At 59.1% G+C, this 115,343-nt stretch carries 99 protein-coding genes, 2 other RNA genes and 1 pseudogene (2 of these 102 only partly in view); 79 read left to right on the top strand and 23 right to left on the bottom strand.

The window, feature by feature from the left end; translation table 11 throughout:
• Both NIM86_RS09870 and NIM86_RS09865 read right to left on the bottom strand, forming a co-directional pair.
• Positions 1–1,011, bottom strand: partial view of a pyrophosphate--fructose-6-phosphate 1-phosphotransferase gene (locus NIM86_RS09870; protein ID WP_253381563.1) — the 5' portion only. It extends 195 nt beyond the left edge of the window; 1,011 of the gene's 1,206 nt are visible here — the first part of the coding sequence; its start codon is at positions 1,009–1,011; the stop codon falls past the left edge of the window.
• A gap of 91 nt (positions 1,012–1,102) precedes the next feature.
• The gene (locus NIM86_RS09865; protein ID WP_253381561.1) at positions 1,103–4,759 is read right to left on the bottom strand and encodes a hydantoinase B/oxoprolinase family protein; all 3,657 of its coding nucleotides are present in this window, start codon (positions 4,757–4,759) and stop codon (positions 1,103–1,105) included.
• A gap of 159 nt (positions 4,760–4,918) precedes the next feature.
• Here NIM86_RS09865 and NIM86_RS09860 point away from each other — a divergent pair, with 159 nt between their 5' ends.
• The 29 genes from NIM86_RS09860 (at position 4,919) to NIM86_RS09720 (ending at position 35,721) form a co-directional block, all read left to right on the top strand.
• Entirely contained in the window at positions 4,919–5,308 is a 390-nt protein-coding gene (locus NIM86_RS09860) for a hypothetical protein (RefSeq protein ID WP_253381559.1), read from the top strand.
• Between the two features lie 148 nt (positions 5,309–5,456).
• Positions 5,457–5,747, top strand: a complete 291-nt coding sequence (locus NIM86_RS09855; RefSeq protein ID WP_253381557.1) for a hypothetical protein — start codon at positions 5,457–5,459, stop codon at positions 5,745–5,747.
• A gap of 108 nt (positions 5,748–5,855) precedes the next feature.
• A complete protein-coding gene (locus tag NIM86_RS09850) occupies positions 5,856–6,599 on the top strand; it encodes a DnaJ family molecular chaperone (RefSeq protein ID WP_253381555.1) in 744 nt (247 codons plus the stop codon).
• A complete protein-coding gene (locus NIM86_RS09845; protein ID WP_253381553.1) occupies positions 6,596–7,354 on the top strand; it encodes an N-acetylmuramoyl-L-alanine amidase in 759 nt (252 codons plus the stop codon). Before NIM86_RS09850 ends, NIM86_RS09845 begins: the two co-directional genes overlap by 4 nt.
• A gap of 212 nt (positions 7,355–7,566) precedes the next feature.
• A complete protein-coding gene (locus tag NIM86_RS09840; protein WP_253381551.1) occupies positions 7,567–8,187 on the top strand; it encodes a lytic transglycosylase domain-containing protein in 621 nt (206 codons plus the stop codon).
• Between the two features lie 98 nt (positions 8,188–8,285).
• Positions 8,286–8,700: RNase P RNA component class A (rnpB, locus tag NIM86_RS09835), an RNA gene on the top strand.
• Between the two features lie 428 nt (positions 8,701–9,128).
• Positions 9,129–9,590, top strand: coding sequence for a division/cell wall cluster transcriptional repressor MraZ (mraZ, locus tag NIM86_RS09830; RefSeq protein WP_253381549.1), 462 nt, complete (start codon positions 9,129–9,131; stop codon positions 9,588–9,590).
• Positions 9,587–10,612, top strand: coding sequence for a 16S rRNA (cytosine(1402)-N(4))-methyltransferase RsmH (gene rsmH, locus NIM86_RS09825; RefSeq protein ID WP_253381547.1), 1,026 nt, complete (start codon positions 9,587–9,589; stop codon positions 10,610–10,612). Before mraZ ends, rsmH begins: the two co-directional genes overlap by 4 nt.
• Positions 10,609–11,013 carry a hypothetical protein gene (locus NIM86_RS09820; protein ID WP_253381545.1) on the top strand — a complete coding sequence of 135 codons (405 nt, stop codon included), beginning with the start codon at positions 10,609–10,611 and terminating at the stop codon, positions 11,011–11,013. Before rsmH ends, NIM86_RS09820 begins: the two co-directional genes overlap by 4 nt.
• Positions 11,010–12,680, top strand: a complete 1,671-nt coding sequence (locus tag NIM86_RS09815; protein WP_253381543.1) for a penicillin-binding protein 2 — start codon at positions 11,010–11,012, stop codon at positions 12,678–12,680. Before NIM86_RS09820 ends, NIM86_RS09815 begins: the two co-directional genes overlap by 4 nt.
• 57 nt (positions 12,681–12,737) lie before the next feature.
• Positions 12,738–14,210: a UDP-N-acetylmuramoyl-L-alanyl-D-glutamate--2,6-diaminopimelate ligase gene (locus tag NIM86_RS09810; protein WP_253381540.1), complete on the top strand. Its 1,473-nt coding sequence runs from the start codon at positions 12,738–12,740 to the stop codon at positions 14,208–14,210.
• Positions 14,207–15,622, top strand: a complete 1,416-nt coding sequence (locus NIM86_RS09805; RefSeq protein ID WP_371872872.1) for a UDP-N-acetylmuramoylalanyl-D-glutamyl-2,6-diaminopimelate--D-alanyl-D-alanine ligase — start codon at positions 14,207–14,209, stop codon at positions 15,620–15,622. Before NIM86_RS09810 ends, NIM86_RS09805 begins: the two co-directional genes overlap by 4 nt.
• Positions 15,623–15,681: 59 nt before the next feature.
• Positions 15,682–16,764 (top strand): phospho-N-acetylmuramoyl-pentapeptide-transferase, encoded by a 1,083-nt coding sequence (gene mraY / locus NIM86_RS09800; protein ID WP_371872871.1) that lies wholly within the window; start codon positions 15,682–15,684, stop codon positions 16,762–16,764.
• A gap of 3 nt (positions 16,765–16,767) precedes the next feature.
• Positions 16,768–18,165, top strand: a complete 1,398-nt coding sequence (gene murD, locus NIM86_RS09795; RefSeq protein ID WP_253381538.1) for a UDP-N-acetylmuramoyl-L-alanine--D-glutamate ligase — start codon at positions 16,768–16,770, stop codon at positions 18,163–18,165.
• On the top strand, positions 18,162–19,328 hold the full coding sequence (gene ftsW / locus NIM86_RS09790; RefSeq protein WP_253381536.1) for a putative lipid II flippase FtsW: 1,167 nt from the start codon (positions 18,162–18,164) through the stop codon (positions 19,326–19,328). The genes murD and ftsW overlap by 4 nt, the downstream gene beginning before the upstream one ends.
• Positions 19,329–19,331: 3 nt before the next feature.
• Complete coding sequence (gene murG / locus NIM86_RS09785) at positions 19,332–20,426, top strand: undecaprenyldiphospho-muramoylpentapeptide beta-N-acetylglucosaminyltransferase (RefSeq protein WP_253381534.1); 1,095 nt, start codon at positions 19,332–19,334, stop codon at positions 20,424–20,426.
• Between the two features lie 46 nt (positions 20,427–20,472).
• Positions 20,473–21,882, top strand: coding sequence for a UDP-N-acetylmuramate--L-alanine ligase (gene murC, locus NIM86_RS09780; RefSeq protein ID WP_253381532.1), 1,410 nt, complete (start codon positions 20,473–20,475; stop codon positions 21,880–21,882).
• Between the two features lie 11 nt (positions 21,883–21,893).
• Positions 21,894–22,853 carry a UDP-N-acetylmuramate dehydrogenase gene (gene murB, locus NIM86_RS09775; protein WP_253382010.1) on the top strand — a complete coding sequence of 320 codons (960 nt, stop codon included), beginning with the start codon at positions 21,894–21,896 and terminating at the stop codon, positions 22,851–22,853.
• Positions 22,854–23,019: 166 nt separating this feature from the next.
• Positions 23,020–23,943 (top strand): D-alanine--D-alanine ligase, encoded by a 924-nt coding sequence (locus NIM86_RS09770; RefSeq protein ID WP_253381530.1) that lies wholly within the window; start codon positions 23,020–23,022, stop codon positions 23,941–23,943.
• Positions 23,931–24,833, top strand: coding sequence for a cell division protein FtsQ/DivIB (locus tag NIM86_RS09765; protein ID WP_253381528.1), 903 nt, complete (start codon positions 23,931–23,933; stop codon positions 24,831–24,833). Before NIM86_RS09770 ends, NIM86_RS09765 begins: the two co-directional genes overlap by 13 nt.
• Positions 24,830–26,128: a cell division protein FtsA gene (ftsA, locus tag NIM86_RS09760; RefSeq protein WP_253381526.1), complete on the top strand. Its 1,299-nt coding sequence runs from the start codon at positions 24,830–24,832 to the stop codon at positions 26,126–26,128. The genes NIM86_RS09765 and ftsA overlap by 4 nt, the downstream gene beginning before the upstream one ends.
• An 81-nt stretch (positions 26,129–26,209) precedes the next feature.
• On the top strand, positions 26,210–27,970 hold the full coding sequence (ftsZ, locus tag NIM86_RS09755; RefSeq protein WP_253381524.1) for a cell division protein FtsZ: 1,761 nt from the start codon (positions 26,210–26,212) through the stop codon (positions 27,968–27,970).
• A 260-nt stretch (positions 27,971–28,230) separates the two neighbouring features.
• Positions 28,231–29,175: a UDP-3-O-acyl-N-acetylglucosamine deacetylase gene (gene lpxC / locus NIM86_RS09750; protein WP_253381522.1), complete on the top strand. Its 945-nt coding sequence runs from the start codon at positions 28,231–28,233 to the stop codon at positions 29,173–29,175.
• A gap of 161 nt (positions 29,176–29,336) precedes the next feature.
• Complete coding sequence (locus tag NIM86_RS09745; RefSeq protein WP_253381520.1) at positions 29,337–30,203, top strand: outer membrane protein assembly factor BamD; 867 nt, start codon at positions 29,337–29,339, stop codon at positions 30,201–30,203.
• Positions 30,204–30,242: 39 nt separating this feature from the next.
• On the top strand, positions 30,243–31,910 hold the full coding sequence (gene recN, locus NIM86_RS09740; RefSeq protein ID WP_253381518.1) for a DNA repair protein RecN: 1,668 nt from the start codon (positions 30,243–30,245) through the stop codon (positions 31,908–31,910).
• Between the two features lie 97 nt (positions 31,911–32,007).
• Complete coding sequence (gene ligA / locus NIM86_RS09735) at positions 32,008–34,140, top strand: NAD-dependent DNA ligase LigA (RefSeq protein ID WP_371872881.1); 2,133 nt, start codon at positions 32,008–32,010, stop codon at positions 34,138–34,140.
• Positions 34,110–34,697 (top strand): GNAT family N-acetyltransferase, encoded by a 588-nt coding sequence (locus NIM86_RS09730; RefSeq protein ID WP_253381514.1) that lies wholly within the window; start codon positions 34,110–34,112, stop codon positions 34,695–34,697. Before ligA ends, NIM86_RS09730 begins: the two co-directional genes overlap by 31 nt.
• On the top strand, positions 34,697–35,425 hold the full coding sequence (locus tag NIM86_RS09725) for an AzlC family ABC transporter permease (protein ID WP_253381512.1): 729 nt from the start codon (positions 34,697–34,699) through the stop codon (positions 35,423–35,425). The genes NIM86_RS09730 and NIM86_RS09725 overlap by 1 nt, the downstream gene beginning before the upstream one ends.
• Before the next feature lie 5 nt (positions 35,426–35,430).
• Positions 35,431–35,721, top strand: coding sequence for an AzlD family protein (locus NIM86_RS09720; RefSeq protein WP_256478453.1), 291 nt, complete (start codon positions 35,431–35,433; stop codon positions 35,719–35,721).
• Positions 35,722–35,742: 21 nt separating this feature from the next.
• On the opposite strand, the gene NIM86_RS09715 is transcribed toward NIM86_RS09720, so the two are convergent.
• A complete protein-coding gene (locus NIM86_RS09715) occupies positions 35,743–37,572 on the bottom strand; it encodes an aminopeptidase P family protein (RefSeq protein WP_253381508.1) in 1,830 nt (609 codons plus the stop codon).
• A gap of 228 nt (positions 37,573–37,800) precedes the next feature.
• Here NIM86_RS09715 and NIM86_RS09710 point away from each other — a divergent pair, with 228 nt between their 5' ends.
• The gene (locus tag NIM86_RS09710; protein ID WP_253381506.1) at positions 37,801–37,950 is read left to right on the top strand and encodes a hypothetical protein; all 150 of its coding nucleotides are present in this window, start codon (positions 37,801–37,803) and stop codon (positions 37,948–37,950) included.
• Positions 37,951–37,955: 5 nt separating this feature from the next.
• Here the strand turns inward: NIM86_RS09710 and NIM86_RS09705 are convergent, their stop codons facing one another.
• The gene (locus NIM86_RS09705; protein WP_253381504.1) at positions 37,956–38,834 is read right to left on the bottom strand and encodes a 50S ribosomal protein L11 methyltransferase; all 879 of its coding nucleotides are present in this window, start codon (positions 38,832–38,834) and stop codon (positions 37,956–37,958) included.
• Positions 38,831–40,756: a sodium:proton antiporter gene (locus tag NIM86_RS09700; RefSeq protein ID WP_253381502.1), complete on the bottom strand. Its 1,926-nt coding sequence runs from the start codon at positions 40,754–40,756 to the stop codon at positions 38,831–38,833. Before NIM86_RS09700 ends, NIM86_RS09705 begins: the two co-directional genes overlap by 4 nt.
• 328 nt (positions 40,757–41,084) lie before the next feature.
• On the opposite strand from NIM86_RS09700, the gene NIM86_RS09695 reads away from it, so the two are divergent.
• A complete protein-coding gene (locus NIM86_RS09695) occupies positions 41,085–41,585 on the top strand; it encodes a CreA family protein (RefSeq protein ID WP_253381501.1) in 501 nt (166 codons plus the stop codon).
• A 41-nt stretch (positions 41,586–41,626) separates the two neighbouring features.
• Complete coding sequence (locus NIM86_RS09690; protein WP_253381499.1) at positions 41,627–42,262, top strand: DapH/DapD/GlmU-related protein; 636 nt, start codon at positions 41,627–41,629, stop codon at positions 42,260–42,262.
• A 374-nt stretch (positions 42,263–42,636) separates the two neighbouring features.
• On the opposite strand, the gene NIM86_RS09685 is transcribed toward NIM86_RS09690, so the two are convergent.
• Positions 42,637–44,235, bottom strand: coding sequence for an isocitrate lyase (locus NIM86_RS09685; protein ID WP_253381497.1), 1,599 nt, complete (start codon positions 44,233–44,235; stop codon positions 42,637–42,639).
• A 215-nt stretch (positions 44,236–44,450) separates the two neighbouring features.
• Positions 44,451–45,533 (bottom strand): SagB/ThcOx family dehydrogenase, encoded by a 1,083-nt coding sequence (locus tag NIM86_RS09680; RefSeq protein ID WP_253381495.1) that lies wholly within the window; start codon positions 45,531–45,533, stop codon positions 44,451–44,453.
• 319 nt (positions 45,534–45,852) lie between these two features.
• On the opposite strand from NIM86_RS09680, the gene NIM86_RS09675 reads away from it, so the two are divergent.
• The gene (locus tag NIM86_RS09675) at positions 45,853–46,047 is read left to right on the top strand and encodes a hypothetical protein (protein ID WP_253381493.1); all 195 of its coding nucleotides are present in this window, start codon (positions 45,853–45,855) and stop codon (positions 46,045–46,047) included.
• Between the two features lie 10 nt (positions 46,048–46,057).
• Here the strand turns inward: NIM86_RS09675 and NIM86_RS09670 are convergent, their stop codons facing one another.
• Positions 46,058–46,435, bottom strand: coding sequence for a hypothetical protein (locus NIM86_RS09670; protein WP_253381492.1), 378 nt, complete (start codon positions 46,433–46,435; stop codon positions 46,058–46,060).
• Between the two features lie 189 nt (positions 46,436–46,624).
• A pseudogene (locus tag NIM86_RS17250) lies at positions 46,625–46,825 on the bottom strand (helix-turn-helix domain-containing protein); the annotation flags it as partial.
• A 270-nt stretch (positions 46,826–47,095) separates the two neighbouring features.
• Between NIM86_RS17250 and NIM86_RS09665 the strand changes: the two are divergent.
• The 13 genes from NIM86_RS09665 to NIM86_RS09605 all read left to right on the top strand — a co-directional run bounded on the left by NIM86_RS09665 (position 47,096) and on the right by NIM86_RS09605 (position 63,372).
• On the top strand, positions 47,096–47,695 hold the full coding sequence (locus NIM86_RS09665; RefSeq protein ID WP_253381490.1) for an ANTAR domain-containing response regulator: 600 nt from the start codon (positions 47,096–47,098) through the stop codon (positions 47,693–47,695).
• Positions 47,692–48,918 carry a CmpA/NrtA family ABC transporter substrate-binding protein gene (locus NIM86_RS09660; RefSeq protein ID WP_253381488.1) on the top strand — a complete coding sequence of 409 codons (1,227 nt, stop codon included), beginning with the start codon at positions 47,692–47,694 and terminating at the stop codon, positions 48,916–48,918. Before NIM86_RS09665 ends, NIM86_RS09660 begins: the two co-directional genes overlap by 4 nt.
• A 331-nt stretch (positions 48,919–49,249) precedes the next feature.
• Positions 49,250–50,659, top strand: coding sequence for a CmpA/NrtA family ABC transporter substrate-binding protein (locus NIM86_RS09655; protein WP_253381486.1), 1,410 nt, complete (start codon positions 49,250–49,252; stop codon positions 50,657–50,659).
• 92 nt (positions 50,660–50,751) lie between these two features.
• Complete coding sequence (locus tag NIM86_RS09650; RefSeq protein ID WP_253381484.1) at positions 50,752–51,840, top strand: ABC transporter permease; 1,089 nt, start codon at positions 50,752–50,754, stop codon at positions 51,838–51,840.
• An 18-nt stretch (positions 51,841–51,858) separates the two neighbouring features.
• Positions 51,859–53,631 (top strand): ABC transporter ATP-binding protein, encoded by a 1,773-nt coding sequence (locus NIM86_RS09645; RefSeq protein WP_253381482.1) that lies wholly within the window; start codon positions 51,859–51,861, stop codon positions 53,629–53,631.
• A gap of 9 nt (positions 53,632–53,640) precedes the next feature.
• Complete coding sequence (locus NIM86_RS09640; protein ID WP_253381480.1) at positions 53,641–54,060, top strand: globin family protein; 420 nt, start codon at positions 53,641–53,643, stop codon at positions 54,058–54,060.
• Between the two features lie 17 nt (positions 54,061–54,077).
• Entirely contained in the window at positions 54,078–56,528 is a 2,451-nt protein-coding gene (gene nirB, locus NIM86_RS09635; RefSeq protein WP_253381478.1) for a nitrite reductase large subunit NirB, read from the top strand.
• Positions 56,529–56,539: 11 nt separating this feature from the next.
• Positions 56,540–56,899 carry a nitrite reductase small subunit NirD gene (nirD, locus tag NIM86_RS09630; RefSeq protein ID WP_253381476.1) on the top strand — a complete coding sequence of 120 codons (360 nt, stop codon included), beginning with the start codon at positions 56,540–56,542 and terminating at the stop codon, positions 56,897–56,899.
• A gap of 119 nt (positions 56,900–57,018) precedes the next feature.
• The gene (locus tag NIM86_RS09625) at positions 57,019–57,876 is read left to right on the top strand and encodes a formate/nitrite transporter family protein (protein ID WP_253381474.1); all 858 of its coding nucleotides are present in this window, start codon (positions 57,019–57,021) and stop codon (positions 57,874–57,876) included.
• A 72-nt stretch (positions 57,877–57,948) separates the two neighbouring features.
• Entirely contained in the window at positions 57,949–59,679 is a 1,731-nt protein-coding gene (locus tag NIM86_RS09620; protein ID WP_253381472.1) for a protein kinase, read from the top strand.
• 36 nt (positions 59,680–59,715) lie between these two features.
• Positions 59,716–60,159 (top strand): cyanase, encoded by a 444-nt coding sequence (gene cynS, locus NIM86_RS09615; protein WP_253381470.1) that lies wholly within the window; start codon positions 59,716–59,718, stop codon positions 60,157–60,159.
• Positions 60,160–60,246: 87 nt separating this feature from the next.
• Positions 60,247–62,901 carry a nitrate reductase gene (locus tag NIM86_RS09610; RefSeq protein WP_253381468.1) on the top strand — a complete coding sequence of 885 codons (2,655 nt, stop codon included), beginning with the start codon at positions 60,247–60,249 and terminating at the stop codon, positions 62,899–62,901.
• 261 nt (positions 62,902–63,162) lie between these two features.
• Positions 63,163–63,372: a cold-shock protein gene (locus tag NIM86_RS09605; RefSeq protein ID WP_253381466.1), complete on the top strand. Its 210-nt coding sequence runs from the start codon at positions 63,163–63,165 to the stop codon at positions 63,370–63,372.
• 182 nt (positions 63,373–63,554) lie between these two features.
• Here NIM86_RS09605 and NIM86_RS09600 read toward each other — a convergent pair whose 3' ends face one another.
• The 4 genes from NIM86_RS09600 to NIM86_RS09585 form a co-directional block, all read right to left on the bottom strand.
• A complete protein-coding gene (locus NIM86_RS09600) occupies positions 63,555–63,743 on the bottom strand; it encodes a hypothetical protein (RefSeq protein ID WP_253381464.1) in 189 nt (62 codons plus the stop codon).
• Between the two features lie 13 nt (positions 63,744–63,756).
• Positions 63,757–66,237 carry an ATP-dependent helicase gene (locus tag NIM86_RS09595; RefSeq protein WP_253381462.1) on the bottom strand — a complete coding sequence of 827 codons (2,481 nt, stop codon included), beginning with the start codon at positions 66,235–66,237 and terminating at the stop codon, positions 63,757–63,759.
• A gap of 101 nt (positions 66,238–66,338) precedes the next feature.
• Positions 66,339–67,982 carry a chloride channel protein gene (locus NIM86_RS09590; RefSeq protein ID WP_253381460.1) on the bottom strand — a complete coding sequence of 548 codons (1,644 nt, stop codon included), beginning with the start codon at positions 67,980–67,982 and terminating at the stop codon, positions 66,339–66,341.
• Positions 67,979–68,521: a thioesterase family protein gene (locus tag NIM86_RS09585; protein ID WP_253381459.1), complete on the bottom strand. Its 543-nt coding sequence runs from the start codon at positions 68,519–68,521 to the stop codon at positions 67,979–67,981. Before NIM86_RS09585 ends, NIM86_RS09590 begins: the two co-directional genes overlap by 4 nt.
• Positions 68,522–68,720: 199 nt before the next feature.
• Between NIM86_RS09585 and NIM86_RS09580 the strand changes: the two genes are divergently transcribed.
• A complete protein-coding gene (locus NIM86_RS09580; RefSeq protein WP_253381457.1) occupies positions 68,721–72,596 on the top strand; it encodes an AsmA family protein in 3,876 nt (1,291 codons plus the stop codon).
• On the opposite strand, the gene NIM86_RS09575 is transcribed toward NIM86_RS09580, so the two are convergent.
• From NIM86_RS09575 to ssrA, 4 genes are all read right to left on the bottom strand, one after another.
• The gene (locus NIM86_RS09575; protein ID WP_253381455.1) at positions 72,554–72,844 is read right to left on the bottom strand and encodes a ribbon-helix-helix domain-containing protein; all 291 of its coding nucleotides are present in this window, start codon (positions 72,842–72,844) and stop codon (positions 72,554–72,556) included. The genes NIM86_RS09580 and NIM86_RS09575 overlap by 43 nt on opposite strands.
• A 25-nt stretch (positions 72,845–72,869) precedes the next feature.
• Positions 72,870–73,046, bottom strand: coding sequence for a DUF4169 family protein (locus NIM86_RS09570; RefSeq protein WP_253381453.1), 177 nt, complete (start codon positions 73,044–73,046; stop codon positions 72,870–72,872).
• 2 nt (positions 73,047–73,048) lie between these two features.
• Positions 73,049–73,633 (bottom strand): SspB family protein, encoded by a 585-nt coding sequence (locus NIM86_RS09565; protein ID WP_253382008.1) that lies wholly within the window; start codon positions 73,631–73,633, stop codon positions 73,049–73,051.
• Between the two features lie 136 nt (positions 73,634–73,769).
• Positions 73,770–74,141: a transfer-messenger RNA gene (gene ssrA / locus NIM86_RS09560) on the bottom strand.
• Position 74,142: 1 nt separating this feature from the next.
• Between ssrA and NIM86_RS09555 the strand changes: the two genes are divergently transcribed.
• The 6 genes from NIM86_RS09555 to NIM86_RS09530 all read left to right on the top strand — a co-directional run bounded on the left by NIM86_RS09555 (position 74,143) and on the right by NIM86_RS09530 (position 80,271).
• On the top strand, positions 74,143–74,544 hold the full coding sequence (locus NIM86_RS09555; protein ID WP_253381451.1) for a DUF2853 family protein: 402 nt from the start codon (positions 74,143–74,145) through the stop codon (positions 74,542–74,544).
• An 88-nt stretch (positions 74,545–74,632) separates the two neighbouring features.
• Positions 74,633–75,427 carry a thymidylate synthase gene (locus tag NIM86_RS09550; RefSeq protein WP_253381449.1) on the top strand — a complete coding sequence of 265 codons (795 nt, stop codon included), beginning with the start codon at positions 74,633–74,635 and terminating at the stop codon, positions 75,425–75,427.
• A gap of 6 nt (positions 75,428–75,433) precedes the next feature.
• Positions 75,434–76,003 carry a dihydrofolate reductase gene (locus NIM86_RS09545; protein ID WP_253381447.1) on the top strand — a complete coding sequence of 190 codons (570 nt, stop codon included), beginning with the start codon at positions 75,434–75,436 and terminating at the stop codon, positions 76,001–76,003.
• Between the two features lie 138 nt (positions 76,004–76,141).
• Positions 76,142–77,353, top strand: coding sequence for an FtsH protease activity modulator HflK (gene hflK / locus NIM86_RS09540; protein ID WP_253381445.1), 1,212 nt, complete (start codon positions 76,142–76,144; stop codon positions 77,351–77,353).
• Positions 77,353–78,450, top strand: a complete 1,098-nt coding sequence (gene hflC / locus NIM86_RS09535; protein ID WP_256478422.1) for a protease modulator HflC — start codon at positions 77,353–77,355, stop codon at positions 78,448–78,450. Before hflK ends, hflC begins: the two co-directional genes overlap by 1 nt.
• Positions 78,451–78,600: 150 nt before the next feature.
• On the top strand, positions 78,601–80,271 hold the full coding sequence (locus tag NIM86_RS09530) for a Do family serine endopeptidase (protein ID WP_253381442.1): 1,671 nt from the start codon (positions 78,601–78,603) through the stop codon (positions 80,269–80,271).
• 12 nt (positions 80,272–80,283) lie between these two features.
• On the opposite strand, the gene serB is transcribed toward NIM86_RS09530, so the two are convergent.
• The gene (gene serB, locus NIM86_RS09525; RefSeq protein WP_253381439.1) at positions 80,284–81,168 is read right to left on the bottom strand and encodes a phosphoserine phosphatase SerB; all 885 of its coding nucleotides are present in this window, start codon (positions 81,166–81,168) and stop codon (positions 80,284–80,286) included.
• A gap of 20 nt (positions 81,169–81,188) precedes the next feature.
• Between serB and miaA the strand changes: the two genes are divergently transcribed.
• Positions 81,189–82,082 carry a tRNA (adenosine(37)-N6)-dimethylallyltransferase MiaA gene (gene miaA, locus NIM86_RS09520; protein ID WP_253381437.1) on the top strand — a complete coding sequence of 298 codons (894 nt, stop codon included), beginning with the start codon at positions 81,189–81,191 and terminating at the stop codon, positions 82,080–82,082.
• 120 nt (positions 82,083–82,202) lie between these two features.
• Positions 82,203–82,964, top strand: a complete 762-nt coding sequence (locus NIM86_RS09515; protein ID WP_253381435.1) for a GGDEF domain-containing protein — start codon at positions 82,203–82,205, stop codon at positions 82,962–82,964.
• Positions 82,965–82,978: 14 nt separating this feature from the next.
• Here NIM86_RS09515 and NIM86_RS09510 read toward each other — a convergent pair whose 3' ends face one another.
• Complete coding sequence (locus tag NIM86_RS09510) at positions 82,979–85,036, bottom strand: ATP-binding protein (RefSeq protein ID WP_253381433.1); 2,058 nt, start codon at positions 85,034–85,036, stop codon at positions 82,979–82,981.
• Positions 85,037–85,406: 370 nt separating this feature from the next.
• On the opposite strand from NIM86_RS09510, the gene NIM86_RS09505 reads away from it, so the two are divergent.
• From NIM86_RS09505 to NIM86_RS09495, 3 genes are all read left to right on the top strand, one after another.
• Positions 85,407–87,158 carry an acetolactate synthase 3 large subunit gene (locus NIM86_RS09505; protein ID WP_253382006.1) on the top strand — a complete coding sequence of 584 codons (1,752 nt, stop codon included), beginning with the start codon at positions 85,407–85,409 and terminating at the stop codon, positions 87,156–87,158.
• 14 nt (positions 87,159–87,172) lie between these two features.
• Positions 87,173–87,751 (top strand): acetolactate synthase small subunit, encoded by a 579-nt coding sequence (gene ilvN, locus NIM86_RS09500; RefSeq protein ID WP_253381431.1) that lies wholly within the window; start codon positions 87,173–87,175, stop codon positions 87,749–87,751.
• Between the two features lie 124 nt (positions 87,752–87,875).
• Positions 87,876–89,624 (top strand): hypothetical protein, encoded by a 1,749-nt coding sequence (locus tag NIM86_RS09495; RefSeq protein WP_253381429.1) that lies wholly within the window; start codon positions 87,876–87,878, stop codon positions 89,622–89,624.
• Between the two features lie 10 nt (positions 89,625–89,634).
• Here NIM86_RS09495 and NIM86_RS09490 read toward each other — a convergent pair whose 3' ends face one another.
• Both NIM86_RS09490 and NIM86_RS09485 read right to left on the bottom strand, forming a co-directional pair.
• Positions 89,635–90,114 (bottom strand): group III truncated hemoglobin, encoded by a 480-nt coding sequence (locus NIM86_RS09490; protein ID WP_253381427.1) that lies wholly within the window; start codon positions 90,112–90,114, stop codon positions 89,635–89,637.
• Positions 90,115–90,123: 9 nt separating this feature from the next.
• On the bottom strand, positions 90,124–90,288 hold the full coding sequence (locus NIM86_RS09485; protein ID WP_253381425.1) for a hypothetical protein: 165 nt from the start codon (positions 90,286–90,288) through the stop codon (positions 90,124–90,126).
• A gap of 104 nt (positions 90,289–90,392) precedes the next feature.
• Between NIM86_RS09485 and NIM86_RS09480 the strand changes: the two genes are divergently transcribed.
• Both NIM86_RS09480 and NIM86_RS09475 read left to right on the top strand, forming a co-directional pair.
• Entirely contained in the window at positions 90,393–90,830 is a 438-nt protein-coding gene (locus NIM86_RS09480) for an Rrf2 family transcriptional regulator (RefSeq protein ID WP_253381423.1), read from the top strand.
• Between the two features lie 41 nt (positions 90,831–90,871).
• On the top strand, positions 90,872–91,999 hold the full coding sequence (locus tag NIM86_RS09475; RefSeq protein ID WP_253381421.1) for an ATP-dependent RecD-like DNA helicase: 1,128 nt from the start codon (positions 90,872–90,874) through the stop codon (positions 91,997–91,999).
• Positions 92,000–92,017: 18 nt separating this feature from the next.
• Here NIM86_RS09475 and NIM86_RS09470 read toward each other — a convergent pair whose 3' ends face one another.
• Positions 92,018–92,482: a hypothetical protein gene (locus NIM86_RS09470; protein WP_253381419.1), complete on the bottom strand. Its 465-nt coding sequence runs from the start codon at positions 92,480–92,482 to the stop codon at positions 92,018–92,020.
• 61 nt (positions 92,483–92,543) lie between these two features.
• On the bottom strand, positions 92,544–93,365 hold the full coding sequence (locus tag NIM86_RS09465; RefSeq protein WP_253381417.1) for an STAS/SEC14 domain-containing protein: 822 nt from the start codon (positions 93,363–93,365) through the stop codon (positions 92,544–92,546).
• A gap of 243 nt (positions 93,366–93,608) precedes the next feature.
• Between NIM86_RS09465 and NIM86_RS09460 the strand changes: the two genes are divergently transcribed.
• The 19 genes from NIM86_RS09460 to NIM86_RS09370 form a co-directional block, all read left to right on the top strand.
• Positions 93,609–94,466, top strand: a complete 858-nt coding sequence (locus NIM86_RS09460) for a DMT family transporter (RefSeq protein WP_253381415.1) — start codon at positions 93,609–93,611, stop codon at positions 94,464–94,466.
• 102 nt (positions 94,467–94,568) lie between these two features.
• Positions 94,569–95,333 carry a pyridoxine 5'-phosphate synthase gene (locus tag NIM86_RS09455; RefSeq protein WP_253381413.1) on the top strand — a complete coding sequence of 255 codons (765 nt, stop codon included), beginning with the start codon at positions 94,569–94,571 and terminating at the stop codon, positions 95,331–95,333.
• A gap of 354 nt (positions 95,334–95,687) precedes the next feature.
• A complete protein-coding gene (locus NIM86_RS09450) occupies positions 95,688–96,266 on the top strand; it encodes a hypothetical protein (protein WP_253381411.1) in 579 nt (192 codons plus the stop codon).
• A 90-nt stretch (positions 96,267–96,356) separates the two neighbouring features.
• Positions 96,357–97,046 (top strand): TetR/AcrR family transcriptional regulator C-terminal domain-containing protein, encoded by a 690-nt coding sequence (locus NIM86_RS09445; protein ID WP_371872870.1) that lies wholly within the window; start codon positions 96,357–96,359, stop codon positions 97,044–97,046.
• Between the two features lie 30 nt (positions 97,047–97,076).
• Positions 97,077–98,096 carry a ketol-acid reductoisomerase gene (ilvC, locus tag NIM86_RS09440; protein ID WP_253381409.1) on the top strand — a complete coding sequence of 340 codons (1,020 nt, stop codon included), beginning with the start codon at positions 97,077–97,079 and terminating at the stop codon, positions 98,094–98,096.
• 147 nt (positions 98,097–98,243) lie between these two features.
• Complete coding sequence (locus NIM86_RS09435) at positions 98,244–99,455, top strand: PLP-dependent aminotransferase family protein (RefSeq protein ID WP_253381407.1); 1,212 nt, start codon at positions 98,244–98,246, stop codon at positions 99,453–99,455.
• Between the two features lie 68 nt (positions 99,456–99,523).
• Positions 99,524–100,633 carry an endonuclease/exonuclease/phosphatase family protein gene (locus NIM86_RS09430; protein ID WP_253381406.1) on the top strand — a complete coding sequence of 370 codons (1,110 nt, stop codon included), beginning with the start codon at positions 99,524–99,526 and terminating at the stop codon, positions 100,631–100,633.
• Positions 100,630–101,406 carry a hypothetical protein gene (locus tag NIM86_RS09425; protein WP_253381404.1) on the top strand — a complete coding sequence of 259 codons (777 nt, stop codon included), beginning with the start codon at positions 100,630–100,632 and terminating at the stop codon, positions 101,404–101,406. The genes NIM86_RS09430 and NIM86_RS09425 overlap by 4 nt, the downstream gene beginning before the upstream one ends.
• 2 nt (positions 101,407–101,408) lie before the next feature.
• The gene (locus NIM86_RS09420) at positions 101,409–102,311 is read left to right on the top strand and encodes a PhzF family phenazine biosynthesis isomerase (RefSeq protein ID WP_253381402.1); all 903 of its coding nucleotides are present in this window, start codon (positions 101,409–101,411) and stop codon (positions 102,309–102,311) included.
• Between the two features lie 81 nt (positions 102,312–102,392).
• Positions 102,393–103,007: an Isoquinoline 1-oxidoreductase subunit gene (locus NIM86_RS09415; RefSeq protein WP_253381401.1), complete on the top strand. Its 615-nt coding sequence runs from the start codon at positions 102,393–102,395 to the stop codon at positions 103,005–103,007.
• A 223-nt stretch (positions 103,008–103,230) separates the two neighbouring features.
• Positions 103,231–103,737, top strand: a complete 507-nt coding sequence (locus NIM86_RS09410) for a (2Fe-2S)-binding protein (RefSeq protein WP_253381399.1) — start codon at positions 103,231–103,233, stop codon at positions 103,735–103,737.
• Positions 103,738–103,850: 113 nt separating this feature from the next.
• Positions 103,851–106,220, top strand: a complete 2,370-nt coding sequence (locus NIM86_RS09405) for a xanthine dehydrogenase family protein molybdopterin-binding subunit (protein ID WP_253381397.1) — start codon at positions 103,851–103,853, stop codon at positions 106,218–106,220.
• A 72-nt stretch (positions 106,221–106,292) separates the two neighbouring features.
• Positions 106,293–107,141: a xanthine dehydrogenase family protein subunit M gene (locus tag NIM86_RS09400; protein ID WP_253381395.1), complete on the top strand. Its 849-nt coding sequence runs from the start codon at positions 106,293–106,295 to the stop codon at positions 107,139–107,141.
• Between the two features lie 205 nt (positions 107,142–107,346).
• On the top strand, positions 107,347–109,185 hold the full coding sequence (locus NIM86_RS09395) for an ATP-binding protein (RefSeq protein ID WP_253381393.1): 1,839 nt from the start codon (positions 107,347–107,349) through the stop codon (positions 109,183–109,185).
• Positions 109,186–109,203: 18 nt separating this feature from the next.
• Positions 109,204–110,562 (top strand): sigma-54 dependent transcriptional regulator, encoded by a 1,359-nt coding sequence (locus tag NIM86_RS09390; RefSeq protein WP_253381391.1) that lies wholly within the window; start codon positions 109,204–109,206, stop codon positions 110,560–110,562.
• 279 nt (positions 110,563–110,841) lie between these two features.
• Entirely contained in the window at positions 110,842–111,849 is a 1,008-nt protein-coding gene (locus NIM86_RS09385; RefSeq protein ID WP_305884457.1) for a DctP family TRAP transporter solute-binding subunit, read from the top strand.
• Between the two features lie 103 nt (positions 111,850–111,952).
• A complete protein-coding gene (locus tag NIM86_RS09380) occupies positions 111,953–112,648 on the top strand; it encodes a TRAP transporter small permease (protein ID WP_253381389.1) in 696 nt (231 codons plus the stop codon).
• Between the two features lie 4 nt (positions 112,649–112,652).
• Positions 112,653–114,272 (top strand): TRAP transporter large permease, encoded by a 1,620-nt coding sequence (locus NIM86_RS09375; RefSeq protein ID WP_253381387.1) that lies wholly within the window; start codon positions 112,653–112,655, stop codon positions 114,270–114,272.
• Positions 114,273–114,395: 123 nt separating this feature from the next.
• Positions 114,396–115,343: the 5' portion of a diguanylate cyclase domain-containing protein gene (locus tag NIM86_RS09370; protein WP_253381385.1), read on the top strand. Its footprint extends 303 nt past the window's final position; 948 of the gene's 1,251 nt are visible here — the first part of the coding sequence; the start codon lies at positions 114,396–114,398; its stop codon lies beyond the right edge, outside the window.

Here is a 115,343-nt window from a genome sequence, read left to right as displayed (position 1 = left end):
CAAACGCAGATCGTCTGCATTGGCCGGGGCGGAGCGGGCAAAATAGCCGCTTTTCTGGACAAGCACTTTGTCGGCGCCGATGGCCGGCCCAAGCTGCTCGGCGAACCAGCCACCGACATTGACCTTATCCAACCGGACATGGCCAAAAGCATCGCGTGGTAATTCCCCGCCAGCAGCTTCCCGCTCTGCGACAATGGTGTCGACAAGAGCGCCTTCGGAAACAAAAACCGTGGCGAAGCGATGGTCGGTCATTACCTTCTTCAGGCGCTCGGTTTCCGCGTCGAGATCGATCGCCATCTCCGGAACGTACACCGCTTCAAGATCCTTCATCGCTTCGCCCATAAGGAAATTGTCCGGATAGGCGCGGCCCGAAATTCTAGCGCGGTAAGCGCGTGCAGTAGCAGCGCAGAGCCAGCCGGAATGGCGGCCCATGACCTCATGAACGACAAGGCAGCCGGGCTGAGCGCTCTGCTCGTTGCCGACATGGTCGAAGAATGCGGCCCCCGCTTCGGCCGCGGTCCACGCGCCAAGCGATTGGCGGATCGGAACGATGTCGTTGTCGATGGTCTTCGGCAAGCCGACCACCGTCAGCTCATAGCCATTGTCTTTCAGATAGGCAGCGAGGTCGGCGGCGGCGGTATTGGTGTCGTCGCCTCCGATCGTATGGAGAATCGAGACGCCGTCGGCCTGAAGCTGCTTCGCTGCAACGGCGAGGGGGTTTTCACCTTCTTTGACGAGGCCACGCTTGGCGCAATCTTCCGCATTGGTCAGCTTGACTCGGGAATTGCCGATGGGCGAGCCGCCCATACCATGCAGTAGTGGTGCGTCACGCCGCATATCTTCGGTTATCGTGACGCTTTGACCGGTCAGAAGGCCCTGATAGCCCGATGTGTAAGCCAGCAATTCGCGATCCGGCGCAATCTCAGACCAGCGCTCGATCAGACCGCCCACCGCAGAGGATAGACACGGCGCCAGTCCACCAGCCGTCAACATCGCTACCTTACCGCTCATTTCGTATCCTCATCTGTTGCTGGTTCGCGCCGAACATACCGTCATGGCTGGCGAATGAAAGTCTATGCGAAGCTGTTTGTGACCTTGGCTTCTAAAGCTGTCGCCCGTCGCTCCGACGGCCGAAGCCGCCGGGCGTTGGAGTTGTGACTAAAACCGCTTCACCAGCGGCGACCTTTGTCTGATCCGACGCGGCCAATTCATCCCGCGATCCGTCATTTCGGAGAATCTCGGTCTTGCCTGGCAAGCCGTCTTCGCCACCTGCCAGGCCCTTCGGAGCAATCGTGCGGTGCGAAGAGAGAATCGCGAGATCCATCGGCTCACAAAAACGGATCTTGCGGCTGACACCGTCGCCGCCGGGAAATGCGCCATCGCCACCCGATCCGCGCCGTATGGAGAATTCTTCCTGCATGACGGGGAAGCGTAATTCCAGTATTTCCGGGTCCGTGAGGCGGCTGTTCGTCATATGCACCTGCACCGCATCGGTGCCGGCAAAGCCTGATCCGGCATTGTTTTGGCCGGCAGGCGCGCCTGAGCAGATGGTCTCGTAATACTGCTTCTCATCATTGCCGAAGGTCAGATTGTTCATGGTTCCCTGGCTGTTGGCCATCGCCCCGAGCGCCATGAACAGGGCGTTGGTCACGTGCTGGCTCGTCTCCACATTGCCGGCGACAACCGCCGCCGGGAAGCGCGGCGCGAGCATCGAACCTTCAGGCACGATGATATCGATAGGATCGAGGCAGCCAGCATTCATTGGAATGGGCTTTTCTACCATCACCCGAAATGCATAAAGCACTGCCGCGCGGGTGACCGGTTCGGGCGCATTGAAGTTGTCGGGCTGCTGTGCGCTGGTGCCGGTGAAATCCACCGTCGCGCGACGTTTCGATCGATCGACGGTAATTTTGACGGCAATCTCAGCCCCGGTATCGGTTTCGTACCGCGCTTCTGCTTCGTCGGGCAGGGTATCGAGGAGGTCGCGCACCGCGTCCGCCGCGTTTTTGTGAAGGAAGCGCATATAACCGTGCATGGTCGGCAGGCCGAATTGCGCCACCATGGCCCGCAATTCGCTGACGCCCTTTTCGTTCGCTGCGACCTGAGCGCGAAGATCGGCAATATTCTGGGCAAGGTTGCGGACCGGATAAGGGTGATCAGTCAGCACCTTCTCGACGGCTTGTGTCTGGAAGCGGCCCCCATCCACGATCCGCAGATTATCGATCAGAACGCCCTCTTCCTCGATGGACGTTGCGCGCGGCGTCATAGAACCCGGCGCCAAGCCGCCGACATCGGCGTGGTGTCCGCGCGCTGCGACCCAGAAGATGACGTCTTTACCGGCGTCGTCGAACACCGGCGTGACCACGGTGATGTCCGGCAGGTGGGTGCCGCCATTATAAGGATCGTTGAGCGCGAACACATCGCCGGGACGGATTGCGTCGGCATTGCGGGCGATTACGGTCTCGACCGACCGGTCCATGGAGCCGAGATGGACGGGCATATGCGGCGCGTTCGCGACCAATTGTCCATCGGGATCGAAGACAGCGCAGGAAAAATCCAGCCGCTCCTTGATGTTGACAGAAGAAGCGGTGTTGCGGAGCGCTTCGCCCATCTGGGTGGCAATGGCCATGAACAGGCCGGCGAAGATTTCCAGGCGCGCAGGATCTGATTCAAGCGGGGCATCGTTTTCATTGGCGGATGAATCGCTTACCCGCCCTTCCTTACGTTTGATAAGAACATCGTCGCTGGCCGTTATTTCGGCCTGCCAAGCCGGCTCGATCACGATCGTCTGGTTCGGCTCTATGATGAGAGCCGGCCCTTCGATGGCCGCGCCCGGTTGCAATTCCGAGCGATGAAAGATGCCGGTTTCGACCATTTCGCCATCGAAACGGACCTGCCGCCATTCAGATGGCTCGGCCTCGTGGGGATCGGCGACGGCATTTATCACGGACTGCTCATCTTCGCCCATATCGATCGCTTCGACAGAAACCTGCTCCACGATGATGGAACGACCCTCATCGAAAAAGCCGAAGCGGCTTTTGTGTTCAGTCTCGAACGCTTCACGTATTGTCGCGGGATCGAAGCTTTCATCGGCGACGGGGAGTGTCGTGTCAGTGCCATCATATCGGCATTGCAGAACCGCCCGCCAGGCGACGTTCTGTCGCTCGACGCCCTGACCGGCCAGTTCCGCGGTCACTGCATCCACCAAGCGGTTGACGGTGAGCTGAAGCGTCGCCGGGAGATGTTCGTCGACCGGTTTGATCAGGGCCTGTTGGCGGCTGGCGAAAAGTGCGGCGAGGCCCATGCCGTAGGCGGACAGTAAACCCGACAGTCGATGGATGAGGATGGTTTTCATGCCAAGCGCGTCAGCCACGGCGCAGGCGTGCTGCCCCGCCGCGCCGCCGAACGCATTCAGGAGGCAGCGTGTCAGGTCGTGACCGCGCTGAACCGAGATCGTCTTGACGGCATTGGCCATGTTCTGGACCGCGATGGCGAGGCATCCTTCCGCCGCGCTGAAAGGATCGGTGCCGCCGTCGCTCGCCAGCCGTTGGAATTTTTCTTCGACTTCTACCTTGTCCAATCGCTCCCTGCCGCTCTCGCCGAAAATTGCCGGAAAGAGGTCGGGTTGAAGGCGACCGAGCAGAACGTTGATGTCGGTGACGGTCAACGGGCCGCCGCGCCCATAGGATGCCGGTCCCGGATCGGCGCCGGCGCTTTGTGGCCCAACCTGATAGCGTCCCTGTTCGAAACGGACGATGGAGCCGCCGCCAGCGGCGACCGTGTGGATCAGCATCATTGGCGCACGAATGCGCACGCCCGCCACCTCGGTATCAAAAACGCGTTCCGGCCGGCCGGAAGAATGCGCCACATCGGTGGAGGTGCCGCCCATATCGAAGCCGATGACGTTGTCGAACTCCAGCGAACGGGCGGTTTCGACCATGGCGACCACGCCGCCGGCCGGCCCTGACAGAATAGCGTCCTTTCCCTGGAAGAGGGCCGCGTCCGTCAGTCCCCCGGAACTCATCATGAAACGGAGATCGGGCCGGTCTGCCTCGGCAAGATTTTGGAGGCCCAGCGCGCTTTGGAAGCGTTCGATATATCGCTCCAGCACAGGGGTGAGGTAGGCATCGACGACAGTTGTATCTCCCCGCCCGACGAAGCGAACCAGCGGCGAGACTTCATGGCTGACGGAGATTTGCTCGAAGCCTGCGGCTTTCGCAGCGCTCATTGCCATGTGCTCGTGGCTGCCATTCAGCCAGGAATGCATGAAGACGATGGCGCAAGACCGGAAGCCGTCGGCATGCGCGGCGATAAGCTGCTCCTCCAGATCCGCCATTTCGATGACCTGCTCGGTCTCCCCATCGGCGCGGATGCGCTCCGTTACCTCGATCACACGATCGTAAAGAATGTCGGGTTTGATGATTTTCTTGGCGAAAATATCGGGTCGTGCCTGTGTGCCGATTTCAAGAACGTCGCCATACCCCTTGGTGGTGATGAGGAGGGTAGGCTCGCCCTTACGTTCCAAAAGGGCGTTCGTGGCTACCGTCGTGCCCATACGGATGGAACCCACCCGCCCGGCGGGGAGGGTCTCTCCTTCGCCGAGTTCAAGAAATTCGCGAATGGCGGAGACCGCCGCATCGTCATAGGCTTCGCTCTCCGACAGTTTTTTGCGGGCGAGTAGCTGACCGTCCGGCGTGCGGGCGATGATATCGGTGAAGGTGCCGCCACGGTCGATCCAGAACTGCCAGAGCTTTTTCATGCGGTTGGGTTCCTGCTTGCGTATGTGCGCTCTCTTTGGCCATGGGCTCCGGCCTCATGTCCAGACGGTGGGAAGAGATTCTTGTCCAAGCTTGAAACGAAATGGAGGAAGGGGCGTTTGGTGGCTGTGATTTCTATATTTCGAGAAGGAAAAATCATCATGAAAAAGCTTTTGCTTGCTTCGATTTCCGCCATCGCCCTCTTTGGTCTGGCCGCATGTGGCGATGACAATGACGAGATTGTCGAGACTGAAAATGTCGATGTCGAGCGATCCGTGGACGAGACGGCGTCAGACACCGAGCAGGTCATCGAGGATGCTGCAAATGATGCTGAAGCCGCCGCATCCGACGCAGCGGCAGATGCCGAAGCCGCCGCCGAGGATGCCGCCCAGAATGCGTCCGAGGCCGCGGAAGACGCTGCCGACGCTGCCGAAAACGCCGCCGATGCAGCGGAAGCGGCAGCCGAGAGTGCAGGCGAATCCATCGAGAACGCCACGGATGGTAACGATGAAGAGCCGCCGCTGGAGGAAAATTCTTCGACCGCCAACTGAGCGATGTGGCGAGAGTAAGGCTCTCATCTCAATCCCGGTTTCTGTATATTAGCATTTCGTGATTGAACGGAATGGCGGCCTCGGCGTTTCAGCGCCGGGGCCGACTTTTTGTGTCGGTCTCGAATGGAATAGAAAAGGACTTTTTCCTATGAAGAATCTTCTCATTTCAGGCGTTTCTGCTCTCGCCGTGCTTGGTCTGGCTGCATGCTCGGACTCCGGTACCGATGAGGTCACCACTCAGAGCACGGTGGAAGAAACGCAGCCGGTTGCCCCGACCGACGATACGATGCAGGCTTCGCCACAGCAGCCCGATAACATGGCTCAGCCAGATGGGTCTCAATCCGGCGAGGCGACAGTGCCGAGCGATCTGACCCTTCAGCCGGAGGAAGGCGAGTCGGCCGATGGCATGGACGGAACGACCACCGAACCGGCCAATTGACAATCCCCATCGTTCGATAAGCAGAAAAGCCGGTCTGAAGGCCGGCTTTTTTGTCACCATCGCATGTGATCCTTTGCGCTTTGGCTCGCCAAGGCTACAAGGCGCGCTATGAATGTATGGTCTTCTCTCGGTGAACTGATACGGCGCATGCCCTCTCATGCGGAGAGCATTCTGCTGTTCATGGCGGAGATGTTCCGCTCGTTTTTTGCAGGCGATCCGGAAAATCGACGCAAGGTGGCTTTCTCAGTGGCCATGATCGCGCTTTCGGCAAAGATGGCCAAGGCGGACGGGGTCGTGACCCAGTCGGAAGTGACCGCCTTCCAGCAAATTTTCGAAATTCCCGAATCCGAAACACGGAACGTTTTTCGTCTTTATGAACTGGCGCAACAGGATGTCGCGGGATTCGAAGCGTATGCCAGCCAGATGGCAGAGCTTTGCGGTGATGGCGATGGGCGCGAAAGCGCAACGCCCCTGACCGAAGACGTATTGGACGGGCTATTCCATATCGCCAAGGCCGATGGGGTGCTGCACGAGCGCGAACTGGATTTCCTGCGTGTCGTCGGATCGATCTTCGGCTTTTCGGACGCGGCCTTCGATACGATCGCCGCGCGTCACGTGTCGCTTGGCGAGGCCGATCCATATGCGGTCCTCGGTCTGTCAGCCGATGCTTCCTGGCAGGAGGTGCAGCGAAGGTATCGCGAACTGGCGCGCCAGTGGCACCCCGATTTCATGGTGGCGCGCGGTGTCCCCGAGGAATTTCTCGAAATTGCCAATCAGCGTATGGCCGCTCTTAACTCCGCGATGTCGGCTATCGAGGAAGTCCGCTCCGTGTCTGAGAATCGCCGGGCATGAGCTTTGCCGCAGATTATCGCGGAGCAAGGGTTCGACCCTCACCCAATTGCGGACCTCGCGCGAATGGCGTTCGCCCAGATATCCTGCTGCTGCATTATACCGGAATGAGTAGTGGCGAGGAGGCAGAAGGCCGCCTCTGTCACCCCGAAAGCAACGTCTCCTCTCATTACATCGTCCACGAGGATGGGCGGGTCGTTCAGATGGTGCCAGAGGCCATGCGGGCGTGGCACGCGGGCGCCTCTTGCTGGGAAGGCGAGCGCGACGTCAATTCGCGGTCCATCGGTATCGAGATCGTCAATGGCGGCCACCCGGCGGGGTTGCCGCCTTATCCGTCAGCGCAAATAGACGTGGTCATCGGTTTGTGTCTCGACGTTATCGAGCGCCACCAAATTCTCGCGCACCACGTGCTCGGCCACTCCGATGTCGCGCCGGGACGCAAGATCGATCCGGGCGAGCATTTCCCCTGGAGGATATTGGCCGAACGAGGAGTCGGACTTTACGACGATGGCGGAGAGGCGGGCGGGCCGACCCTGCTCGGTCCCGGTGAACGCGGTCAGCCCATCAAAGCGGTCCAGGGGCTCCTGTCACTCTATGGCTACGATGTGGCAGTGACCGGCGAATATGACGAGCGTACCCGGACTTTGATTGCATCTTTTCAGATGCACTACCGCCAAAGTTGTATCAATGGTCTGGCCGACAAACAGACCATTGATCGGCTCTACCGCTTGGCACGCAAGGCAAAGAGCGCATCGTGAGCTTTTCGCCAGCGGGCCGGGTTCCGTTGATGTGATCGCTGTTACATTTCGTGAATGACTTTGCCCAATTTCGGTGCAGGTGCGTTGCGAAACATCACCTCGTTATCGGCGGCACGATGTTGTCGCTGGATGTGGGGCAAGCAGCAGACCGAAACGACGCTCATTGAGCGGTTCTCCCAAGCGGTACGCTGCGCAACAGTGAATGAGAGATCATGCTTAAAGTTACCGGTGCGACGGTGGCGATTCTTGCCGCTGCCTTGATCAGTGTGCCTGCGAGCGCCGAAACCTCTTCCGAGAAACTGCCAGGCGTCAGCCATTTCGCGGAAAAATTCGATAAAAAATCTTCACCTGCCGCAGACTCATTGGCCGCTGCGCTGAAGAAAGGTGTCCAGGGCGGCCCCGGTGCGGAAACCGAGACAGCCAAAGCTTCCGCTAAGCCAAGCCATGCCAAAAAGTCTGCCGATTCGAAATTCGGATCGATCATCGATCAGGAAGCCCAGAAGCACGGCGTTCCTGCTTCGCTCGTCAAAGCTGTCATCCAGGTCGAGAGCAGCTTCCGTCCCGATGCGACAGGCGCTGCCGGCGAGGTCGGCCTCATGCAGATCAAGCCGGCTACTGCTGCGATGATGGGCTTCAAGGGGAAGACCAAGGATCTCTACGATCCAGCCACCAATATTCGCTTTGGCGTCGCCTATCTGGCGAAGGCGCATAAGCTCGGCGGCGGTTCCACCTGCGGAACCATTCTGAAGTATAATGCCGGCCATGGCGCCAAGAAGATGAATCCGGTCTCCAAGCGTTACTGCCAAAAGGTGAAGCGTCTTCTCGGCGCCTGATCGAGACAATTCGAATATTGCATGGCCCGTTTCGCCGATGGCGAAGCGGGCCTTCTGCTGCGTGGACATCGACACCGTTACAGCCTACATCAGCGACGTCAGTCGGCCGGGTGACCGCACCGTCCAATGCCGAAAGGCGGCCGGTGAGGAAAGTCCGGGCTCCACGGAAACACGGTGCCGGGTAACACCCGGCGGGGGCGACCCCAGGGACAGTGCCACAGAAAGCAGACCGCCCGGCTTGTGTTCGCTTTTGCGGGCGACAGGTTCGGGTAAGGGTGAAAGGGTGTGGCAAGAGCGCACCGCGCGACCGGCAACGGAAGCGGCATGGTAAACCCCACCGGGAGCAAAACCGAATAGGGATGGCACGGCGCTACGGCGCCAGAGCGTTTCCGCTTTCGCTATCCGGGTTGGTTGCTTGAGGCCTTTCGTAAGGACGGCCCAAGATGAATGGTCACTGCTTCGTCATCACACGGTGGCGACGTACAGAACCCGGCTTACAGGCCGGCTGACATTTCCTGTCATGGGTCGCTCTCCCACACCTTGCGTTTTTCAACGCTTTATCTCACTTCAGTGCGAATTCGGTCGGGGATATGGGCGATTGCGCTCACTTGTCTGTGCCAGAACCGACCCACTAAGAAATCCTTAATCCACTTGGTTTATGAACAGTGAAGAACGTCCCGGCGATCTATCACACTAGTCTAATTTACGTCGACTAAACGAAGGCTTCCCATTGACGCCCATAAATGCCCATGTTAGCTCTTTTGCAGTGTCAGAGTGATGGTATCCCGGTGCAGAATGGGGCAGCTGCGCAGGGTTTTAAACTACTGATTCGATTGGGAATCGCGTTTTTCAGTCATTCGTGGAGCGGCGTGCTGCAAACGGGCGCACGGCGGTCGGGGAAGCACGGTTTTCGAGCGGGGATACGAGGGTGAGGTCGTTCGGTGGCAGAGCGTTTTCTTTCCAATGCCATCAACCGGATCGACGCCAAGGGGCGGGTTTCGGTTCCGGCCCATTTCCGCGCCGTTCTTACATCTCTCAACACTCAGGAACTCTACGCGCTGCGGGCGCTCGACTGTCCGGCCATGGACGTGGGTGGACCCGATCTTCTGGATCGTTACGAACAGCGGATCGAGATGGAAGACCCTTTTCTCGGCAGTGCGGACGATATGAGTTTCTTCATTCATGGCGACGGCGCCTTCCTGAAACTGGACAAGGAAGGGCGTGTCGTCGTGACGGATTTCGTGAGGGAGCATACCGGTATCACCGACGAGGTGGCGTTTATCGGGCGGGGGCGTTTTTTCCAGATGTGGGATCCGAAGCAGGCCGAAGCGCATACGAGGGCGGTTCGGCAGCGTCTCCTGGCCATGCGGCAGAATGCGCGCGGTCAGGAGCGGATGGAATGATGGCGGGCCACGAAGACGCACTGTCTTTTCCCGGCGGACCGGCCCGCCACATTCCGGTTCTCCTCTTAGAGGTCATTGAAAAGCTGGCGCCGCAAACCGGCGAGACCATGCTTGATGGAACATTCGGGGCGGGTGGTTACAGTCGGGCGATACTCGAATGCGGCGCGCATCTTATCGCGATGGATCGCGACCCGGATGTTGCCGACACGGCTGAGGCTATTTCCAGGGAATTTGGCAAGCGCTTTCGTTTTGTCGCCGGCAATTTCGGCGATCTGGACGATTATGTTTCCGAGCCGCTCGACGGGATTGTTCTGGATATCGGCGTTTCTTCCATGCAGTTGGATCAGGCCGAGCGGGGCTTTTCCTTCCAGTCCGATGGGCCGCTCGATATGCGTATGGCGCAAAGTGGCCTCTCTGCTGCCGATGTCGTTAACAGCGCGGACGTAAAGGATCTGACGCGCATCTTCGGACTTTTAGGCGAAGAGAAACAGGCGTCGCGCGTGGCCCGGATGATCGGCCAGCGACGCGAAGAGCAGCCATTCACGCGAACCGGCGATCTCGCAAAAGCCATCGCCGATCTCATGCCGCGCCGCGCGCATGAACGAATTCATCCGGCGACACGCTCTTTTCAGGGGCTGCGCATTTTCGTGAACGATGAGTTGGGCGAGCTTGTCTCGGCGCTGGAGGCTGCGGAACGTATCCTCAAGCCGGGCGGACGATTGGTGGTGGTCACCTTTCACTCGCTCGAGGATCGCATCGTCAAACGCTTCATGCAGACCCGTTCGGAAGCGCCAGCGGTGTCACGGCACATGCCGGTAACGGATGGACCGATGCCGACTTTCGAGAAAATCGGTGGAGCGATATCGGCTTCGGATACCGAATCCGCCGCAAATCCTCGCGCTCGCTCGGCGCGGTTGCGCGCCGCACGGCGTACCCATGCCCCCGCCCGGCCCATCGAGAATCGCAAGATGCTCGGGCTGCCGGATGTTCATGCCCTACGGATTGCAGGAGATCGGCGATGAAAATGTTTCGCCTGCGCGACATGCTGATGATCGCCATCATCGTTTACGCTGTTGGATATACCTATACCGCCAAGCATCGTACGGATACGACGCTGGAGGAGATCGCCAGTGTCGAGCGGGAGATTCAACGGCGCAAGAACGCCATTGAAATTCTCGAAACCGACTGGAGCCTGATGACGCAACCGCATCGTCTGCAGGCGCATCTCGAAACCTTCAAATCGCAATTGCCGCTGGAGCCTTTGCGGCCTGACCAGTATGCGCGTGTGGAACAATTGCCGCCGCGCCCGCTGGATAACACAAGCGAGGAAGGGTTGGACGAGGCGCTTGCCATTTTGGGTCGCGACAATCTTAGCCATGACGCTCTGATGACCGGCTCGATCCCGCAGGAGGCGGGGCAATGAGCGAAGCGGCGATCCAGATCGACGGACTCGGCAAAAAAGGTGGCGGTCGGACCCGTGGTAGGGTGGCCATGATGATGGGTGTCTTCGTCGTCGTGTATGGTGTGATGGGCGGCCGTATTGTCCAAATTGCCATGCAGGAAGGGGAGATTACCGGTTCCATTCCGCGCGCCGCACAGATGGCGCGGCCCGATATTCTTGACCGGAACGGCCAGGTGCTGGCGACCGATATCCGAACGGCTTCGCTTTTCGCCGAGCCTCACAGGATCGGCGATCCTGATGAGGTGGTAGAAAGGCTGCGCACCGTTCTGCCGGACCTTAGCTATGAATCGACCCGACGCCGGCTGACCAGTTCGGCCAAGTATATTCGCCTTCGCCGCGATCTGACGCCTCGGCAACAGTCAGCCATTCACGACCTCGGTCTGGCAGGAATCAAATTCGAGCCGGAGAAGAAGCGGTTCTATCCGGGCGGGGCGACGGCTGCCCATGTGCTCGGCCTGACGAGCGCGGATGGACGCGGCATTGCGGGGTTGGAAAAATGGCTCGATGCAAGCGGCCTCGAGCAATTGCGCGCTGCCGGTCTTGCGAAAGCGGAGAGCCTCGAGCCGGTTCGCACGTCTATCGATCTGCGTGTTCAGCACGTCCTGCGCGACGCGCTCGACCACGCGATGGAGCGTTATAGCTGCATAGGCGCTGCGGGCGTCGTTCTGGACGCACTGACGGGTGAAATCGTCGCTCTTTCCTCGCTGCCCGACTACGATCTCAACGATCCGCACGACCAGCAGGCGCCGGATCGTCTCAACCGTATGACGTCTGGCGTCTATGAGATGGGATCGTCTTTCAAGGCGCTGACGTTAGCCATGGCGCTGGATTCAGGCATCGTACATATGGGCTCGATTGTCGACGCCAGCCAGAAATTGCGGGTGGGGCGATTCGCCATCGGCGATTTTCACGGCAAATACCGTCCACTGACGTTGCCGGAAGTTTTCATATTCTCTTCCAACATCGGCACCGCCAAGCTCGCCGATCAGCTTGGCATCGATCACCATCGCGCTTTTCTCGAAAAGATGGGCGTGATGGACAAGATGGATCTGGAGATCCCGGAGGTCGGAAAGCCGCAATATCCAAATGAGTGGAAACGTATCAATTCGCTCACGATTGCCTTCGGACACGGGCTTTCGACGACGCCGCTTCAAACGGCGACCGCTGCAGCGGCCTTGATGAATGGCGGCCGTCTTCTTCAACCGACCTTCAAGCGCCGCAGTATCGACGAAGCTTTGGGTGAAGCCAAACAGGTCATCAAGCCGGAGACGAGCGCCAACATGCGCTACCTCTTCCGGCTGAATGTCGAGAAAGGTTCCGGCAGGCGGGCTGAAGTGCCGGGCTATAATGTCGGCGGCAAAACCGGCACGGCAGAGAAAGTCGTCAACGGCCGCTATTCAAAGACCAAACGCTATAACGATTTCCTCGCGGCCTTTCCCATGGACAATCCGCGATACATCGTATTCGTCACGCTGGACGAGCCCAAGGCTCCGCCTGAGGGCGGCGGAGTAACAGCCGGGTCGAACGCTGCACCGACGGTTGCCGATATTATTTTGCGATCCGCGCCGCTTCTTGGCGTACAGCCGGAATTCGGCCCCGAAAACGAGGCAGTCTTGGCGGCGGATTGAGAATCACCGTGGGCTTGCCTACTGAAGATAGGTAGTCCGGCAGGCTAAGGGGACCTTATGCGACTCGCGGATATCGCTGATCTGGTGCAATTGGGCGAGGTCGGTTCGGATCACGCCATTGCAGGCCTTGCTAGCGATTCGCGGCAGGTTGGCGCCGGAACGCTCTTCTTCGCAATTCCCGGTACAAAAACCGATGGGGCTGCCTTCGCTGCCGATGCCGAAAAGGCCGGCGCCATGGCAGTGGTCGCCGATCGGGCCGCGGTGCTCAAAGACCTCTCCATTCCGGTTTTTCGAACCGACAATATTCGCAGGGCACTAGCGCTCTCTGCTGCGCGGTTCTCATGCGGCCAGCCGGAAACAATGGTCGCCGTTACCGGCACGGCAGGTAAAACATCGGTGGCGTCTTTCGTGCGCCAGATATGGAGCCATATCGGTCTGCAGGCCGCTTCCATCGGTACCACGGGCGTGACGGCGCCAGGCCGGGAAGAATTTGGTTCGCTCACAACGCCCGATCCGATTTCATTGCACGCCCTGCTTGCCGAGCTGGCGGCCTCGGGCGTCACCCATGGTGCCATGGAAGCATCGAGCCACGGTTTGGAAATGTATCGCCTCGACGGTGTGCGACTTGCGGCTGGCGGATTCACGAACCTCGGCCGCGACCATCTCGATTTCCATACCGATGCTGAGGACTACCACCGCGCCAAAATGCGGCTCTTTAGAGAGTTGCTGCCGAATGGCGCGCCGGCGATTGTCTTTTCCGACGACCCCTGGAGCGAAAAGACGATTTCTGCGGCTGAAGAAGGCGGATGCGAGGCTCTCACTGTCGGGCGCCTTGGCAGCTTGCTGCGCTTGGAGCGGTGCGAACAATTGCAGGATGGTCAGCGTGCGCAGATCCTTTACGCCGGCGATCATCATGAGGTCGATTTGCCGTTGGCCGGTGAATTCCAGATGGCAAATGCTCTGGTTGCCGCAGGTCTTGCGATTTCGACGGGCAGCGACGCCGCCTCGGTTTTTGCAGCGCTGCACGGACTGAAAGGTGCAAGCGGTCGGTTAGAAAAGGTCGGCGCGACGAGAGATGGCGCGGCGGTTTACGTCGATTACGCCCACAAGCCGGAAGCGCTGGAGAACGTGCTGAAGGCGGTCCGCCCCTTCACCACCGGCAAAGTCGTGGTCGTCTTCGGCTGTGGTGGTGACCGTGACCCTGGCAAACGGCCGATCATGGGGGAAATCGCCGGACGGTTGGCCGATACGATCATCGTCACGGACGATAATCCACGCTCCGAGGAGCCCGGTCTGATCCGCGCCGCGATCCTCGAAGCTGTGCCCGATGCACAGGAGATCGGAGATCGCCGCAGGGCAATCGAGGTTGGGGTGGATATGCTCGGACCGGGCGATACGCTGGTGATCGCCGGCAAGGGGCACGAAACGGGTCAAACGATCAAGGGTGAGACGCTGCCATTTTCCGACCATGATGAAGCGCGGCAGGCGCTGGCGGCTCAGGCCGAGCATTCGGCGGGAGCTGCCTCGTGAGTTTTCTCTGGACAAGCGACGATATGATTGCGGCCATGGACGGTCGGCCCGTTGGCGAGATGCCCGAGGGTATCAGCGGTATTTCGATCGATAGCCGCACCGTTCGGACCGGGGAGGTGTTTTTCGCCATAAAGGGCGACCGGTTCGACGGTCATGATTTCTGCACAAAAGCAGTCGCCAACGGCGCAGCATTGCTTGTCGTTTCGGAAGGCAAGCTTCCGGCGATGGGCCGGCTTCGGACGCCGATGATCGTCGTCAACGATGTGCTGGAGGCATTGGGTCGGTTGGGTCAGGCGGCGCGGGCGCGCAGCCGCGCTCGGATTATCGCCGTCACCGGATCGTCCGGCAAAACGACCACCAAGGAAATGCTGCGCACAGCGTTGGAAACGTCAGGTGCTGTTCATGCATCCGACAAGAGCTTCAACAACCATTGGGGCGTACCCCTGACATTGGCGCGGATGCCGGAATCGACCCAGTACGGCATTTTCGAAATCGGCATGAACCACCCCGGAGAAATCCGGCCGCTGGTGAAAATGGTACGCCCTCACATCGCGATCATCACGATCATTGCGCCGGCCCATATCGGGCATTTTTCGTCGATTGAAGAAATCGCTCGGGCAAAGGCTGAGATTTTCGAAGGCGTTGTGACGGGCGGGACAGCGTTATTGAACCGGGACGATGAACGGTTCGCGTTGCTTGAGGACCTCGCGCGACAGGCTGGCGTCGATCATGTTCTTGGTTTTGGCGAGCATCCACGGTCTGCATTTCAGCTCCGCGAATACACGCCGACCCGCGATGGCGGGCAACTCGCGATCAGCCTTTCCGACGATGCGATGGAGTTGAAGCTGGGCGTCGGCGGCCGACATATGGCGCAAAATGCGCTGGCTGTTCTGGGGGCGGCCAAGCTGACTGGCGCCGATGTTGGAAAAGCGGCTATCGCGCTCGCGACGCTGCGCGCAGGGACAGGCCGGGGCGAGACCCACACCGTCGCATCCAACGATGGCGGAACAATCACGCTGATCGACGAAAGTTATAACGCCAACCCAGCCTCCGTTGCCGCTACGCTGGCCAGCCTTGGACAGGCCAGTTTGCCGGAGGGCGGCCGACGGATCGCGATTTTGGGTGATATGCGCGAGCTTGGCGAAAGAAGCGCTGCCTATCATGCGGAACTGGTCGAACCGATAAAGGCTGCGAAAGTGGACGAAGTGTTCACGGTTGGTGACGAGATAGTAGCGCTGCAGGACGCGCTTCCTGACGATATAAAAGGCCATCATTGCGCCGATGTCGACGCGCTCATCGCGCTGGCCCGGCAGAAATTGCGCGATGGCGATGTGGTTCTGGTAAAGGGATCGAACGGTGTCGGGCTGTCACGGTTGGTGACGACTATGCGCGGTTCGGCTGCAAAAGAGTAAATAGCGGCGCGGCAGCTTTGCCACGCTAGCGGGGACTATTGAAGAAGGGGCGATACGCTGTGCTGTATCTACTGGTTGATCTGAAAGAGACCGTCTCTTTCTTCAACGTGTTCCGCTATATCACATTTCGTAGCGGTGCGGCGATGGTGACGGCGGCGATGATCGTGTTTCTCTTCGGTCCGGCCATCATCAATACGATGCGCGTTCGACAGGGCAAGGGCCAGCCGATCCGCGCAGACGGGCCGCAAACCCATTTCAAGAAAGCCGGTACGCCCACCATGGGTGGGCTGATGATCCTCGTGGGTATTCTGGGTTCTTCTTTTCTCTGGGCAAATCCCTATTCGACCTATGTCTGGTGCGTTTTGCTCGTCACCATCGCATTCGGCATCATCGGCTTCTATGATGATTATCTTAAGGTGACGAAGCAGAGCCATCTCGGCTTCTCGGGAGCCTCTCGCCTGGCCGCAGAGTTCATTATCGCGGGCATCGCATCCTGGACGATCATCCAGGCTGGGCAGAAGCCCTTTTCCTCGTCGCTGACCTTTCCCTTCTTCAAGGATCTGATGATCCATATGGGGTGGTTTTTTGCGGTCTTTGCTTCCGTGGTGATCGTCGGCGCAGCGAATGCGGTCAACCTCACCGACGGTCTGGACGGTCTGGCGACGGTTCCGGTCATGATCGCGGCGGCAAGTTTCGCTCTCATCGCCTATCTTTCGGGTAACGCAATCTTCGCCAATTATCTCCAGATCCATTTCGTGCCCGGCACCGGCGAACTGGCGGTCATATTGGGCGCTGTGGTTGGGGCCGGACTAGGCTTTCTATGGTTCAACGCGCCCCCAGCGGCCATCTTCATGGGCGACACGGGCAGCCTTGCGCTCGGCGGCCTGATCGGGACGGTCGCGGTCGCCACCAAACACGAACTGGTGCTTGCCATCATCGGCGGCCTTTTCGTAATCGAGGCGTTGTCGGTCATCATTCAGGTCGCTGTCTACAAGAGGACCGGCAAGCGCGTCTTCCTGATGGCGCCGATTCATCACCATTTCGAAAAGAAAGGATGGACCGAGAGCCAAGTGGTCATCCGTTTCTGGATCATCGCGCTGATCCTCGCAGCAATCGGCCTTTCGACGCTCAAGGTTCGCTGATCGATGATCCCGGTCCGCTCCTTCTCCGGCAAACGAGTGGCGCTTTTCGGGCTTGGCGGCTCGGGTGTCGCTACGGCGAAGGCGCTCCTGGCCGGCGGAGCGGAACTGACGGCGTTCGACGACAGCCCCGATAGTATTGAAAAGGCCCGGCAGGAAGGCGTGCCGACCGGCGACCTTCGCGAACTGGATTGGACTGGGCTGGCAGCGCTTGTTCTTGCGCCTGGCGTGCCATTGACCCACCCGAAGCCTCATTGGTCGGCTATGTTGGCGAAAGACGCAGGTGTACCAATTGTCGGCGATGTCGAGCTATTTGCGAGGGAACGCCGAGCTTTCGGGCCGACCGCTCCGTTTATTGCGATCACCGGCACCAACGGCAAATCCACGACAACAGCCCTGATCGCTCATATGCTGCACACGGCCGGAAAAGATGTGCAAATGGGCGGCAATATCGGACGTGCCGTTCTGACGCTCGATCCGCCCGCGGAAGGCCGCCACTACGTCGTCGAATGTTCGTCCTATCAGATCGATCTGGCGCCCGGTCTCGATCCGACCGTTGGTATTCTGCTGAATATCACCCCGGACCATTTGGACCGTCACGGCAATATCGAGAACTATGCCGCGATCAAGGCGCAGCTTGTCCATGGTAGCGACCATGCCATTGTCGGCATTGACGATGTCTACGGGAAGCGTCTCTCCGACTCCTTGCTCGCCGAAGGACGGGAGCCGCTACGGATATCGACGACGCAGCATCTCGGAACCGGTCTTTTTGCCGATGGGAATGATATTGTGCTCGCCTTGGAGCCCGACCGGAGGGTCATCGCATCCCTTGACGGTATCGGCTCGCTGCGCGGCAGACACAATGCCCAAAACGCCATGGCGGCCATTGGCGTATGCCTGAAGCTCGGTCTGGAAGAAGATATTATCCGCGAAGGTCTGCGAACCTTTCCCGGCTTGGCGCATCGGATGGAACAGGTAGCGCGGATCGGGAAGACGCTCTTCATCAACGACTCAAAAGCGACCAATGCCGAGGCTGCGGCGCCGGCGCTGTCGTCCTTCGACCATGTTCGCTGGATCGCCGGCGGATTGCCGAAAGAAGGCGGGATCGAAGCTCTTTCCCCGCTCTTCGAACGTGTCGAAAAAGCCTATCTCATCGGAGAAGCCGCTCCGGGTTTTGCCGCCTCTCTCGGTGAAAAGGTTTGTTATGAGATCAGCGATACGCTGAACGTCGCCGTCGCTCATGCAGCGCGTGATGCAGATGAAGCGGGTGGTGGCGTGGTTCTGCTTTCGCCGGCCTGCGCCAGTTTCGACCAGTTCCGCAATTTCGAAGTGCGCGGCGATGCGTTCCGCGCCGCCGTCCTCGCGCTTCCCGGCGCCGAACCTATCGGAGGTGATGCCCAATGAACCTCAAGAGAACCGAGCGTGGACTCATTTCGGATTGGTGGTGGACCATCGATCGCTGGCTGCTGGTCTCATCGCTCTTGCTGATGCTGTTCGGCATCACATTATCCTTTGCAGCAAGCCCGGCAGTGGCGGAGCGGATCGGGCTCGATCCCTATCACTTCGTCATTCGGCAGATCGTCTTCATGGTGCCGGCTGTCATCGCCCTCGTGGCGGTGTCTTTCCTGTCGCCGAGGCAGGTGAGGCGTTTCTCGGCCATTCTATTTTTCGTCACCCTTATCATGATGGTATTGGTGCTGTTCGTCGGCATGGAGATTAAAGGCTCGCGCCGGTGGCTTCACATCTTCGGTTTTTCGATCCAACCCTCCGAATATATGAAGCCGGCTTTCGTGGTGATGGCCGCCTGGCTGTTTTCCGAACATATGAAGAAGCCCGAAATTCCCGGAAACATCTTTGCCATTGTTCTTTTCCTGCTGGTCTCGGCACTTCTGGTCGGCCAGCCGGATCTCGGCCAGACCATGCTCGTCGCGGCGACATTCGGCGTTCTGTTCTTCCTTTCGGGGCTCGGCTGGGCGCTTATCACCGGGCTTGGCGTTCTGAGCGTCGGCGCGGCAGTAGCCGCCTACCTTTCGTTCGACCATGTCCAAAGCCGCATAAATCGCTTCCTCACCGGAGAAGGCGACAATTACCAGGTGATGCAAGCGATGCAGGCCATCCAGCATGGCGGCTGGTTTGGCGTGGGTCCGGGTGAAGGCATTGTCAAACGGTCTTTGCCCGATAGCCATGCCGACTTCGTTTTCTCCGTGGCTGCGGAAGAGTTCGGCGCGGTCTTCTGCCTCCTGCTGCTCGCTGTCTTCACGGTCGTCGTCGTTCGTGGTCTCTGGCTTGCCTTTCGTGAACGCGATGAATTCACACGCCTCGCGACCTGCGGCCTCGTCACCATTTTCGGCCTGCAATCGGTCATCAATATCGGTGTCAATCTGCAGCTGCTTCCCGCTAAAGGCATGACGCTGCCATTCGTGTCGAGCGGCGGCTCTTCGCTGATCGCGACTGCTATCGCCATGGGCATGGTTCTGGCGCTGACGCGTCACCGGCCGGAGAAACGGGCGGGGCTGGAATTCAATCTGTCGTCGGCGCCCACCGGCGCATTCACACCGGCGGTGTAGGGAATGGCTGATGCGAAAGGCATGATGCTGCTGAGTGCGGGCGGCACAGGCGGACATTTGTTTCCGGCCGAGGCGCTCGCGCACGAACTGATCGCGCGCGGCTGGGACGTGCATCTTGCCACGGACGAGCGCGCCGAGCGATTCGCCGAAGGCTTTCCGGGACCGGTGCATGTCGTTCGGTCGGCCACAATTGGAGGCCGCAACCCCCTTTCAGTCCTCAAGGCGATCTCTGCATTGTTTGCCGGCTATCGGCAATCGGTTGCTCTGCTTCAAAAATTGAAACCTGCCGCAGTCGTCGGCTTCGGCGGCTATCCGACATTGCCGCCTCTTTTTGCGGGGATACGACGAGGTATCCCGACGATGATCCACGAGCAAAATGCGGTCATGGGTCGCGCCAACCGAGCGCTTGCAGCGCGTGTGACGCGAATAGCGGGTGGGTTCCTGACGCCGGAGGGTAGCGGTTTTCCAGACCGCACCGTACAGACCGGAAATCCGGTTCGGCCTGCCGTGCTCCATGCGTTGGCATTTAGATATTCTACGCCAGAACAGGCTAATCCGTTCAATCTTCTGGTCTTCGGTGGCAGTCAGGGTGCGCAATATTTTGGCGAGGCGTTGCCGGCTGCAGTCGCGCAACTGCCGGACGATCTGCGCAGCAGGCTGTCAGTCACGCAGCAGGCGCGTAGCGACGATGAAGATCGTGTTCGAGAAGCTTATGCCGATCTTGGTGTAAAGGCGGAAGTCTCGCCGTTTTTCTCGGACATGGCAGAGCGGATCGCCCGGTCGCATCTTGTCATCAGCCGGGCAGGGGCCTCAACCGTATCGGAACTGGCTGCCATCGGCAGACCGTCGATCCTCGTGCCTTATCCGCATGCGCTCGATCACGATCAGAGCGCGAATGCAGCGGCGCTTCAGGCGGCGGAAGGCTGCATTGTGCGAGAGCAGAGCGATCTCACTTCCCAATCGCTTGCCGGCCTTATCGGTGAGATGGCGAACGATCCTGCGCGACTATCTCGGATGGCGAGTGCGGCCCGGGCGACCGGTCGCCCGCATGCTGCCGCCTTGCTTGCCGACGAGGCAGAGGCTATTGCCTCGCGCTAATTTCGCGTCGCGAACGTATCAAACGAGAAGAAAGGGCTATCTGCCCATGGCTATGCCTCACACTATCGGTACCGTACATTTCATCGGTATCGGCGGAATCGGTATGAGCGGCATTGCCGAAGTGCTGCACAATCTCGGCTATTCGGTGCAAGGGTCCGACCAAGCCGACAACGCCAACGTCAAGCGCCTGCGGGATAAGGGCATCAGCGTCTTTGTCGGTCAAAGCGGCGATAATCTTGGCGATGCGGAGGTTGTTGTCGTTTCCACCGCGATCAAGCGTGACAATCCCGAACTCATGGCCGCGCGGGAGCGAACCCTCCCAATCGTCCGCCGGGCGGAGATGCTTGCCGAACTCATGCGTTTTCGTCAGGCCATTGCCGTTGGCGGCACACATGGCAAAACGACGACGACATCGATGATTGCGACGCTGCTGGAGGCGGGCCGACTCGATCCGACCGTCATCAATGGCGGGATCATCAATGCCTACGGCACGAATGCGCGAATGGGCGAAGGCGAATGGATGGTTGTCGAAGCCGATGAAAGTGATGGCACATTTCTGAAACTGCCCGCCGAGATCGCTGTCGTCACCAATATCGACCCGGAGCATCTCGACCATTACGGCGATTTCGATGCGGTTCGCGCCGCCTTTCGCCGTTTCGTGGAGAATGTGCCTTTCTATGGGTTTGGGGTGATGTGCATCGATCACCCGGAGGTGCAATCGCTTGTTTCCAAGATCGAAGACCGGCGGATCATCACCTATGGCGAGAACCCGCAGGCGGATGTCCGCTTCATCAATCCACGTTTTGAAGCCGGCCATAGCTGTTTCGATGTCATGATCCGCCCGAAAAAGGGCAGCGACGGCGTTCTGATCGACAATCTCAAACTGCCCATGCCTGGCCGTCACAATATTTCGAATGCAACGGCCGCCATCGCCGTGGCGCATGCGCTGGATATGAGCGCGGACGATATTCGCGACGGAATCTCTTCATTCGGTGGGGTGAAACGCCGCTTCACCCATACGGGGAACTGGAATGGCGTGGATATCTTCGACGATTACGGCCATCATCCGGTCGAGATAAGAGCTGTCCTGGCCGCGGCACGGGACGCGGCATCGGGCAAGGTGATCGCCATCGCCCAGCCGCACCGCTATTCTCGCCTGCACGATCTTTTCGACGATTTTGCCGGCTGCTTCAACGATGCGGACTGCGTGGCGATCCTGCCAGTTTACGCGGCTGGCGAAGATCCGATGGACGGGATCAATTCCGAGACGCTCGTTTCCTCCATTCGCGCAGGGGGTCATCGCGATGCTCGTGTTCTGGAAGGCAAAGATGCGGTTGCATCTTTCGTCCGAGAGGTCGCAGAGCCGGGCGACTTCGTTCTGATGCTTGGAGCAGGGTCGATCAGCCTCTGGGCGAATAGCCTTCCAGACGAGTTGGCGGCGGGCGAGGCAGCGTGACCGGTATTTCGATGATCGACGGTGAAAACCTGTTCGACACGCTGGCCGACAAAATGCGGCATGTGCGCGGACGGCTGACGCCAAACTATTCCATGGCGAAACTGACCTGGTTTCAAGTGGGCGGGCCGGCCGAATTGCTCTTCCAACCAGAGGACGAAGAGGATCTGGCAGCCTTTCTCGCGGCACTGCCGGCCGAAGTTCCGGTTATGGTCGTGGGCGTCGGTTCCAATCTCCTCGTCCGGGATGGCGGAGTCGAAGGCGTCGTCATTCGGCTGTCGACACGCGGGTTCGGCGCGATCGAAGCCGTCGGTGACAACCGGTTGAAGGTGGGCGCTGCTTCTCCCGACAAGCGGCTGGCTGCGGCGGCGCTCGACGCCGGTCTCGCGGGCTTTCATTTCTATCATGGCATACCGGGCGCCATCGGCGGAGCCCTGCGTATGAACGCGGGTGCGAATGGCGTCGAGACGACCGACCGGGTGGTCGAAGTGATCGCCTATGATCGAAAAGGCGAACGCCATGTCCTCAGCCATGACGATATGGGCTATGCCTACCGCCATTCAGAGGCCCCGGCAGACTATATCTTTACCCATGCGGTCTTCGAGGGGCCGACGGGTGAGGCCGATGCTATCAAGTCAGCGATGGACGAGGTTCAGAACCACCGTGAGACGGTACAGCCGATTCGCGAGAAGACAGGCGGTTCGACCTTCAAAAACCCGGAAGGCACCAGCGCCTGGAAATGCGTCGATGCTGCTGGTTGCCGTGGTCTGATCGTCGGTGATGCGCAGATGAGTGAGATGCATTGCAACTTCATGATCAATCGCGGTGAAGCGACGGCTCATGATCTCGAAACGCTGGGCGAGACGGTTCGCCGGCGCGTGCGCGACAGTCAGGACATCGAACTGCATTGGGAAATCAAACGAATCGGAAAATTTGCGCCGGGCGCTGAGGTCGAGCCATTTATGGGTGGTTGACGGTCTCCAGGCGCCCGGCCGCGTCCTGACCGGATGGTCTGCCGAAAGGTTTCCGAAACCCTGACAAAATCTTTCCAGTTCCTAAAATGCTAACCACTGATTAACCATCCACCTCATAGGGTGGCGGCTGAATCATACCGCAATCTTGCCGCTTGCAAGGGGTGCCATGAGCCGCCACGTCGCCGTATTAATGGGAGGTTTTTCGTCGGAGAGGCCGGTCAGCCTCAATTCCGGCGAAGCGTGCGCTGCCGCTCTGGAAAAGGCGGGATACCGTGTGAGCCGTGTCGATGTAGATCGCACACTGCCCCTTACGCTCTCAGAGATTAAGCCAGACGTGGCTTTCAATGCGCTGCATGGACCGTTCGGCGAAGACGGCACTGTTCAGGGCATTCTGGAGTTCATGGGCATTCCGTATACCCATTCCGGCGTTCTGTCCTCAGCGCTGGCGATGGATAAGGAAATCAGCAAGATCCTGGCCAAAAAGGCAGGCATTCCGGTGGCCGAATCGAAGGTCATGAACCGCTTCGATGTCGGTTCGTCCCATCCCATTCCGACGCCTTATGTGATCAAGCCTGTCGCGGAGGGATCGTCCTTCGGCGTATTGATCGTGGACAGCGACCAGCCTCATCCGCCGCAATCGCTCACTTCCGATGAATGGAAGTACGGCGATGTCGTCATGGTGGAGCGCTACATTTACGGTCGGGAATTGACCTGTGCTGTCATGGGCGATGTCGCCATCGGCGTGACCGAAATCGTGCCGCATAGCGACAAGTTCTACGATTACGACGAAAAGTATTCCGAGCACGGCGCCTCGCATATCTGTCCGGCTGATTTGCCCGTCCATGTGACACGCAAAATTCAGGACTACTCGTTGCGCGCCCATAAGGCGATGAGTTGCCGGGGCGTTTCGCGTTCCGATTTTCGCTACGACGATCGGCGATCCGAAGATGGCGAGATCATCTGGCTCGAGGTCAATACCCAACCCGGCATGACGGAACAATCGCTGGTGCCGGAACTCGCGGCGCATGCCGGTCATTCGATGGCGGAACTGGTGAGCTGGATGGTGGAGGATGCGTCATGCGGACGTTGACCGATCGCCTCTCGCTACCGCGTGATTTTGGTGTTCTGCCAAAACCCTTGCGTCGTCCTGTGCGCTTTTGCCGTCGCTTTATGCTCGGCCAGATTGCGGTTCCCGATGCCGCCACCCCCTTAATAGTAGGTGGGTTTTTCGCCTCATGGATCGTCGCGGGCGCCGTCATGGGCGGTCATATGCCGGTCGTCACCGGCGCTGTGGCAAAGGCCACCGGCTTCGGAGTGGCTGAACTGGCCGTGGCGGGCAACCGGTTTACCGACGAGACCACGATTGCGAAGGCTGTTGGTCTCGACGATGGCCGAGCGTTGCTCGGCCTCAACGCGGAAGATGCCCGCCATGCCATCGTGGCTCTGCCTTGGATCAAATCTGCTGAAGTGAAGAAAGCTTATCCGTCACGGCTCAGCGTCGATCTGGTCGAACACAAACCGGCTGCTCTGTGGCAGGTGGGATCGCTGGTTCAGGTTATCGACCGGAGCGGAATGGTTATTGCTCCCTATGAGGGCGTTGTCCTTTCCGGCCTGCCGCTTGTCGTGGGTGATGGCGCAGCCGAGCATGCGCGCCAGATCAGCGATCTCGTTGCCGCTTATCCCACGGTCAAGGATCGGGTTCGCGCGTTCATTCGTGTCGGCCACCGTCGCTGGGATCTGCAACTGGACAACGGCATGACTGTCAAGCTGCCCGAGCGACGTGCCGCCGAAGCTCTTGCGCGCTTGGAGGAGGGGAACCTCTTCGCCGAGCTGGTCGCGCGCGATGTCAGTTCCATCGACATGCGGATCGAGGGTCAACTTGTGGTAGCGACGTCGGACGCCGTGATGGACGCGCGCAGAAAATCGTTCGAAACCATCGAGAAAAAACTCAGGCACTCCCTCGTGGAGGGACGCACATGACGATCCTTCCTTTTCCGCGCCAGCGAAGCACCAGGGGCGGTGTCCTTACCGTTCTGGACATAGGTTCGACGAAGCTGACCTGCATTATCGCCAGGCTGAAGCCGCGCGACGGCGATGGCGAAGTCCTTAAGGGCCGTACGCACCAGATGCGTGTCATCGGTATCGGTCATTGCCGTAGCAACGGCGTCAAGGGCGGCATTATCGTCGATCTGGATGCGGCGGAACGATCGATCCGCAAGGTTGTCGAGTCGGCTGAGCATATGGCCGGGCTGACAGTCGATTCCATTATCGTAAATCTCGCTGCGGGTCGGCTGAAATCCGAGAGTTTCGTCGCTCATGTCGATCTGGCTGGCCATGAGGTGGAGACGGGCGATGTTTCCCGCGTGCTGTCGGCGGGCGCAAAGCTGGCCGAAGAGGCCGAGCGGACGGTTCTTCATTCTCTGCCGACCGGCTTTTCGCTGGATGAGGAAAGCGGCATCACCGATCCACGCGGCATGGTCGCCGATCGCCTGGGCGTGACGATGCACGTTCTGACTGGCGACGCCGGGCCGCTGCGCAATCTCGAACTGGCGATTAATCGCTGCCATCTCTCCGTCGAGCGGATCGTGGCGACGCCATACGCCTCGGGTCTGTCCACGTTGGTCGACGATGAAGTTTCGATGGGCGCGGCCTGCATCGACCTTGGGGGCGGAACGACCACCCTGTCGGTTTTCCAGAACGGGCGGTTCATCCATGCAGACGCTGTTGCGGTGGGCGGCCATCATGTGACCCTCGATCTTGCGCGGGGCATGTCCACTTCGATCGAGGAAGCCGAGCGCCTGAAAGTCATGCATGGCTCGGCTCTTCCAAGCGCCGCTGACGATCGCGAACTTGTTACTGTGCCCGGCCTTTCATCTGATGACAGCACGACCATTCCGCGGTCGGTGGTCACAAAGATTATCCGTGCGAGAACCGAAGAGACGCTGGAACTGATCCGTGATCGGCTCAACGCATCGGGTCATGCGGGCATTGTCGGCAAGCGCCTGGTGCTGACCGGCGGCGGTTCGCAGTTGAACGGTATGCCTGAAGTCGCGCGGCGCATTCTTGGTCGAAATGTTCGAATTGGCCGTCCGCTTGGGGTTTCCGGTCTTCCGGAAATGGGCAAGGGGCCGGCGTTCGCCACTGCGGTAGGTCTGCTGATTTATCCGCAGGTGGCCCGTTTCGAAACCCGCCAGCGCGGCGGGACAGCAGGTTTCGCAACGCAGGCGGGGGGCCGCTTCGCGCGGGTCGGCGCCTGGCTGCGGGAAAGTTTTTAGAGGAAACGGCGATGGCTGCCCCCGCAGCCGCCGCCACAATCAGTCGCAGGAGCCTCCCAGAGGGTAAAGGACGGGAAGATCATGAGTATCAATCTACAGAAGCCAGACATCACCGAACTGAAGCCCCGGATCACCGTTTTCGGTGTCGGCGGCGGTGGCGGTAACGCCGTCAACAACATGATCTCCGCTGGCCTCGAAGGTGTCGACTTCGTGGTCGCCAACACCGATGCGCAGGCGTTGGCAATGAGCAAATCGGACCGGATCATCCAGCTTGGCGCGCATGTGACCGAAGGTCTCGGCGCCGGCAGCCAGCCGGAAGTCGGACGCGCGGCCGCCGAAGAATGCATAGACGAGATCGTCGACCATCTGTCGTCGACGCATATGTGCTTCGTCACCGCCGGCATGGGCGGCGGCACCGGAACCGGCGCAGCGCCAGTTGTGGCCAATGCGGCCCGCGAAAAGGGTATCCTGACCGTCGGTGTCGTGACCAAGCCCTTCGACTTCGAAGGCAAGCGCCGGATGCGAATCGCCGATCAGGGGATCGAGGATCTGCACAAGGCGGTCGATACGCTGATCGTGATTCCGAACCAGAACCTGTTCCGCATCGCCAATGACAAGACCACCTTTGCCGATGCTTTCGGCATGGCCGATCAGGTGCTGTTCTCCGGCGTTGCCTGCATCACCGATCTGATGGTCAAGGAAGGGCTGATCAATCTGGATTTCGCCGATGTCCGCTCGGTCATGCGCGAAATGGGCAAGGCGATGATGGGCACGGGCGAAGCGTCCGGCGAAGGCCGCGCAATGGCAGCCGCCGAGGCCGCCATCGCCAACCCGCTGCTGGACGAGAGCTCGATGAAGGGAGCAGAAGGCCTGCTGATCTCCATCACCGGTGGCCGCGATCTGACACTTTACGAAGTCGACGAAGCGGCGACGCGTATTCGCGAGGAAGTCGATCCGGACGCCAACATCATTCTCGGCGCGACCTTCGACGAGAGCCTCGAAGGTATTATCCGGGTCAGCGTTGTCGCGACCGGCATCGATCGCAACGCCTCGAGCCTAGAGCAGCCTGTTCTGGAATCGCGTCCGGTCTCAGCTCGTCCGGCCGCTCCTGCTCAGCCAGCGCGGCCCGCGCCAGCCGAGCGCCCGGTCGAGATGACCGCTCCGGCGGTCGCGGCTTCGCCGGCTCCGCAACCGCGCCCTGCAGCTGTCGAACCGGCCGCGCGTCCGACGAGCCAGATTTTCGGGGCAATGCCGCAGACCGCTCCGGCTCCTGCGGCTCCGAAGCCAGCACCGGCGGCGCCTCGCCGAGACCCTGAAGCTCAGGCTGTTATGCCGACCCAGTCAGCACCTGTTCGTCAGCAGGCACTGCCGCTCGAAGAGCCGGCAATGGCTCAGCCACACACTGATCCTCGCGCCGCTTCCAAGCCGGCACCTACACCGCGCTCGGAGCCGGTCGATGAAATGCCTCGTATGCCGAGTGTGGAGGATTTTCCGCCACAGCTTCGCGCCGAGATCGCTCACCGGCATGAGACTCGTAGCGACGAAGCGGAGCGCGGTCCGCTCGGGTTGATCAAGAAGCTGACCACCGGCCTTGGTCGCAGGGAAGATGAGGCCGGCCGGCCGAGCGAATCATCCTCCGCAAGCGCAGCGCCCCGCGCACCGAAGCTGCGGCCGGCAGCACCTGCTGCACCGGCGGCGGATCGGCGGCCTGTTGCGCAGGACTCGTCGGTCTACGCTCCTCGCAGAGGCCAGACGGATCAGGTCGGTCGCCTTAATCCGGCAGTCCGTAGCGAAGAGGAAGCGCTGGAGATTCCAGCATTCTTGCGCCGGCAGGCCAACTAACGACCACAAAGTCTTCACATTTTGAGGGCTGGCTCCGAAAGTAGCCGGCCCTTTGTGTTGCAAGGGTTTGACTATCTTTTGAGCAGCGGCCGCGCGCGAACGTTACGATTCGTGTCGTTCAGGTAAACAAGCGTGATTTCCTTCTTTCCAATCCGATGTTTAGGAAACCAAGGTGCCCGATTGCCAGTAGGGGAGGCGCGGGCGCTTCTTAAATTCGAACCGGCATCTCATGGCCGGAAGAGATTGGGGACGAAGTACGCGTGTCAGACCGCCAGACCACTTTGTGCGAAAGTGTCGAATTTGAGAGCACCGGCGTTCATTCCGGTCGTCTCGTTCGTATGGAATGTCATCCGGCGGACGCCGATACCGGCATCGTTTTTTACCGTACGCTCGATGATGGGCGTGTCGTAAGCCTGCCGGCGAAGGCCGCGTCTGTCGTTGCGACGTCCTTCGCAACGGTGCTCGGCGCACCCTGCGGCACGTCCGTCGCTACGATCGAACATCTGATGGCGGCGGCCATGGGCTGCGGCATCGACAATATGATTGTGGAGATCGATGAAGGCGAAGTGCCGATCATGGACGGCTCCTCACGTGCTTTCGTCGAAGGCTTTCTTGAGGCCGGTATCCGCACTTTGTCGGCCCCGCGCCGGTACATGAAAATCCTGAATCCGGTTCGTGTGCAGAGCGGACTGTCCTACGCGGAATTTCTGCCGTCCGATGGCATGCGTTTCGACGTTGCCATCGATTTCGCCAATCCGGTTATCGGCGCGCAACATGCCGTGCTTGATATGAAGGCGGAGACCTTTCAGTGCGAATTCGCGTTCGCCCGTACTTTCGGTTTCATGAAAGATGTCGAGGGCCTCTGGGCCGCTGGTTTCGCGCTCGGCGCGTCGTTGGAAAACACCGTTGTCGTTGGTGACGACGAACGCGTGGTCAATCCCGGCGGTCTGCGGGGCGCGGACGAATTTGTCCGTCACAAGCTTCTCGATGCTGTCGGCGATGTCGCGCTGGCGGGTATGCCTTTTATCGGCACCTTCCGCTCTTATCGTAGCGGCCATCGCATCAACGCCATGGCCCTGAAGGCGCTGATGGCAGACAAGAGCGCGTGGCGTATCGAATCCGAAAAGACCGGTTCGGCCGTTCGCGCGAGCGCCATGGCCGTTCCGATGGCTGCCGCACCCAGCCTCGGTGCAGAATTCGACTGAGGTCTGTGCGCCACATCTTCAAAACGATTGCATTTTGGCCGTAGCGAAATTGCAGGTTGCCCCAGCGCTGCCACAATGACGGCACACGACAGATGCGAGATTGCCGCCGGGCTTCGCTTCCTTTATGGCGATGTGCGGCTTTTGGGGTTTGAGGGTTGAATATGAGTGAGCGGATCCAGCGCGTTCCCACCGGGGCGTTGAAGATGATTGCGGGCGCAGCTGTTTTGGCTGTTCTGCCTGCCCTCGGCGCATGTACCTCGACCGACGATGCCGATCTGGCTCTCTATGTCGAAAATATCGAACCGGCGGATCGCCTTTACAATCAGGGGCTGGCCAATCTCGAAGCTGGCCGCATGACGGAAGCCGGCCGCAAGTTCAAGGCGGTCGAAAACCAGCATCCCTATACGGACTTCGGTCGTAAAGCCTTGGTGATGCAGGCCTTTACTCAATATCGGCAGGGCCAGTTCGACGACGCCATCCAGACGGCCAAGCGTTATACCACGCTTTATCCTGCGACCGACGATGCCGCTTACGCAACCTATATCGCCGGACTGTCCTACTGGCGGCAGATCGAAGACGTGACGCGCGACCAGGAAGTCACCAAGCGGATGATCCAGGTGATGAACCAGGTCGTCACGCGTTGGCCGGACAGTGAATATGTGGAAGATGCGGAGGCGAAAATCCGCTTTGGCCGCGACCAGCTCGCCGGCAAGGAAATGCAGGTCGGGCGGTATTATCTGGAGCGCCGGGAGTATCTGGCTGCCATTCGCCGCTTCCGCTATGTGGTGGAAAATTACTCCAACACCCGCCATGTCGAAGAGGCGCTTGCCCGGCTGACGGAGTCCTATCTCGCGATGGGGCTCGTGGAAGAAGCGCAGAACTCCGCTGCCGTTCTTGGCTATAATTTCCCGGATAGTCAGTGGTATAAGGATGCCTACGCGCTATTGACGAAGGGCGGTTACACCCCGCAGCAAAGCGCTGGCGGATGGCTGAGCCGCGTTGGCTTCGGCAAGAAGTCGGAAGGCTGATCCGGCCGGTTCGGCAGAACACGAAATTATCGGCGGGCAATGCTGGCTTCCCTCTCGATCCGTGACATTGTGCTGATCGAGCGGCTCGATCTGGACCTGTCCGGCGGGCTGTCCGTTCTGACCGGAGAGACGGGAGCCGGCAAATCCATATTGTTGGACGCACTGGCGCTCGCGCTCGGCGCCCGTGGCGATGCCGGGCTGGTGCGCGCGGGGCAGGACCAGGGCCAGGTGACGGCGGTTTTCGATGTTCCCGTCGGTCATCCAGCGCGACAGATCCTTCGCGACAACGATCTGGAAGACGATGGCGATATCATCTTGCGGCGGGTGCAGAACGCCGATGGTCGCACTCGTGTCTATGTGAACGATCGCGCCTCCTCTGTCGGCCTTATGCGGCAGCTCGGTATCGAACTCGTTGAAATTCATGGCCAGCACGATGACCGCGCTCTGGTCGATCTGTCCGCGCATCTCAATCTGCTCGATGCGTTTGGCGGTCTTTTGGGCGAGGTGCAGAGCCTGTCCCGTATTCACTCGGCATGGCGCAAGGCCGAAGACGATCTGACTGCCCACCGTGCAAGGATCGAGGCCGCTGCGCGAGAGGCCGACTATCTTCGCTCATCCGTCGATGAGTTGACCGAACTCGACCCGCAGCCGAACGAAGAGAGCGATCTCGCCGAGCGCCGTACCGCCATGCAGCGCGCAGAGAAAATCGCTGTCGAAATCAACGATGCACAGGACGTGCTGTCGGGATCAGATGCCCCAATGGGCCAGCTTGCCGCGCTGATGCGCCGGCTGGAGCGCAAAAGCGCGGATCATCCGGAACTTCTATCGTCGATTATTGCATCTCTGGACGAAGCCATGATCGCACTCGATGCCGTTCAGGCCGGTGTCGATGATGCGCAACGTGCGGCTGAGTTCGATCCGCACGATCTCGAAGCGACCGAAGAACGGTTGTTCGCCCTCCGCGCAGCGAGCCGCAAGTTCAACGTGCCGGTCGAAACGCTGCCTGAACTGCGTGACCGAATGGCTGACGATCTGGCTGACATCGATGCCGGGGAGGAGCGCCTTGCCGTTATGGAGCAGGCGGCACAGCAGGCTCTCGTCGCTTATGACGAAGCGGCGGCGCTTCTCTCCGAAAAACGTAATGCCGCAGCGGAGGCCTTGGCCGATGCTGTCATGGCGGAACTGCCTGCCCTGAAGCTGGACCGCGCGCGCTTCTTCGTCCACTTCGAAAGCGATGCCGAGGCCCGTGGCGCTGAGGGTATCGATAGCGCGGAGTTTTGGGTGCAGACCAATCCCGGCACGCGTGGCGGGCCGATGATGAAGGTCGCATCAGGCGGAGAACTCTCGCGCTTCCTGCTTGCGCTGAAGGTCGCGCTGGCCGACCGGGGATCGGCACCGACCCTCGTATTCGACGAGATCGATACCGGTGTCGGCGGTGCTGTGGCCGATGCGATCGGTGGACGGCTTGCCCGCCTTGCACAAAAGGTGCAGGTGCTCTCCGTGACGCATGCACCGCAGGTGGCGGCGCAGGCAGGCCACCATTTTCTGATTGCGAAAAGCGGGCAGGACCGGATCGCGACGTCCGTTTCGCTAATGGCGCGTCGCGAGCGAAGCGAAGAGATCGCGCGCATGCTTTCAGGCGCGTCCGTCACCGATGAAGCACGCGCGGCTGCCGAGAAACTGCTTCACGCAGCGGAAACAGGCTGACGGGGCAGATTGTGTGTCCGAAGCAAATTCGCGCTTGATCGCTGACAGGGCTGGCCGGTATCGCTACCGTCGGGTCTGAGCGCGGAGTGAGTACGTCATCGTGGCTAAGTCGAAGCCGGTCGAAAAGCTGACGGAAGATGAGGCGCGGTCCGAACTGGATCGCCTCGCCGAAGAGATCGCCGAGCATGACCGGCGCTATCACGGCGAAGACGCTCCTGCCATTTCCGACGCCGCATACGATGCCCTGCGCAAGCGTAATGGCGCGATTGAGGAGCGCTTCCCGAAGCTGGTCCTGGCCGATTCGCCTTCTAGGCGCGTTGGTGCCCCGGTCTCGGAAAAGTTCGAGAAAGTCAGGCACGCGCTGCCGATGCTGTCGCTCGATAACGCTTTTTCAGACGCCGATGTTCGAGACTTCGCTGCGCGTGTGAGGCGGTTCCTGAAAATGGAGGTCGATGCCGAACTAGCCCTGACGGCAGAGCCGAAAATCGATGGCCTGTCGCTTTCGCTCCGTTACGAAAAGGGCAGGCTCGTTACAGCGGCGACCCGCGGGGACGGGCGTGTCGGGGAAAATGTCACCGTCAACTCGCGGACCATCGACACCATTCCGGTCGAATTGACGGGCGAGGTTCCGGATATCGTCGAAGTGCGCGGCGAAGTTTACATGCGTCACGAGGATTTTGCAGCGTTGAACGAGCGACAGGCGGAGGCTGGTAAGACGGTTTTCGCCAATCCGAGAAACGCGGCCGCAGGTTCGCTACGCCAACTGGATTCGTCGATCACAGCTTCTCGCCCTCTGGCCTTTTTTGCCTATGCGTGGGGCGAATTGTCGGAGCGGCCGCACGACACGCAGAGCGGCATGGTGACTTGGCTGCAGTCCATTGGTTTTTCGACCAACCCGCTGATGGAACGCTTCCTCGATCTCGACGATTTAATCGCTCACTATCATTGGATCGAAGAGAACAGAGCAACGCTTGGCTACGACATCGATGGCGTGGTCTATAAGGTTGACGATCTACACCTTCAGGAACGCCTCGGCTTCGTTTCGCGCTCACCGCGCTGGGCCATCGCGCACAAATTTCCAGCCGAGAAAGCGGTAACGGAACTTTTGGCGATCGACATTCAGGTCGGTCGTACGGGCGCTCACACGCCGGTAGCAAGGCTAAAGCCTGTAACGGTGGGCGGGGTGGTCGTGACGAATGCGACGCTTCACAATCCGGACGAGATCGAGCGACTTGGCGTGCAGATCGGCGACACGGTGCAGGTGCAGAGGGCGGGGGACGTCATTCCGCAAATCCTGGGGGTCGTGGATGAAAAACGACCGAGCACCGCCGAGCCTTATGCCTTTCCGTCGCATTGCGTTTGCGACCTGCAAACGCCCCTGGTGCGTGAAACGACGGCTGGCGGGGTGGAAGGCGTGGTACGGCGATGCACGGGTGAATTTGCATGCCCCTACCAACGGCGCGAGCATCTGAAACATCTGGTCGGGCGCAAGGGCTTCGACATCGATGGGCTCGGCGACAAGCAGATCGACTGGTTCTATGAGCATGAGGACGAAAATCTGCGCATCCGGGAGCCGGCGGATATTTTTACGCTGCAGAAACGTCAGGCAGATTCGGCTGCTCTCACGAAGTTGAAGAATTTCGATGGCTGGGGCGAGACTTCCGTTCGAAACCTCTTCGATGCAATTGAAGCGCGAAGGACCGTGCCGCTCGACAGAGTCATTTTTTCCCTCGGCATCCGCCATGTCGGCGAGACGACATCGCGAACGCTTGCGCGCGCCTATAGTTCTTGGAAATCGTTCGAGCAGGCGGCCGAGAGACTGGCGACAGGCGATGAAGCCGCAAAAGCGGAAATGGAGGCTCTCGACGATATAGGCGGGGCGGTAACAGAGGCCGTGGCCCGGTATTTCTCGGAAGACAAGAATTGCGCGATGGTCGATCGGTTGATCGAGGAGCTGACCGTGGAAGAAGCCGAAGCGCCGGCCGCGTCCGATTCTCCCGTCGCGGGACAGACCATCGTCTTCACCGGATCGCTGGAGCGAATGTCGCGCGACGAGGCCAAAGCCATGGCCGAACGGCTGGGGGCAAAGGCCGCTGGTTCGGTGTCGAAGAAGACCGATCTGGTGGTTGCAGGCCCCGGGGCGGGGAGCAAGCTGAAAAAAGCCGAGGAATTCGGCATCGAAGTCATTTCGGAAGATGAATGGTTCGAGCGCGTGGGGCAGGGCGCGTGATAGAGGCCATCGACATCGGACCTGCCGACTGGAATGGCTTCACGGAGATCATGGGGCCAAAAGGCGGCTGCGGGGGCTGCTGGTGCATGCTCTGGCGGCGCACCGCTAAGGAAATGAATGCCGCGACGAGCGCCGAAAACAGGGCGCTGATGAAGGCGCGCTTCAATGAAGGCGTGCCGCCGGGCCTGATTGCACGGATCAATGGCAAACCGGTCGGCTGGATTTCGGTCGACCGGCGAGAGGCTTTCCCGCGCATGAATTCTTCGAAGATCCTGAAGCCGTTCGATGACGAACCGGTTTGGTCGATCACCTGCTTTCTTGTCGCCAAAGAGCATCGCCGGACCGGTTTGCCGACCCGTATGCTGGAGGCGGCCGCCGGTTTCGTCCGCGAATACGGTGGCGCTATGCTGGAAGGCTATCCTATCGATACGCCGAAGACGAAATATCCGCCGGTCTACGCCTGGACTGGCTTTGTCGAGAGCTTCCGGCGCGCGGGGTTCGACGAAATCGAGCGGCGCTCGCCGACGCGTCCGATCATGCGACGAAGGTTGGACTGATGGCTGAAATATCTTTGCCAGCGAAGCCTCCGGGCTTTCTTGCGGGCATTGTACGCGCGCTGCCTGTCTGCGCCGCCGTTGCTCCTTTCGGGCTCCTGTATGGCGCGCTTGCCGTTGACAACGGCCTCTCTATTTTCGAAGCGACCTTCATGAGCGCGGCGATCTTCGGCGGAGCCAGCCAGATGGTCGGCCTGCAACTATTCAATGGGCAGGTGCCGGGCTGGCTGATCGTTCTATCGATTTTCGCGGTGAACTTTCGTCACATTCTCTATTCAGCGGCCATTGGGCCGAAATTGATGCATTGGCCGGTCTGGCAGCGTCTTGCCGCCTGGTTTCTGCTGACCGATCCACAATTCGCCGAATCCGCCAAGATGGCAGAGCAGCGACCTGTTCCGTTCACATGGTATCTCGGTTTCGGGCTTGCTCTGTATCTTCTCTGGATTCTGGAAAGCTATCTCGGAGCGCGGTTTGGCGCATTGATCGACGACCCGGAGGCGCTCGGTCTCGATTTCATGCTGCCGCTCTACTTCTTCGCCATGCTCTATGATTTTCGGGCGCGCCATCCCTTTTTCCCAATCGTCATCGCCAGCGCCATCGGTTCGATTGTCGCGAAGCTTGTAGTCGGTTCGCCCTGGCATGTCTCCATAGGAGCGCTGTGCGGGATTGCGGTTGCCGTCATTATCGGCGCGCCGTCCGAACCGCCGAAGCCAAAGGAGCGGACCACGTGAACGGGATGATCTGGATCATCATCTTTGGCGCTGCGGCGACTTATCTAACCCGGATTGGTGGACATCTGGTTCTGAGCCGCTTCGATCACGTACATCCGCGCGTTCAGGCTGGTCTCAATGCGGTGCCCGCAGCCGTCCTCACGACGCTGGTCGCGCCTGCACTGATCGATGCTGGTCCCGCTGAATGGTCGGCCATTATCTTTGCTGCGTTCGTCGGTCTTCGTGCCAAGCTGACAGGGATGTTTTTCGCCTCGGCGGTTCTTTTGATCGTTCTGCGGCAGATCGGCTTTAACTAGGCGGACGCCCGCTATCCCGCATCACAGTGGCGCGCAGGCGGTTTCTAGCCACTCTCCTACCGCCGATGACACGCGCGGACCGATCTCGCTTGCTATCCGCTTGTGATAAGCGTTGAGCCACTCGATTTCTTCGGAAGACATCAATTCCGGTTCGATCAGCCGCCGGTCGAAGGGACATAGTGTCAGCGTCTCGAAGCTGTGCATGGAAACGTTGCCGAAACCGACCTCTGCGGCAGGCTCGACCACGATGAGATTTTCCATTCGAATGCCGTATTTCCCTTCACGGTAATAGCCAGGCTCGTTCGAGAGGATCATTCCTGCTTTCAGCGGCGCCTTGCCTGTCCGTGCGATCCGCTGCGGTCCCTCATGAACGGCAAGGAACGAGCCGACGCCGTGCCCTGTGCCATGGGCATAATCCATACCGGCCTGCCAAAGCGGCTGACGGGCTATTGGATCGAGTTCCGACCCCCAGCACCCTTCCGGAAAGCGGACACGGGACAGGGCGATCATGCCACGCAAAACAGTGGTCGCATGCCGGCGCATCTCGTCTGTCGGTTCGCCAATGGCAATCGTCCGTGTGATGTCGGTCGTTCCATCGACATACTGACCACCCGAGTCAATCAGATAAAGCTCGCAATCACCCAATGGCCGGTCACTCTCCTCGGTCACCCGGTAGTGAATGATCGCGCCATTCGGGCCCGACCCTGAGATCGTATCGAAGGAGATGTCCTGGAGTTCGGAATCGTCGGCCAAGGCTGCGTCGATCCGGCATTTCTCCAGCTTGTCGACGGCCATGCTTTCTGTGACGCTGCCGGGCGTTTGCTCTGACAGCCAGTGCAGGAATGTCGCCATGGCGACACCGTCGCGGCGGTGAGCGGTACGCGCTCCCTCGATCTCAACATCGTTTTTCATCGCGCGCGGAAGCCGCGCCGGGTCATCGAACGGATCGACTGCTCCACCGGCCTTCGTGATCGCGTCGCCAATGCCGCGCGACGCCAGCGCCGGGTCCAGGCCGACGCGCCTTTCGGACTTGCCCAGTTCCGCCAAGGTCTCCGCAAAGGCTTCCGGGTCTGCAATGGCGACCATTTGCCGAAGGTAGGCGTGAGCTTCACGGTCGAGCTTGCGGCGATCGACAAACAGGATCGGCTCGTCCGCCGCGGGCAGTATCATGAATGCCAGAGTCAGAGGATTATGCGGCACGTCCGAACCGCGAATATTCAACATCCATGCAATCGAGGATGGATCGGTCAGAACCGTCGCATCGAAACCGGCTTTTCTAACGGCAGCCTGCATGGCTTCAATCTTGTCACTGGCCAGACGGCCAGCATGATCTTTGGAATGAATGCGTGTCTGCCCCAGCGGCGGGGGCGGCTGATTGGACCAGATGGCATCGACGGGATTTTCTTCCAGTAAGACCAGTTCGCCGCCTTTGGCTGAAAGGGCCTGGTCAAGCGCCTTGGTCTCACCGATTGTGTGTAACCAAGGATCGATACCGAGTCTGATCGGGCCGTCCTGCTTTGCCAGCCAAGAGGTTGGCGGCTCCGAAACCAGACTTTCTATAGCGAATATCTCTGGGTCGGCTTCGCTCTTCGCCTGCAGCGTATAGCGACCATCGACAAAAAGGATCGCCTTGTCGGCCATGATAATGGCGGCGCCAGCCGAGCCGGTGAACCCGGTCACATAAGCGAGGCGCTCCGCGCGCTCGGGCAGGTATTCACTCTGATGCTCATCGGCATGGGGCACCAGGACGGCGTCAATCCCATTCGCCTTCATCAATTTTCTCAACGCGAAGACCCGTTCCGCCCCGGGCACTTTAACGGCATGAGAGGCAAAGGTTTGAAAACGCGCCATATTTCATCGATCCTGTTGAATGAGATTCAGACGCCAAGCTAGGGGGCTGTTCATCGAGAGGCAAGCGAACGCGGACGAGGGAAATGGTAAAGGCCAAGTTAAGGGAACCGCCTCTTCGCATATGCAAAAAGTGGAGGCTAGTCATGCACATATGGGGCTGGTCGATTGGTCCGACACACCGCATCTTGGGTGCAAGAAATTCAAGCAGATCGATGGAAGGAATAAACGATGAGCAATAGAAACGTACTTCGCGGTGTATTCGATGCACTTGTCGAGGCTCGAAGCCGCCAGGCTGCTGCCTATGTGCGCAACCATCTCGAACTGATCGACGACAGCCGTCGCCGCAGCGAATTCCCGCCCGCCGATCGTCGCTCCTGAGCGATCTAGCGCTTCAGATGAAGCGTTGACCATCCCTCCCGGTGGACGGTTCGGATATGGCGGAACGACTGGCCGCTATAGGCGGCGATCACACTTTGCCTCTGCTCATCCAGAATACCGGACAGAAGGATTGAGCCGCCGGGCCGTATATAACGCGTCATTTGCAGCGCGAGCTGCTTAAGCGGCCCGGCTAGGATGTTGGCCACGATCAGATCGAACGGCGCGTTTTCTCTAATATCGACGTGATCGAAGCCAGTAGCGGTTTGGCAGCGAACCCGGTTTTGGACGCCGTTGAGACGGACATTGTGTCGCGCAACCTCGATGGCGACCGCATCGATGTCAGTGGCCAGAACCGCGACAGGCGACAGTTTTGCAGCGGCAATCGCCAGAACGGCGCTGCCTGTGCCAAGGTCCAGAACGGATCGCGGCTGCTCCGCCCGCAAAATCTCCTGAAGCATGATCAGGCAGCCGGTCGTCGTTCCGTGATGGCCGGTTCCGAACGCTTGTCCCGCTTCGATCTCAACGCCGATTTGACCCGGTTTCACTGCTGCCCGGTCATGCCGGCCATGTACGGTGATCCGTTTTGAATGAACCGGCTTCAATCCTTCAAGGGATCTGCTTACCCAGTCGACGTCGCGAAAAATCTCTGTTCGAAGGTCAGCACCCGCGGCATTGCGGTCGATCCATTCCTGAAAAGAGCTGGCCGTTGCTTCGGCGTCTTCGAGCGGATAAACCGATGTCTCGAATATCTGCTCATCTTCGTCTATCTCCTGAATGACGACTGCGTAGCCCTCGTCCTCAAAGGCGCTACAAGCCCATTCATAGGCTGCTTCCGCCACGTGCCGGGGGGCGGTCAGGTAAAGACGACAAGTTTCGCAGGTCATGGCAGGCTTGGTTTTGGCGGATCAGAGGGCTGCTTTTCCAATGGCACCGGATCGCGCGACTGGCGCTCAACATCCGGCTCCGCCGGCTTTCCGCTTCTCCATTCCTCATGTTCCCGCCGGCGCGTTTCAGCATCGCGAGGCGGAGGCCCGAAGCTGATGAGCTTGTGGCCGGACGACGGATTGGTGTCACGGGTGGTCGAACGAAAGACGAGGTCGCCTGCCGGCGTAATCCAAAGCAGCAGGATCGTCTTGTCAGGACGGCTGTCCTGATACTGCTCGAAGGTGAATTCATCCGTCAGGGTGGTCGAGGTAAAAACATAACCTCGGTCGATGAGCGAGCGCAGATCGAAATATGCAAGCTCGGGATCGCGGGTGAGGGGACGGCCGCCCAGCGTGAAGTTCATCGTCTGGCTGTCGGGGCGTGGCCGCCCGTCGCCGATCTGAAAGACCCGGTCGCGCCCGACCTCTGGTCCAAAATCCGTACAGACCAGCGTATTATAAGCGTCATCGGCCGTTGCTGCGATGACGGTCGAGAACTGGCTGACATCGAGCCGATGATGGGCTTCCTCGCTCAACACTTCGCCGAACCAGGTCGGGATTTCCCGAAGCCGGGCCTCACGAAGCCTGTCGTACTCACGGTCGGCGATCAGGACAGGCACTTCTTCATTCTGAAGCCTGACAGCAAGATTTGTCGTGAAGCGCGAGCCACCGACGATGAGCACGCCAGGTCGCGCGGTCGAGCGCAGGTCGAGCAGTCTGGCAAGCGGCGTGAGTGTGAAAGCGTGGGCAAGGATGGTCGCTGTGACGACGGCGAAGGCATACGCCACCATGACAGGGCCGTCGGCCACGCCGTTGGCCGTCAACGCCGCCCCGAACAGGCCCGACACGGCTACCGCCACAATACCGCGCGGCGCAATCCATCCAACGAGTAGCCGTTCTTTCCAGGTGAGGCCCGCGCCGATGGTGACGAGCCCGATGATGGCCGGCCTGATCACGAACATCACCATGGCGACGAATGCGACAGCCTGCCATCCGAGTTGCTTCACGACCTCAAGGTCCAGCGCTGCCGTCAGCAGGATAAAGAGCGATGAGACCAGAAGAACGGTCATGGCCTCTTTGAAGCGGCGCAGATCGCCAAGGCTCGCCATGCGGCTATTGGCAAGAGTGATACCCATGACGGTGACCGTAAGAAGCCCCGCTTCTTCGAGAATGAGATTGGTCAGCGCGAAACCGGTGATAACCGTCGCGAAAAGGACCGGAACCTTCAGATATTCCGGTACGTGGCCGCGCGTGAAGGTATAGGCGACGAAACGGCCCAGTAGATAACCGCCGCCGACCGCCGCGATGGCGGCCATTGCGATACTGAAGACCAGATTGCCCGCCTCGTGATGGCCGGAGGTAACCATGTATGTTTCGAAGGCAATAACCGCGAAAAGCGCGCCGAGCGCATCGTTGACGATAGCCTCCCAGCGCAGCAACGAGGCAGGTCTGCTTGCCAGTTGCGCGTGGCGCAGCATGGGCATGATGACGGTAGGGCCGGTGACGACGAGAATGGCGCCCAGTACAGTGGCTGTCGGCCAGGACAGGTCACCGATATAATGTGCGGCAAGCGCTGTCGCCGCCCAGACCAGCGGGCCTGCGAAATAGATCAGTCGGCGTACACCGATCGACGTGTCACGAATTTCCCGAAAATTGAGGGTCAAGCCGCCCTCGAAGAGAATGATGGCGACAGCCAACGAGACAACGGGGCGGTAGATGTCGCCGAAATCACGGACCGGATCGATGAAATCGGTGAGAGGGCCGGCAACGAAACCCGCAACGAGAAGCAGGACGATCGCGGGAAGGTGGGTCCGCCAGGCAATCCACTGGGCAACGATCCCCGCTGCGCCGATAAAGGCGAGTTTCAAAGCTATGTCGTGCAAAAGTTCCGCTCCAGCGGGAGGGCGCTCGGCCGTTATTTGTGGCAAAGATAGCCAAAAGGCCGTGCGAGGCAATATTGAGCGTCACAGCTTTTTGGCCTCAGCGATGAAGAAGTCCAGCTTCGGCGTTCAGAGGCAGTTGATGCCGCTGGTGACAAGTGTCTGATAGATCGCCGCTCCATGTGCACTCCAGCCCGCCAATGAAGCGAGACCGGCGACAAGGGCTCCTGCCGCAAGAAGGTATCGACCGGTTATGCTTAAGGCGTGGGAATGCCGTATCATTCTACCTATATGCCATTCCATGCCCAAAGTGTCCAAAAGGTTTCTACCCATGGAATTGAGAAAACGATACAGGCTTGTCGCGTTGGCAGGATGTCTGGCTTTCAGCTTTCCTGTCGCAGCCGAAGAAGTCGGCGAAGTCGATGTCGACTGGCTCGGCAACGATATCATCGTGGAATCCATCGCTGATCCGAAGGTGAAAGGCGTCACATGCCATGTCGCCTATTTCGAACGCGGTGTGATCGACCGGTTGCAGAAAGGAAACTGGTTCGAGGACCCTTCCAACAATTCCATCGCCTGCCGTCAGGTCGCTGAAAAGGTAGAAATCGGCGATATCGAACTCGACGAGGAAGGTGAGCATGTCTTCTCGCAACGGCAATCGCTGATCTGGAAGAGTGTTCGCGTTACGCGCATTTACGATGCGAAGAACAAGACATTGATCTATCTGGCTCATGCGCAACAGGTGCAGGACGGATCGGCGAAGATGAGTATTTCCACCGTGCCGCTCTGGAGCGCTGACGTGACGTGGGAAAATGGCGAACCCGGGCAGTGACGGATTGCGATGACACCGCGCCGGACAAAGATGGAGGTGCGGTGTCGCGGTTTCTGGATCCAAGTCCGCGGATCCACAGCACTGCTCGGCTGAAGGGATGTCGGGTCGGTCGCTACGCGGAGATTGGTGAACGGGTGCTTCTCCGTGATGTCACCGTCGGCGACTTCACCTATTTCGAGCGGCAGGGCGAAGCGATCTATGCCGATTTAGGCAAGTTCTGTTCCATCGCCGCCAATGTCCGGATCAACGCGCTGGACCATCCCATAAAGCGCCCGCTCAGCCACAAAATCACTTATCGTCCGAACGAATATTTCCGCTGGCAGCCACTCGACGCAGCATGGCGTGAGAATCGCGCTGGTCAGCGAGTGAGCATCGGTAACGATGTCTGGATCGGGCACGGCTCAGTTGTCATGCCAGGCGTCGCCATTGGCAATGGCGCCGTGATCGGCGCCAACGCTGTCGTTACAGCCGATGTGCCGGCCTACACGATAGTTGCCGGCGTCCCGGCGCGGCCGATCCGCTTGCGTTTCGATGAAGAGGTGGCAGCACGGATGGAGAGGCTGGACCTATGGAACTGGTCTCTCGAACGAATTTACGACGCCATTGCCGACATGCAGACGCTTAACATCGAGGCTTTTTTGACAAAATATGAGGCGGGTCGTGAAGGCGACCAATGACGCCTGGCGTCAGTGCCGATGAGAGCGCTGGTTTAACGTATCACGGCCCAAAATCCAGTCGAGAATTGTCGGTCGCCGCTTCAAAAGAAAGAGATCGCCAATATCGGTGATGCGCTGGCCTTTCCGGTTCGGAGAAGCAAAGAGCCAGCGGTCGAAAATCCGAATATTGCGACGTCGACCGAATATCATTTGTCCATCATCCGATTAAAAGTTTAACGATCTGTTTACGCTTGACCAGCGGATAGCGGCACTAGGCGGTGGCAGGTGAGTCTGCAACAGAAAAGGGCCGGCTGCCCCCGAGCCGACCCCACATCGCCCGCCGAAGCGGAGCGATCAGCCGGGCGACGCGATGGCCTCGCCCGGTTCAAATACGATCACTCAGCGGCGAACTGATTCATCGTGTTGTCCTTGCCGCCGGCCTTCAGGGCGGCTTCGCCGGCAAAGTACTCCTTATGGTCATCGCCAATGTCAGAGCCGGCCATGTTCTGGTGCTTGACGCAGGCGATGCTCTGGCGGATTTCTGCCCGCTGAACTGGTTTGACGTAGCCGAGCATGCCCTCGTCGCCGAAATAGCCCTTGGCGAGATTGTCGGTCGACAGCGCAGCCGTGTGGTAGGTCGGCAGGGTGATGAGATGGTGGAAGATGCCTGCTTCGCGCGCCGCGTCGGCCTGGAAGGACTGGATGCGACGATCGGCTTCTTCGGCTAGATCGGTATCGTCGTAATTCACGCTCATCAGCTTGTCGCGATCATACGCGGAAACGTCCTTGCCTTCCTCGCTCCACGCATCGAAGACCTGCTGGCGGAAATTCAGCGTCCAGTTGAAGGACGGTGAATTGTTGTAGACCAGTTTGGCATTCGGCATCACTTCGCGGATGCGCTTCACCATGCCGCCGATCTGACCGATATGCGGCTTTTCGGTCTCGATCCAGAGCAGGTCAGCACCGTTCTGCAGCGATGTGATACAGTCGAGAACACAGCGATCTTCGCCGGTGCCGGGCTTGAACTGGTAGAGATTCGAAGGCAGGCGCTTCGGGCGCATCAGCTTGCCGTCGCGCTTGATGACGACGTCGGAGGCGTTGAGTTCATCGATCGTGACCTCTTCGCAGTCCAGGAAGCTGTTGTATTGATCGCCGAGGTCGCCCGGCTCTTTGGAGTAAGCGATCTGCTTGGTCAGCCCCGCGCCGAGACTGTCTGTGCGTGTGACGATGACGCCGTCTTCGACACCGAGTTCAAGGAAGGCGTAACGGCAGGCGCGGACCTTTTGCAGAAAGTCTTCATGCGGAACCGTGACCTTGCCGTCCTGGTGGCCACACTGCTTCTCGTCGGAGACCTGGTTTTCGATCTGCAAGGCGCATGCGCCCGCTTCGATCATCTTCTTGGCCAGCAGGTAGGTCGCCTCCGCATTGCCGAAGCCGGCGTCGATATCGGCGATGATCGGCACGACATGCGTTTCGTGATTGTCGATCTTGTGCTGAAGTTCGGTGGCGCGATTGGTGTCGCCGTCCTCACGCGCCTTGTCCAGATCGCGGAACAGCATACCCAACTCGCGGGCATCGGCCTGGCGAAGGAAAGTGTAGAGCTCCTCGATCAGCGCCGGCACGGAGGTCTTCTCATGCATGGACTGGTCGGGGAGAGGGCCGAATTCGCTGCGCAGGGCCGCAACCATCCAGCCTGAAAGATAGAGATAGCGGCGCTTGGTTGAGCCGAAGTGCTTCTTGACCGAAATCATCTGCTGCTGGCCGATAAAGCCGTGCCACGCGCCGAGGCTTTGGGTGTACTGGCTCGGATCCGCATCATAGGCAGCCATATCCTCGCGCATGATCTTCGCGGTGTAACGCGCGACATCCAGCCCGGTCTTGAATTTGTTCTGGGCGCGCATGCGTGCGACGGCTTCCGGCTCGATATCGCCCCAGCTTTCAAATTTCTTCTTCAGATCGATGATGTCCTGGATATTCTGCTGATAGGCGCTCATCGCGACCTCCTCGATTATGACAATGTAAAAACCTGTAATGGTTTGCGATGTGGCAATGCGAAGGCATTTCATTCGCCCGTGCGCCGCGAGACCGCTTGAGCAGGCATATGCAGCAAGCGGCACAATCTGTCATCACAAAAGCAGAGGCTGGTTTGTCAAAAAGGTGTCACGTTGTGCGGTGCGGTACCGCATGGTCTGTGAATTTGTATGATTTTTTACAAAATAGAACCGGTGGAGGCTGGGTCGATTTCCTGCCAGTTGCAGTCGGGCGAATTCCGGTCGGGGCGGCCGACGGCCAGGACGTATAAGGGGCAATGCGTGACGTTGTTCTCGAGTTCGAGAAGTTCGAATAGTTCCGTGTGAGACAGAGCCGCTGTCGGACAAACCGTGTAGCCATTATCGGTGCCCGTCAGCATCACGTTTTGCGCGATATGACCCGCTTCGATCAGGGCCACCCGGTAAGCGTTCGGGTCGTCATACTTCCACATTGTGCGTTCGAAAAACGCACAAAGTACGATCAGACATGGCGCATCGTCCGCCCACTCCTGTTTGCCGACGACGTCCCCCAACCGATCCGGTAGCTCTGTCGTCACCAGGCCAAGCGAATGCTCGGCGCCGCAATAATGGTAGACCCCCTTTGGGAGTCCTGAGACGTTTCGCGCTATGACAAAGCCTTCGTAGGGGTTTCGCGCCCCACCCGAAGGCGTCATTCCCAGCACCAGCCTGGTCGCCTCGTTCTGCGTGACGCCGGTGACTCCCAAGCCGGAATAAAGCATTGCCGAAAGATCAGTGAGGAGGACGGGTTCATCGAGGAAATCGCGCACCGTCCGGCGTTTCCTCATGATTTCCATAAGCTGCGTTTCTTCCAGCTCGGGCAGTTTGGTTACCGATTTGAACGCCTGGTTCGAGAGAAGAGGCGCGGGCTGTGGCGCAGCCGCCACTTTGCCAAGTTGCCGGTCGGTGCTCTCTTCAACCGAGAGGAAGTCGACGTCGCGTAGAGAAAGATGGAACAACGCGGACGGTACGCCCCATTCCCAATCTTGCTGCCACTTCTCTTCATCTGCCGCCGCGTTCGATTCCTTTTCCAGAAGAAGGCCGCATTCGGTGAACGACTGCCGATAATCGGCGAAATCTTCCGGCAAATCCTGCCAGTCTTGTAATCTGGAAATTTCCTGAAGCGCTTCCAATGAAAGCGCGGAGGTTTTGTTCTGGAGATAGTTATAAGCCAGAACACGATCGTGGTCGAACATCATCACCACGCAATCCGAAAATCGGACAGGCTGTATCTGCTGATCCATAATCAAAAGGGGCCCGGCTGACGCCGGGACCCTCCTTTACTCATTTCTTTTGAAAATACATGCCACGACGTACAAAACGGTCGTTTTTGATTGGCGTGACGACAGGATGTACTTTGGTCATTGTTCTCTCCAGAGTTTCGTTATTGCGCAATACAACTTTTAGACTGTCAGGTGAGTCGTCAATGATCGAAGTTTGTTAACTATTTTCTGGTTTTATGCAGATTTTGATAACAGCCGTACGGATGTAGGTATTTTTTTTATCTTCTCTGACGCCGTCGTGACGTGCTGAATGGCGGCCAGTACAGTGTAAGGTGAACCGATGGCGAGTAGTGGAAATCACGCAAATCCGATTACGAAGGCGACATCGTCGTCCATGTCCCAGTTCGTTCGAGGCGTCGAATGGGACATCGAACTCATCATCGGCATTATGAAGTCAGAAAAAAATCACTCTCAGGCGCAGACGCTGAACGCTGCTCTCGACGCTTTGAAAGATATCCGGGTTAGCTACGAATAGATCGCTCGAACTACCATTCGGCAAAGTTCTTCTCATCGAAAAGGTACTCGATCGCAACTTTGTCGAGTTCGGGCGCTTTTGCGTCGAAAATTTCGACCATTTCCGACGATGACGTTTTCGATTCCATATTCGGCCGGCTGGGTATGACCAGATCGATGGGCTGGTACCTGTCCGGGACGGCAACGAGAGCCTTGCCGGAAAATAGGACATTTGCCGACAAAACCGGCTTGCAGATCATTATCGACATGATCGGGTTGCCGGCAATTTGCGATCCCAGGAACAGTTGCCGGTTGAGCGATGATATGACGATGCCGGTATGAATATGCAATTCTTCCAGATTGCTTCGTTCGCTATTGGGAAGCTTTGTAAATCTTCGAAATTCTCTCACATTATTTTGCTTGCTGACTGACAAAATCGAAGTTTGAATCGTGTCACTCTGCCGCGGATCACGGAAATAGATCACATAGCGGCCCTCCGGGAAGTCGCTCGCGCTGCTTTTCTGATGCAGCAGATATTCCGTTAGAAACTTTATGTTCCGGAGATACAGTTCGTCATAATTTACTCTGTCGTCGTCGGCTTTGAAGAGATCGTGCACATCTATCTGAAAATATTCGCATATTTTCCTTACGATGCTGTCGTTCGGCAGATTCTTTCCGGTCGTGTAGGCGCTGAATTGGTGGCGATTGACACCTATCGCGCGCGCGACCTCAGAGTGACTTTTCCGCTGGTCAGCCAGCGCTTTCAAATTTGTTGCAAAACGCTGTCTTAAAGTATCCATAGTGCCCCAGAATATGGACTTTCGGCTCTCGAGGTTTGCCGTTCAATCCCGCATAAATTCATCCTTACAATGTGGAATACGACGACAGAGCATTGGTGTAAATTTTTTCGGTAAATGGTCGGCAATCATCAATAATTTGATTGCGCGCTTTCACCCAGAGGTTGCGACCGAAAGGTCGATATTGCTTTGCAGCATTTCGGGTCTACCATACCGTATGAGTTGTGCTTACTTCGGGTAAACCGAATTTTTGGCGGGTAATCGTACCGAGCGATGGCAAGTGAAGAAACGACGTCGGTCCTCGTTATCGACGATAATCCGATACGCGCCTCCATCATCGAGGAGGGGCTGCGACATTCCGGCGAAATGCGCGTTCACCTTGCTAGCGATATGCACGGGATTGCAGCCACCATCGAGGCCTTGCAGCCCGACGTGATCGTTATCGATCTTGGCAATCCGAACAGGGATATGCTGGAAAATGCCTTTCAGCTGTCACGCGCCGTCAAAAAACCAATAGCCATGTTTGTCGATCATTCGGATGCGGCTGCGACAGCAGCGGCCATAGAAGCTGGCGTGTCCGCCTATGTGGTGGATGGTCTGAAGCCGCAGCGTATCAAGACCATCCTTGAAATGGCGGTCGGCCGCTTTAACGCGTTTGCAAAGATGGAGCGCGAACTGCAGATCGCGCGCGACGCGCTGACCGAGCGAAAGCTCATCGAACGCGCCAAGACCATTCTCATGAACCAGCGCAATATCGATGAGGGCCAAGCCTACCGCATCATGCGGAGCGCAGCCATGAACCAGAACCGTCGGCTCGCTGAAATTGCTGAAAGCCTCATCACTGCTGCTGCTCTTTTGGACGATAAGACATGACACGCGTCAGCGCCGGATTTCTGCCTCTTATGGATGCCGCCATTCTCATTGCGGCGGCCCGGCTCGGTTTTGCCGAGAAGGAGGGTATCGACCTTCATCTCATGCGCGACGCGTCATGGGCCAATATTCGGGATCGGATCGCTATCGGGCATTTCGACGCCGCTCATATGCTGGCGCCCATGCCCATTGCCGCTAATCTCGGTCTCGGCCCGCTGCCCGGCCGCCTAGCGGCGCCCTTTGCGATGGGCCTGGGCGGGAACGCCATATGCGTCAGCGGCGAACTCTCCGATATGATGGCGCAAGACGATGATGCGGCGGGCTTTTCGATCAACGATGCCTCGCTTTCCGGGCGCCGGCTGGCCGAAGCTTTGAAACGACGACTCTCGAGCGGCCGAAGCACACGCTTCGCAGTCGTTCACAGTCATTCAGGCCACAATCTGGAACTCCGCTATTTCATGGCCGCTAGCGGGATCGACCCGGATCACGATGTCGACATCGTGATCGTGCCGCCGTCCTACATGCCGGATGCGCTGACAAGCGGCCGCATCGACGGTTTTTGCGTTGGCGAGCCTTGGAGCAATGTCGCAGTCGCCCGCGGCGTTGGCCATGTGATCGCGACCAAGAATGCGATTTGGCGATCAAGTCCTGAAAAGGTCCTTGCCGTCCGCGAAGCGCTCGTCGATGACGATCCTGGTCTTGTCCACGCTCTCATTCGTGCGCTTTACCGTGCGGCGGTCTGGTGCGATTTGCCGGAGAATCACGAAGAACTCGCGCGCCTGCTGTCGGAACCGAACCATATCGATGTGCCCGCAGCTATCCTCATGGAAAGCCTCGCGGGCCGGTTCGGATCTGGCAATGAGAGCGGTAATCCTGACTTCTTCATCACGGACAGGCGAGCAGCCACGTTCCCTTGGCGCAGTCACGCGCTTTGGCTTTACAGTCAGATGGTTCGGTGGGGACTGCTGGAACACACGACAGCCAATGCCAGGACCGCGAACGCGACTTACCGACCCGATTTGTATCGCGCCGCCCTGGCAGAAACGGACGCGCTTCTGCCTGCCAGCGATGCAAAGGTCGAAGGCGCCCTTACCGAAGCGCGAGAACTGCCCGCAGCCGATGGCCGTCCCCTTATTATCGGTCCCGACGGCTTCATGGACGGACGTATTTTCGACCCGGCAAGACTCGACGACTATATCGCGAGCCAAAGCCGCTCGCTCAGATGAGCAAATTTCGACCCGTTTACTTTTTTGCATAAAATTTGTGCATGTTGCACAGCAAAATAGCGGTCGCTATAACAGTTCAACTAGCTGATTTTTATTGATTTTTTAGCTTATACCGGTCTGAAAAATTTCCTTGCCAGCTAGGCTCGGACCGTCCATTATTGCTGTGTCGAATTAGGTTCGACGACGGAGTCCAAAGGCGGGTTCCGAGGCATTGTCGCCAGATCAAGTCGATACATCGCTGCCAGCAGCGCATGTCGACAGTTCATTTTCCAAACTGAAACGGATCACGCCCCGGGGCTGCTCGCCACGGGCGAACAGAGGATTTGTGTCTATGGCTAAGGCCTACCCACTCTTTCGTCGTCTCATAGTCGCCAGCGCTGCCGCCGCGACTCTGACGTTCGGTCTCACGCCCGCTTCCGCAGAAATGCTTGATGTCGAGAAAGACGAGCTGACCTTCGGCTTCATCAAGCTGACCGACATGGCGCCGCTCGCGATCGCCTATGAGAAGGGTTATTTCGAGGATGAGGGCCTTTTCGTCACGCTTGAGCCTCAAGCGAACTGGAAGGTTCTGCTCGACGGTGTGATCGACGGTCGCCTGGACGGCGCTCATATGCTGGCCGGCCAGCCACTCGCCGCTACGCTCGGCTACGGCACGCAGGCCGACATTATCACGCCATTCTCCATGGACCTTAACGGTAACGGCATCACCGTTTCCAACGCGGTCTGGGAGGAAATGAAGCCAAATATCCCGACCGATGAGGATGGCAAGCTTCAGCATCCGATCAGTGCCGAGGCGCTTAAGCCTGTGGTCGAAAAATACCGTTCCGAGGGCAAGCCTTTCAACATGGGCATGGTGTTCCCGGTCTCCACGCATAACTACGAACTGCGCTATTGGCTCGCGGCTGGCGGTATCCACCCGGGCTTCTACGCACCGGGCGATGCGACCGGCCAGATCAAGGCGGATGCGCTGCTTTCGGTGACGCCGCCGCCGCAGATGCCGGCGACGCTCGAGGCCGGCACGATCTACGGCTACTGCGTCGGCGAGCCATGGAACCAGGCGGCCGTGTTCAAGGGTATCGGCGTTCCGGTCATCACCGACTACGAAATCTGGAAGAACAATCCTGAGAAAGTCTTCGGCATCACCGAGGCCTTTGCAGAAGAAAATCCGGAAACCACGAAGGCCATCGTCAAGGCGCTGATCCGCGCGGCGAAATGGCTGGATGAGGATGACAACGCCAATCGTATGGAAGCCGTCGAAATTCTGTCACGGCCCGAATATGTCGGCGCGGATGCAGAGGTCATTGCCAACTCGATGACTGGTACCTTCGAATATGAGAAGGGCGACAAGCGTGACGTGCCGGACTTCAACGTCTTCTATCGCTATGACGCAACGTATCCATTCTACTCTGACGCCGTCTGGTATCTGACGCAGATGCGCCGGTGGGGCCAGATCCCCCAAAGCCATCCCGACAGCTGGTACGATGAGACCGCCAAGCAGGTCTATCGCCCGGACATCTATAAAGCGGCAGCCGAGAGCCTCGTCGATGACGGCTACATGGAAACGTCAGAGATCCCGGAAACGGACGGTTATCGCGATGCGGTTCCAGCTGAGGATTTCCTCGATGGCGTCGCCTACGACGGCAAAAAGCCGAACGACTATCTCGCTTCCCTGAAGATCGGTCTGAAGGACGGTGAGACGGTCGAAAACGGTCAGGTCGTCGGCGGTTCTGCCTCGAACTGACACGAATAGGGGCTGGTCTGCCGCTGATCCTCCCGACGCGGCAGACCAATCCATCGATCACAACATCAAAACGCAAAAGGCTCGATATTTCGATGACCGATGCAACTCAGACTTATTCGCCGACGGCGACATCGCGCGCACAATTGCGGCGCGAAAAGATGCTTCCGGTTATCAATAAAGCCGGCGGCTGGCTCGATGCTCTCGGCCTTGGCTTCACCGTCCCACTTATGAAGATGGCGGTCGGAGAGAATGTCTCGGAGCAACTCGACGAGCTGAAGCGCCTTCTTCTCATCCCGCTTCTCGGTATCGTCCTCTTTGTCGGCGCCTGGGCGGCGTTGGCGCCGCAAGTGCAGACTTCGCTCGGCGCGATTCCGGGACCGGCTCAGGTCTGGAGCGCGGCTGGAGACCTGATCGACGATCACAATCGCATGCGCGAGAAAGCTTCGACCTTCTACGAACGTCAGGACGAGCGGAACGCCAAGCTAATCGAGGCCGGCAAGGCCGATCGCGTAAAATGGCGGACTTTTACGGGTCAGCCAACCTATATCGACCAGATATTCACGTCGCTCGTAACGGTCGCACTCGGTTTCGGCATCGCCACGCTTATCGCCGTCCCGCTCGGTATCGCCTCAGGTCTTTCGCGCACCGTCAATGGCGCGATCAATCCGCTGGTGCAGATCTTCAAGCCGGTTAGCCCGCTGGCCTGGCTGCCGATCGTGACGATGATCGTATCGGCTGCCTATGCCAACCCACTGGAATGGCTGCCAAAGGCGTTGCTGATTTCCGCCATCACCGTGACGCTTTGTTCGCTGTGGCCGACGCTGATCAACACCGCGCTGGGTGTCGCTTCTGTCGATAAGGACCTGATGAATGTCGGCCGCGTTTTGCAACTTCCGACCCGCAAAACGATTACGAAGCTCGTCCTGCCGTCCGCCCTGCCGCTGATCTTTACGGGGCTGCGCCTATCGCTGGGCGTGGGCTGGATGGTGCTGATCGCGGCAGAAATGCTGGCGCAGAATCCGGGTCTTGGAAAATTCGTCTGGGATGAATTCCAGAACGGGTCCAGCCAGTCGCTGGCGCGCATCATGGTGGCCGTCTTCACCATCGGTCTCATCGGTTTCATGCTCGACCGGGTAATGTTCGCTCTGCAGCGCGCGTTCACCTTCTCGGCCAATCGCTGACGGACGGGAGAAGCGATCATGGTCGAACCCATCCTTCAACTGGCCAATGCCAGCAAACATTTCGGCGAAGGCGCGGCGGCAAACCGCGTTCTCACCGACGTAAACCTCAAGGTGGACGAGGGCGAATTCATCGCCATTGTCGGCTTCTCCGGAACCGGCAAGACAACGCTTATCAACCTGCTGTCCGGTCTAATCGAGCCGGATCGGGGTGGCGTGCTTTTCCGCGGAAAGGAAATTTCGGGTCCCGATCCTGAGCGCGGCGTTGTCTTTCAGTCCTATTCGCTGATGCCATGGCTCACCGTGTCGGGGAATGTCGGCCTGGCGGTGGACAGCGTCCATGGCGATAAAGGCGCGAAAGAGCGGAGGCAGATCGCCGACACCTATATCGACATGGTGGGTCTCGGACACGCCAAGGATCGCAAGCCGGCCGAATTGTCGGGCGGGATGCGCCAGCGCGTCGCCGTAGCGCGCGCTCTGGCAATGCGGCCCGAAGTTCTGCTGATGGACGAACCGCTCTCGGCGCTGGATGCGCTGACCAGGGCCAAGTTGCAGGACGAGTTTGCGGCGATCTGCGAGAAGGAAAAGAAGACGATCGTGCTCGTCACCAATGATGTGGACGAAGCGATTCTGCTCGCCGACCGCATCATTCCGCTTACTCCCGGCCCTGACGCCACCCTGGGCAAGAGTTTCAATGTGAGCCTCCCCCGGCCGCGCGAACGTGCGGCCATGAACCATGACGAAACCTTCATCCGCCTGCGCAGCGAGATCACCGCCTATCTCATGGAGCTTGGGGAAAGTCGCAACGCGGCCGGCAGCGAGAAGGTCATCGCGCTGCCCAGCCTCACGCCCAAATCGCCAAAGGCGAAAACGGAAAAGCTTCCGGACGCTTATAGTCGCGCGGCTGAAAGTGGCGGAGCAGAGGATCGCTATCTGGAGTTCTCCAAACTCACCAAGGTCTACCCTACGCCCAAAGGACCTTTGACGGTCGTAGAAGACGTCGACCTTAAAATGAAGAACGGCGAATTCATCACGCTGATCGGCCATTCCGGCTGCGGGAAATCGACCGTTCTTTCCATGTGCGCCGGCCTTAACCCGATCACTGGCGGTTCAGTCATTCTGGACGGAACCCATGTGGAAGGGGCGGGGCCGGAGCGAGCCGTCGTCTTCCAGGCTCCTTCCCTGATGCCTTGGATGACCGCCTATGAGAATGTGCGTCTTGGCGTCGATCAGGTTTATCCCGATGCGTCGGATGCGGAAAAGCGCGACGTTGTCGAATATTACCTGTCGCGGGTCGGCCTCGCCGATTCCATGCAGCGCTACGCCTCTGAGCTTTCCAACGGCATGAAGCAGCGGGTCGGCATCGCCCGCGCCTTCGCTCTTTCGCCCAAGCTCCTCCTTCTCGATGAGCCGTTCGGCATGCTCGACAGCCTGACCCGTTGGGAGCTTCAGGACGTTCTGATGGACGTCTGGGCCAAGACCAACGTGACCGCAATCTGCGTTACGCATGACGTCGATGAGGCCATCCTGCTTGCCGACCGCGTGGTCATGATGAGCAATGGGCCGAATGCCAAGATCGGCAACATCATGGATGTCGATCTTCCGCGTCCGCGCAGCCGCAAGGCTCTTCTCAAGCACCCGGACTATTACGCTTATCGCGAAGAATTGCTGGAGTTTCTCGAGGCCTATGAAGGCGGCGCGGACCCGACGGAGGAGCAACTCGCCGCCATTGCACAGAAACGCGCACAGCGGATCGAACGCCAGCGCAATTCCTCAATGGCCGCAGCGGAGTAGGAGAGCCAGATGACACCTCAAGAGATTACCCGTGTCAGAACCTCCTTCGCCAAGGTAGCGCCCATCGCTCCGCAAGCAGCCGAACTTTTCTACGGCAGGCTTTTCGAGATTGCGCCGGAGGTGAAGCCCCTCTTCGCCGCCACCGACCTGAAGGAGCAGGGCCGCAAGCTGATGGGCACCCTTACCTTCGTGGTCGGCGCGCTGGACAGGCTCGATGAGCTTGTCCCCGCGGCGCAGAATCTTGCGGTGCGCCATACCGACTACGGCGTGAAGAACGAGCACTACGCGCCAGTAGGCGCGGCGCTTCTTTGGACCCTGGACCAAGGTCTTGGCGATGCCTTCGACGCCGAGACGGAGGCCGCCTGGACCAAAGCCTACTCAACCCTTTCGGCGGTCATGATCGACGCCGCAAACGCGCAAGCCGCCTGAACGACGGGGAAAGACCGATGAAACAGAAACTGGTCGTCATAGGAAACGGCATGGCGCCGGGACGTATGCTGGAACATCTTATCGAGGCGGCGCCAGACGCCTATGATGTGACGATTTTCAATGCAGAGCCGCGCGTCAATTACGACCGTATCATGCTGTCGCCAGTGCTCTCGGGCGAGAAGACATTCGATGAAATCGTCATTCATGGCGATGGCTGGTACGTGGAACGCGGCGTGACTCTCTATAAAGGTCATAAGGTGGTTGCCATCGACCGGGTGGCCAAGACCGTAACCTCAGAGCATGGAGAGACGGTACCCTATGATAAGCTGGTGGTTGCCACTGGCTCCAATCCGTTCATCATTCCGGTTCCCGGTCATGATCTTGCGGGTGTTCTCAGCTACCGTGATCTTGACGATGTCGAGGCGATGCTGTTGGCCGCCCAGTCGCGCGAAAAGGCGGTGGTTATCGGCGGCGGCCTTTTGGGTCTGGAAGCCGCAGCCGGCCTGAAAGAACGTGGCATGGACGTGACCGTTCTGCATTTGATGCCGACACTCATGGAGCGGCAGCTCGACCCTTCCGCCGGCTATCTGCTGCAGAATGAGCTTCAAAAGCGCGGTATCAAGGTGATTACCGAGGCGCACACAGCTCGCATTCTTGGCGAGGATAAAGTCACTGGCGTCGAACTCAAAGATGGCACCGTTATCGATGCCTCGCTCGTCGTCATGGCCGTCGGCATTCGGCCGAACGTTGCTTTGGCGAAGGATGCTGGCCTCGAAGTCAATCGCGGCATTGTCTGCTCGCCCGCCATGTCGACTTCCGATCCAGATATCTTTTCGGTCGGCGAGTGCGTGGAAGTGGAAGGTCAGGTTTATGGGCTGGTCGCTCCGCTTTACGAAATGGCCAAGGTCCTGGCCGGCCATCTCTCTGGAGATGTGTCGAAAGCGTTCGCTCACTCGGAGACGCCGACGCGGCTGAAGGTGACGGGTATCAACCTCTATTCTGCCGGTGATTTTGCCGAGGGCGACGACCGGGAGGAGATCGTTCTGCGCGATGCGACGGCCGGTATCTACAAGCGGCTCGTGCTTAAGAACGACAAGATCATCGGCATCGTCCTTTATGGCGAAACCGCCGATGGCGCCTGGTTCTACGATCTTATGAAGAAGAGCACCGACATTTCGGAGATGCGCGATACGCTCATCTTCGGTTCGGCCTATAAGGGGGGTGCCCCTCTGGACCCTACGGCGGCCGTTGCAGCCTTGCCGCTTGATGCGGAAATCTGCGGCTGTAACGGCATTTGCAAGGGCACCATCGTCGAGGCGATCACGAGCAAGGGGCTCACATCGTTGGACGAGGTGCGAGCCCACACGAAAGCCTCGGCGAGTTGCGGTACATGCACCGGCCTGGTCGAAGGCCTGATGGCCGCGACACTTGGCGATGCATTCAACCCCAATGCCGTCAAACCGATGTGCGGCTGCACCGACCTCTCGCATAACGATGTGCGTCGTCTCATCAAGGCAAAGGAACTGAAAAGCATTCCAGCCCTAATGCAGGCATTGGAATGGAAGAGTTCCGGGGGCTGCGCCAAGTGCCGGCCTGCGCTCAATTACTACATGGTCTGCGACTGGCCGGACGAATATGCGGACGATTACCAGTCCCGCTTCATCAATGAACGCGTTCACGCCAACATCCAGAAGGATGGCACTTACAGTGTGGTGCCCCGGATGTGGGGTGGCCAGACATCGTCCGCCGAATTGCGGGCCATCGCCGATTGTGTCGACAAGTTCGATATCCCGACCGTCAAAGTGACGGGCGGCCAGCGGATCGACATGCTCGGGATCAAGAAAGAGGATCTCCCGGCAGTTTGGGCCGACCTTGGCAAGGCAGGCTTCGTTTCCGGTCACGCCTATGCAAAGGGCCTGCGCACGGTCAAAACCTGCGTCGGCACGGATTGGTGCCGCTTCGGAACGCAGGATTCGACCGGCCTCGGCGTCCGTATCGAAAAGTTCATGTGGGGGTCGTGGACGCCGGCCAAGGTCAAGATGGCCGTCTCCGGTTGCCCGCGCAATTGCGCCGAAGCGACCTGCAAGGATGTCGGTGTGATCTGCGTGGATTCCGGCTACGAAATTCACTTCGCAGGCGCAGCCGGGCTCGACATCAAGGGCACGGAAATTCTCGGCAATGTGAAGACCGAAGACGAGGCGCTGGAGCACATTGTCGCGGTCGTCCAGATGTACCGAGAGCAGGGCCACTATCTGGAACGCATCTACAAATGGGCCAAACGCATCGGCGTCGAGGAAATTCGCCGCCAGATCATGGGCGATGCGGATGCCCGCAAGGCCTATTTCGACCGTTTCGTTTTCAGCCAGACTTTCGCGCAGGTCGATCCGTGGGACGAACGGGTTTCCGGCAAGGACAAGCACGAGTTCCAGCCGATGGCCACCCTCTCCAAGCTACAGGCCGCAGAATGAAAGGGGACGTGATGAACGCTTTCGAGTCAGAATGGATTTCCATAGGCGCTGTCACAGACATTCCTCGCGAGGGCGCGCGATGCGTCGATGCCGGTGCCCTTCGTGTCGCCGTTTTCCGCACGGCGGAAGACGACGTTTACGCCATCGAGGACCGCTGTCCGCATCGGGGCGGGCCGCTGAGCCAGGGTATCGTTCACGGCGGCTGCGTGACCTGCCCGCTTCACAATATGGTGATCGCGCTCGACACCGGTGAAGCGCAGGGGGCCGACGAGGGCCACGTCACCACCTTCCGGACCCAGGTGCGCGACGGCATCATTTTCATCGCGGCCTCGGACATTGCTTCGATTGCGCAGACGGCAAGCGCCGCCTGACACGCCATCCGGCCAGCCATATCAGGCGGGCCGACATGCCAAGGCCGAGGACGACTTAGCCCTTCGCCAGCCACCACGCTCTGTCAGTCATCCATCGTGAGAACAAAGGACATCCTCCCATGTCATATCTCGCTCCAGCGGAATTTGTCACCAAAATGGTCGATGCCGGTGAAGCCAAGGTCTTCATGAGCACCAAGGACACCTTGATACGCGCCTATATGGCCGGCGCCATTCTGGCGCTTGCCGCAGCATTTGCCGTTACAATTACCGTCAATACGGGCAATCCGCTGGTTGGAGCACTGCTCTTTCCTGTCGGCTTCTGCATGCTCTACCTTCTAGGCTTCGATCTTCTGACGGGGGTGTTCACTCTCGTCCCGCTTGCTCTCTGGGACCGCCGCCCCGGCGTCACCCTCAAAGGTCTGATGCGCAATTGGGGTCTGGTTTTCGTCGGCAACTTCGCCGGCGCGATGACCACCGCCGTCTTCATGGCGATCATCTTCACCATGGGCTTTACGCAGGAGCCGAACGCGGTAGGCCAGAAGATCGGCATTATCGGCGAAGGCCGGACGCTCGGTTATGCCGAAGCCGGCTTCGGCGGCATGCTGACCCTCTTCATTCGCGCGGTGATGTGCAATTGGATGGTTTCGACCGGCGTTGTCGCGGCGATGATGTCGACCTCGGTTTCCGGCAAAGTCATCGCGATGTGGATGCCGATCCTCGTCTTTTTCTACCTCGGTTTCGAGCACTCGATCGTCAACATGTTCCTGTTCCCATCCGGTATCATGCTTGGCGGCCAGTTCGGTTGGTCGGACTATTTCCTTTTCAATGAAATTCCGACCATTCTCGGCAATGTCGTCGGCGGCCTGACGTTTGTCGGCGCGACGCTGTACTCAACCCATAATCTCGCCAAACGCCGAGATGCAGCCAGCGCTGCCGGTCCGGTCAGCCCGCTGGCCCAGCAGCCTGCTGCCGAATAAACGAATGGCGGGCCCGCTGGTCATATTTGAAACAGCGGGCCTTGCTCCCACTTCGAAACAAGATTGAAGCCAGTGGCCCGCGATCTCGCCATTTCCATCGGACAATATTCTGAGGCGGGCCTTAAGCCGGCCAATCAGGATTTCTACGGCGCGATCATTCCTGCCCAGCCGGCGCTCGCTCTAAAAGGGATCGCGGTCGCCATAGCCGACGGCATCTCATCGTCACCCGTCAGCCACATCGCGGCCCAATCGGCGATCAAGAGCTTTCTATCGGACTATTACTGCACTTCCGATTCCTGGACGGTGAAAACAGCAGCCTCGCGCGTTATCGCTGCAGCCAATAGCTGGCTCTACGGCGAGACGCGTCGCACCCATGTCGCAGATCGCGATCATGGGCATGTAACCACTTTTTCCGCGCTGGTTCTCAAGGCTCGAACGGCGCATCTTTTCCATATCGGGGACAGTCGTATCTTTCGCCTCGCCGGCGAGGTGCTCGAGCGACTGACCGAAGATCACCGTATCCGATTTTCCGCCGAAGAAGACTATCTTGGCCGCGCACTCGGCATGGCCGGGCATGTCGAAATCGATTACCGCACGGTGCCTCTGAGCGAGGGCGACGTCTATGTCCTGACCACTGATGGCGTGCACGAACACGTTTCTGACGCTGACATGGCGCGCCTGATCCACAGCGGCGGCAACGACCTCGATGCGGCCGCGCGGACAATTGCTTCAAGGGCGCTCGAACAAGGTTCGAGCGACAATCTTACGATTCAGATCGTTCGCATCGAAACCTTGCCTGAGGCGGGCATCGCAGAGCTGCTTTACGATGGCGATCTGGCGCCGCCACAGCTCATTCCCGAGGCCGGTGAGATTTTCGATGGCTGGAGGCTCGTCCGTCGAATATACGCTTCCGCCCGCAGCCACCTGTTCGAGGCCGTTGACGTCGAGACCGGCGCACAAGTCGCCCTAAAAATTCCTGCTCTGGATATGTCTCAGGACAAAGGGCATTTGCGGCGAATGCTGATGGAGGAATGGGTCGCCCGCCGACTCGCCAATCCACATCTTCTCAACGCACATACGCAAGGGCGGCCACGAAAATACCTCTACACCACGATGGAGTTGCTAAAGGCCAGAACGTTGACCCGCTGGATGGCGGATAATCCGGCTCCGGATTTGGCAAGCGTCCGGGCTATCGTCGTCCAGATCGCCAATGGGCTTCAGGCTATGCACAGGCGTCAGATGATCCATCAGGATTTGCGACCCGAAAACGTGATGATCGACGAGACCGGTCATGTCACGCTGATCGATTTCGGTGCGACACGGGTCGCGGGTGTGGACGAGGCAGGCGCGGCTCCGGGCGATGAAGCCATGCTCGGTACGATGCAATATGCGGCGCCGGAATACTTCCTCGGTGAAGGCGGCACGGCCACCTCCGACGTTTATTCGCTCGGGGTCATCACCTATCAGATGCTGACAGGCAGGCTTCCCTATGGCGCCGAAATGGCGCGAACCCGGACGCGCGCTCAGCAAAAGCGTGTCTCCTATCAGCCTGCAAGCGGCGATGATTCAGCGATACCTCGATGGATCGATGCCGCGCTCCGCCGCGCCACCCACTTCGATCCTCATCGCCGTTACGAAGAGCCGGCGGAATTTATCGCCGATCTTTCGACACCCAACCCAGCACTGCCAGGCGTTGCCGCGCGATCTTTCATGGAGCGCGATCCGGTTCGTTTCTGGCGGATCGTCAGCCTGCTTCTGGCGCTTCTGTGCTTTGGCCTGCTGATCGAAAGGGCAATGCCATGACCACCATTCCGAAACCGAAATCGATGGAGAAATAAAATGCTGAGCAAGGCCGATGTGACCGAACTCATTTACGAGAAAAAGCGGGCTGCAGGAGTTTCTTGGGCAAAGATCGCCGAGGATATCGGCATGAGCGAAGTGTTTGTGACCTCCGCCTGTCTTGGCATGAATTCCCTGCCGAAGGAAAAAGCACTGTCGCTGACGCAAAATCTCGGTCTGCCGCAGGAAGCGGCCATCGTACTCGCCGAATTTCCGAACAAGACCTTTGTACAGACCGTGCCGACCGACCCCTGCATCTATCGTCTCTATGAGATCATGGGTGTTTACGGGCAGACGGTGAAAGAGCTTATCCAGGAAAAGGGCGGCGACGGTATTATGAGCGCCATCGATTTCGATATGAGCGTCGACAAAGTGCCTTACGAGAAGGGCGACCGGATCGAGATCAAGATGACCGGCAAGTTTCTGCCGTACAATGCCTGGTGAGGTGAGGGTCTTGTTCGGACCCCGCCGCAAAAGGTGGGCCGTTCTGAAGGCGATCCATAGAGTTGAAAATCGGAGTTGGCACGGGTCATGACCGAAAAGACGACCTGCACGACATGTCCCTATTGCGGTGTCGGCTGCGGCGTGCTGGCGACGGCAGGCACGGGTGGCTCCGTCGACATTGCCGGTGACCCCGATCATCCGGCAAATTTCGGCCGCCTTTGCTCCAAAGGAACGGCTCTCGGTCAGACTGTCGATCTGGAGGGCCGGCTTCTCTACCCCCAGATCGGCAAGGAGCGCGCCGGCTGGGACGATGCGCTCGATCTGATTTCCCGCAGGTTCTCCGAAACGATAAAAGAACACGGACCGGACTCGGTCGCTTTCTATGTTTCAGGCCAGCTTCTGACGGAAGATTATTACGTCGCCAACAAACTGATGAAGGGCTTCATCGGGTCGGGCAACATCGATACCAATTCGCGGCTGTGCATGGCCAGTTCGGTTGCCGGCCATCGCCGCGCTTTCGGCACCGACACCGTGCCCGGCACCTACGCCGATCTGGAATTGGCCGATCTGATCGTTCTTACTGGGTCGAACCTCGCCTGGTGCCATCCGGTCCTCTACCAGCGGATTGTCGCAGCCCGCGAGCGGCGGCCACATATGAAAGTGGTTCTGATCGATCCGCGCCGGACCGAGACCGCTTCGATCGCCGATATGCATCTGAAGATCGCGCCTGACGGTGATGTTGCGCTTTTTGTCGGTCTGCTGACCCATCTCTATGGTGTCGGCGCTGTCCGCCAGTCTTATGCCACTCGCCATGTGAGTGGTCTGGACCGGGCCATCGTCGCCGCATCGAGGCTTTCGATGGATGCCTTGTGCCGGCAAACGGGCCTATCGGAAGCGGAGCTACGTGCGTTTTACAATCTCTTTGCGCGCACCGAGCGTGTCGTGACCGTCTATAGCCAAGGCGTCAATCAAAGCGCTTCTGGCACGGATAAAGTAAACGCCATCATCAACTGTCATCTGGCGACAGGCCGGATCGGCCAGGCCGGGATGGGGCCGTTCTCCGTTACCGGCCAGCCTAACGCCATGGGCGGCCGCGAGGTCGGCGGCCTGGCCAATATGCTTGCCGCGCATATGGAAATCGAGAGCGAGTCCGACCGCGACAGGGTTCAACGCTTTTGGAACTCTCCATACATCGCATCGAGACCGGGTCTCAAAGCGGTCGACCTCTTCGACGCCGTGGCCGATGGCCGTATCAAGGCGCTCTGGATCATGGGGACCAATCCAGTTGTGTCGATGCCGGATGCCGATAGGGTCAGGTCGGCAATTGCCACTTGTCCGTTCACCGTTGTTTCGGATGTCATGGCCGAGACCGACACTACGCAGGTGGCGGACGTGGTTCTACCCTCGCTGGCTTGGGGCGAGAAAGATGGGACGGTCACCAATTCGGAACGTCGCATCAGCCGCCAGCGCGGTTTTCTGTCGCCGCCTGGAGAAGCAAAGGCGGACTGGTGGCAACTGGCCGAGATCGGCAAGCGCATGGGGTTCGACATGTCATTCGCCTATGACGGACCGGCATCCATCTTTGCCGAGCATGCGGCGCTTTCGGCTTTCGAAAACAATGGCGCCCGCGACTTCGACATCGGCGCATACAAGAGCCTCGACCGCTCCGAATACGATGCGATGCGCCCGTTCCAATGGCCCGCGCCAGACTTTATCGCACCAACGCGGCAGACGCGCTTCTTTGCAAATGGCAAGTTCTTCACCTCGGATGGAAAAGCGCGCGCGATTGCCGTCACCCCATCGGAGGCCTCAGCTTCGCCGGGTGCATTTTTGCGTATCAATACGGGTCGGGTTCGCGACCAGTGGCATACGATGACGCGCACCGCGAAAGCGCCGCGGCTGAACGCCCATATCGCCGAACCGTTCTGCGAAATTCATCCCGCCGATGCTGCCATGCACGGTATAGAGCCGGCGCATATCGCCAGACTGTCGAACAAGCGTGGTGAAGTGCTTCTGCGCGCACTGATTACCGATCGGGTTCGGCGGGGCGAGATTTTCGTCCCGATGCATTGGAACGACCAGTTCGCCAACTGCGCCCGGATCGGTTCTCTCATCGGGCCACAGACCGATCCAGTTTCAGGGCAACCGGCCTTGAAGGCTGGCTCAGCCGAGCTCTCAGCGGTGTCGTTGGCCCGCTACGGTTTTGCCGTATCGGTTGAAAAACCGGCAGGGGATGACTGCAATTATCTGGCCGTCGCGCGAACGGAAAGCGGGTGGCGCGCTGAATTCGCTTTAGATAACGCGCCATCCGATCCGCTTTCTTTCGCCCGCGCCCTCCTGCTGTGCCCCGACGCCGAAGAAATCGGATATATCGATGCACAGGATGGGCTGACGCGATTTGCATTCTTCGATGATCGACGCTTGGTCGGCGCGTTGTTCCTGTCGCCCGAGCCGGTGGAAGTTTCTCGCAACACGGTCGTTGCCGCTCTCGGGCAGCCATACGATCCAGTGGCGCGATGGCAGGTTCTCGCAGGCCGCTCTCGGGTAGGAAAAGATCCGGGCCGGATCGTGTGCGCCTGCGAGGGTGTAGGCATCAATACGATCCGCGATGCTGTCGCGGCTGGATGTTTCAGCGTCGAAAGTGTTGGCGAAGCGACGCGGGCAGGCACCAATTGCGGTTCATGCCGTAGCGAAATCGCGTCGATTTGTCAGAGTGTGGAAACGGCCGCTGCTGCGGAGTAGGGCCCATCGACGATCTTGCCGATGCACAAGCGCATATGCTTTCCGACATTGACGCGGCTCGGAATGGATTGCCGACGAAACTTCGTTGCGACTCCTTGCAAATCAGGGGCAAAGTCGCTACATCCCAGCCATCGATCTTGATGGACGTTTCCCATCCCCGTGCCACGGCACGCACTGTGAACTCTCTGAAATATCGATACTCACCGCGCCCCGATCCCGGGGTGTATCTTTGTACCGATTTTTCTTTGAGGAGATCGCCAAATGGCCACCGGTACCGTAAAGTTCTTCAATACCACCAAAGGCTTCGGCTTCATTGAGCCGGACGATGGCGGCAAGGACGTCTTCGTTCACATTTCCGCTCTCGAGCGCAGTGGCATGGCCGCTCCGAACGAAGGCGACAAGCTGAACTACGAAGTCGTCGCCGACCGCCGCACCGGCAAGAGCGCCGCCGACAACATTTCGGCCGCTTGATCGAACGAAGTTCGCCTGCCTGGTCCTGAGGGAGCAGGCGTGGGCGGAATGGCTTTGGCGCGATGACCACGGATGAACTGGCATTGCTGACGAAGCCCTGGGAAGGCCGGCTCTCGCCGGCCTTTTTCATGTCTGGCCTCGAAACAATTACGTTTCAGCGAGCAGCCCAGGCCTTTCAGGCGTCAGCGACCCGTCATCCAGCCCCATAACCATTGCGCGCCCTGCCATAGCGATGCGCCGAAGATTACGACCAGCACGATCTCGATCGCGACTGAAATAACGAAAATGATCGCATGTGTCCGTTTGGACAGGCCGAGCGGGCCGGCCTTTTTCGTGGGCTTTTCCGATTGAGTTTGGTCCCGATCGTGCATGGTGCGTGTTCAGCTATCCCTCACAACCGGGCGGGTTGAGAAAGCTTTCCAGAACCCGCTTTTGGCCGGCTTTGTCGAAATCGACAGTCAGTTTGTTGCCGTCTATGGCGACGACATTGCCATTGCCGAATTTAAGATGGAAGACGCGGTCGCCTTGGGAAAACCGACTCGGCTCATCCGTCACGCTCTTGGCGATCAGCTCACCTTCGATCTGGCGGCCGCGACGGCCTGCCTGCGGTTCGCCGTAGCCGATCCGCTCGACGCGAGATGAGACGCCCATACCGGACCGCCCCCCCCAGTTCTCGCGCGTGGCATCGTTGCGATTTTTCTGGGCGCGTTGCCAGCCGGGCGATCCGTAAGAAGAGCCGAACGGCTCCATCTTGTCGAAGCGGGACGCGCCATAGCTGCCGCGCTCGCCAAATCCCCCGGCGCCATAGCCGCCATAGGTCGTCGGCGCTTCCATCACCTCGACATGCGCTTCCGGCAGTTCGTCGACAAAACGGCTCGGAATGGTGCTCTGCCAGAGGCCATGGATGCGGCGGTTGGACGCGAACCAAATGTGCAGGTTCCGCCGCGCACGGGTGACGCCGACATAGGCGAGGCGGCGTTCCTCCTCCAGTCCGGCGCGGCCTCCTTCATCCATGCTACGCTGATGCGGAAACAGCCCTTCCTCCATCCCCGGCAGGAAGACGGTATCGAATTCCAGCCCCTTGGCGCTGTGCAGCGTCATTACGGAGACGGCGTCGAGTTCGGCATCGTCGCTGGTGTCCATGACGAGCGCGACATGCTCCAAAAAGGCGCGCAGGCTCTCATATTCGCCCATCGCCTCTATGAGTTCCTTGAGGTTGTCCAGCCGGCCCGCCGCTTCGGCGGACTTGTCCGCCTTCCACATGTCGATATAGCCGCTTTCCTCAAGTATCGATTCAGCCAGTTCGACATGCGGAGTCGAATCAAGGGTTTGGCTCCATCGCCTGAAGTTTTCCACGACCTCGCGCAACGCCGATCGCGGCTTGGGCTTCAACTCTTCGGTGCCGACAAGATCGGCGGCGGCCTGCAGCATCGGGCATTGCCGCGCACGTGCAGTGTCATGGACCAGGCGGACAGTGGTGTCGCCCAGGCCACGCTTCGGCACATTGACGATCCGCTCGAAGGCAAGATCGTCCGCCGGCTGCGCGACGACCCGCAGATAAGCCATGGCATCGCGGATTTCCTTGCGCTCGTAGAAGCGCGGGCCGCCGATCACGCGATAGGGCAGGCCGAGTGTGACGAAACGATCTTCGAATTCACGCATCTGAAACGAGGCGCGAACGAGGATGGCGATGTCATTGAGCTTCTCGCCCTTGGTCTGGAGAGCCTCGATTTCTTCACCGATGGCCCGTGCCTCTTCCTCGCTGTCCCATGATGCGTGAACCTTGACGCGCTCGGCATCCGGGTCGGTCAGATCGGTGAAGAGTGTCTTGCCGAGCCGGCTTTCATTATTGGCGATTAGCGAGGAGGCTGCGGCAAGAATGTGCTCGGTCGAACGGTAATTTCGCTCCAGACGGATCACCGTTGCGCCAGGAAAGTCCTTCTCAAAGCGGAGGATGTTGTCGACCTCCGCGCCGCGCCAGCCATAGATAGACTGGTCGTCGTCACCGACGCAGCACAGATTGACAGCGCCGCCGTCTGGCCTTTGAGCCAGAAGCCTCAGCCAGAGATACTGAGCGACATTGGTGTCCTGATATTCGTCGACAAGAATGTAGCGGAAACGGCGATGATATTCGGCCAGCACATCGGAATGGTTGCGGAAGATTGCAATCGGGTGCAGCAGAAGGTCGCCGAAATCGACGGCATTCAGTTCGCTCAGCCGGCGCTGATAGGCGCGGTAAAGCTCGCGGCCTTTTCCATTACCGAAACTTCGCGCATCGCCTTCGGGAATGGCGTCAGGACCGAGCGCCTTGTTTTTCCAGCCATCTATGAGACCGGCGAGCGTCTTGGCCGTCCAGCGTTTGTCGTCAAGCCCTTCTGCCTGAATCACCTGCTTCAGGAGGCGGATCTGGTCGTCGGTGTCGAGAATGGTGAAGGTGCTCTTCAGCCCGACCAGTTCCGCATGTTTGCGCAGCATCTTGACGCCGATGGAGTGAAACGTGCCAAGCCAGGGCATGCCCTCGATCTGCTCGCCGACCAGAAGGCCGATACGCTCCTTCATTTCGCGCGCCGCCTTGTTGGTAAAGGTAACCGCGAGAATCTGGCTTGGCCAGGCTTTTCCGCTGGAAAGGATATGAGCGATGCGCGTCGTCAGCACGCGTGTCTTGCCTGTGCCTGCGCCGGCAAGGACCAGCACGGGGCCTTCCGTCGTCTCCACGGCATGGCGCTGTTCCGGATTGAGGCCGGAAAGATAGTCTGGCGCCTGGCGGCCGCGCGCGGCCATTGCGCGTGCTGCTATGCCACCGCCGGGCGCGGGTGGATTCTGGCCGTCTCCAGGCAGCGGCCATTCGTCAGGTAGATCGATCATGGCACCAGATGTAGCGATTCGGCGTGCCGTTACCATACAAAACGGGAACGGGAACATGAAAAGTGATGGGATAGCCCATCACGACCACGCCGCGGTCGACCCTATCGGTGCTCTTCCTCGGAAACCGAGATCAGCGCTCGGTTGAAATGGGAGAGTGCGCGAATCTGCGTCAGATGAGCGATGACGGTTTCGTCATCCTTCGGATCGACGACCGGCAGGCGAGAGCGGCCGCTCATATCGAACTGGCGCAAAGAGCTCTCAAGCGTGTCACTCGGCCGTAGCGCCCATTCCTTCAACTCTTCGGCAACCTGCTCCTGCTCGGCGTCCTCCTCCGGCATCGTCATAATGTCCATGACCTTCGTGCGGGTCGCCAGGTCGCGATGCGGTCCTGCGCGCAGATTAAGACCGCGCCCTTCAAGCTGCCATTGAAACCAGGAGCGGCCATGGAAGGCGTGATTGACGCCATAAGCGACCGCGACGGTAAGAAGAAGGGCGATGGAAAGCGCGTAGCCGCCGGTCAGCTCGAATACGATAAGCGCCGTCGAGACCGGCGCGCCAAGAACGGCGCCCGCCACGGCCCCCATGCCGAGTGCGGCGTAAAGGCCGGTGCTCGATGCGTCGATAGCGACCGCCGATGCCGCGATCTGACCGAATGCCGCGCCGGCGACAGCGCCCAGGTAAAGGGCAGGGGAGAAGACGCCACCACCAAAGCGGGAAGCGAGCGTTACCGATGTTGCGACGATTTTCAGGACCAAAAGGATGAGCAGGGTGACAATGGGGATTTCACTGCGAAGCGCCTGGTCGGTGGTGCCGTAGCCGACGCCGAGAACCTCGGGGTAGACGACGCCGATGGCGCCGACGATCAGCCCGCCGATGACGGGCCGCAACCAGAGCGGCATCGGCACGCCGCGCGCCATGTAGTCGGCTGCGAACAGACTAAACTGAAATGAAATCGCGACGATGGCGCAGACAATGCCGAGCAGCGCAAATGCAGGGAACTCCCAATAGCTGGCGACGGCAAGTGGCGGAACGTTGAAGGCAGGAGCGTCTCCGCTCGAAAGCCGCGACAGGACCGAGCCCGCGGCGGATGCGATGACAATGGGCACGAAAGCGCGGCGCGAATAATGGTTGAGGATGACCTCATGAGCGAACAATACGCCGGCAATCGGCGCGTTGAACGAGGCTGAGATCGCGCTCGCCGCGCCTGCGGCCAATATGGTTCGCCGCGACCAGAGCGGCAGGTTCAGCTTCGATACGAGTGCGGTTGCGAGTGTCGCGCCCAGATGAACCACAGGGCCCTCACGCCCGGCGCTTGCGCCACCGCCGAGCGAGATCACAGTCGCCAGCGCGCTCCATGCGCCATCGGTCTTCGAGAGCCGCATCTTGACGCTCGCGCGGACTTCAATCACGTCGGCGACGCCGAAAGGCCGGCGGACGGAAATCCGCTCCAGAATGATGCCTACGAGCAGGCCGGCGCAGGGTGGGCCGAGAAAAATCTGCCAGGCAGGTCTGGTATGGATCCAGGGCACAAGGGATTCGCTTGGGATACGCACCCAGAGGTTCTGGATAAAAAAGATCGATTCGCGGAAGGCGATGGCAACGACGCCCGCGCCGAGACCGCAGATCAGCGCCATAAGCCATACAAGAGGCTGGCGACCAGCGACGAAATCACGCAGGTTCGGTCCCACCCAACCGATCAGCCGGGAGAAAAAGCGGTCGATATGGGGTCGTACCCAGCCTGTCACGATCTATCCCGCGCGGCTGGTCTTCGAACAATGCCGATGCTCCGCCCTGCCGAACGCGGCCATGGCAGGGTCTTTTGCTGCTCGATGATGCGGCTGATTTCCTCCCCGATATCGTCAGGAAAGGCCGCGACCTTCGGACCTGTCATGTCGACATGGAGGCAAAGTCCTTCTCCGGTGGCTGCGATCCAACCCTCGCCGGCGTGCCGGACTTCCTGGAAAAAATGCAGGCGCTTCTCGTCACGTTCCATCAACTGGGTGGCAACGATCAGGATTTCCGCTTGCTTCACCTCACGCAGAAAGCGGGTGTGAAACTCGGCGGTGTAGATGGAGAGATTGCGCGTCCGACGATAGGACGCACCGATGCCGATATGATCGAAAAGGTCGTCGAGACCGAGATCGCAGACGCGGTTGTAGTAGGCCATGTTCATATGGCCATTATAGTCGATCCACTCAACCGGCACGGTTAGCGGCCGCGACAGAAACCATCCGTCAGGGCCAAATTGCGGCGTCTGCTGGCCATTGCTGGTCTCGGTCGTCATCGGCGCGATCTCCACGCAACATTCAATTCCAGAGTCATCGGTTTCGCGCAAGCCACGGGACTTATTCTCTAAATCGTTGTGCTGACAAAGTTGGCCGCCGAAATCATCATGGTTTAGACGTTAATAGCGCTGCATAGACGTGGAGCGGACTTGAACGAGGCGCCATTTCGCGGTTTGTGTGGCGTTGCAACGGCACGGATTGCCAAGGAGATTTATTCTGGCCCGCCTACTGGTCGTCATTGGTGGCTTACTCGTTCTCGTTCTGGCTGCAGCGGCTATCGTTCCACCGTTCATCGACTGGACGGAGTATCGTGGTCGCTTTGAGGAGCAGTCGTCGCAATTGCTTGGCCGCCCGGTTTCGGTCGACGGCCAAACGTCGGTGCGCCTTTTACCCTTTCCCTCGATCACCTTCCACGATGTGACGGTTGCCGACGATGAGGGCGAGCCGATCTTCGTTGCCGAAACTTTTTCGCTCGACGCCGAACTTGGACCTCTCCTTTCCGGCGAGTTTCGTATTTTCGACATGCGGATGGATTCTCCGCTTCTGCTGCTTACCGCTCAACGCGACGGTCAGGTCGATTGGCCATTTCATCTGCGCATTCCTGAAGGGCTGCAACAGATCACGGTCGAGAGTCTGGCGATATCCGACGGCGCCGTATTCATCGCTCGCGGTGAGGGGCGCACCGAAATACGGATCGACGATATCGACGCGCAATTGTCGGCGCGTTCGCTCGGCGGGCCTTGGCAGGCCGAAGGCCGCATGGTTTCCAAACCTCTCGGTGCTGTGGCTTTCAGCTTGGCGACTGGTATTCAACGGGCGGACGGCTCGGTTGGCCTTTCTCTTCGGCTCAATCCCGATAGTTACCCGGCATCGCTCGCTGTCGATGGCGCGCTTAGCGCCAATGGCAACCTGCCGCGGCTGGACGGAACCTTCCGCCTCGCCGTGGCCTCTGCAGAAGACGATGACGATGCGCCGGCGGCTATTCGGATCAATGGGACGTTGGCCGCGACGCCGAACAGTCTGATAAGCGACGAACTGAGGCTCGAAACAGGATCGATAGAGACGCCTTACGCCGCTGCCGGTTCGGGCGAACTCGACCTCAGCGACGCGCCGGAATTTGCCGTGAAATTTCAGGGCGACACGCTTGGCGGCACGCTCACCGGCGATGGCGAAGACAGTGATGAATTGCGCGGTGGCCTCGGTGATGAAGGACGACGTCCCGGTCGAGGCGACCCCGCTTCATTATCTGAAATCCGCCAACGTATCTTGACCGTATTCAGCACACTTCCGGCACCCGGAATAGACGGCCAGCTTGATTTGCGTCTACCGGCGGTGATCGACGGCGCGACAACCATTCGCAATGTCGTTCTGGAGGCAGAAGCGCGCGACCAGCAATGGCAAGTCAAGAATCTATCCGCCGACTTGCCCGGACGTACGCGGCTGGAGGCCAGTGGCAGACTGAGGACAGGAGAAGATCCGGGCTTCGACGGTCGTGTCGTGCTGGCCATCCGTCAGCCGGCCAATTTTCTGAACTGGCTCGGCGTCGGGCGCTATGAGGCATTGGCGACGTTATCTTCCGCTGGGTTCGAAGCCGATCTGTCACTCGGTCGGCAAACGACGCGTTTCTCCAGTCTTGAACTTGCCATCGGTCCGTCCCGCCTTACAGGCGCGATCGAGCGAGCCGAAGAAGGCGGTAGGATAACCGCCGATTTCCGTACGGACGGTCTCGGCGAGGCTGCCATAGACCTGATCGCCGGCCTCATCGACGAGGTACGACAGGATGAGGAAGGGCCATCCCTGACGCTGGCGCTTTCCGGCGGCCCGATCGTACATTCAGGTCTCTCCGCTGAGGATGGAGCCATTCGATTGACGGTCGGGGGCGGCGCGGTTGAGATCGCAGAATTACGGCTCGACAATTTCGCCGGGAGCCAGATCGAAGGCGCTGGCCGTATCGCAAACGCCGAGGGTGACAGTGATAGACTTTCTGTAGCCTTCGATCTGACGGCTTTGTCGAACGACTTCTCCGATCTAACAATGGCCATTGCACAAGCGGCGGAGTTCGAAAGGCTTGCAAGCCTTGCAGACCGACGCCTTCGTAATGCGCCGGCCCTCGGCAAGGATGGTCGGATCGAAATTTCCCTGGCAGGCGATCCGCGCTCCGATTTGACTATCGATTTTCGCGGCGAGACCGCCGTGGCTGAACTCTCGGGAAACGCTGTTCTGCAGATGGGTGAAGAGGGCCTGCCAGTTCAATCGGGGTCGGTGTCTCTGCGGACTGAAGGTCTTCGGCCGACCATGGCCGCGCTCGGTTTCGACGTGCTGCCTCTCGATATAGGCGGTCGCTACGCCATCGATGCAACGCTGGACGAAAGCGGGACGCTAAGCGGCCAGTTGCAAGGCGATGACCTTATCGGGCAGGCCGATCTGCAATTGCGCGACGATGGCGAAACGAGCGGCGCCGTTTCGCTCCAGGCCAACGATGTTCTGCAAATTACTCAACTGCTCGGTTGGGCGCCTCCGACCGAGGCCTCCTCACTGGCTTTCGAGATTGAAACGGAAATGCAGAGCCAGGAGAGCCGCATCGAATTGTTTTCCGTGAATGGCAGCATTGGTGACAGCAGCTATAGCGGTGAACTGACCATCGGCACCGCAATGTCGCCCCCCACCGTGGATGGCAAGCTTCGGAGCGACAGCCTTAATCTCGGGCCGCTTTTCGCTCGTCTGACCGGCGGCCAGTTGCCTGAAGCTCTTTCGACTGCTCTTGAAGGCGAAGAAGTGGATGGCGGCTCGGAAGACGATGAAATTGGTCGGCCGGAGCAGCCGGTTTCTGAGGATGGAGAGCCTTCGGACTCCAGCTTTGCCGAACTTCAACCATTGCCCTTCGCTGGTCAGCTTTCGCTGAGTTCCGATGAAGTGCGGCTCGGCGCGCTCTCGGCGCAAGACGCGACGCTCATCATCGAAGCTGCCGATGCGAGGCTGGCGATCCGGGACTTTTCGGCAACACAGGACGGAAAGCCATTAAGCGGCGCGGCGACTTTTACACGGAGCGGGCCATCGCTTCTCAGCGATATCGAGGCCGACGTTTCAGGTGTCGATCTCGCTTCCCATAGTGGCGGCTATCTCGATGGCGGGGTGGACCTTTCCATGCAATTGACCGGTGGCGGCACGAGCATGGCCGGCCTTATCGGATCGCTCAGTGGATCGGTGCAGCTGACGCCTTCCGAAGAGACCATCGCCGTGCGTGGCCTTGCGACCGATATTCTTGGTCAAACCTTGGCTCGAGCCGATCGGTACAGCCTGGAAGAGCGTGAGACAAACGCGCCAATCGACCCGACAGCCTCCATCGAACCCGCTGTGGAGATGGCGCGCTCGCTGATGGCAAATGGCGAGGCAGTCGAACTGAACGTCGAACCATCGACATGGACCGTTGCAAACGGCATCGCCCGCAGTCCGTTTCTGAAATGGACAGTGCCGGGTGGAAGCTTGAGCGGCACCGTCGCTTACGAATTGGCGCTGCAGCAGATTGAAGCCGATTTGAGATTGATACTGGAACCACTCGGTGGAGCGGCCATGGCTTCGCTCAAGCCTGCGATCGGGATTCGCCTCGCTGGCCCCCCCGAAGCTGCGAGGGCCGATATCGATACGACGCTTCTGGAGCAATATCTGACGCTTCGCGCCGTCGAGCGTGAACAGGCGCGCCTGGAAGCGCTGGAAAAGCGGATTGCCGAAGAGGCTGCACGGCGTAAGGCGGAAGCCGAGGAGCGTCGCCGTCAGCAAGAGGAGGAAGCACGTCTCCGAGCCGAGGAAGAAGCAAAGCGGAAGGCCGAAGAAGAGGCGCGTCAGCGGGCTGAAGAGGAAAGACGACGCAGAGAAGAGGAGGAGGAAGAGGCCAAGCGGCGTGCCGCAGAAGAAGAAGCTCAGCGCCGTCAGGAGGAAGAAGCGGCACGGGAAGCGTCTCGCCATCAGCAATCACCCGCGCAGTCATCGACCGGCTCTTCGCCTCAGCCAAGCCTCGCGCCGGATGAGCGGATTCAACTTGAAGGGCTGGTGCCCGATCTTTTACCGGACGGCTGACCCGCGGAAGAAACGGATGGATTAGCCACGGCCTCGCAGCGGCTTTGGAGATCGGTCAGCACGGCGAGCCGCAGAGCGCTCGATAGGTTTGTTTCCTTTGGGCGCTCGGCGTCGATATCCCTCACAAGCGCGGCAAACGAGACCTCACGCCTGACGGCTAACTCTTTTAGGGCTTCGAAGAAGGGCTCTTCCAGGGAAAATGATGTGCGATGGCCGGCAATCGATATCGATCGCTTGCGGATCGTCATGCCGGATCGAACTGAATTTCGGAGGTCATTTGTCGAGCCTGTGGCCGTCCAAATGCCTTTCTTCCCGCTCGATCAGAAGCTGCGATTGCTTCTTCTGGGCTGAGGTGCGGCCGTGGCGATGACGGTTTTCAGCAGCTTTTTCCGCATCGCCGTCTCGCGCCTGGCGTTTGCGATGCCGGCGGAGATTGACGATCTCGCCCATCCTTACTTGTTCTTTCTGAAAGCGTCGAGCGAGACGACATCGGCGGCCGGCTTTTGCTCGGCTTCCTCATTTTCCGCGGTTTCGCTCTCTTTCGCCTTGGTTTTTCTGGCGGGTTTCTTCTCGTCCGGCTCGCCACTCTTAGCCGGAGCCTTGGCAGTGGGAACTTCCTTCACGGCGGGCGCCGGTGCGGGCAGGGTCGTCACCTCGGCATCGCCGCTTGCTTCTTCGTCCAGACGCACATCGAATTCCAACTCGAAATTGACGCTTGGATCGTAAAAGCCGCGTACCGCGGCGTAAGGAATTTCGAGTTTTTCAGGGATATCGGAGAACGACAGTCCGACCGAAAATCCAGTTTCGGTGACCGTAAGGTCCCAATATTGGTATTGCAGCACGATCGTCATCTGTTCGGGATATTTCTCCCGAAGACGCGACGAGATCCGCACACCCGGAAACTTGGTGAGGAAGGTGATGAAGAAGTGGTGATTGCCCGGCAGGCCGGCTTTCGTCACCTCTGTCAACACTTTGCGCATGACACCGCGCAGCGCTTCTTGCGCTAGAATATCGTAGCGAATCTGGTCCTGTGTCATTGCGTGATCGTTCCTGTCGGCACCATGGCTGTGACCATCTGGCGAAGGGGTATAGCGCAGCGCCAACGCCGCGTCACGCATCCTTGGTCCGCAATGCGTTAATAGATTGTCGAAAGCGATGAAGATTTGCAGAAAAAGTGGAGGCTTCTGTTGCCAGGCGCCTCCGGGCCCCGCCTGAGAGTGCTAACCCGTCAGGACTTCAATTCGAGACTATCGCACTGCTTACGCAGCGAGACGTGCCTCAGCATAGTTGTCGTTTGCAACTATAGGTTCGACCCGATGACGGTGGTATCATGCCGGGCAAAAAGTCGATCTTTACACCCTCGTCGATCCTGTTTCGCCCCCATCACCAGCCGCCCTTCGGTCTTCACTGTCCGGCAGTTCGTGGTGGAGGCGCCGGGTACTGCCCCCGGGTCCGATAGGTTTATTTCATCGCCCGTTTATCGCCATAGCCGGTCCGAAAACCGGCAAGGCCAATATAGGGTCAGAACGGCCTGGATGGAAGAGCCGTGGAGGACCGCTCTGGCGCTCTTGCCGAAAAGGGTGTTTTCGGCTGGACTGATCCGGTCCGAGGCAACGGAGAGGAAGCCGACATGGCAAAATATGCTGAGCAGCTGAAAAAGTACGATAAGGACGCCGACATGGCGATCCTGGAAGCTATCGAAAAGCGCTATGCTTCCGTGCTTGGGCGCAGCGAGACGCGAACGGTCGCCTGCAGCCAGAAGTCCGAGCGAGAGACCGTCGCCAAGAACTGGGCTCAGGAGAAGTTGGGCGTTTCCTACGAGGACGGCATCAAGGCTGTTGAAGCGATGTGCGCAATGATGAAGGGAAACCGGGCCAAGAACCGGGCCGTCTTTTATTATCTTGTCGCCAAGAAACTCGATAAGCTGGACGTTGTCCGCAAGATGTAAGTGACGCGGTGCGCCCTTTGGCAGGGCGTGCTAGCCTCCCGAAACGACTCGAAATGACTTCGGCGTGGCGCGCCGGGGATGGTGAAAGATGCGGCAATATCTCGATCTTCTGGACGATGTTCTAAGCAACGGCGTCGACCGTGGAGACCGGACGGGAACCGGTACACGTGGCGTTTTCGGCCGGCAGATGCGGTTCGATCTGTCGACGCATTTTCCGCTTCTGACGACCAAGAAATTGCATCTGCGGTCGATCATTCACGAACTTCTTTGGTTTTTGCGGGGCGATACCAATATCCGTTATTTGAAGGACAACCGCGTTACGATCTGGGACGAATGGGCCGACGAAAATGGCGATCTCGGGCCCGTTTATGGTGCGCAGTGGCGCTCCTGGCCGGACGAAGATGGCGGAGCAATCGATCAGATCGCGCGGGTGATCGATCAGATTCGCACCAACCCAAATTCGCGCAGGCTGATCGTGTCCGCCTGGAATCCGGCGCAAGTCGATGAAATGGCGCTGCCGCCCTGTCACTGTCTCTTTCAGTTTTATGTGACGGACGGGCGGCTGTCCTGCCAGCTTTACCAGCGCAGCGCCGATATTTTCCTCGGCGTGCCGTTCAATATCGCATCCTACGCGCTTCTTACGGCGATGGTGGCGCAGGTGACGGAACTGAAGCCGGGCGAATTCGTCCACACGCTGGGCGATGCGCATCTCTATCACAATCATTTCGAGCAGGCGCGGGAGCAATTGAAGCGCGAGCCGGGGGCGCTGCCGACGCTCTGGCTCAACCCGCAGATTGGCGAAATCGATGGCTTTAGCTTCGATGATATCCGGATCGACGATTACGTTGCTCAGCCCACCATCCGCGCGCCGATTGCGGTGTAGCCCTAGATGAACGAGCGTCCCGCCATCGAAATCGTCGTTGCTGCTGCTGAGAACGGCACGATTGGCAGGAACGGTGAAATGCCGTGGCGACTGTCGAGCGATCTGAAACGGTTCAAGCAGATCACTATGGGGTGTCCCATCGTTATGGGACGCAAGACCTTCGAGAGTATCGGCAAGCCTTTGCCCGGTCGTCTCAATGTCATCGTAACGCGCAATTACGATTGGGAGGCAGAAGGGGCCTTGCGGGCCGGCTCGCTGGAAGCCGCGATCGATCTGGCGACCGCCCATATCGAAAGCGCCGAGCGCCAGGCATGCGATGAGGGCGAGGATGGGCCGAATTTATCTGTCTGCATCATCGGAGGAGGGGAGATCTATTCGCAAGCTTTGGCTATCGCCGACACCATTCATATGACCCGCGTATTGGAGACGATTGAAGGCGATGCAAGGTTTCCAACCATATCCGAGGATGCATTCGAGCGGATCCATGCCGAGGATATTCCCTCCGGTCCGAAGGATAGCTACCCCACCCGCTACGAGATATGGCAGAGGCGGGAAAACGGTCAGGCGCTGACCTAAAAATTCACCCCAATACCGTGCTGAGGGTGGAAAGGCGTCTCCTTGCGTTGAATTGCGGCACTCGGCTTCCTATTAAGAGATCAATTCCTTTCCTTCGCGTGGGTGTGCGCGGAGGCAACCAGCACAATTGGAGGCGCAATGCCCTGGAGCAATCAAGGCGGTGGTGGCAGCGGTGGCCCATGGGGCGGCGACGACAAGGGGGGAGGTCGTAATAACGGTCCGTGGGGTAACGGTCCGCAGCGGCCACGCGGTCCCCAAAATAGCACTCCCGACCTGGAAGATATCATTCGCCGCGGTCAGGACCGGATTCGTCGCATCGGTAGCGGAGGTCCGAAGAACGGTAATGGGGGCAATGGCGGTCTTGGTGCTGGAATGATCGCCGGTCTCGTTGCTCTTGGCGTTGTCGGCGTCGTGCTTTTCCAGTCTTTCTATACGGTTCAGCCGGATGAGATCGGCGTCGAACTGCTGTTCGGAAAGCCTAAGCAGGAATTCTCCGAACCGGGCCTCCACTATCATTTCTGGCCTCTCGAAACGGTGGACAAGGTGACCACGGCCGAAAAGCTGGTCACAATAGGAAGCAGCAATTCTTCCCGCGATACATCCGGCCTGATGCTGTCGGGCGACCAGAATATTGTGGATGTTGTATTTTCCATCGCCTATCAGGTTGCGGACCCGGCCAACTACCTGTTTGCCGTCGCTGATCCTGACGATATGCTGCGGCAGGTTGGCGAGAGCGCCATGCGCGAGGTTGTCGGACGCCGCCCGGCGCAGGACATCTTCCGCGACAATCGTGCCGAAATCGCAGAGCAGGTCCGCGCGACCATCCAGCAGACGCTGGATGAGTACAGTGCCGGCCTCAGCGTCAATGCCATATCCATCGAGGATGCGGCGCCTCCGTCGCAGGTCGCCGATGCTTTCGACGAGGTGCAGCGCGCCGAGCAGGACGAAGATCGCTTCGTCGAAGAGGGCAACCGATATTCAAACCAGATCCTCGGACAGGCGAGGGGTGAAGCCGCGCAGATTCTCGAAGGCGCGGCCGGTTACAAAAATCGTGTGGTTCAGGAAGCCAAGGGTGAAGCCCAGCGCTTCTCCTCGATCTATGAGGAATATGCGAAAGCGCCAGAGATTACGCGTAAACGCCTGTTCCTGGAGACCATGGAAAACGTGTTCCGAAATTCCAACAAGGTGATCGTGGAGCAGGGCGCTTCCGGCACAAGCGGCGTGGTGCCTTATTTGCCACTGGATCAGTTGCAGCGCTCCAACAATCGGTCGCAGCGAGACAATTCCGGCAGCAATTCGCGCTCGTCGGATGCGAACACACAGTCCGCTACCTCGGGAGGTAATCAGTGATGAACCGGATTACCTTGATCCTTATTGTGATCGCTGTCGTCGTTGTCGCCGGCCTTTCCTCGATCTTCGTGGTGAATGAGCGCCAACAGGCCATCGTGCTTCGTTTTGGCGAGATTGTCGACGTTCAGGAAGAGCCGGGCCTTTATTTCAAAATGCCGGTCCTCGATAGCGTGCAACTTGTCGACGATCGCATTTTGCGTTTCAATCTGGACGACATCCGCGTCCAGGTATCGGGCGGCAAATTTTACGTGGTCGATGCCTTTGTCGCTTACGAGATCGCTGATCCCCGCCGTTTCCGCCAGGCCGTTTCAGGATCGGTGCAACTGGCCGAGCAGCGTTTGCGGACGCGCATGGATGCGGCACTGCGTCGTGTTTATGGCCGTCGCGGATTCGAGGCCGCTCTGTCTGAAGAGCGCACGGAGATGATGCGCGAAGTGGCGGCGCAGCTTCGACCTTCCGCTGAATCGCTTGGCCTGCAGATCGAGGATGTCCGCATTCGCCGGACTGATTTGACCACCGAGGTCAGCCAGCAGACCTATGACCGTATGTCGGCGGAACGTCTGGCAGAGGCAGAGCGCCTTCGCGCTCGTGGCCGTGAAGCTGCACAGCGCATCCGCGCACGAGCCGATCGCGAGGTCGTCGAGATCCGCGCTGACGCCGATCGCCAGTCGGAGATTCTGCGCGGTGAGGGTGATGCCGAACGTAACCGTATCTTCGCCGAGAGCTATGGCGAGGACCCGGAGTTCTTCGACTTCTACCGTTCCATGCAGGCCTATGCGCAATCGCTGGAGGATAGCGGATCGACTCTCGTCCTGTCGCCGGACTCAGAGTTTTTTCGTTACTTCAGCCAGGCTGGCGGCGGCGACCTTTCGGCTGTCAGGCCGATTGAGCGTCAGTCGTCCGCCAGTGATGTACAGCCATCGTCGACAGCAGCCGAGGATACAGCATCGCCCGAGGAAGAGCCTGCCGCTGATGAATCCGAGTCGTCGCCGGACAATATAGCGACCGAGAATGCGCCAGCCTCGATAGACTCCACATCCGGTGACGTCGACGACTCGACGGCGCAGGAAGAACCAGCGCCTGCACCGGCGAACTAGGGTAGTTTTGGCAGGCAAATGATTTAAAAGGGGCGCGGTTTTCGAACCGCGCCCTCTCTATATGAAAAGGCAGTAAGGTGCCTCGCTATCGCTCAAGTGCCGATCTATGATTCCGATGCTTCGCTTATGCGTATCGGATGGGAGTCTTTGATGTCGAAACGCTGCTTGTCTTGTCCTGAAATGATTGCCCGCACCGTTTTCGGCATCGCGCTGCTTTTTGCAATGCCGGCTTTCGCGCAGGAAACGGTGCCGCAGCCTCCTCAGGATCAGATCGTTCCGACGCCTCCCGAGGCTCCGGCTGCGCCGGTCGAGCCGACGCCGGAGGTCGATCTGCCTCCGGCCCCGCCAAATCTCGATCTGGTGCCGGCGCCAGAAAGCGAAACCGGCCCCAATCTGACGGCGACACGGCGGAGAGAGCTCGCCGGTGGGCCGGAATCGGTCGCCGATCTGGCGGAGGAGTTGTTACCCGCCGTCGTCAATATTTCGCTGACACAGCGCTCAAATCGCTCCGAACGTGGTGAAATCGCGCCTCCCGACCTACCCGACGATTCGCCTTTCAAGGAATATTTCGAGGACTTCTTCAACAAGCGCTCGGAGGAGGAGCCGTCCCTTCCGGCCAGTTCGCTCGGTTCGGGCTTCGTGATCGACGCCGAAAATCGCTACGTCGTCACGAACAACCATGTTATCGAAGGCGGCGGTGACATAACGGCGGTCTTCCCGGACGGAACGCGGATCAATGCAACGCTGCGTGGAACAGATGAGAAGACAGATCTGGCTGTTCTCCAGCTCGACGACACCGCCGAGAAGCTCACCGATGTCAAATTCGGCCCGTCCGAAGAGATGCGGATCGGCGACTGGGTCATGGCAATCGGCAATCCATTCGGTCTTGGTAGCACATTGACCGTCGGGATTGTGTCGGCCGTCAATCGCGATATCGAGGCCGGCCCATATGACGATTTCATTCAGACCGATGCGGCCATCAATCGTGGCAATTCCGGTGGCCCGCTCTTCAACATGTTCGGGGAAGTCATCGGCATCAACACCGCGATCATCTCTCCCTCCGGCGGGTCGATCGGTATCGGCTTTTCGGTGCCGTCCGATCTGGCGCGGGGCGTGGTCAGTCAGCTTATCCGGTATGGTGAGACCCGTCGTGGCTGGCTCGGTGTAAGGATCGAACCCGTCACCGACACCATTGCCGAGAGCCTCGATCTCGAACGCGCTGAAGGCGCGCTGGTCGCTGCCATTATCGAGCCGGGGCCTGTCGATAATGGCGAAATTCTACCGGGCGACATCATCGTTGATTTCGATGGGCGTAAGGTTGAGCAATCGCGTGATCTTCCCCGCATCGTGGCGGACACCGCTGTTGGAAAATCCGTCGAGGTCACGGTTATCCGAGAGGGTGAGGAGGTGAAAGTTTTTGTCGAACTCGGCAGGCTGGAAGACGCCGATGCCAAAGCAGATGGCGACGATGAGGCATCGGCAGCCGATCAAGAAACGCCCGACACGGATCGTTCAGTCGGCGAGGCCAGCCTCGCTGGTGTCAAACTAGGCGCCATCGATGATGCGGCCAGAGACCAGTACGCCATAGCAGATGATGTGAACGGCGCTCTGATCGAGTCTGTTGAGGCTGGCTCGGAAGCCGAAGAGCGGGGATTGGAGGCCGGTATGGTCGTGATCGCCATCGCTCAAGAACTGGTCACTTCGCCGGAAGAGGCTACCGAGCGGCTTCAGGCGCTCGTCGAGAACGGGCGACAGAACGCCTTTTTGCTATTGTCGCGGCCGGATGGCGAGACGTTTATCGAAACGCTGCCGATCAAGTAGCTAACGAACGACTTAGGCGGCAAACTCACTTTTCCGATAGCCCTGCATGTAAAGTAGGGCGGTCAGATCGCCATGATCGATGCGAAACCGAGCCTGCTCCGCCACGGCCGGCTTCGCATGGAGAGCCACGCCAGACCCGGCAATCTGGATCATCCCGAGATCATTGGCGCCGTCCCCCACCGCCATCGCATCGGCGGGGGTGGCGCCGTTCGCCTCGGCAACCTCTCGCAACGCGCTCACTTTTGCGTCCCTGCCGAGGATCGGCTCGGCCACTTCGCCGGTGAGTTTGCCATCACGTTCGATCAGCCTGTTGGCGCGATTCTCATTAAAGCCGAGAAGGGCGGCGACGCGGTTCGTGAACGCGGTAAACCCGCCAGACACCAGCGCGCAGTAAGCGCCGCTGCCTTTCATTGTCCCGACAAGCTCTCGCCCGCCCGGCATCAGCGTGATCCTTTTTTCGATCACCTCGTCGATGACGGAAACCGGAAGATCCCTCAGAAGCGCCACCCGTTCGCGCAGGGCGGGTTCGAAAGCGATTTCGCCATTCATGGCGCGTGATGTTATGGCGGCCACGCGATCCTTCACGCCGATCATATCGGCCAGTTCGTCGATGCATTCCTGCTCAATCATCGTCGAATCCATGTCCGCCACGAGTATCCTCTTGCGTCGGACGGCCTCGTCCTGCACCACGATATCGACAGGTTGGCCAGAAAGGAGCGCGCGCAGGCGGTCTTCTGTCTGTCGTTCATTCGTGTCCGCTGGGAAGATCAGATCGCAGGCTTCTCCATCGGCCAGAATGCGGGCTGGGGTGGCAGTTATGTTTTGCGCTTTTTCAATTTGCTCAGGACTCAAAGCCATTGAACCCGGTGCTGTGATCAGCGTTGCAACAAGCGGCATGGAGAGAGCTCTCGACTTTGATGAATGATGGAAAGAAGGGTCACGGCGCGGCCACTCTGTTAGCGGGGCCGACAGCGAGCGGCAAGACGGCGCTTGCGATAGAGCTGGCAGCGCAATCCGGCGCGGCGGTCATCAACGCCGATTCCATGCAGGTCTACGATGTACTCGATCATCTGACCGCCCGGCCCAAGCCTTCGGAACTGGGACTGGCTCCGCATTACCTCTTCGGCCATGTTTCGCCAGCCGATGCCTATTCCACCGGTCGCTGGCTACGGGATGTGGAAAAGCTACTGACCGGCCCGCTCGCAGATCGACCGGTCATCATCGTAGGCGGCACAGGCCTGTATTTCAGAGCGCTTGAAGGCGGACTGTCCATAATGCCGTCAGTTCCTCAAGCTCTTCGTGAAAGACTGCGAGAAAGATGCGAAGATGAAGGCGCTGCGGCGCTCCACGCCGAGTTGGCAGTGTGCGACCCCGCTGCGGCAAAAGCGATCAGTCCTAACGATGCGCAGCGTGTTCTCCGCGCGCTTGAAATATTTGAAGCGTCGGGCGTGCCGCTTACCGAGCATCAAAGTAGGCAAGGCGATCCACTGGTCGACGCGGAGAGAACGCGTCGCCTGGTTCTCATGCCGAACCGGGAATGGCTACGAGAGCGCATAGCTCTGCGGTTCGACGCGATGATGGCCGGTCATGCGGTGGATGAGGTCAAGCAATTATTATCGATGAAGCTCGATCCGGCGGTTCCCGCGATGAAGGCGATCGGTGTTTCGCAGATCACGGCGATGCTCGATGGACAGATCGACAAAGACGAGGCCATTCGCCAATCGGTCAATGCGACACGACAATATGCGAAGCGTCAAACGACGTGGTTTCGCAATCAGCTTGGCCCGAAATGGGAGCGCCTCGACACATAGCAACTGCCTGTTTATATCGAAAAATTGCGTCTCCCTTTCCGCAGCGGCATGGGGTCGTCGCTTAAGAGATGCTTAGGGTGGCTGCGTTAGTCTGCCGGGACAATAGGGGTAGCCGGCCGTATGCGCTTTCATAAATCCGAACTGGCTTTTTTCGCATTCACCATTGCTCTTGTGATCGCGAGCGGCCTGCTAGCGTTTGCGCTTTACGGATCTAGCGAATTGTCCTCGCATTACGGTCTGCGCGCGTTCACGCATGGCGCGCTGGTCATTCAAGGTGCAGCGCTTCTTTTCGGCATTCTTTATATCTATCCGCTTCTTCGCTCGCACGCTCGCGAAGAGCACAAATTGCGCAAGATGACCGTAAATCTCTCCGAGCGGAGTGAAACACTGGAGCATGTGGCGCTGACCGACGGTTTGACCGGCATGCAAAACCGCCGATATTTCGATGACGCATTGCGGGAATATATGGAGGAATTCGGCCGCATCGACCGGCCGATCGGTCTCTTGATCCTCGACCTCGATCACTTCAAGAACGTCAACGATACGCACGGGCATGATGTCGGCGATGAGGTGTTGAAAGCTGTCGCCAAGGTGCTCAAAGATTTTACGCGCTATCACGATGTCGTAGCACGATTAGGTGGCGAGGAATTCGCGGTCGTTACCCCGAATATGGGCGCTGAAGGACTGCCGAACTTTGCTAACCGCCTCCGCAAGGCCGTGGCCATGATCGACATTATGACCGACAATGTGCATCTGCGTGTGACAACATCGATTGGCGTTGCGGTCTGGAACGGCAATGAGTCGCCTGAAGAGCTGTATCGCCGGGCTGACCGTATGCTGTATCAGGCGAAGCGCGAAGGTCGAAACCGGGTCTGCGCCTGATATTCGCGGTTCGGTTAGCGCTTCGAGCGAAATTGCTTCATCAAATCGTTGTTGGTGCTTCGCATCGCTCCCGACCGGTCGGAAAGATCGAACTTGCTGGTGCGTTGCGGACCGCTTCCAAGCCGACCGGCCGATATCTTCGCAGGAGAAGCGCCAGTTTGCCTGACAGGTGCGGTCGGCGCGGTCTTGCTCGTTTCCAGCGGCTCGTCCTCTATTTCGCTATTGTTCGCATCGTCTTCCGCCCCCAGAACGCGAGCGCGCACACGGCTGAGCATGTCCTGCTTGTCTATATCGGGTGCGGATGTTTTGTCCTTCGGTTGTGCGGACCCGGACCATGAGAAATCGTCTTCTTCGTCTCCGGTCCCATTCTCCTTTCGGAGACGCGCGATGACCTTGCCGAGATTAGGCGTCTTGCCGCCATCGGCCATGGCGTTGCGCTGCTCGTAGATATGTGCGCCCGGAAGCTGCTCAGGCGGCAACGTCTCGAACTGCATTCTCATCGGCGTCTGGAACGCTTCGCCAAAAGCGATGCATTCCCGATTGGCGATTGAGGAGAGGAAGGAGAGCGTTGATTTGGCAGCGCCTACGGAAGCGCGCCGGATAATCTCCTGGTCGTACTCGTTGGCCAGACGCATGGCGAAGATGGTCGAACACTGAGACAGAATAGTCTGGTCGAGCTCGCCTGGACGCTGGGTGACAATGCCGAGATGTACGCCGTATTTACGCCCTTCCTTGGCGATCCGCGAGATGGCGAGCCGGGTGGGCAGGAAGCCGGCGGATTTGTCGGCTGGTATGTAACGATGGGCCTCTTCGCAAAGAACGAGGGTCTCGATGGTGCCATCGGATGAGGTGGCAAGCTCGAACGCGATACGGCATAGGACCGACACGACGGCGTTGACGACTTCACCCGGCAAGTTGCTCATTTCGAAAACACAGATCGGCTTGCCGTCTATCGGAAGGCGAAACACCTTTGACAGCGTCGCTTGCATACAGTCGGCCACCGCGTTGCGACCGAACATGAACTGAAATCTGCTATCGAAAAGAAGCGTCTTGAGGCGATTTCGGATCGCTCGCAAATGCGGCCGATCTTCCTTGCCTTCCAACTGACCGAGCCGTTCATCGATCAGGGTTAGAAGATCCTGCATCCGGTAGGGGACAGGGGTATCGGCTGTATAGTTCGATATTTCCTGCTGATCGCGGACCAGCACGCTCGTTTCGGGTCGCCCACCGGTTTCGTAGCGGTGTTTGGCAAGCGGTATGAGATCCTGAAGCGCATCGCGTTCATCGACTGGCGCCGGGCGACCGCGGTAGATGACTTCGATGAATTCCTCGAAGCGGAACATCCAATAGGGTAGGTCGAGCTGGTTGGCATCGATGGTCAGCGCCTTTTCGCCAAAGGCTGCTGAAAATTCGTTATGCGGGTCGAGAACCAGAGCGCGCAATCTCGGTTTCGTCTCGACGATCTTGCGCAGCAATAGCGCAATGGCGGTGGACTTTCCGACGCCGGTCGAACCGACTACGGCAAAATGGCGAGATAGAAGCTTGTCGACGTCAATGGTCGCTGAAACACGCTCGTCCTGCGACAACGTACCTATCGTGACGCCGCCACTTTCCGTGGCGTACATCGCTTCCAGATCGACGGCGCGTATGCGATGAGCGATGGCGCCCATATAGGGATAAGTGGTGACACCGCGCGAGAATACCGCGTTACCGTTTTCCGTAGAGCGGACCTCTCCCACGATTTCGACAACGACACGAAGCTGATTGATCGCGTCGGCATCCCAGATTTCACCGACCGTATCGACCTGATAGACGAAACCAACGATCCGATTGTCGTTCACGCGGATGGAGATCATCTGGCCCACGGCCCAATAGTCGTCCGAGCCGGCGGCGTCGCTGCCGCCTTCGGCCAAGATGATGGCCTTGTTGCCGTCGCATTGGATAACGTGGCCTTCGGCCCGGTTGCGTTTTACGAATGTCCCGCTGTCGTCCAAGAACCCATTCTCGCGGCGGCCGGCCCCGCTGATGCGGTCGGACTTTGCGACTGACGATGGGTTCGACGGCTTATCCATCTTGCTTCCAATTGGTGCGACGGTGTGTCGCCGGGACTGGGAAGTATAGAAATGGCGATGCCAATATCCTGTTAACGGCCGTCCTCTTTTTGCGCTTCGTCCTGAACGGTCCATCTGTCTTGACGAAGCGGACGGCGCATGCTTCATGCGGTCCATGACTTGTATTCGCATCGTACTCGTAGGATCGCGCATGGGCAGGGTGGCGTAGCCGCCCGGCAATTGCCACCCATGCGCGGAAAACCAGGCCCGGAAGGGCCTTTTTTATTGCCTTGACGACACGAATTGAGACAAACCGCCAGATCGGGCGGGTAGACAGGACGACAGGACGATGGCCGAGAAGAACGGAAGACGCGAAGCTGGTGCGCGGCAGATGACGGGCGCGGAAATGGTGGTGCAGGCGCTGATCGATAATGGCGTCACGGATATTTTCGGTTATCCGGGCGGAGCGGTTCTGCCGATTTACGACGAGATTTTCCAGCAGGAGACGGTTCGCCACATTCTGGTTCGACATGAGCAGGGCGCAGGCCATATGGCTGAAGGCTACGCTCGGTCGACGGGTCGCTGCGGCGTCATGCTGGTTACCTCCGGGCCCGGCGCCACCAATGCAGTGACGCCACTGCAAGACGCGCTCATGGACTCCATTCCGCTTGTCTGTATTGCTGGCCAGGTTCCGACTTCCGTGATCGGTTCCGACGCTTTTCAGGAATGCGATACGGTGGGTGTCACGCGGCCCTGCACAAAGCACAATTGGCTGGTGCGCCATGTCGACGAATTGTCGGAAGTCATGCATGAGGCTTTCCGTATCGCGACCACGGGGCGTCCGGGGCCGGTTCTCGTCGACATCCCGAAAGACATTCAGTTCGCGACGGGCACCTATATCCCGCCGAGCGCGGCAAGACGGCGGACGAGCTATCAGCCAGCCACCCGCAGCCGGGCCGATACGGTTCGCGAAGCGATTGAGCTGCTGCGCAATGCAAAGAAACCGGTCATCTATTCTGGCGGCGGGGTCATCAACTCCGGTTTGGAGGCATCGCATCTGCTGCGCGAATTCGTGCAGATCACCGATTTTCCGATCACCTCGACCCTGATGGGATTAGGGGCTTATCCGGCATCCGGCGAGCGGTGGCTCGGCATGCTTGGGATGCACGGCACTTATGAAGCCAATATGGCTATGCACGATTGCGACGTGATGCTGTGTGTGGGTGCTCGTTTCGATGACCGCATCACCGGTCGGCTCGATGCGTTCTCTCCTCACAGCCGGAAGATTCACGTTGATATCGACCCGTCTTCGATCAACAAGATCGTTCATGTGGATGTGCCGATTATCGGAGATTGCGGTCATGTGCTGGAGGACATGGTGCGGCTGTGGCGCGCCGGTTCCGCCGACAAGAGCCGGCTGAAGCCATGGCTGGAGCAGATCGACAGCTGGAAAGCGCGCAATTGCCTGGCCTACACGCCCAATGACGATGTCATCATGCCGCAATACGCCATTCAGCGGCTTTACGAACTTACCAAGGACCGAAAGACCTTCATCACCACGGAAGTCGGGCAACACCAGATGTGGGCCGCCCAGTTCTACGGTTTCGAGGAACCGAACCGCTGGATGACGTCTGGCGGCCTCGGAACGATGGGGTACGGTCTTCCAGCCGCTGTCGGCGTAGCAGCCGCGCACCCCGATGCGCTGGTCGTCGATATTGCCGGCGATGCGTCGGTGCAGATGACAATGCAGGAAATTTCGACCGCTATTCAATACGATCTGCCGGTGAAAATCTTCATCCTGAACAATCACTATATGGGCATGGTCCGCCAGTGGCAGCAATTGCTGCATGGCAACCGCCTGTCGCACTCGTATTCCGAAGCGCTGCCTGATTTCGTGAAGATGGCCGAAGCCTTCGGCGCGACTGGTATTCACTGCGCCAAGCCCGACGATCTGGACGATGCGATCACGCAGATGATCGAGACGCCCGGACCGGTCATCTTCGATTGCGAGGTGGCGAATCTGGCCAATTGCTTCCCGATGATCCCGTCCGGTAAAGCCCACAACGAAATGCTTCTGCCCGATGAAGCAAGCGATGATGCGGTTTCGAAAGCGATCGATCGCGAAGGCGCGCAACTGGTCTGAGACGGAGAATACCAATGAACGTCAAATTGCAGCCGCCCGCCTCGGCCTATTTCATTACCAAGGAAACCGAGAGTGCAGAACGGCGGACACTCTCCGTCTTGGTCGATAACGAACCGGGCGTCCTTGCGCGGGTGATCGGCCTGTTCTCCGGCCGAGGCTACAATATCGAGAGCCTTACGGTTTCTGAGACCGAGCATGAGAAGCACTTGTCGCGCATAACAATCGTGACGAGCGGGCCGCCTCACGTCCTGGAACAGATCCGCCACCAGCTTGAGCGGATCGTCCCCGTTCATCGCGTGGTCGATCTTAACCTGACGGCCCTTTCTAAAGGGCATGATAAGCCGATCGAACGCGAGCTGGCTTTGGTAAAGGTTGCCGGGACGGGCGAAAAGCGGGTCGAAGCGCTACGGCTTTGCGAAGCTTTCCGCGGCACGGTGATCGACGCCAATACGGAGCATTTCATATTCGAGATCACCGGGCGTGTTTCGAAGATCGAGCAGTTCATCGCGATCATGGCGCCGCTTGGCCTGATCGAGGTTTGCCGGACCGGTGTGGTCGCGCTGTCTCGCGGCGCGGAGGGAATGCTCGAATGAGCCGGGTTTAACCGGCCATTTACCATAAGCATTTCTTCACGTGGCGGTCTCCGGTCTATTAGCAGGATGTTGACCATACGCCCCCAGACTCCGCGACAGTTCATTGTCCGCGTCAGGGTTTGTCATGCTGAATGGTCTGCTGAGAAAAAAGAAGAAGACAGACGAGTCTGCCAATACGCAGGTGTCCCGAGACGAGGTTGGTGCGCGCCTCAAAGGATTCTTCAAGGATGACAGCGCGGGCAAATCCGATCAGCCAAGCGATAACCGGAGCGCGTTGAAGCGCCTTGTTGCGTCTGCCGCGAGCGAGGCTCTCGGTGACCCGAAGCACGAAGTCTCGACAGATAGCGACGATGTCGCCCGGGTGGAGGAAGCGGAAGGCGCGGTTCACGCCGTTTCGCAGGCGATTTCTGCTTCGCGCGGCACTAACCCGATCCGACCCGGTTCAGCTTCCGCCAAGGGGCCGACATTTCGCGATATAGGACGCGATATTCAAGGCCATCTGGAAACGTTGCGTCGCTCGAATGCGGATATTCAGGCATTCCTGAATGGACAGGCGCGTCCAGAGCAGACGCCGGTAACCAAGCGACTGGACGAACCGGAAGATGCCGGCTCGGCCATGGCCGATGAAGCCGCCGTCGTAGAAGATGAAGTGCTGGTCAAATCATCGGGTGATGAGGCAGTTTCTGCTTCAACGGACGTCGAAAGCCCTGAAGCGGCTGTGACTGAGTATGACGCTTCTATCCTTCAGTCCGAGAATGAGCCGGCTGACACCGCCCATTTCGCGCAGATGGCTGAAAACGAACAGATCGAAGTCCAGGCGGATTCTCCGGCCGGCCATGGAGTGGATGAGCCTGTGGCGTCAGAGGACGCCGGTGCGACGACCGATGAGGTGAAGGCGCCTTCGATGGTCCCGGACGTTGAAGATATTGTCGAGGAAGCGGACGAGATGCTCGGCGAGGAAGCCGATGATGATTTCGCTACAGATGAGGCTAGGGACGCCGATCAGAAAAGTGAAGCGGAACCGCACCACGCTTATAGCGAAAAGGTAAGTCTTGGCGACCAGATCGCTACCATGACGCCGGACGAGCATCAGGAGCGCCTCCGTCGCTTGGAAGAGATGGTGACTGGCGGCTTCGAAAATCAAGGCGAACAGGACGATGAGGCTCCGCGTCAAAAGTCAGAAGATCACGGAGAGCCGATCACACAGGAAGAGGCGACCACTCTTGAGCCTTTGCAGACTGTTGAGCCCGGCGAAATTCAATCGACCGATGCAGTAGACGAAGGGACACAAAACGCTTCAGAGACGCTCTCCATTCCGCTCATGTTGAGTGACGAAGTGATGGAGCAGGAGGATGACACTGCGGCGCATGAATTGAACGCTCAGATCTGCGACTTTCTGCTGTTCGACGCCTATGTGACATCAGAGGAATTGTCCCAGCCGGCTTTCATGGGGTGGAGCGTCGACTTCTTCTGGCGCAATGCTGCTGAGGGAGGACTCGCCCGCTTCGCGCATCTGGCCATGGACCGCCCGGAAATCTGGGAGGCGTTGGTTCGCGGTCTTGAGGCTATCGAGGCCGAAAGTCATTTGCGTTTGGTCGAAGCGTTGCAGGCTCTGCTCGCCCAGGACAGTGATCTTGCCGAGGCGCTTTCCGCCGATCCGGCAGCAGGCTCCGATGTCGAGGTGCTTCAGCAACTGGACGAGGCGCTGGCCGAAGCCGACGAAGAATTCAGCCTCCCTCATGCGGTCGGCGGCTGGCTGAAATCACAGGACGGCGTCGAGGTTTTGGAAACCGAGACGCTGCGTCGAAAGGTTTCGGCATACGCCGAGATGCCGCAATTGCAGGCGCGCGACGCAGCAGACGAAACCGCATAAAGCGAAGCGATCAGCCACGATACGCGCCGCCGCCCTGGAGCGCTTCGGGCGGCGAATTGAAGGGTGAGCCAAAGCGGGCAAGCCAGAGGCTCGACCCGACGCGCCGGGCGGCCGATTGGATAACAATAGCGGCCTGCGGTTCGAAAATCTCGTTTGTCGTCGCGTCGAACAGCGCAATCCATCGCTCGAAATCGCTGGACCTCAGATCGGCAATGCCATTATGCGCTGGCACGGGGCGGCCATGATATTCGCCTGTCCGCAGCAATACCGACCGCCAAAAAGCCTTCATACGGTTTAGGTGCGCCGGCCAGCGATCCTCGATGACGCCATCGAAGAGCGGGCCGAGCCGCTCGTCGCGTCGAATGGCATCGTAGAACCGGTCCACCATCAGCGAAATGTCAGCGGCCTGAATGCCAGGCGCGGCGGGCACCGGCGAGCGGCTCGCGGACCGAACCGTGAGATCATCCGGACCTTCGATAGTTCTCCTCACTCGTCGCTCCTATAGCCAGCCTTGAAGATTGAGCACGAGAACAGTCAGCAGAACGCCCCAGACGCACATATTGATGAAGGATCGGATGATGCCACCGTCTTCTTCAACAGAGATACCGAGCCGCCGCCTGACAAAATCTCCGGGCAGAAGAAACAGATTAACGATGTGACGCATGGCTGGCGATCCTGAAAAGTGGTATATCAAATACCTGTATCATCACCGGCAAAAAATCAATATCCAAAATACCACTTTACGCTTTCGTTAAATAAAGCAGGCCTATGCGACTGACTGTCCAGACCGACTATGCCCTGCGCATTCTGATGGCGCTCGCCGCGGTGCAGCCAAAGCATCTTTCCGTCAGCGCAATGGCCGAGCGCTTCGATGTCTCTGGCAATCATCTCATGAAGACGGCGCAGACATTGATACGTCATGGCTATCTGGAGGCCGTGAGGGGCCGAGGCGGTGGCGTCCGCCTGGCGCAGCCGGCCGGCGAGGTCGTTATCTCGGACGTGGTTCGCGCGGTCGAGCCGGACTTCGCCATAGTCGAGTGCTTTCAAAAGCCCGGCTGTTGTTTCCTGCCGGAGTGCAGGCTGAAATCTCTGCTGGCCGAGGCCCGCTTGTCGTTTCTTTCGACGCTGGCGACCGAGACACTGGCCGGACTGGTCGACGGCGCCAAGGTGCCTCTACCGGGGGACAGCGCCGACAGGCGCGACTAACCGTCTTGCCGGGAATCATCTGATCTGGCACGGCGTATGTCATGGATTTTTCCCCGCAGCAGGATGCCGCTCTCAAGGCCGTCGCCGACTGGCTGAAGGATGGAAAAGGGCCGGTCTTCCGCCTGTTCGGTTACGCCGGGACGGGCAAGACGACATTGGCGCGGCATTTTGCCGAGGGGATCGACGGCGACGTTCAATTCGCGGCTTTCACCGGCAAGGCTGCGCAAGTGCTGCGTCATCGCGGTGCAAAGAACGCCAAAACCATACATTCGCTGATCTACCGGCCGCGCGGCGAGGAGGCGGTCGAGGATGAGGAAACCGGCAAGACAACGATCTCGCCGTCTTTCTCGCTCAACCGGCAGAGCCCGGTCGCGAAGGCCAAGCTGATCGTCATCGACGAGTGTTCGATGGTCGACGAGCAGCTGGGCCGCGACCTCATGAGTTTCGGCACGCCAATATTGGTGCTCGGCGATCCGGGGCAATTGCCGCCAATTTCCGGGGGCGGCTTTTTTACTGACGCGGAGCCGGATTTCCTGCTGACGGAGATTCACCGGCAGGCTGCGGACAATCCGATTATCCGGCTCGCCATGGATGTGCGGGAAGGCAAGGCGCTGATGCATGGCGATTACGGCACCGCGCAGATTATCTCGAAAGCCGATGTCGATCAGGAGATGGTGCTTGCAGCCGATCAGGTTCTGGTCGGCACGAACCGCACGCGCCGCCGCTATAATGGTCGTTTGCGGCAGCTGAAAGGTTTTGAGGGGGCGACGCCGCAGTCCGGCGACAAGCTGGTCTGCCTCAGAAACGATCCCACCAAGGGACTTCTGAACGGCTCGCTCTGGACAGTCGTCTCTTCCAGCCGGGAAACCGTGAAGCCCGGCATTAATCTGCTCGTCAGTCCCGAGGAAGAGGACGCCGAACGTGGCCTGGCCAAGATCAAACTATTGAAGGCGGCGTTCGAAGAGCCCGAAACGGAGATCGCCTGGCAACTCAAGCGGCGCTATGACGATTTCGATTACGGCTATGCGCTGACGGTTCACAAGGCACAGGGCAGCCAGTGGGACAATGTTGTCCTCTTCGATGAAAGCTACGCTTTTCGCGACAATCGCGAACGCTGGCTCTACACCGCCGTAACGAGGGCGGCCGAAACGCTGACTATCGTCAAGTAAGGCCGCCCGGCTTTCGCTTTACTGGTTCGTTTCGGTTTCTTGCGGTGCAGGTTCGTTGGCCGGTTCGGTTTCGGCTGGCGTTTCGGCGGGTTCCGGTTCGGAGCGGATGGCCCGCTCCAACGCGTCCAATCGTTCGCTCATCTCGGACTTGAATTGATCGAGCTCGTCGCGGGCATTGTCGGTAACGGTCTCTGATCTTTCACGAACATCGGCGCCGGCCTCTTGCGCATCGCCCTGCAGATTCTGGATGGCGTCAGCCGCATCGCCGCCAAGTTCGCGCGCGCCTTCGCCGATGCGCTCTGCGAGCGATTGGACGGTGGCCTGCAATTCGTCAAAACGGCTTTCCAGCGTTTCCTGATCCGATTCGATCTCGTTCTGTGTCTCTACGACCTCTTTTTCGGTGATCATGCCGGGCAGAATAAGCCAGCCGAACAATGTGCCGAGCGCGAAAACCAGCAACAGTGTGAAAAGTCGCGAGAACATGATTGGGACCTCCGTTTGGTGGCTTCAACTTCACGCAAAAGCGTCTGCTGTCAATTGCCGATCAGGGATGAGCCCCGGCATTGTCCTGCGCTGGTGCGGCGGGGCCACTTTCGGCAAGCGGCGCCGCGCCGATCCATTTCCACGCATCTTCCTCTCGCTCCACGGTGAAGGTACGGACATCGAAGGGCATCATCGCGCCGAGAAAATCGGTTGCGCCACCCAGCATCTGCGGTGCGCCGACAAGGGCATAGCGGCGCAGGTGACGCCAGGCGCTGAATTTGGTCGCCCAGCTATTGCCGCTGAACAGGACGGTGGGATCGAAGCGCGGCATCTTTTTGTCCAGGCGTACCATTACATCGATTTCCTTGTAGCTTCGAAGCTTCTCTTCCAGAAGCTGACTGAACGCCTTGATATCCGTCCGTGTCAGACGGCCAGAAATGGAAAAGGCCAATGCGTCCGGCCGGTCTGTCTGAATAAGGTGGAGGGCGGGTGCCTCTGACTGCTCGACAACGGTTTCGCCCAGAACGTAACGGCGCGCCAGATCCATCTGGTCGGCCTGGAATGTTCGAATGGATACGCCGGGCAGAAGCGCGCCCTCCGTCTTGGCTGTCCATTCCATCCAGCTTTTCTCAGTCACTACCGCGACGCGGTCATAGCGCGAAATATCGCGCAGCTCATTGAAGCCCTGCCGAAGGTCTTCGATCAGCGCGGCCATCTCTATTCCGGCAAAGCCTCTCACATCGACGAGCATATTGATGCGTTCGCTTTCGCTCTTGGCTGCGGTGATCGCCGCCATTGCCATGCCGATATCGGTTTTCTCGATGCGTCCGTCGATCGTCAAATGGCAGACGCCCGGCGCCAGCGTCTCGATTCTTATGGCCATGAAACACGCTCCAAGTTGAAAAGGGCAGGGCTGTCTTGCCGCCCTATCGGCCTTTCATGTTTGTATTGGCGCTGCTAAGTTCAATCCGCCTATCCATGTGCGGCTAGGGTTCCGTTGCGAAGAATTCGCAAGCCGGACCGAGCGCCGTTATGAGCCAAGACGGCAGACACCCAAGGACGAAAACGCCAGAGGGGATGGAGGGGCGCGGATATCCGCGTCTTCAATCCAGCCTTGGGGTTTGCCTTGACTGCTCTTGGACTTTTTCTCGTTCTCTCCGCCGCCATCTGTCATGCAACGTGGAATTTTCTGGTCAAACGGATCGGCGGCGGCACCGAACTGTTGTGGCTTTTTTCATTGGTCGCGACCGGAATTTATCTGCCGGTCGCGGTGATCGTCCTGTGGATCGAGCAACCTGTTCTCGATAGTGCGATGGCCTTCGCCATATCAGGCAGCGCACTGATTCATCTCGCTTACTTCATTGTGCTCCAGGCAGGCTATCGCGCGGGAGACCTATCGGTTGTATACCCGATTGCACGTTCGACAGGACCATTCCTGTCGACCTGTTTCGCCGTTCTGTTTCTCGGCGAGACCGTGACGGTTCAATTGGCCATTGGCGCAGCGATCATCATCGGCGGTGTGCTCTGTCTGACGGGCGGTTTTCGCGGCGGAACGCATCATGTTCTAACGTCCGCGTCATTCGGAGTGGGCGTCGGATGTCTGATCGCAAGCTACACGGTATGGGACGCATATGCCGTCTCCACCATCCTCGTGCCGCCACTTCTGCTCGACTACGCATCCAGCGTCCTGCGCGTCCTGATCCTGTCGCCGCTCGCCTATCGCCGGCGCGAGACGATCCGCTCCCTCTGGCATCAACACCGTGGGCGGGTTGTCGGAATCGCTGTTTTCAGCCCATTGGCTTACATTCTGGTGCTCTATGCGCTGCGATTTACACCGGTCGTCTATGTCGCGCCGGGCAGGGAGATCAGTGTCGTGCTCGCCGTCGTCGCCGGCGGCTGGCTACTCGGGGAGGGGGATTTGCCAAGACGGCTCGTCTGGTCGCTGGTGATCCTTGTCGGAATGGGGCTGCTGGTCACTGGGTAGGGCCTCATCGGCGCAAAGTTGCCACGGTGACATCAGGCGCAATTGTCGTAACGGTTTGGGCCGCTATGATTGCGCGACCTCATTCGACGCCGAAGGAAACTCATGCCCGCCGCACTTTCCGTCAATCTCAATGCTGTCGCCATGCTTCGCAACCGCCGCGATCTGCCGTGGCCAAGCGTGACCGGGCTGGGACGGACTGCAATGGCGGCCGGGGCGCACGGCCTGACTGTTCATCCGCGCCCGGACCAGCGGCATATCCGCTTCTCCGACCTGCCGAATATCCGGTCGCTGCTGGATAAGGAATTTCCGCACGGCGAATTCAATATTGAAGGCTATCCCACCGAGGAGTTTCTTTCACTTTGTGAAGCACATCGACCCGATCAAGTCACTCTCGTTCCAGACGATCCGTCCCAACCCACATCCGATCATGGCTGGGATTTCATTGCTCAGAAAGAGATTCTAAAGTCTGTCACCAAGCGTCTGAAGGATAACGGTTTTCGCGTCAGTCACTTTTGTGATCCCGATGCTGACGAACGCCAGTTGGACGCTGCGGCGGCAACCGGTGCGGATCGGGTGGAGCTTTACACCGGACCCTATGGCGCAACGTTCAATGACAATAGCGCCCAATCGGACAAGGCCGATCAGCTGGGCCGAACCGCGGACCTTGCGGAGGAGAGGGGGCTCGGCGTCAACGCCGGGCATGATCTGACAGTCGCCAATCTGCCGCCGCTCGTCGCTGCGATACCAAATCTCTCGGAAGTGTCGATCGGCCATGGGCTGACGGCCGATGCGCTCGAATACGGCATGGCTGGAACGGTAGAGCGGTTCCTCGCTGCACTGAAAGGCGGCTGCACGGACGGTCGTTAACGCAGTCTTTACCATGAAACTGACTAATGGCCGCACGTTTGAAACTAAGTCGGCCGCCTTTTCCGTTTGCCTTTCATGGCAAAGAATCCAAAAGAACGCGCCGGCGAACACGAAGCTGGAAAGCGGACCATGGCAGACGATCGCAAACGCGGAGATGGCCGGAAACTGCCGAAAGCCGTGCGCGTCATTGTGGAGACGCCGCCACCCCTCGCGCCACGGTTAGACGATCTGATTTAAGGCAAACCATTTTTGCAGTCCGCAGCCGGCTGTTACTGCGGCTCGATGGTTAATACCAACACGCATAAAATTTTATGATTTTAGCCCGTTAACTCGTGCATCTGCACGAGGTTAGTTATGCGTCCCGTTTTGTTTCTTGTTCCGGCTCTATTTCTTGCCGGCTGCGCCACACCCCCGAACCGTATCAACGATATATGCGCGGTGTTCGACCAGACGGACGGCTTTTTCACCGATTGGTCCAAATCGGCCTACAAGGCGGAGCGCCGCTGGGGCGTACCACGTGCGGTCCTGCTAGCGACGATCCGTGTCGAATCCGGTTTCGATGGCAAAGCCAAACCGCCGCGAAAGAAGATTCTCGGTTTCATACCCGGCAAGCGTCCATCCAGCGCGACGGGGTATGCACAGGCTCTCGACGGAACCTGGGATCGGTATCGCAAGGAAACTGGCAATTGGGCCGCGAAGCGTAGCGATTTCGACGATGCCGTTGACTTCGTCGGCTGGCATCATCGCCTTTCTCATGAGAAAAACGGGGTCGCCCTGAACGATACCTACAATCTCTACCTCAACTACTATCTCGGTCATGCCGGCTACCGGCGCGGCAACTATCGTGGCGACGCCGGACTCGCGCGAACCGCGCAGAAGGCGACTAACATGGCGCTCTCTTACAATCAGCAGATGAGCCGTTGCGGTCGGTAAACTTGGCGGCGCACACTCGATCTTTCCAGATGCCTGCCAACACGCCGAAACGGTAGAAACTATTTGACGCTGTACCGTACGGTACGGTACATGCGCCGAATGTCCTCGGTCCATTCCAATGACGATGCTTTTTCACCGCGCCAGCGAGAGGTGCTCGATGCCGTTCTTCGACTGATGGTCGAGGAGGGGGACCGCTTCTCCGTTGCTCGCGTCGCGCGAGCCGCCAGTTGTTCCAAGGAGACGCTATATAAGTGGTTCGGCGACCGTGACGGGCTTCTCGGCGCGACGGTGCGCTGGCAGGCATCGCGGGTCAGGGTCGGGGATTACGATAGTGGCCGCCTCAATGCTTCGCAGCTCCGTGAAAAGCTCGAAGAATTTGCGGTCAATTGGCTTTCCGTGATCGCTTCGCCCACATCGCTTGCGCTCAACCGTGTCGCTATCGGCCAGGCCGGGTCCGGGAACAGTCGGCTGGGCGATATTGTTCTTGCCAACGGCAGGCTCGCCGTAGCGGCTCGGCTCAAGCCATTGCTGGACGCCGGCAGGGCCGCTGGTCATTTGTCATTCGACCATACGGAAGAGGCATTTCGTACTTTCCTCGGCCTTGTCGGGCGGGATGTGCAAATTCGTCTTCTCCTCGGCGATGAGCCATCCCTGGATAAAAAGACAATCGCCGCCGACGCGAAGCGGGCGGCTCAGCAGTTTCTTGCTCTCTTCGGAACCGAAAAGAGCGGAATAACAGAGACCGGGAAAGCGGCGGCAAGTCGGCTCTCGGCCAACTGAATTATCGAAACCAAAGGGAAGGAAAAACCAATGCGCGTTTATTACGATGCCGATGCCGATCTAAACCTGATCAAGAACAAGAAGGTTGTGGTGGTCGGATATGGTAGCCAGGGTCGCGCCCACGCGATGAATTTGAAGGATAGCGGCGCAAACGAACTGCGCATCGCGCTGCGCCCCGGTTCGACCACGGCCAAAAAGGTAGAGGCCGACGGATTGGAAGTCATGAGCGTTTCCGACGCCGCCGCCTGGGGCGATGTCATCATGATGGCGACACCGGACGAATTGCAGGCCGACATCTGGAAGGACGAGATCGCCGACAATATTCGCGACGGCTCGGCCATCGCCTTCGCGCATGGTCTCAACGTCCATTTCGGTCTTATCGAACCGAAAAAGACAATCGACGTCATCATGATCGCTCCGAAAGGCCCCGGCCATACCGTGCGCGGCGAATATGAGAAGGGCGGCGGCGTGCCGTGCCTCGTCGCGGTCGATCAGGACGCCTCCGGCAATGCGCTCGACATCGCGCTGTCCTACGCTGCCGGTGTCGGTGGCGGACGGTCCGGCATTATCGAGACAACCTTCAAGGAAGAGTGCGAGACCGACCTCTTCGGCGAGCAGGCTGTGCTTTGCGGCGGTCTCGTCGAACTGATCCGTGCTGGCTTCGAAACGCTGGTCGAGGCCGGCTACGCCCCGGAGATGGCCTATTTCGAGTGCCTGCATGAAGTGAAACTGATCGTCGACCTGATCTATGAGGGCGGCATCGCGAACATGAACTATTCCATCTCCAACACGGCGGAGTGGGGTGAGTACGTCACCGGGCCGCGCATCATCACCGAAGAAACAAAGGCAGAAATGGGCCGGGTGCTGAAAGACATTCAGACCGGCAAGTTTACTTCCGACTGGATGCAGGAATGGCACTCCGGCGCGGCCCGCTTCAAGGGCATCCGCCGTGTCAACGACGCGCATCAAATCGAGCAGGTCGGAGAACAGCTCCGCGGCATGATGCCCTGGATCAAGAGCAAGGCGCTTGTCGACAAGGACCGTAACTGATCGAAAACGTCGATCGGTGCTGGTAATGATGGGCCGCATCCTACGATGCGGCCCTTTTTGCGCCCTGAAAAATAGGTCAGTGCTGTTGACTTAAAGCGATGGGAGGCAGAAACATGCGGCTCCAAATTTCGACCGATGGGTGAAATCATGTTGCAGCCCCGCCTTGCCAGTCGCGCAAATCGTATGCGCGCGTCCGAGATCCGCGAACTTCTGAAGCTTCTGGCCAGGCCCGACATCATTTCGTTCGCGGGCGGCATCCCCGATGAATCGCTGTTTCCAGCGGAAGCCGCGAAAGAGGGGTATGTCAAAGCGCTCGACGGGCAATCGCAGGGCACCTCGCTGCAATATTCACTATCGGACGGCTACGTTCCGCTTCGTAAATGGATCGTCGAGTACATGGCGACGATCGGGGTCCAGTGCGACCTGGAAAACGTGATGATCACCTCCGGCAGCCAGCAGGCGCTGGATTTCATCGCGAAGCTCTATCTTTCACCAAACGATACGGCGCTTGTAACATGGCCGACCTATCTCGGTGCGTTACAGGCCTTCAACGCCTATGAGCCGCGTTTCGACCGGCTCGATCCGATGGGCAATCGAAGCGCGGCCGAGATTGCGAATGAGGCCGAAGAGGCAGGCGGAGCGGTCAAGTTCGCCTATCTCTCCGCCGATTTCGGCAATCCCACAGGGCAGACCTTTAGCCGGGAGATGCGCGAACGTTTGATCGAAATGGCGGACGATCTCGACATTCCGATCATCGAAGACGGAGCATATCAGGCGCTGCGCTATGATGGCGAGGCCATCCCTCCCATTCTCGCCATCGAGCAGGAGAAGCGCGGCGGCGATCTTGAAGCGTGCCGGACCGTTTATTGCGGCAGCTTCTCCAAGACACTTGCGCCGGGTCTGCGGATTGGCTGGATTTGCGGCGCGCGCCAAATCCTCGATCGGCTGATCATTATCAAGCAGGCCGGCGATCTCCACACCTCGACGATCAATCAGATGGTCATCGATCACATTGCACGCACAGTTTTTGATGAGCAGGTCGAGAAGATCGGCTCGGTCTATTCAGCGCGCCGCGATAAGCTGCTGGCGGAGCTGAAGAAAAACATGCCTGAAGGGGTCAGTTGGACGGAGCCGGAGGGCGGAATGTTCGTCTGGGTGACGCTACCGAAGGGGCTCGACGGTGCGGCTCTTCTCGAAAAGTCTCTGGAGACCGAAAAGGTTGCGTTCGTCCCGGGGCAGGCCTTTTTTGCCGATGGTTCGGGCGCCAACACCATTCGTCTGTCCTTCTCATGCGCCAATGACGCGATGATCGAGGAAGGGATGGCGCGTCTCGGCAGGCTGATTTCAAGCGCTACCTGAAGCGGCTAATCGGGCTGGCGCGATGGTTCCGAGTTTACAAGGATCGCGACGGGCTTCACACTGACGCCATGGGATTGCGGCTCGCCACCTTCAACATCGAAAATCTGATGAGTCGCTTCGATTTTGCGGGCTTTCGCAATGCGCTGCGGCAGGATCGGGCCTTGTCGATCTATCAGATCGACGACCAACGGCAATATGAGGCGCTGGAAGCGGCTCGCGCGGTCGCCACGACGGACGATACCCGTCAATTGTCGGCACTTGCGATGGCGGCTGTGCGGGCAGATGTAATTTGCCTGCAGGAAGTGGACAATCTTGAGGCGCTCGACGCCTTCGAGCGCCATTATCTCTACCGTATGATCGGGCGAGGCTATCGGCAGCGGCATGTCAGCCGCGGCAATGACGGACGAGGCATCGATATTGCGGTGCTGGCGCGGGACGAAACCGGCGAGGGCCAGCGGATCGAGATCCGCGATATACAAACGCACGCCTTTCGCACCGTTTCCGATTTCGGCCTTCAATCGTCCGAGCTGGCCGAAATGGGTGTCGATGGGGGACAGAAACTCTTCAGGCGCGACTGCGTGGTTGTCGATATGGCGGTCGGCGGTCGACCATTCACACTTGTCGCCCTTCATCTCAAAAGCATGGGCCCGTCACGCGATCCGGATATTCCAGGCCGCGAATGGACAATGCCGATGCGCCGGGCCGAACTGGCGGCAACCCGCCAGATTTTAACGGATAAATTCGATGGCGGCCCCGAGCGGATGCGATGGGCGATCTGCGGCGACCTCAACGATTATCGCGAGCGGATCGTCATTCACGGCGAGTTTGAGGAAGAATTTCGGTTCGAGCATGTCCGGGAGGCCGACTCGAGCCTCGATGTCCTGCTGGAAGACGGTTTCGCCTTTGACCCGACCCAAAAGCTCGACCCGATGCAGCGCTGGACGCTGTTTCACAGCCGTGGTCCTGGCAGACGGCATCTCTGCCAACTCGACTACATTCTCCTTTCGCCAAAGTTGGCAAAGGCCAATCCCGATGCCGTGCCGCAAATCGAACGGCGTGGACAGCCGTGGCGCACAATCGTTCCACCGGGCCAGGAGGTGGAGCGCTTTCCCCGCACGGGTTGGGACCGGCCAAAGGCGTCCGACCATTGTCCGATCGCGCTGGAACTCAACATATGACGGAGCGGGACGATGGCGATCAGCTTGGACACTTCGACCTGCCCCGCGAAACCGTAATCCCGATCGAGGGGGTGGAGCTGATCCAGCTCGAAGGGCAACATCCTTATGAGAAGCGCCACCTTGCCGCAATCGAAGAGGAGTGGGCGCAACGCAAAGCCGGATCGCCATCACTCTTCGACGGCCAATTCTGCCTGATGCGAAGTTTGAGCCTGTCGGCGGAGCGTTTCCTCAAAGGTTCGTTTCATATGGGGCGCTTTGCGACGTTTCTGCACTGGCGCTCGCACCGATTTCCGGGTCTCGAACATCTCTTCGCGCACGCCGTGCCGGTGTTATCGGACGGTTCCTTGCTCGCTGTGCGGATGGGCGAAGAGACAGTCAATGCCGGACAAGTATATTTCGCGGCCGGTTCGTTCGATGGAAACGACGTCCGCGACAAAGCCATCGATCTGCACGGCAATATGCTGCGTGAGGTAGCGGAGGAGACTGGCCTCGATCTGCGGCGCGGCAAGCGTGAGCCGACGCTATGGCTGTGGAGCGGTAAGGATGGTGCAAGCTGCGTGTTTCAACGCTATGCCATGCCTCTGAACAGCATTGAAGCGGAAGAGACCGTAACGGATTTTATTGCGACCGAGACACAGCCGGAACTTGCATCGCCTGTCATTCTGCGCAGCCTGAACGATCTGCCGGCCACCGCGCCAGCACACATGGCTCCGTTTGTCCGGCTTCACTTCGAGCAGGCGGCGTGGCTTTCCGATGAGAACGATGGAGAGTGAATGTGACCCGCGACTATGCCATCTACGATGTTTTCACAGCCACAAAGCTGGAAGGGAACCCGCTGGCCGTGGTCTTCGACGCCGACGGTTTGAGCGACACCGACATGGCGGCAATCGCAGGCGAGTTCAATCTTTCTGAAACGATCTTCCTGGTATCGCCCGAGAACGACTCGCACAGTGCGGCAGCGCGGATCTTTACACCGAAGTCGGAACTTCCTTTCGCCGGTCATCCGACTGTGGGCGCGACCGTCGCCATCATAGAACGACGCGGCGGCCTCGCCGGCGATGGCCGTATCGTGACGTTGGAGGAGGGCGTCGGCCTCGTTCGCTGTGTGGTCAAGGACGATCAAGGAACGCATTTTGCCGAGTTCGACCTGCCAAAACTTCCCGTAGCAGCCGAATTGACCCTTGAGAAAGAAGAGATCGCCGAGGCGCTTGGCCTGTCGGCTGCGGAAATCGGGTTCGAGAATCATGTTCCGACCCTCTATTCCGCCGGTGTGCCGTTTCTCTGCGTGCCGGTGGACGGCCTAGAAGCGATCGGGCGGGCCAGCACCAACACCGATGGATGGCCCGCCTTTTCGAAGCGAAGCGGTTTCGGTGAGGTATATCTCTACACCCGCGATACGATCCGCCACGACGCATCCTATCACGTTCGGCTTTTCGCGCCGGCGTTCGGGATCGCAGAAGATCCTGCAACGGGAGCCGCGGCAGCAGCTTTTGCGGGGGTCATAATGGAATTCGATGCGCCGCATGACGGGCCGCATATCGTTCTGATCGAGCAGGGTGTCGAAATGGGTCGGCCTTCCGCGTTGCGGCTCGAATTGGATGTCGAAAACCGCAAACTGACCAAGGCCCGTTTGGGCGGCCATGCGGTCAAGATTGCGGAAGGCAAGCTGCTTCTCTAGCAGTTTGGGTGCCAACGCTCGATTGGTGACTGTTACGCTCTAACTTTCCGGGCGAAAGCAACCCGTGATTGTGAGTACGCCTTGTTGGGACTTATGCGCTATTGCCGTTTCGTCGTACTGGCAGGGTTTCTTACTGTGGGCTGGGCCGCCAATGCACAGGACGATTTAAGCGGTCCGGATGCATTCGCGTCTATCGCTGATCGCGAAAAGCGGGCGGCGGCTCTGTTTGAGGAAATGGGTAAGGTGCTTCAGCATCCGCGCTGCCTCAACTGTCATCCAGTCGACGATACACCCCGGCAGGGTGACGCCATGCAGATCCACAATCCGCCGGTCGTTCGTGGCGAAGCGGATTTCGGGGCGGCGGCGATGCGTTGCAATACCTGTCACGGTTCTGAGAATGTCGCTTACACTACTGGTGAGGGGTCTATCCCCGGCCACGATCCGTGGCATTTGGCTCCGAAGGAGATGGGCTGGATCGGTCTGTCTTTGCGGGCGATCTGCGAACAGATCAAAGACCCGGAGCGAAATGGTGGCAAGACGCTGAGGGATCTGGTCGAGCATAACGCGCGAGATGGTCTCGTGGGCTGGGGCTGGGAACCGGGGGAGGGCCGAGAGCCGGCTCCAGGCAGTCAGGAAATCTTCGGCGCTCTGACCCAGGCGTGGGTAGCGGCGGGTGCTGGCTGCCCCACCGATTGATTTGGTCCTCCGCCTGGAGGGCTGTGCGTCTTGCGACGCTAACAACTCTCGATTTCGATGGCTGCGTCTCGGTTTTTACAGCATTTTGCGCTTTTCACGCGGCTACTGCACCAAAGTCCTATGGCACCCTTTTCGCATTGACCGAAGAGTATGGGACGGCATTTACTTGAGCAGGCGGTTGCGATGTGGCGGCCGGGTGCGCTTATCGGGAGGATAAAATTCAATGTCTGAAGTGACGCTTGTCGTAAACGGGCGAAAGGTGAAGCGGAACGTCGAGGACCGCACGCTGCTCGTGCATTTCCTGCGCGACGAACTCGATCTCACCGGCACCCATGTGGGCTGCGACACCACGCAATGCGGCGCCTGCGTCGTTCATATGGATGGCAAGGCAGTGAAGAGCTGCACCGTTCTGGCAGCGCAGGCCGATGGATCGGAAGTTGTGACCATCGAAGCAGCGAACGCCGGATATGACGAACTGCATCCGATGCAGAAAGCCTTCAAGGAATATCACGGCCTGCAATGCGGATTTTGCACGCCCGGCATGATCATGGCCGGAATCGACATGGTTCGTCGTTATGGGCCGGGTAATCTGGACGAGGCGACGGTCCGCCAGAATCTCGAAGGCAATATCTGCCGCTGCACCGGCTATCACAACATCGTCAAGGCGATCCTCGCTGCATCCGATGAGATGGCGAAAAGCGATACGCGGCTCAACGAAGCCGCTGAGTGAATTCGAGCAGAACGGCTTCCGGCCGCACGCCAGATCAAGCAACCGGAAAGCCGATTTTCAAGCAGGTAAAAGGCCGACAGCGCATGCGCTTTCTGCCAGGAGGAACATCGGAAATGTCTGAAGGACACGGTATCGGCGCCCGGGTGGCGCGAAAGGAAGACAAGCGTTTCATCACCGGTCTCGGCCGCTACACCGACGATATGAAGGTGCCGGGGATGATGCATGCGGCATTCGTGCGCTCGCCGCACGCTCACGCAAAAATCAACGGCGTGGACAAAAGCGCGGCGCTTGAGATGGAGGGCGTTATCGACGTCCTGACCGGGCCGGAACTGAAGGCAGACGGTATCGGCGATCTGATCTGCGGCTGGGCAGTCTCCAGCAAGGATGGGTCGCCGATGAATATGGGCGCATGGAGCCCGCTGGCGACCGACACGGTCCGCCATGTCGGTAACCCGGTGGCGATCGTCGTTGCAGAAACGAGGGACATTGCGCTCGATGCCGCCGAGATGGTCGCTGTCGACTATGAGCCGTTGCCCGCGGTGGTCGATGCTGTCGATGCGCTCGGCGAAGGAGCGCCGCAGCTTCATCCGGAAGCGGCGAACAATCTGATTTTCGACTGGGAGATCGGTGAAGAGCAGGCGACCGACGATGCGATTTCCGGCGCCGCCCACGTGGTCGAGGTCGAAATCCGCAACAACCGGCTGTCGCCGAATCCGATGGAGCCACGGGCCGCGCTCGGCCATTACAACAAGGCTGAGGATCATTACACGGTCTGGACAACAAGCCAGAACCCGCATGTCGCCCGTCTGGTCATGAGCGCCTTCTATAACGTCGCGCCAGAAAACAAGCTTCGCGTCATCGCGCCGGATGTCGGCGGCGGCTTTGGCGCGAAAATCTACATCTACCCGGAAGAGGTCGTATGTCTGTGGGCGTCCAAGCGCACGGGCGTGCCCGTCAAATGGGTGGCGACGCGCACCGAGGCCTTCCTGACGGACGCCCATGGTCGCGACCATAGCAGTACGGCGAAGATCGGCTTCGATGCCGATCATAAGATTGTCGGGCTGAAGGTCGAAACGGTAGCCAATCTCGGCGCATACATGTCGCTCTTTTCGAGCGCGACGCCGACATATCTCTATGCCACGCTGCTATCGGGCCAGTATAATATCCCGAACATCCACGCCAATGTGAAGGCGGTCTATACCAATACCGCCCCGGTTGACGCCTATCGCGGCGCGGGGCGTCCGGAGGCCACCTATCTGGTCGAGCGGACGATGACGCAGGCAGCACGCCAACTCGGAGTCGATGCTGCGGAACTGCGGCGAAAGAACTTCATCCGCGAGTTCCCGCATCAGACGCCGGTCATCATGAATTACGATGCAGGCGATTTCGAAGCCTCGCTGAATGCGGCGATGGAAGAGATCGACTACAAGAACTTCGAAAGCCGCCGGCAGGAAAGCCGCAACCGCGGCAAACTGCGCGGTATCGGCATGAGCTGCTATATCGAGGCTTGCGGCATTGCGCCGTCTGCCGCGGTCGGCTCTCTCGGGGCAGGCGTGGGTCTCTGGGAATCGGCTGAGGTGCGCGTGAATGCGGCCGGTACGATCGAGGTTCTGACAGGCAGTCACAGCCACGGGCAGGGCCATGAAACGACCTTCGCTCAGCTCGTGCATGAACGTCTCGGTCTGCCGCTCGACCAAGTCACTATCGTCCACGGCGACACCGACGTCGTGCAGATGGGCATGGGCACATATGGCTCGCGTTCCGGCGCGGTCGGTATGAGCGCTATCGTGAAGGCGCTCGACAAGGTCGAAGCCAAAGCCAAGAAGATTGCCGCGCATCTGCTTGAAGCGGATGAGGGCGACATCGAAATCGAGAACGGCGAGTTGAAGGTTGCCGGGACCGACAAGACGTTGCCGTGGTTCCAGATGGCGCTTGGCGCTTACACGGCGCACAATCTGCCAGAAGGACTTGAGCCGGGACTGAAGGAGACCGCCTTCTATGATCCCTCCAACTTCACCTTCCCGGCCGGCTGCTACATCTGCGAGGTCGAGATCGATCCGGAGACCGGTAAGACCGAGATTCTCCGCTTTGTCGCGGCCGACGATTTCGGGAACATCATCAATCCGATGATCGTCGAGGGGCAGGTTCACGGTGGCCTGACGCAGGGCATCGGGCAGGCCCTTCTGGAAGGCGTGCATTACGATGCCGATAGCGGCCAGCTGATTACCGCGAGCTATATGGATTATTGCATGCCGCGGGCGGACAATGTTCCGATGTTCGAGGTCAGTCACCAGACCACTCCGTGCCCGGGCAATCCATTGGGTATAAAGGGTTGCGGCGAAGCGGGCGCAATCGGCTCTCCGCCGGCGGTCATCAATGCGATTACCGATGCGATCGGTACAGAGGCGGTCACAATGCCCGCAACACCGATGAAGGTCTGGCAGGCCATTCGTGGGGCGGCCATGGCGCAGGCAGCTGAATAGAAGCGGACGAGGCCGGCGGGGCTTGGTCCTCGCCGGTTCCCTTCACCGTCTCAGGAACCCGGAGTTCATATTATGCATCAGACAACTTATCACCGCGCTCAAAGTGTTGAAGAAGCGGCCAATCTGGCCCAGGGCGCCAGCGATCCCCGTTATCTCTCCGGCGGCATGACCTTGCTGCCTACCATGAAGCAGCGCCTCGTTGCCCCATCCGATCTGATCGATCTGCGCCATGTCGACGCCATGCAGGGCGTTTCCGAAGAGGGCGACATGATCGTCATTGGCGGCGCGACCTGCCACAACGACATCGCCACCAGTGAGATCCTTCAGTCCAAGGTGCCGGGCCTGGCCTATCAGGCAAGCCATATCGGCGACCCCATGGTTCGTCACATGGGCACGATCGGCGGCTCTATCGCCAACAACGATCCGGCGGCCTGCTACCCGTCGGCAATGATCGCCATGAATGCGGTTATCCGCACCAACAAACGCGAGGTCTCCGCCGAGGATTTCTTTACAGGTCTCTTCGATACCGTGCTGGAGGAAGGCGAGATCGTTACCGGCGTTGCTTTTCAGGCACCGGAAAAAAGCGGTTACGGCAAGTTTCCAAACCCGGCGTCGCGCTACGCGATGGCAGGCGTATTCGTCGCAAAAACGGCTGATGGCGTTCGCGTCGCCGTGACTGGAGCCGGCGATGATGGGGTCTTCCGCGCGACCGGCCTCGAAGACGCGTTGGCCGGCGATTTCTCGGCCGCGTCACTCGATGGAAAGTCGGTCGATTCCAGTAATCTGATGGGCGACATCCATGCATCGCCGGAATATCGAGCGGCGCTGATTGTCGCGATGGCCAAGCGCGCGGTCGTGCTGGCCAATGGTGGCGATCCGGATACCAAGGCGGCGACGCCCGCCGGTACGGCTGCGGCCTGACGCCGCGCGGCCTGTAGCTGCGTGCCATTTTATCGGCCCCGAGCCTCTTAGGTTCGGGGCCGGCTTCGTTTCACCCAGCTTTAAAAGACGCGCCGCCTGGTTATGCAGCTCTGCAAATATTCCACGCTCCGGTTTGCTGGCCGTCCTGCTTGGCTGTTAGAAGGCCCTATTCGGTGTTTGTCGGGTTTGGTATCGGAACAAATTTATGGCTGTTCGTTCAGGTTACGCTGTCCGGCGCAAGTTCCGCTATCTGACGCGTGCTTTGATCGCTGCCGTGCTGATTATTGGCACCGCGCTTGTTCTCACGCTCCAGCATTTTGCCCGTGACAGCGCCATCGCCGATTTAAGGCGACAGGCATCCGAGACCCTGGCGTTGCAAAGTTCGGCATTGACCGGCCATCTCGATAAATTTCGCCTTCTTCCGCCGCTGCTTGCAGGGCGCGACACCATCCAGACCATTTTCGCGGAAAACGATAGCCGTTCAGGAATTACCGAAGCCAAACGAGCGGCAGGCCTTTCCGGCGCGAAAGATGTTCTCTTTCTTCGGCCCGATGGCTCGGTCTTCGCTTCAGCCCATGGAGAATTCGATGGGCATGAATTCGGTGGGGGCGAATTGCTGCGGACGGCGATGCAGAACCGCTTGGGCCGGCAGACATTCAGCGGCTCTCTCGGCCAACCGCTCTATGCGTTTGCGTCAGCTATTCGGCGCGACGATGCTTTTCTGGGCGCGATCGTCGTGCTTGTCGGGCTGGACCAGCTCGAAAATATATGGGCGCTTTCCCATGAGCCGATCCTGGTCACCTGGCGTGACGTTATCCTGATCGGCAACCGGCCGCTTTGGAAAGGCGCGCAGCTTCATTCCCACGCTGACGCGCCGGGCCTCCTTGTCGCTGAAGGAGGTACGCGTGGACTTGTCCGTCTGAGATCGGAGCCGGAGGACGACGCGACAAAACTGGCCTATCTCGCAGAACTCGACCTTCCTCTTCTCGACTGGCGTCTCCATGCTCTTGTGGACGCGACGCCGCTATCACGGACTGTCGATCTCGCTCTTACAACGGGCTTGCTCCTGACCGTTCTTGCCGGACTGACCGGGTTGACGCTTCTGAAGCGATCGGAAATCGCAGCACTTCGTCTTCGCAACGAACGCGCGCAGGCTTTGCGGCTGGAACGCCGGGTTCGTGACCGAACCGTCGAATTGCGTTCCGTCAATCAGTCGCTCGAACAGGAGGTCGAGGTACGCCAACTGGCCGAAAAGCAATTGAGAAAAACGCAGTCGGAACTCATTCACACTGCCAAGCTCGCCGTTCTAGGCCAGATGAGCGCGACGCTGAGCCACGAATACAATCAGCCTATAGCGGCGGTGAGAAGTCAGGCGGAGAATGCCAGGACGTTTCTCTCAAGGTCTAAACCGGAACGGGCGGACATTTCCCTCTCGCACATCATCCGGCTGACCGAGCGCATGGGAGACTTGTCGAAGTCCCTTCTTGGATTTGCACGCCGACCGGGATCGGATATCGCGCCGACCAGTCTGTCGGCCGCGTTGGACGAAGCTCTCATGCTCACGGGACCACGCCTCAGAAAGGCAGGTATTTCACTGAACAGCGAAGATGTCGGAAAAGATATCCGTGTCATGGGCGGGCGTCTTCGCCTGACGCAGGTTCTGGTCAATCTCATCAACAATGCGGCCGATGCTCTGGAAGGGTTGGGCGTTGAGCCCGGCACGGGACGGCCCGAAACGGATACGCCACGGATATCCATATCCGCCACTCGGTCGGATGATTTTTGTCTGATCCGGATCGAAGATAACGGACCGGGTCTGCCGGATCGTCCCGCTAGCGAGATTTTCGAGCCTTTCGTTTCGACTAAAGGTGTCGGTGAGGGTTTGGGCATCGGCTTGTCAGTTGTCGATAGCATCGTCACCGATTTCGGTGGCGGTATTTCTGCGGGCTCCTCAGCGATGGGCGGCGCCTGTTTCGAAATCCGGCTCCTACCGGCTGAGGCCAGCGAGCCGCCCAAGGCGCTGGCCGATCACGCAACAGCATAAGCGAGTGAAAGTTTCGACATGTCTCAGGTGATCCTGATCGATGATGATGACGATCTGCGGCTTTCGCTGTCTCAGGGACTCGAACTGGAAGGTTATGAAGTTCTCGATTTTGCCGATCCGCTCGAAGCGTTGGAAAGCGTGACGCGGCGTTTTGAGGGAATTGTGGTCTCCGACATTCGCATGCCCGGCATGGGCGGTATTGACGTGTTAAAGGCTGTTCTGGCGATCGATCCTGCGCTGCCGGTTATTCTGATCACCGGCCATGGCGATGTGCCGCTTGCGGTGCAGGCGATGCGCGACGGGGCCTACGATTTCATCGAGAAGCCGTTTCCAACGCTAAGACTTGCCAGCGTCGTGCGGCGGGCTTTGCACATGCGTCGCCTTGCGCTGGAAAACCGGTCTCTGCGAGAGCATCTGGAAAGCGTATCCGCTGTCGAAGAGAGGCTTGTCGGTCGAACACCGGCGATGCGGCACCTGCGCGATGAGATTGCCGCGCTGGCCGATACGGATGCTGACGTGCTGGTGCGTGGCGATACCGGTACGGGGAAAGAAGTCGTTGCACGCGCTTTGCACGATTCAGGCTCGCGCTCCTCCGGCCATTTCGTCGCTATCAATTGCGGGGCGTTGCCGGCCGACATCATCGAAAGCGAGCTTTTCGGCCACGAACCCGGCGCCTTTACAGGCGCAAAGAGCAAGAGGGTCGGCAAGATCGAGCATGCCAATGGCGGCACCGTCTTCCTGGATGAGATCGAGAGCATGCCGCTGGACTTGCAGGTCAAGCTGCTTCGCGTCATCGAACAGCGGGTGGTCGAGCCGCTCGGTTCGAATAAGGTGAAACCGCTCGACGTCCGCTTTGTCGCAGCGAGCAAGGCCGATCTGGCAAAGGAAAGTCAGGCCGGCCGCTTTCGCGCCGATCTCTACTACCGTCTCAACGTGATCAGCCTCACGATCCCCAGCCTGAAAGAGCGCAAGGAGGACATCCCGCTACTTTTCCATCATCTGGCGCGTGAGGCGAGGGCGCGTTACCGCCGCGATATTCCACCGATGACACCGGCTCTGGAGGCCGATTTGATGGGATACGATTGGCCGGGAAATGTGCGCGAACTGCGCAATGTCGCCGACCGCTGGGTGCTGGGTCTATGGCGTGGACTGTCATCCGCGCCGCAGATCGAGGATGGACTGACTTCGTCCGGCCACTCTCTTTCCGACCAACTCGCCCTATACGAAAAAGCGATCATCGAAGCGGAACTCAGCCGAAATGAGGGGCGGATGAAGCCGACCTATGAAGCGCTGGGACTTTCGCGAAAGGGGCTCTACGACAAGATCCGTCGACTGGGTATTGCGGCTCACGCCGAGACCGAAGGCGACGATATCTGATCGGGTTCGTCACCGGCGCGTTTCTCCACCACCGTATTGTGTAGCCAGCCACCCATTTATCTGCTTAGCATGGGTTGATCGATACGCATCGATCGAATGGATGGGCGAATGGCGATCCATCTATCCTATTGAAAATGAACGTTATCGTTCTTTTCTTGGGAAATGGCACGCCGTTTGCAACAGGTAGGAGGCTGTTGGGCCGCGCGCCCACCATCCATGAATATGCAATTGCCCGACCATGCAATCAGCCATGGCTTTCGGGTACCAAGGGAGGAACATATGTCCAAAATGCTTGGCGCCGTTTCGGCGCTCGCTATTTCCGTTTGTGCCGGTCAGGCCATGGCCGATCCTGCAGGTTGCGACGGTGACGAAACCGTTGTCCGCTTCAGCCATGTCGTGGCGGCGAGCGGTCACCCGAAGGGCGACGCCGCACAGCTACTGGCTGAAAAGGTCAATAGTGAAATGGACGGCAAGATGTGCATGGAGGTCTATCCGAACTCCACGCTTTATGACGATGACAAGGTCATGGAAGCCTTGCTGCTCGGTGACGTTCAGCTTGCAGCGCCGTCGCTATCCAAGTTCGAGGCCTACACCAAGAAGCTTCGTCTCTACGATCTGCCGTTCCTGTTCACATCGCTGGACACAGCCAACGGCTATATGGGCTCCGACGATGCCAAGGAGCTGCTCGCAGCCCTCGAAAGCGAAGGCTATACCGGCCTCGGCTATATCGTGTCCGGCCTGAAGCAGTTCTCTGCAAACAAGCCGCTGGAAAAGCCTGAAGATGCGTCGGGCCTCAAGTTCCGCGTTCAGACATCCGACGTCGCGGTCGCGATGATCGAGGCGATGAATGCCTCGGCTCAGAAGCTGGCTTTCAAGGAAGTCTATGGCGCTTTGCAGACCGGCGTTGTCGATGGTCAGGAAAACTCCTGGTGCAATATCTACACGCAGAAGTTCTTCGAAGTGCAGGACGGCGTGACCGAGACCAACCACCAGGTGCTGGCTTACGGCGTCATCACCAGCCAGGACTTTCTCGACGGTCTTGATGGCGAAGTTCGCGATCAGTTCCTGAGCATCGTCGACAGCACGCTTGCCGAAGCGAACAAGCAGGTCGCCGATAAAGAAGGCGAATGCCGTCAGTCCATCCTGGATGCCGGCGGTAAAATTCGCGAACTGTCCCCCGAACAGCGCCAGGCTTGGGTTTCCGTCATGAAGCCGGTCTGGAAGCAGTTCGAAGGCGATATCGGTGCGGATGTCATCGAGAAAGCCTCGAGTTCGTCCACCAACTGATTGCTGATCGATGTAACCGTCTGAAAAAGGCGGGCATGTCAGCTATCACACCCACCGGCGGAAACCCGCCGGTGGGCTCTTTGGGGATTGAGGGGGGTTCCGAATGGACCTTTTGTGGCCCAGCGTTGCGCTGGTGGTACTCGTCGTCGGGCTGTTTCTTGCCGAAAGGCGCTGGCCGGTCGGCGTAGCGAAACTTGAAGAAAATATCATCGCCCTTCTTCTGGCGCTGATTACTCTCATATCCTTCGTGCAGGTCGTTGCGCGTTACGGGTTCAATTCCGGCTGGGGTGGGGCCCTGGAAGCGACTCGTATTCTTTTCGCCTGGCTGATCCTCTTTGGTATGAGCTACGGCGTCCGGACAGGTCTGCATCTCGGGGTCGATGCCGTCATTCGGTTGTTCCCGCGCCCGCTCTTCAAGGCGGCAGCGATATTCGGCGCGCTCTGTACCCTCGCATATGGGCTGATACTTCTTCATAGCGGCTTCCTTGCCATCTTTGGCGTCGATGTCGGCGGCAACTGGCGTCAGAGCGGAGCGATCGGCTACTGGAATTTCATGTTCGACCGCGGCACGGGACTGGACGATTTACGTTATCCGAACTGGGTCAGCGAAACCTTCGGCGTGCAGGAGCGCGTACAGCGCTGGGTCGCCTATCTCATGTTGCCCATTGGACTGGCGCTCCTGTCATTCCGGTCCCTGCAGGCCGTCATCGCAATTGCGCTCGGCGAGCGTGAATTGATCGTCGCAAGCCACGAGGCGGAAGAACTCGTGTCCGAAAACCTGAACACGCTGAAGGAGTGAGGGCATGGAAACCACTTTTCTTTTCGTCATGGTGCTCGGTCTTCTCTTTCTGGGCGTACCTGTCGCGATTTCTCTCGGCCTATCCTCGGTCCTGACAATTGCGCTGTTCTCGTCGGATTCCATGAGTTCGGTCGCGCTGCAGCTATTCACGGCTTCGCAGAACTATACGCTGCTCGCAATTCCCTTCTTCATTCTGGCGTCGGCCTTTATGTCGACAGGCGGCGTTGCCCGAAGGATCATCCATTTCGCCATCGCCACTATCGGTCATTTCCGCGGCGGTCTCGCTATGGCGTCCGTCTTCGCCTGCATGATGTTCGCGGCCCTGTCCGGCTCGTCGCCCGCAACCGTGGTGGCCATCGGCACGATCGCCATCGCCGGTATGCGACAGGTGGGCTATTCCAAGGAATTCGCCGCCGGCATCATCGCCAATGCCGGTACGCTGGGCATCCTCATTCCACCTTCTATCGTGATGGTGGTCTATGCCGCTGCTACGAACGTGTCGGTCGGTCGCATGTTTCTTGCCGGCATCATTCCGGGTGTCGTCGCTGGTCTCATGCTGATGATCGCCATTTATATCCAGGCGCGGCGAAAGAACCTCCCCGCCGAAGAATGGAAGGGCTTCGGAGAAGTCATCGCAGGCGGCAAGGAAGCCGGCTGGGGCCTCTTTCTTATCGTCATCATCCTTGGCGGCATCTATGGCGGCGTCTTCACGCCAACCGAAGCGGCGGCCGTCGCTGCAGTCTATGCGGCCTTCGTGGCGCTCTTCATTTATCGCGATATGGGACCGTTGAAGGAGAAGGCCTGGACCGAACCGACCGATAGCCGGCGGGCGGTCGTCGGTTTCAAAGCGCTGGTCTATGCACTGGCATTCTTCTTCGTATGGATGATGTTGTCCTTCTTCGCTTTTGCCGAAGCGGGTGAGGGGAGCTTCAGCTCAAGGGCGCTGATCGGTCTCGTCTGTGCGGCTCTGATCCTTATCGCCTACCCCTTGTGGCGGGCCGAGGGTGGCGCAGCCGCCGTTCCCGGTACGCTGGGAGCGGGTCTGCCGGTCTGGGGCCGAAATCTCGGACAGGTCGGCCGGCATTTTTTTGGAGCGCTGTTCCACGCCGATACGCATAAGGTGCTCGTCGATGCCGGCAAGACGACCGTCATGCTGATGTTCATCATCGTCAACGCGCTGCTTTTTGCTCATGTGCTGACGTCGGAGCGTATTCCCGATGCCATTGCCGCGATGATGCTGGACTACGGCTTCAACTGGTTCACCTTCCTTATCGCCGTGAACATCCTGCTTCTGATCGGCGGGCAGTTCATGGAACCGTCCGGCCTGTTGCTGATCGTGGCGCCGGTCGTGTTCCCTATCGCAATGGAACTCGGCGTCGATCCGATCCATCTCGGCATCATCATGGTCGTGAACATGGAAATCGGCATGATCACGCCGCCAATCGGGCTCAATCTCTTCGTGACAAGCGGTATAACGGGGATGAGCCTGATACAGGTGGTCCGAGCGGCAATGCCCTTCGTGGGCGTGCTGTTCATCTTCCTGCTTCTCGTGACCTATGTGCCGTGGCTCTCGACCGCCGTTCCCACCGCGCTGATGGGGCCAGAGATCATTACCAACCGATAGGCAATCGCCTATGCCGGCAGGCCTTTTTATGGGCCTGCCGGTGCCGAACGCTAATATCTTCACCTCTTCATTCACCGCCGATTAAATCTGTTGCTCTACCTTCACGCCGACGGAGGTAAGACGATGATCGATATCGAAATGCTCGGTGTGCCGGCCTCGCTTGTAGAGGTTCAGGATGATGGGATGGTCCGCTATGTCGGACTGAATTCCCTCGTCGAGCAAATGCTCGGTATCGACGAAAAAAACTTCATCGGAAAAACACCGTTGGAAGCATGGCCGGGGCAAGCCGGCGAGCAGATTTCTTCAAAATACAAGACCTGCCTGAGCGGCGGAAAGATGACGACCTTCACCGATGAGCGTGAAGGCGAAGAGGCATCGACTTTTCTCAACATCACTCTGACGCCATTGCGTCAGCCGGGCTCGGAAAGCGTCAGTCACGTCGTGACGGTCTTTCAGGACGTGACCGACGTGATGAGGCAGAAAAGGGCGCTGCGGGAAGCCAATGCGCGCCTGGAACTCGCTATCGATGTTATCGATGGCGCCTTCTGGCATCTCGATATTGCGAGCGGTGAGTTTACCGCCTCGAAAGGCCTCGCCATGCTGGCGGACAGCGATCCGAGCAAGCCGTTCAGCGGTGAGCAATGGATGGCGCTGATCCACGAATCCGACGGGTGCGCTGCCGGTCTCGAAACGCTTATGAGCGGCGAAGTCGGCACCATGACCACCTACTACCGGATAACGACGCTGACGGGCGAGACACGGTGGATGCGATGCCGGCGCAAATCCGTGGTGGATGAGACCGGGAAGGTGGTCGCGGTTTGCGGCGTAACTGTCGACATCACGAATGAGAAGCTTCGTGAGCACGAGTTGGAGCAGAAGTCGCAACGCGACCCGCTTACCAATCTCTGTAATACGCGCGCCTTTGATGCCAAGCTCGAACGGCTCGCCAGGGAGCCCGATGGCAAACCATTCTCCGTAGCGATCATCGATCTCAATGATTTCAAGCCTATCAACGACAATTACGGTCATCTCGTCGGCGATGCGGTACTAAAGGAATTCGCCCGCCGACTG

The organism is Notoacmeibacter sp. MSK16QG-6, from assembly GCF_024158145.1.
Classification (GTDB): Bacteria; Pseudomonadota; Alphaproteobacteria; order Rhizobiales; family Rhizobiaceae; genus Notoacmeibacter.
The sequence above is the reverse complement of the archived record's forward strand: the minus strand, read 5'-3'. Positions and strand labels throughout refer to the sequence as shown.

Coding starts and splice junctions, on each gene's coding strand:
- NIM86_RS09565 (WP_253382008.1), bottom strand. CDS start 73,633: ATGACACAGGACCAGATTCGCTACGATATTCTAGCGCAAGAAGCGCTG.
- NIM86_RS09375 (WP_253381387.1), top strand. CDS start 112,653: ATGGAAACCACTTTTCTTTTCGTCATGGTGCTCGGTCTTCTCTTTCTG.
- NIM86_RS09485 (WP_253381425.1), bottom strand. CDS start 90,288: ATGCGTCACATCGTTAATCTGTTTCTTCTGCCCGGAGATTTTGTCAGG.
- ilvC (WP_253381409.1), top strand. CDS start 97,077: ATGCGCGTTTATTACGATGCCGATGCCGATCTAAACCTGATCAAGAAC.
- ilvN (WP_253381431.1), top strand. CDS start 87,173: ATGAACGTCAAATTGCAGCCGCCCGCCTCGGCCTATTTCATTACCAAG.
- NIM86_RS09515 (WP_253381435.1), top strand. CDS start 82,203: ATGCGCTTTCATAAATCCGAACTGGCTTTTTTCGCATTCACCATTGCT.
- NIM86_RS09605 (WP_253381466.1), top strand. CDS start 63,163: ATGGCCACCGGTACCGTAAAGTTCTTCAATACCACCAAAGGCTTCGGC.
- NIM86_RS09530 (WP_253381442.1), top strand. CDS start 78,601: ATGTCGAAACGCTGCTTGTCTTGTCCTGAAATGATTGCCCGCACCGTT.
- nirD (WP_253381476.1), top strand. CDS start 56,540: ATGAACGCTTTCGAGTCAGAATGGATTTCCATAGGCGCTGTCACAGAC.
- NIM86_RS09410 (WP_253381399.1), top strand. CDS start 103,231: ATGTCTGAAGTGACGCTTGTCGTAAACGGGCGAAAGGTGAAGCGGAAC.
- NIM86_RS09390 (WP_253381391.1), top strand. CDS start 109,204: ATGTCTCAGGTGATCCTGATCGATGATGATGACGATCTGCGGCTTTCG.
- NIM86_RS09495 (WP_253381429.1), top strand. CDS start 87,876: ATGCTGAATGGTCTGCTGAGAAAAAAGAAGAAGACAGACGAGTCTGCC.
- NIM86_RS09570 (WP_253381453.1), bottom strand. CDS start 73,046: ATGGGCGAGATCGTCAATCTCCGCCGGCATCGCAAACGCCAGGCGCGA.
- NIM86_RS09675 (WP_253381493.1), top strand. CDS start 45,853: ATGGCGAGTAGTGGAAATCACGCAAATCCGATTACGAAGGCGACATCG.
- murD (WP_253381538.1), top strand. CDS start 16,768: ATGATCCCGGTCCGCTCCTTCTCCGGCAAACGAGTGGCGCTTTTCGGG.
- NIM86_RS09745 (WP_253381520.1), top strand. CDS start 29,337: ATGAGTGAGCGGATCCAGCGCGTTCCCACCGGGGCGTTGAAGATGATT.
- NIM86_RS09450 (WP_253381411.1), top strand. CDS start 95,688: ATGCGTCCCGTTTTGTTTCTTGTTCCGGCTCTATTTCTTGCCGGCTGC.
- NIM86_RS09820 (WP_253381545.1), top strand. CDS start 10,609: ATGAAAATGTTTCGCCTGCGCGACATGCTGATGATCGCCATCATCGTT.
- NIM86_RS09430 (WP_253381406.1), top strand. CDS start 99,524: ATGGGATTGCGGCTCGCCACCTTCAACATCGAAAATCTGATGAGTCGC.
- cynS (WP_253381470.1), top strand. CDS start 59,716: ATGCTGAGCAAGGCCGATGTGACCGAACTCATTTACGAGAAAAAGCGG.
- murB (WP_253382010.1), top strand. CDS start 21,894: ATGATCGACGGTGAAAACCTGTTCGACACGCTGGCCGACAAAATGCGG.
- NIM86_RS09650 (WP_253381484.1), top strand. CDS start 50,752: ATGACCGATGCAACTCAGACTTATTCGCCGACGGCGACATCGCGCGCA.
- NIM86_RS09705 (WP_253381504.1), bottom strand. CDS start 38,834: ATGACCTGCGAAACTTGTCGTCTTTACCTGACCGCCCCCCGGCACGTG.
- NIM86_RS09575 (WP_253381455.1), bottom strand. CDS start 72,844: ATGACGATCCGCAAGCGATCGATATCGATTGCCGGCCATCGCACATCA.
- NIM86_RS09725 (WP_253381512.1), top strand. CDS start 34,697: ATGGCTGAAATATCTTTGCCAGCGAAGCCTCCGGGCTTTCTTGCGGGC.
- NIM86_RS09765 (WP_253381528.1), top strand. CDS start 23,931: ATGCGGACGTTGACCGATCGCCTCTCGCTACCGCGTGATTTTGGTGTT.
- recN (WP_253381518.1), top strand. CDS start 30,243: ATGCTGGCTTCCCTCTCGATCCGTGACATTGTGCTGATCGAGCGGCTC.
- NIM86_RS09405 (WP_253381397.1), top strand. CDS start 103,851: ATGTCTGAAGGACACGGTATCGGCGCCCGGGTGGCGCGAAAGGAAGAC.
- NIM86_RS09385 (WP_305884457.1), top strand. CDS start 110,842: ATGTCCAAAATGCTTGGCGCCGTTTCGGCGCTCGCTATTTCCGTTTGT.
- NIM86_RS09730 (WP_253381514.1), top strand. CDS start 34,110: ATGGTTCGAGCGCGTGGGGCAGGGCGCGTGATAGAGGCCATCGACATC.
- NIM86_RS09845 (WP_253381553.1), top strand. CDS start 6,596: ATGAGCTTTGCCGCAGATTATCGCGGAGCAAGGGTTCGACCCTCACCC.
- rsmH (WP_253381547.1), top strand. CDS start 9,587: ATGATGGCGGGCCACGAAGACGCACTGTCTTTTCCCGGCGGACCGGCC.
- NIM86_RS09855 (WP_253381557.1), top strand. CDS start 5,457: ATGAAGAATCTTCTCATTTCAGGCGTTTCTGCTCTCGCCGTGCTTGGT.
- NIM86_RS09395 (WP_253381393.1), top strand. CDS start 107,347: ATGGCTGTTCGTTCAGGTTACGCTGTCCGGCGCAAGTTCCGCTATCTG.
- NIM86_RS09640 (WP_253381480.1), top strand. CDS start 53,641: ATGACACCTCAAGAGATTACCCGTGTCAGAACCTCCTTCGCCAAGGTA.
- NIM86_RS09425 (WP_253381404.1), top strand. CDS start 100,630: ATGACGGAGCGGGACGATGGCGATCAGCTTGGACACTTCGACCTGCCC.
- NIM86_RS09585 (WP_253381459.1), bottom strand. CDS start 68,521: ATGACGACCGAGACCAGCAATGGCCAGCAGACGCCGCAATTTGGCCCT.
- NIM86_RS09695 (WP_253381501.1), top strand. CDS start 41,085: ATGGAATTGAGAAAACGATACAGGCTTGTCGCGTTGGCAGGATGTCTG.
- ftsZ (WP_253381524.1), top strand. CDS start 26,210: ATGAGTATCAATCTACAGAAGCCAGACATCACCGAACTGAAGCCCCGG.
- serB (WP_253381439.1), bottom strand. CDS start 81,168: ATGCCGCTTGTTGCAACGCTGATCACAGCACCGGGTTCAATGGCTTTG.
- NIM86_RS09840 (WP_253381551.1), top strand. CDS start 7,567: ATGCTTAAAGTTACCGGTGCGACGGTGGCGATTCTTGCCGCTGCCTTG.
- NIM86_RS09660 (WP_253381488.1), top strand. CDS start 47,692: ATGACACGCGTCAGCGCCGGATTTCTGCCTCTTATGGATGCCGCCATT.
- NIM86_RS09465 (WP_253381417.1), bottom strand. CDS start 93,365: ATGGCCATAAGAATCGAGACGCTGGCGCCGGGCGTCTGCCATTTGACG.
- NIM86_RS09665 (WP_253381490.1), top strand. CDS start 47,096: ATGGCAAGTGAAGAAACGACGTCGGTCCTCGTTATCGACGATAATCCG.
- NIM86_RS09510 (WP_253381433.1), bottom strand. CDS start 85,036: ATGGATAAGCCGTCGAACCCATCGTCAGTCGCAAAGTCCGACCGCATC.
- NIM86_RS09595 (WP_253381462.1), bottom strand. CDS start 66,237: ATGATCGATCTACCTGACGAATGGCCGCTGCCTGGAGACGGCCAGAAT.
- murC (WP_253381532.1), top strand. CDS start 20,473: ATGGCTATGCCTCACACTATCGGTACCGTACATTTCATCGGTATCGGC.
- NIM86_RS09480 (WP_253381423.1), top strand. CDS start 90,393: ATGCGACTGACTGTCCAGACCGACTATGCCCTGCGCATTCTGATGGCG.
- NIM86_RS09680 (WP_253381495.1), bottom strand. CDS start 45,533: ATGGATCAGCAGATACAGCCTGTCCGATTTTCGGATTGCGTGGTGATG.
- NIM86_RS09545 (WP_253381447.1), top strand. CDS start 75,434: ATGAACGAGCGTCCCGCCATCGAAATCGTCGTTGCTGCTGCTGAGAAC.
- NIM86_RS09710 (WP_253381506.1), top strand. CDS start 37,801: ATGAGCAATAGAAACGTACTTCGCGGTGTATTCGATGCACTTGTCGAG.
- NIM86_RS09475 (WP_253381421.1), top strand. CDS start 90,872: ATGGATTTTTCCCCGCAGCAGGATGCCGCTCTCAAGGCCGTCGCCGAC.
- ftsW (WP_253381536.1), top strand. CDS start 18,162: ATGAACCTCAAGAGAACCGAGCGTGGACTCATTTCGGATTGGTGGTGG.
- NIM86_RS09815 (WP_253381543.1), top strand. CDS start 11,010: ATGAGCGAAGCGGCGATCCAGATCGACGGACTCGGCAAAAAAGGTGGC.
- NIM86_RS09610 (WP_253381468.1), top strand. CDS start 60,247: ATGACCGAAAAGACGACCTGCACGACATGTCCCTATTGCGGTGTCGGC.
- NIM86_RS09445 (WP_371872870.1), top strand. CDS start 96,357: ATGCGCCGAATGTCCTCGGTCCATTCCAATGACGATGCTTTTTCACCG.
- hflC (WP_256478422.1), top strand. CDS start 77,353: ATGAACCGGATTACCTTGATCCTTATTGTGATCGCTGTCGTCGTTGTC.
- NIM86_RS09645 (WP_253381482.1), top strand. CDS start 51,859: ATGGTCGAACCCATCCTTCAACTGGCCAATGCCAGCAAACATTTCGGC.
- NIM86_RS09685 (WP_253381497.1), bottom strand. CDS start 44,235: ATGAGCGCCTATCAGCAGAATATCCAGGACATCATCGATCTGAAGAAG.
- ftsA (WP_253381526.1), top strand. CDS start 24,830: ATGACGATCCTTCCTTTTCCGCGCCAGCGAAGCACCAGGGGCGGTGTC.
- murG (WP_253381534.1), top strand. CDS start 19,332: ATGGCTGATGCGAAAGGCATGATGCTGCTGAGTGCGGGCGGCACAGGC.
- NIM86_RS09655 (WP_253381486.1), top strand. CDS start 49,250: ATGGCTAAGGCCTACCCACTCTTTCGTCGTCTCATAGTCGCCAGCGCT.
- NIM86_RS09715 (WP_253381508.1), bottom strand. CDS start 37,572: ATGGCGCGTTTTCAAACCTTTGCCTCTCATGCCGTTAAAGTGCCCGGG.
- NIM86_RS09470 (WP_253381419.1), bottom strand. CDS start 92,482: ATGTTCTCGCGACTTTTCACACTGTTGCTGGTTTTCGCGCTCGGCACA.
- NIM86_RS09770 (WP_253381530.1), top strand. CDS start 23,020: ATGAGCCGCCACGTCGCCGTATTAATGGGAGGTTTTTCGTCGGAGAGG.
- NIM86_RS09505 (WP_253382006.1), top strand. CDS start 85,407: ATGACGGGCGCGGAAATGGTGGTGCAGGCGCTGATCGATAATGGCGTC.
- miaA (WP_253381437.1), top strand. CDS start 81,189: ATGAATGATGGAAAGAAGGGTCACGGCGCGGCCACTCTGTTAGCGGGG.
- NIM86_RS09380 (WP_253381389.1), top strand. CDS start 111,953: ATGGACCTTTTGTGGCCCAGCGTTGCGCTGGTGGTACTCGTCGTCGGG.
- nirB (WP_253381478.1), top strand. CDS start 54,078: ATGAAACAGAAACTGGTCGTCATAGGAAACGGCATGGCGCCGGGACGT.
- hflK (WP_253381445.1), top strand. CDS start 76,142: ATGCCCTGGAGCAATCAAGGCGGTGGTGGCAGCGGTGGCCCATGGGGC.
- NIM86_RS09720 (WP_256478453.1), top strand. CDS start 35,431: ATGATCTGGATCATCATCTTTGGCGCTGCGGCGACTTATCTAACCCGG.
- NIM86_RS09600 (WP_253381464.1), bottom strand. CDS start 63,743: ATGCACGATCGGGACCAAACTCAATCGGAAAAGCCCACGAAAAAGGCC.
- NIM86_RS09850 (WP_253381555.1), top strand. CDS start 5,856: ATGAATGTATGGTCTTCTCTCGGTGAACTGATACGGCGCATGCCCTCT.
- NIM86_RS09455 (WP_253381413.1), top strand. CDS start 94,569: ATGCCCGCCGCACTTTCCGTCAATCTCAATGCTGTCGCCATGCTTCGC.
- NIM86_RS09400 (WP_253381395.1), top strand. CDS start 106,293: ATGCATCAGACAACTTATCACCGCGCTCAAAGTGTTGAAGAAGCGGCC.
- NIM86_RS09865 (WP_253381561.1), bottom strand. CDS start 4,759: ATGAAAAAGCTCTGGCAGTTCTGGATCGACCGTGGCGGCACCTTCACC.
- NIM86_RS09625 (WP_253381474.1), top strand. CDS start 57,019: ATGTCATATCTCGCTCCAGCGGAATTTGTCACCAAAATGGTCGATGCC.
- NIM86_RS09860 (WP_253381559.1), top strand. CDS start 4,919: ATGAAAAAGCTTTTGCTTGCTTCGATTTCCGCCATCGCCCTCTTTGGT.
- NIM86_RS09550 (WP_253381449.1), top strand. CDS start 74,633: ATGCGGCAATATCTCGATCTTCTGGACGATGTTCTAAGCAACGGCGTC.
- NIM86_RS09435 (WP_253381407.1), top strand. CDS start 98,244: ATGTTGCAGCCCCGCCTTGCCAGTCGCGCAAATCGTATGCGCGCGTCC.
- NIM86_RS09810 (WP_253381540.1), top strand. CDS start 12,738: ATGCGACTCGCGGATATCGCTGATCTGGTGCAATTGGGCGAGGTCGGT.